The following is a 111,312-nucleotide window of genomic DNA, read 5'->3' as shown; positions in this document are numbered from 1 at the left end:
GATTTCGGCAAGGCCGAGCAGCCCTGGGTCGAGGATCTCTGCATCGCCTGCGCCGACAACGCGACCTTGCTCGCCGCCCATGACGATGCCGGCTTCCAGAACAAGGTGCATCTCTTCATGGATGCGCGCGGCCATGGCGCGGTGAAGCGGCTTGGCGAGAAGACCCCCGAATAGATCGAAGGATCGAGGCCTCGGCCCGTCACAGTGGCAATTGCGCGCCTGCCTTGGCGATCGTGATGCGGTTGGTGACGAGGCTCCCATCCGGCTGCCGGTTCGCCGTCAGCGCCACCTGAGCCCCCGCCGCCAGATCCGAGGCCTGCGCCGGCGCCGCCATGATGATGTTGGCGTCGGCGGTGATCGTCACCTTCTGCTCGCCGCCGGGATAGCTCAGCACGATATTGGCGCCGTCGACGCGGGTAACCGTCTCCGCCACCGTCGCATTGGTCATGGTCGATTCGGGCAGGACGCTCCAGGGCCTGTGGCCTTCACCGGTGCCGCGCATCGCCTCGGGAAAAATGAAGACCTGCACGGCCAGCAGCGACCCGTCCGCTTGCGGTCGCGCGCCGACGCCGATGAAGCCGCCTTTCTTGATGTCGGAGACGGAGGCCTTGACCACGCCGCCGACCGCATAGCCCGGCGCCAGGGCCACCGTGACGGCATCCCCCGCCGGGGTCTTGAGGCTCAAGGCAGAAGCCTCGACCCGTTCGACCGTGCCCCGGACGCGCGTGGTCGGCGCCTGGGCCTGCACCAAGCTTGAGGCAAGAATGAAGCCGGCGGCAAGCAGGCTGACGGGAACACGGCGCATGACAAAGGTCTCCGAATGCGGCCCGGCATGCCGCCGCGCCCTGCCCTATGTCGTGCATGCCCCCGCCATCGTCGCCATGCACGTTCGCGTGAGCCTATCCGCTGAGAGTCTTTTCGAGCGAAGTGGACACCGGTTCGCGTGAAGAAAACGCGTCAAAACAAAGAGCTAGAGCTGTTGAACGATCCAATTGGATCGGAAATTGCTCTAGCCTATCGCAGCGCGGCATCTTGTGTTTATCGCGCCTCCCCCGCAATAAGACGCGAACCATTCACGAGAACATCAGCGCGACCGCGATATTGCGCGGCGACGCAACGGACCAGCCATCATGGGTTTCAAATGCGGTATCGTCGGCCTGCCGAATGTCGGCAAGTCGACCCTGTTCAACGCGCTGACGCAGACCGCGGCGGCACAAGCCGCGAACTATCCCTTCTGCACGATCGAGCCCAATGTCGGCGACGTCGCCGTGCCCGACGATCGGCTTGAGCAGCTCGCCGCCATCGCGGGCTCGAAGGAGATCATCCCGACAAGGCTGACCTTCGTCGACATCGCCGGCCTCGTGCGCGGCGCCTCGAAGGGCGAAGGGCTCGGCAACCAGTTCCTCGCCAATATCCGGGAATGCGACGCCGTCGCCCATGTCGTGCGCTGCTTCGAGGATGGCGACATCACCCATGTCGAGGGCAAGGTCGCACCGATCAACGACATCGAGATCATCGAGACCGAATTGATGCTCGCCGATCTCGAAAGCCTCGAGAAGCGCGTGCTGCCGCTGGAAAAGAAGGCCAAGACCGGAGACAAGGAAGCCAAGGAACTGGCCGATCTGATGAATCGCTGCCTCGTGCTGCTGCGCGAGGGCAAGCCTGCGCGATTGGTGCAGGTCGCCGCGGACGAGCGCAAGACCTTCGAGACGCTCGGCCTGCTGTCGTCAAAGCCCGTGCTCTATGTCTGCAATGTCGAGGAAGCCAGCGCCGACAAGGGCAACGCCTTCTCGGAGCTGGTCAAGGCTCGTGCCGCCGAGGAAAACGCCGTTGCGGTGGTGGTCTCCGCCAAGATCGAGAGTGAGATCGCCGTCCTGCCGGCAGCCGACCAGAAGGACTATTTGGAGGCCGTGGGCCTGGAGGAACCTGGCCTCAACCGCGTCATCCGTGCCGGCTACACCCTGCTCGACCTCGTGACCTATTTCACCGTCGGTCCGAAGGAAGCCCGCGCCTGGACCATCGAAAAGGGCACCAAGGGGCCTGCCGCTGCCGGCGTGATCCATAGCGATTTCGAGAAGGGTTACATTCGCGCCGAGACCATCGCCTATCCCGACTACATCGCCAACAAGGGCGAAGCCGGAGCGCGCGAGGCCGGCAAGTTCCGGCTCGAAGGCAAGGAATATGTCGTCGCCGACGGCGACGTGCTGCATTTCCGCTTCGCCAACTGAGCCTGGCTTTCCAGACTGTCGGGCGGGGCAGCTATGCGCCCTGCTCATGAAAGATGACGAAACTGTAAGTTGAATCGCCTCTTCGTCAGGCAGATATGTAGTAGACGCAGCAAGGGAGGTTCCAATGGACACTCTCGAGACCGTGTTCGAAACCGCGAGCGGCTTTGCCGGTGTCCTGGCAATAGCCTCCAATGAGCTAGTCCTAGGCCTGGGCGTGGCATTCGGCCTGATCATCTGGCTGGTCACCGGGCGCCGGGACAACGAAACCGATACGAAGCATCAGCCGCGGCATCTGTGACCGGCGAGATCTGTGACGGGCAGGCGCCATCTGCACGTGGCTTTTGCACGGACAGGCCTTCCACCCCCGTTTCGGCGTGATACACCCTCGGCGCATTGTAAGCCCGGGGGTCGCGCTACATGATCTGCTTCGAGGATTTCATTGCCGGCGAGACGGCGCAGGCCGGCAGCGTCACCGTCTCGCAATCCGACATCATTGCCTATGCCTCGCGTTATGACGCGCAGGATTTCCACACCGACCCGGTCGCCGCCAGGCAGAGCTTCATCGGAACCCTGATCGCCTCGGGCTGGCACAGCTGCTCGCTCCTGATGCGGCTGATCGCGGAAAATTTCCTGCTCGACTCCGCCGCGATGGGCGCGCCTGGCATCGAGGACGTCAAATGGCTGCGGCCGGTCAAGCCAGGCGATGTATTGAGTGCGCGCCGCACCGTGCTTGAAAGCAAGGCTTCGCGCTCGCGGCCGGAGATGGGGCTGGTGCGCTTCCGCTTCGAGCTCCTGAACCAGCGCGACGAACCCGTGCTCGAACAGACCAACTGGATCATGTTCGGTCGTCGCAGCTCCTCCATCTCCTCATATCCCGGCGACTGGCTGGCGCATCCGCCGCATTATGTCCGCCCCGCCGTCGAGAGCCCGCTCGAAGAGCCTCACGGTGAGATCGAGCCGGCGCGTTTCTTCGAGGAGCTGGAGATCGGCAGCAGCCACGAACTCGGCAGCTTCCTGTTCACGGCCGAGGAGATCGTCGCCTTCGCCCGCTCCTTCGATCCACAGCCCTTCCACATGGACGCGGAGGCAGCCTCCAGGAGTTCCTTCGGGCGCCTCGCCGCATCAGGCTGGCATACGGGTTCGGTCTGGATGGCGGCGATGGTCGCCCATCGCAAGCGCCAGATTGCAGCCGGCGTCCCCGAGACAGCCCCGCGCCTGGGCCCCTCGCCCGGCTTCAACAATCTGCGCTGGTCGAAGCCGGTCTTCGTCGGCGACCGCATCACCTATCACTCGATGATCACCGACAAACGCGCCAGCGCTTCGCGCCCGCAATGGGGCCTGTTCTTCCACCACAACACCGGCGTGAACCAGCATGGCGAAGAGGTCTTCAGCTTCGATGGCTGCGCTTTCGTCGAGCGCAGGGCCTGATCAGCCCACGATGCGCAGCGGCGTCGCCAGCAGGGTCACGGTTTCAATGCGGTCGCGGCCGTTGCGCTTGGCGGCATAGAGCGCATCGTCGGCCTGGGCATGAAGGCTGGTGCCGTCCAGCGGTGCCTCGCCCGCGCAGAGCCCGATCGATACGGTTACATCAGCCAGATCGGCGTGGAGCGTGCGCCAGGGCACCCGCGCCAGCGAACGGCGGATGGCGCTCGCCATCTCGCGAGCGGGCTCGATCCGCATGCCAGCGAGCAGGACACCGAACTCCTCGCCCCCGATCCGCGCCACGAGCGCCGAGGCCGACGCGACCTGCCTGGCCACGGCATCGGCGATCGCCTTGAGGCAGGCATCGCCCACCAGATGGCCGAAGCGGTCGTTGATCGTCTTGAAATGATCGACATCGATCATCATCAGCGCAAGCGGCTGCGCCGCCGCAACGGCCTCTGCGAGGCCGGCCACGAAGCGGCGGCGGTTGGCAAGGCCGGTCAGCACATCCGTCTCGGCAAGCTCCGCCAGCGCCGCATTCGCCTGGCGCAGGGCCTCCTGCGCCTCCAGCAGCTCCATCTGCTGGCGCTTTGCAGAGGTGATGTCGGCATGGGTGAAGAAGCCGACGCCGTCGGCGCTGTGCCGTGCGATCACCCTGAGCCAGCGCTGCCCCGGCAATTCGATCTCGAAAGGCGCGCCATCGTAGCGCAGGCCGTTGCGGATGGCGGCGCGCCAGGCGCCGGCCGGCGAGGCATCGCGCCAGCACCAGGCGATGATCTCGTCCAGCGTACGGCCGACGACGACGTGGTCGCGCGGCAGATCGTAGAGCCGGGCGAAGGCATCGTTCGCCGCGATGATGCGATCCGACGCGTCCAGAATCGTGGCGCCGTCGGGAATGAAGGGCAGCGCGTCGATGATCGGCAGCGCGAATGCCGGCGAGCTGCCGGCAGCACGCTCACTGTCCAGCCACTGCCATAAGCGCACGCGGCCGCCATCGGGCGCGCGCAGCGAAGAGGCGCGCAGGCGACGGCCATGATGCTTGAACTCGAAGGGCTGCGTCTGGTTGTCGTGGCGAGCGACGCCCTCCGCGATGTAGCGCTCGATCTCCGGCATCTCTTCGGGCGACAGGCGGCTGCGATAGAACCGCCGGAGATTGTCGCGATAGGATTCCCCGATGAAGATCTCGCCATCATCCTCGGGGAAGAATTGCAGGAAGGTCTTGTTCCAACCCAAGGCCTTCATGCCCGCATCGTATTCGCAAGCACCGATGCCAAGCATGTCGAGCGAGTCGAGCAGGTAACGCGAGAGCTTCATGCCTCGACATTCGGCGAAAGGCCTTAACAACAGGTATGGGGCGACCCGAAGGCAGTTAAGGACTCTGGGTCAGCCCACCTTGCCGTAGCCCGCGAACTTCGCGCTCACTCGCGCCATCTCCGCCTCGTCGAGGATCACCGGCTCCAGCCCGGCCGCCAAAATGTCGAGATATTGCCCGGCGAGGTTCTCGACCTCCGCCACGATCTGATGCGCGCCCGCGAGCGACCCGCCCAGCGCGATGACGCCGTGATTGGCGAGCAGGACCGCCTTGCGACCCTCCAGGGCCCTGACCGCGTTCTGCGCCAGCTCCGGCGTACCGAAGGTGGCGTAAGGCGCGCAGCGAACATCGGCCCCGCCGCAGAGCGCGATCATGTAGTGAAAGGCCGGGATGCCGCGCCGCGTGCAGGAGAGCGCGGTGGCGCGCGGCGAATGCGTGTGCACGATCGCTTGCGCATCGGGCCGCGCCTTGTAGATCTCGACATGAAAGGGCCACTCCGAGGAGGGCTTGCGCGCACCGCCGAGCACCGCCCCCTCGAGCGAGAGATGGATCAAGTCCTCGGGCGTCGTCTGCGCATAGGGCAGGCCCGACGGCGTGATCAGCAGGCCATCCCCGAAGCGCGCCGAGACATTGCCGGATTTCGACGGGCAGAAGCCGGCCTTGTCGATCGCCTGGGCGACCGTGACGATCTGCGAGCGCAAGCCTGCCTCATTCATGCTGCGGCTCCGCGCGCGAGATCAGGAAAGAGAGCGGCCAGCCCTTCGGCTGTGGCCGGCGCGACGCCGCGCTCGGTGATCAGCGCGGTCACGAGCCGGGCCGGCGTGACGTCGAAGGCGGGGTTCACTGCCGGACTGCCAGGTGCAACGACGCGGAACGAAGCGACATCGCCATCCTCATTCAAGCCCGAAAGATGCGTGACCTCGCGCGCCGCGCGCTCCTCGATCGGAATGCTGAAGCCATCGCTCAGGCTCCAGTCGATCGTCGGCGAGGGCAGCGCCACATAGAACGGCACGCCATTGTCATGCGCGGCGAGCGCCTTGAGATAGGTGCCGATCTTGTTGGCGACATCGCCGGTCGCAGTGGTGCGGTCGGTGCCGACGATGACCATGTCGATCTGTCCGCGCTGCATCAGATGGCCGCCGGCATTGTCGACGATCACGCTATGGGGCACGCCATGGGCACCGAGTTCATAGGCCGTCAGCGCCGCGCCCTGATTGCGCGGACGCGTCTCGTCGACCCAGACATGGACGGGCAGGCCGGCATCATGAGCCCGGTAGATCGGCGCCAGCGCCGTGCCCCAATCGACAGTGGCGAGCCAGCCGGCGTTGCAATGGGTCAGGATGTTGATCGGCTCGCCCGGCTTGCGCGACGCGATCTCGCGGATCAGCGGCAGGCCATGGTCGCCGATCGCCCGGCAGAGCGCGACGTCCTCGTCGCAAAGCAGGGCAGCCTCGGTGTACGCTGCCTGCGCGCGCGCCCTGGGCTTCAGGCCGACGAGCCGGACGCGCATGCGGTTCAAGGCCCAGTGCAGGTTGACGGCGGTCGGCCGCGTCGCGCCCAGCAATGCCAGCGCAGCGTCCAATCCGGCATCGGAGGGATCGCTCCGCATCGCCAGCGCCACACCATAAGCTGCCGTCGCGCCGATCAGTGGCGCACCGCGCACGATCATCGTCGCGATCGCGTCGGCAGCCTGCTCGACGGAGCCCAGCGTCACGGTCTCGAAGCGGAAGGGCAGCCTGGTCTGGTCGATGACGCAGACGCGCCAGCCATCCTGTGCGAGCCAGATCGTGCGATAGGGCTGGCCGTGGATCTTCATGGGCTCAATGTCCGGAGAAGGAGACCAGCGTGCGCACCGGCACGCCGAGCCGCCTGACCTTGTCGGCGCCACCCAGATCGGGGAGATCGACGATGAAGCAGGCGGCCACAACCTCGGCGCCCAGGCTGGAGAGCAGGCTGACCGCCCCCTCCGCCGTGCCCCCGGTTGCGATCAGATCGTCGACCAGCAGCACGCGTTCGCCACGCCTGACCGCGTCCTTGTGCACCTCGATCTCGTCGGTGCCATATTCGAGCTGATAGGTCACGCTGACCGTCTCATGCGGCAGCTTGCCCTTCTTGCGCACGGGGATGAAGCCGGCCGAGAGCTGGTGCGCGACCGCGCCGCCGAGGATGAAGCCGCGCGCCTCGATGCCCGCAATCTTGGCGATCTTCAGCCCGGCGAAGGGCTGGACCAGCTCATCCACGGCGCGGCGAAAGGCGCGCGCATCGCCCAGGAGGGTGGTGATGTCGCGGAAGATGATGCCGGGCCTGGGATAGTCCGGAATCGCGCGGATCGTGTCGGCGAGGTTCATGAAAGACCGTCTCGAACGGAATGGCAGCGCCGTCTTGGTCGGGCCTTGGAGGCCCGACGTCAAGAGCGCGCCGCTCAGCCGAGCTTCAGCACCCGCCCGGCAACCGCGTCGAGCTTCGCCAGCAAGGCCGGGTCGCGATAGTCCGGCGCGGTGATGATGGCGTGTTCGAGCGCGTTGTGTGAACCGACCGGACAGGGCTCGCGCTCGGCCGGAAAGTCCTGCGCCAGCCGCGCCACCAGCCGGCGCGCCTTCTCGGCATTGCCGTGCAGCACTGCGACCACCGAGGCGACGTCGACGACGGAATGCTCAGGATGCCAGCAGTCGAAATCCGTGACCATCGCCACGGTCGCATAGGTAATCTCGGCCTCGCGGGCGAGCTTGGCCTCGGGCATCGCGGTCATGCCGATCAGATCATAGCCGAGGCCCTTATAGGTCAGGGATTCCGCATAGGTCGAGAATTGCGGGCCTTCCATCGTCACCAGCGTGCCGCCGCGCACGAAGGCGAGGTCCTCGGCTGTGGCGGCTTCGGCGATACGTGCCTGCAGCGCCGGGCCGACCGGATGCGCGAAGGAGACATGGGCGACGCAGCCCGTGCCGAAGAAGGAGCTCTCGCGCCGCGACGTGCGGTCGACGAACTGGTCGACCAGGACGAACAGGCCGGGATAGAGCTCCGACTTGTAGGAACCGCAGGCCGAGAGCGAGACGAGATCGGTGACACCGGCGCGCTTCAGCACGTCGATATTGGCACGGTAGTTTATCTCCGAGGGCGGGATCGCGTGGCCGCGGCCATGGCGCGGCAGGAAAACGATCTTGGTCTTGCCGATGCGGCCGATCCGCAAGGCGTCGGAAGGCTCGCCCCAGGGGCTTCCAATGCGCTCCTCACGCAGATCGGTCAGGCCCGGCAGATCGTAGATGCCCGATCCGCCGATGATTCCCAGAACGGCTTCGCTCATGCGTGATTCCTCGATGTCTGACGGGAGAGAGCAATGGGCAGGACAGATCAGCTTTGTATGACGGTTGTGACGACAACCGGGCAGCCAGAGCAGCGCGCAAAAAAGAGCCAATAGCGTGCCGTAACAAAAAAGGCCCCGTCACCGGGGCCTTTCCTGATTGTCACGACCGCTCAGTGAAGCGGCGAGCCGTCGGGCATGCGCGCCCAGACCTTCTTCTTGGTGTAGTAGAGCAGCCCCGCCAGGATCACCATGAGGCTGATCCAGAACAGGCCGATGCGCTTGCGTTCCTCGAGGTGAGGCTCGGCCATCCAGACCATGAAGGCCGAGATGTCCTTGGCGTATTGGTCGACCGTCTCAGGCACCGGCGACTTGCCGTCGGCCCCCTTGGGATACTCGACCTGCCCATCCGAGATCGGCTTGGGCATCGCGATCAGATGGCCCGGCATATACTCGTTGTAGTTCTGGCCAGGCAGGAGCGGCGGAAAGCCCTGCGGCGCATCCTTGTAGCCGGTCAGGAGCGCGTGGATGTAGTCCGGCCCCTGCTCCTGATACTGGGTGAAGATGTCGAAGATGAAGCGCGGGAAACCGCGCTCATAGGTGCGCGCCTTGGCGAGAACCGAGAAGTCCAGCGGATAGGCGCCGCCATTGGCTGCGCGAGCCGCCTGCTCATTGGGAAACGGCGACGGGAAGGCGTCCGCAGCCCGGCCTGGCCGGTCGAACATCTCGCCCTGATCATTGGGGCCGTCCTTGACCTGGAAGGTCGCAGCCAGCGCCGTGACCTGGCCCCGGGAGAACTCGGGGCCACCGGGCTGCGCCAGATTGCGGAAGCGGACCAGCGTTGCCGAGTGGCAGTTGGAGCAGACTTCCTTGTAGACCTTGTAGCCGCGCTGCAGCTGGGCGCGGTCGAACTTGCCGAAGGGTCCGGAGAAGGACCAGCTCTGAGCCGGCGGCTCGACGCGCCCTTCGGCGGCAAGCGCCGACGGGACCGTCAGGGAGAGCGAGAGGCCCGCAGCGAGGCCGGCGAGAGCCAGGCGAAACGAAGTGGTCGTCATGGTTTCGTCAGCCCTTGGCGTTCGGTTCTGAAGCGGTGGCGGTGGCCAGGCGCGCTCCCGAGCCACCCTTCAGCGTGTCCAGCACGGAGTCGGCGATCGAGTTCGGCAGCGCCTGGGGTCGCTCGAACAAACCGATGATGAACAGGGCGACGAAGAAGCCGAAATACAGCACCGTGAAGATCTGCGAGGCGGTGACGTAGCCACCCTCGGCCGGCATCGCGCCGAGATAGCCGAGACCGATGCAGACAGCCACGAAGGCCCAGAAGAGCTGTCGCGCGATCGGACGGTAGGACATCGAGCGAACCTTGGAGGTGTCGATCCAGGGCAGGAAGGCGAGCACCACGATGGCCGAGCCCATGGCGACCACGCCGCCGAGCTTGTCGGGGATGGCGCGCAGGATCGCGTAGAATGGCAGGAAGTACCATTCAGGCACGATATGCGACGGCGTCACCGCCGGGTTCGCCGGAATGTAGTTGTCGGCATGGCCCATGAAGTTCGGCTGGTAGAAGACGAACCATGAGAACACGATGGTGAAAACCACCATCGCGAACATGTCCTTGATCGTCGCATAGGGCGTGAACGGCACGGTGTCCTTGGCGACGTTCTTCACCTCGACGCCGGTCGGGTTGTTCTGCCCGACCACATGCAGCGCCCAGATGTGCAGGATCACTACGCCGAAGATCATGAACGGCAGCAGGTAGTGCAGCGAGAAGAAGCGGTTCAGCGTCGGATTGTCGACGGAATAGCCACCCCAGAGGAAGGTCACGATCGTCTCACCGATGACCGGCAGCGCCGAGAACAGGTTGGTGATGACGGTCGCCCCCCAGAACGACATCTGTCCCCAGGGCAGGACGTAGCCCATGAAGGCGGTCGCCATCATCAGCAGGAAGATGACCACGCCGAGGATCCAGAGCACCTCGCGGGGCGCCTTGTAGGAGCCGTAATAGAGACCGCGGAAGATGTGGACGTAGACCGCGACGAAGAACATCGAGGCGCCGTTGGCGTGCAGGTAGCGCAGCAGCCAGCCATAGTTCACGTCGCGCATGATGTGCTCGACGGAGTTGAAGGCCAGCGTCGATTGCGGCGTGTAGTGCATCGCCAGAATGATGCCGGTGACGATCTGCGCCACCAGCATGAAGGTCAGGATGCCGCCGAAGGTCCAGAAATAATTCAGGTTCCGCGGTGTCGGGTAGGACACCGCCGCGTCATGCGCCAGCCGCACGATCGGCAGGCGCACATCCAGCCAGCGTTCGATGCCCGACTTCGGAACGTAGGAGCTGTGACCACTCATGAGGAATGCCTCGGGGCTGTGTCGTCTTGGCGAAGGCGCGTCTCGTTGCGAAGGCGCGTCGGGCAGGGAAAACCCGCAAGGAAACCAGGGGAAACCGGCATGGTTCAGCCGATCCTGATCTTGGTGTCGGCGCTGAATGCGTAGGGCGGCACCGGCAGGTTGAGCGGCGCGGGGCCCTTGCGGATGCGGCCGGAGGAATCGTAGTGCGAGCCGTGGCAGGGGCAGAACCAGCCGTCGAAATCACCCTTCGGGTCGCCCGGCGAGTTGCCCAGCGGCACGCAGCCGAGATGGGTGCAGTTGCCGTAGACGATGAGGAAAGGCTCATGGCCCGGCTTGGTGCGCTGCTGGTCCGTCTGCGGGTCGCGCAAGGTCGAGACATCAACCGCCAGCGCCTCGTCGATTTCCTTCTTGGTGCGGTGCCGCACGAAGATCAGCTTGCCGCGCCAGAACAGCTTGATCGCCTGTCCTTCGGCGATCGGGGCGAGGTCGACATCCATCGGCGCGCCGGCAGCGATCGTCTGCGCGTCGGGAGCAAGCTGGCTCACCAGCGGCACGACGATGGCGCCCAGGCTGACGACGCCGGCCGCGCCGGTCGCTAGAATGAGGAAGTCGCGGCGAGTGGTTTCGGTCGATGTCGTATCGGTCGCGTGCGCCACGATCCAATCCTCTGCAAGTCGCTCTGGCCCGGCAATTCATCTGAGTCTGGAATGACTCGAAATTATCGCCTGAATTCGGTCTTACGGGCGTCCCGTTACCACCGCAATGCGACGGCACGTCACTGTCGCGCTCTTTGGCATGCAGTTTGGACGAAGTCTACTGTTGCAGTGCGCTCGCCCCACCCTCTTGCGAAGCGCAGCTGGAGGCGATGCCTCAGAGCCTCAGACCGAAACCATTTCGGGGTCGGCGGCGGCGAGGAATCCACCCGACTGCCGCGACCAGAGCCGGGCATAGAGCCCGCCTCGCGCCACCAGCTCGGCATGGCTGCCGGAATCGACGATCCGGCCCTGATCGAGCACGATCAGACGGTCGAGCGCGGCGATGGTGGAGAGCCGGTGCGCGATCGCGATCACCGTCTTGCCCTGCATCAGGCTGGTCAATTGTTCCTGGATCGTCGCCTCGACCTCCGAATCGAGCGCCGAGGTCGCCTCGTCCAGGATCAGGATCGGCGCATCCTTGAGCAGCACGCGGGCGATCGCGATGCGCTGACGCTGGCCGCCCGAAAGCTTGACGCCGCGCTCGCCGACGCGTGATTCGAAGCCCTGGCGGCCATCCTGATCGCTGAGGCCCTGCACGAAGTCATGGGCCGAGGCGCGCTCGGCCGCCGCGGCGATCTCGCCTTCCGTCGCTCCGATACGGCCATAGGCGATGTTGTCGCCGATCGAGCGATGCAGCAGCGAATTGTCCTGCGTCACCATGCCGATCTGCGCACGCAGACTATCCTGGGTCACCAGCGCGATATCCTGGCCGTCGATCAGGACGCGCCCGCCGGCGACCGGATAGAGCCTGAGCAGCAGGTTCACCAGCGTGGATTTCCCGGCGCCGGACGGCCCCACGAGACCGATGCGTTCGCCCGGCTTGATGTCGAGCGTCAGATCTTCGAAGAGCCCGGCCTGACGGCCATAATTGAAGCGCACATGATCGAAGCGGATACCGCCCTTGTCCACGACGAGCGGCACGGCGTCGGGCGCGTCGGTCAGATCATGGGGTTTGGCGATCGTTTCCATGCTTTCCTGCACGGAGCCGATATTCTCGAAGACGCCGCGCACCAGATGGATCAGCCAGCCCGACATCTGCACCAGCCGCAGCACGAGGCCGATCGCAGCGGCAACCGCGCCCGGCGTCATCTCGCCGTGGCTCCAGAGCCAGAGGCTCAGACCGGCCGTCACCACGACGAGCAGGCTGTTCATCGTCTGCAGGATGACGCTGACGCCGGTGATCAGGCGCGAGAGATGCAGGAAGGAGGCGTTCCAGCGCGTCAGCGAATCGCGCACCGACGAACGCTCGGCATCGGCACGCGCGAACAGCTTGACGGTGAGGATATTGGTGTAGGCGTCGACGATGCGTCCCGTCGTCGAGGAGCGGCCGAGCGAATTGGCCTCCGAACGCTTCTTCGCGCGCGGTACGAAATAAATCAGCAGCGCAACATAGGCCCCGAGCCAGGCGACCACAGGCAAGGCGAGCCAGAGGCTGGTCCTGCCGAAGAAGCCGAGCGCCACCGTGACGAAGATCAGCGCATACCAGAGGTCGTCGATGACCTCGATCGTCGCGCCGCGGATCGACTGCCCGGCCTGGATGACGCGCGCCGAGAGGCGCCCGGCGAAATCATTCTGGAAATAGGAGAGTGCGTGGCCAAGCGTATAGACATGGTTGCGCCAGCGGATCTGGTTGGTGATCTGCGGCACCACGACCTGATCGACGATGGCGTGGTTGGCGAAATAGACGATCGGCCGGACGACGACGAGCAGGAAGGCCGCGCCAGCCAGAAGCCAGCCATGGTCGCTCCAGATCGTCTGCGGCGACTGCGTCGCCAGGAGATCGACGAACCAGCCGACCATCAGATACATCAGCGCCTCGATGCCGCTGAAGGCGAGTCCCGTCAGCATGATCAGGGCCATCCAGCCCTTCACGCCCTTGATGTGGTGCCACATGAAGGGCCACACGCCGCGCGGCGGCGTCTCGCGCTCGTCGAACGGCGCGAACACGTCGATGCGGGTTTCGAGATAGCGGAACAGAGCAGCAAACATAATCGTCTGATTAATCCCGTATATCTTTGAAATTAAGGCATAAACTGTTCTTGCCTCAACCATCACGGGATGAGACGGTCGATTATGGGCTGAAGCGAATGGCCAATCACGTCAGGAGCCGTCACTCGACGCCCGCGCGCCGCGATTCGCAATGTGTGTTCGGCAAGAGCCGGATCAATGCCCGGCACAAGCAGCGCCAGCCCGCGATCTCCAGGAAACGTAATGTCTCGACATGCATAGCCACAGCCATGCCCGTCGCCAATGCACACCGGTTTAGGACGAAAACACGCAGTCACCCCGGGCGCCCGAAGCGAGGCGTGGGATGACGGCATGTTTTGGGCAGAAAGCTATAAAAGCCCCGCTCTATTGCGGCGCCTGCCCAGGCTCGGGCACGTCATACCCCTCGGATGCATAGGCGCTGAGCCTGTTGCGCAGGGTTCTGATCGATATGCAGAGCATGTTGGCCGCATGTGTGCGGTTGCCACCGGTTTCCCTCAGCGTGGCCAGAATCAGCTCACGTTCAACATCGGCAACCGGACGCCCGACGAGATGGTCCGTGGCGTGCGGATCGGGGTTGAAATCGTGCATCGCATTGTCCTTCGAGAGCCCCCAGCTCCAACTCGGGAAACCCGGATGAGGCGGAGAAAACGGTTAATGCTTGGTTAAAACAAGGGGTAAGCCGCCCACGACCGACGCTTTGCGCCAGGCGCCCGGACCGGGCGCCAAGCCTACTTCCGTGCGAATCGCCTTCGGCCTTCTTGACGCCCGTCGAGCCGCCGGCCCATGACGGCAGCCATGTTGCGCCTCGCCCTCTATCAGCCCGACATCCCGCAGAATGCCGGCACGATGATCCGGCTTTGCGCCTGTCTCGGCGTCACCGTCGACATCGTCGAGCCCGCAGCCTTCGACGTCTCCGATCGGCATTTCCGGCGCTCGGGCATGGATTATCTCGAACGAGCCGCAATCGCGCGCCATGATTCCTTCGCCGCCTTCGACGCCTGGCGGCGCGCGGACGGCCACCGCCTGATCCTGGCAGAGACCGACGGCGCGACCACGCACACTGCCTTCGCCTTCCAGCCGGGCGACATCGTCATGGTCGGGCGGGAATCCGCCGGTGTCCTGCCGGAGGTCTATGCGGCGGCCGAGGCGAGCGTGCATGTGCCGATGCGCTCCGGCTTGCGCTCGCTCAACGTCGCGGTTGCGGCCGCCATTGTTCTGGGCGAAGCCTTGCGCCAGGTCGGCGGGTATCCCGAGGTTTTACTTGAAGGGCATGGGGAACCCTCTCGCACCAATCTCGGACTTGCCCGAGATTGGCCGCTAAGGTGACCCAAGTCGAAAACAACAGACTTGGGGTGGACAGGGTTCCCCGCGCCTCTTTGATGAAATCCTGCGACGACGGTGACGAGCATGACCGAATACGAGGCTGAAACCCTGGCGGAATCGATCGCGCTGGCAGAGGCGATGAAGCCGCGCGCGGCCACTTGGTTCGCCAGCCTGCGCGACCGCATCTGCACCGCGTTCGAAGCCATCGAGGACGAGGCGACCGGCCCCTTCCCGGCCGAGGCCTCTGCCCCCGGGCGGTTCGTGCGCACGCCCTGGCAGCGCAAGAACCATGACGGCGCCGAAGGCGGCGGCGGCGTGATGTCGGTGATGCAGGGCCGCGTCTTCGAGAAGGTCGGCGTCCATGTCTCGACCGTCTATGGCACCTTCCAGCCTGAATTTGCCGGCCAGATCCCCGGCGCCTCCGAGGATCCGCGCTTCCATGCGACGGGCGTTTCGCTGATCGCCCACCCCTGGAATCCGCATGCGCCGACCGTGCACATGAACACGCGCTTCGTGGTGACGACGAAACCCTGGTTCGGCGGCGGCGCGGACCTCACCCCGGTCCTGGTCCGGCGGCGCTCGCAGGAGGACCCGGATGCGATCGCCTTCCATGCGGCGATGCGCGACCCTTGCGAGCGCTTCGCGCCCATCGCCGACTATCCTCGCTTCAGGCAATGGTGCGACGAGTATTTCTTCCTGAAGCATCGCAACGAGCCGCGCGGCATCGGCGGCATCTTCTACGACTATGTCTGGTCGGGCGAACCGGAGGGCGATTTCGCCTTCACGCAAGCGGTCGGCGAAGCCTTCCTCGGCGCCTATCCCGCCATCCTGCGTGCCAATATGACCACACCCTGGACGGAGGAGGACCGCCACGAGCAGCAGGTCCGGCGCGGCCGCTATGTCGAGTTCAACCTGCTCTACGATCGCGGCACGATCTTCGGGCTGAAGACCGGCGGCAATGTCGACTCGATCCTCTCATCGCTACCGCCGACCGTCCGCTGGCCGTGAGGTGAGCGGCGCCCACACGCCGCTGAGAGATCAGTTGGAATGGCCATCGACGATCCGCTATTGCGACCATGACTGCGATGCCCGACGCAACGAAAACAAGTTCGACAGCGATCGATGGAAGAGACTTTGCCCCGAAAAAATGATGGGCGGCGAAAAGCGCCTCATCCGCGGCAACCGAAACCACCGCGCCAAATGCAAAGATCGGCAGCGATCTACGCCCCAGCCGGCAGAGAATGCTCCGTGGATCGGCTTGATGCAGCAACCTTATCAAGGGCGCCCTCGGGCAGGAAATGAACAGATAGACCAGCGACAGAGCGTGCAGCAACCGCAACGGTGACTGGTAGGTCTTGCTTCCGCCCAACCAGAAATAATCGTTGCGCGTTGCGAACCAATCGCTTGCAGCAGGCCAACGAGGCATGATCAGCGCGACGAAAACCACATATCCGAACACATAGGCGAACGCCAAACCCGTGAGAAGGCGTGATTGCGGCACGCGGACTCCCTGCTTGATAGCCGCGCCGAGCGCAATTCCGCATGTAAAGATCAATGTCCAGGGTAGGATCGTCAGCGCAAACGGCTCCCCGGTCAGACTGTTGCGCGAGACCAGATCGAACTGCCCGGCCGCAGCCCAGATGAAGACCGCAGGAGGAAGCGCGTACCACCACATCCTGGAAGACAGCCATATCAAGGCCGGACACAACAACATAAAATACATATAGAGCTTCAATACAACAGAATAGCCGACACTCTGCTGAAAACTAAACATGAACCACAGAGAATTCTCTAAACCGCTCAATCGAATTGCATCAACAATATATTGATCTAATATATCAATGTCGCCCGTCAGATAATCTGTCGCAATTATTATAATCAACGTCAACGACACGATGGCAGCATTGACGACATATAGCTTTATTGCGCGACTCCAAAGACCACGAGTCATGACTTCGATCTGGAACGTTCCATAAAACAGATAAGTCGAGATCCCCGAAACCAGCACGAAAATTTCAGCAGCGTCCGACAGTCCAATTTTAGAAAACGATATTTCTTTACTGAATCCAAGAGTGATGTGGTTGATGAAAATATTGAGAAGGCACAGCCCTCGCACCGCATCGATGGAATGAATCCGACCCGTCATTAGCCTGCAGCCATCCTGGCAAAGCGATACCCTCATCACCTACCGGAGGTTGTAAAACAATCGATGAATCGCAGACCCGGGTCAGATAGAATCCGTCATTGCGGGCGCCTAGACTTGCCATTGCTTCAATTCATGATTTCGGATTGGTAAAATCCGACTCTGTCGCGGTACCATCGAGCATCTCGACTGCCGCTTCGACGAAGGCGGCCTGCTCCCTCTGTCCGGCCGGGCAGCCTGCATCGATCCAGGCGCACCGCGCCGCCTCCAGAACACGCCCGACCTTCGGCCCGGCAGCGACGCCGCACGCCAGCACATCGCGGCCGCTCGGCAGGAAGGGCGGTGTCCGGCAAAGATCGGCGATCAGCGCCCGCGCTTCGATCTGCCGCGGCTCGCCAGCACGAGCCGTGAGAAGAACGAGCCCAGCGGCCACCGCATCAACCCCGGTCCGTTGCGCCAAGTGACGCAAGATTGCGATCGTCGGCGAAACGCCACGCCCCGATAGAGCCTCGAGCGCAGCCGCGATGCGCTCGATCCTGTCGAACTCCTCATTCGAGAGACGCAGCCGCTCGCGCAGCCGCAGCGCATCCTCGCCGACACCGACCGCCAGGGCCGCCAGCCGGAAGGCAGGATAAAGCTGCGCCTCCCTTCCCGTCCCCGCATCCCCACCCGCAGTCGCCGCAAAACGCGACAGATAGGGCACGCCGCCGATGAGCGGCATCAGCAGGCCCGCTCCGGCCATCGCTGCAACGGCATCAGCCGCGCCGGGCGCGACCAGCAGCTTCAACAGCTCGGCCCGCACACGCTCCCGCGACAAGCCCTCCAGCCCGGCGCGCCCCGAGATGCAGGCCGCGAGCCCCAACGGATCGGGGCTGCCATGTCCATAGCGGGCATGAAACCGGAAGAAGCGCAGGATGCGCAGATAATCCTCGCGGATGCGCTCGGCCGGATCACCGATAAAACGGATGCGCCGCGCGGCGAGATCGGTCAGCCCTTCCCCGTAGTCGTGAAGGCCGCCATGCCGATCAAGGCCCAGCGCGTTGATGGTGAAATCACGCCGCAGCGCGTCCTCGGTGAAGTCGCGCCCGAAGGCGACCTTGGCGCGGCGTCCATCGGTCTCGACATCGCGCCTGAGCGTCGTCACCTCGAAGCTCTCCCCGTCGCGGACGAGCGTCACCGTGCCATGCTCGATGCCGGTCGGAACCGCCTTGTAGCCTGCCGCCTGCCCGAGCCGGATCGTCTCTTGCGGCAGGGCGGTCGTAGCGAGATCGACATCGCCGACAGGCTCATCGAGCAGAAGATTGCGGACGGCCCCGCCGATGATGCGGGTCTCCTCGCCCTCCGGGTTCAGTGCCGCGAGCACGGCGGCAACGGCGGGGCGCGCCAGGAAGGCCGCGATCCGCGTTGTCGCCGCATCGTTCATTTGAACCGTCCCGGCACGAGCTGGCCGTTTTCCATATGCGGCGGCTCATAGGCGCCCCGGTTGCGCGGTGCGATCCATCCAGCGACGAAGAAGAAGGCGATGCCCAAAGCAAGTCCCAGGACGGAGAGCCGGAACAGATGCGGGCTCCAATGCTCGACGTCGAGCGGGTTGCGCCGCCTGATCACGAGATAAGCCGCAAAGGCACAGAAAGGCAGGACGAAGAGCAGGAACTCCTCGATCAGCGAACGCAGCATCGGCGCTTCTTCCCAGTCAGGTCAGCCGGCGAGCCGTTCGTAGAGGTTGCGGATCATGCCAGCGGTTGCACCCCAGATATAGTGATCCCCGAACGGCATCGCATAGTAGGTGCGATAGCGACCTTCCCACAGGCGTCCCTCGCGATGGTGATTGGCGGGGTCGAGCAGAAAAGCGAGCGGCGTCTCGAAAGCTTCATCGACCTCATGCCGGTTGATCGTCAGTGAGAATGGCGGCTCGATCAGCGCGACCACCGGCACGATGCGATAGCCGGTGCCGGTCAGATAGGCGTCGAGAAAGCCGAGCATCCGCACCTGCTGGCGCGGCAGGCCGATCTCCTCTTCCGCCTCGCGTAGCGCCGTGACCACCGGCGAGCCATCGACGGCATCGACCCGCCCGCCTGGAAAGGCGATTTGCGCGGAATGGCTGCGCAATGCCGCCGCGCGCTGTGTCAGCAGCACCGTCGGCCCTTCCGGGCGAGCCACGATACCGATCAGCACCGCCGCCTGTATCGCGGTCGCCTCGTCAGGCATGGCAAACGGCTCGGACTGCAGGTCTTCAGGCTGCATCTCATGGTCGCCGCGCAGGCGGCTGATGAGGTCGCCCAGCGCAGGCGGCTCGTGGCGCAGCCGCTCGAGCGCCAGCGTCGCGAACGCATCCGCAGTCAGGTTCAACGCCGTCATTCCGCCTCGCCGTCCTCGATTTCACTGGCCGGCACAGCCGGGTAGAACGCACCGCCCGCAGCCACGCCGAACATCGGCATGCGGTCGACCTCGCGCACCTCGCCGAGCGCGAGCAGGTCATAAGTCACGGCCCGCGTCACCCGCGCCCAGAGATCGCGCCTGACGTGGATATAGGGTTTGAGCCCGCCCTTGGCCGCGCGCTCGAAACGAATCGCATGGCCGGGCCCCGCGCTCACGACATCGTCGACTTGCGTCCGGAACGCCAGCGAGCGCCCCTCTCCCTCGCCGTCCACCGCCATCTCGACTGCCTGGAAAGGCGCGTCCTCGACCGTGATCCCGACCTTCTCGACCGGGGTCACGAGAACGTAATCGCCATCATCCCGGCGCAGAACGGAGGAGAAAAGCTTGACCAGGGCCGGCCTTCCAATCGGCGTCCCCAGATAGAACCAGGTGCCGTCGGCAGCGATGCGCATGTCTATATTGCCGCAGAAAGGCGGATTCCAACGCTCGACCGGCGGCAGCCCCCGGCCCTTGCCATCGCGCAGCGAGGTCAGCAGCCGGTCCATCGCGGAAGCGGATTCTGTCATCGAAAACCCCGACTGCGCCGCATGCGGCATATTGGTTGCATCGCGTTCTTTGCCTTGAACTCCACATAATCGTGAAGCGGAGTTTATGTGCACCGCGCCATCGGGCCCCTTGAGCCGGCATGGCGACCCGTCCACACTCAACGGCTCAAGGCCTTGTGGGTTCGGGACGGGCCGGAAGCAAAGACGCCGGGACCAGAAGACGCAAGCTGCGACGACAAGGGTGAAGGAGATCGACATGGTGGCGCAAGTCCGTGCGGCGGAGAGCAACCCGCCGATCAATCTCGACACCGGCATCGTCGAGGCGGCCGAGGCCGCGCTCGGCGCGATCGGGGCGGCGCGCAAGGAAATCGGCCAGGTCATCTTCGGCCAGCAGAAGGTGGTCGATCTTTCACTCATCACCCTGCTCGCCGGCGGCCACGGCCTGCTCGTCGGCGTCCCGGGCCTCGCCAAGACCAAGCTGGTCGAGGCGATGGGCACGGTACTCGGCCTGAACGCCCGCCGCGTCCAGTTCACGCCGGACCTGATGCCGTCCGACATCCTCGGCTCCGAGGTGCTCGACGAGAGCCCGGAGGGCAAGCGTCATTTCCGCTTCATCAAGGGGCCGGTCTTCGCGCAATTGCTGATGGCCGACGAGATCAACCGCGCCAGCCCTCGGACACAGTCGGCGCTGCTGCAGGCGATGCAGGAGCACCATGTCACCATCGGCGGCGAGCGCTACGACCTGCCGGCCCCCTTCCATGTGCTGGCAACCCAGAACCCGATCGAGCAGGAGGGCACCTATCCGCTGCCCGAGGCCCAGCTCGACCGCTTCCTGCTTGAAATCGACGTCGCCTACCCCGACCGTGAGGCCGAGCGCCGCATCCTGCTCGAGACCACCGGCGCCACCGAGCACAAGCCGGTCCAGGCCATGACCGCGGAAACGCTGATGTCGACGCAGCGGCTGGTGCGCCGACTGCCGGTCGGCGAGACCGTGGTCGATGCGATCCTCGACCTCGTGCGCTCGGCCAGGCCCGAGGGCGGCGACGCCGCCATCACCGACAAGCTCGCCTGGGGGCCGGGTCCGCGCGCCAGCCAGTCGCTGACGCTGGCCTGCCGCGCCAGGGCTCTGGTCGAAGGCCGCCTCGCCCCCTCGGTCGACGATGTCGCGGCGCTGGCCATTCCCGTTCTGAAGCATCGCATCGCGCTCACTTTCGCTGCGCGCGCCGATGGCGAGACCGTCGAGGGCATCATCGCCAAGCTTGTGGAACGGTTGGGATAGGAGGCGACACGACAATGCTGCGCATGCGCGTTCTCGGGACCTCCGAACGCCAACCGGCCCGGCCGGTTCTCACCGCCTCGCTCGATCTCGCCGCGCGTCTGCCCCGGCTGATCCTGGAGGCGCGACGGGTCTCGGCCAGCGTGCACGGCATCCATGGGCGCAGGCGCGCCGGTCCCGGCGAGACTTTCTGGCAATATCGCCCGCTCGTCACCGGCGAAGCCGCCTCGCGCATCGACTGGCGCCGCTCGGCTCGTGACGGCCATCTCTTCGTGCGCGAACGCGAATGGGAAGCCTCGCATGCGATCTGGCTCTGGATCGACCGCTCGGCCTCGATGGGTTTTGCCTCCTCGCTTGCGCTCGCCTCGAAGGTCGACCGCGCGCTCATCGCCGGCTTCGCCCTGGCCGAAACGCTGGTCGAGGGCGGCGAGCGCGTGGGCCATATCGGCCTGACCCGCGCGCTTGCCTCACGCCGCATCGTCGAGACGCTGGCACAAGCGATCCTGGTCGACGCCAAGGGCACAGAGGCCGACCTGCCGCCGGACGCGCCGCTGCCGCGCCTGGCCGACGCGATCATCATCACCGACGGCCTTTCTCCGGCCGCCTCGCTGGCCAAGCGCATCGCCACGATGGCGTCATCAGGCGCGCGCGGCCATGTCCTGCTGATCGCCGACCCGATCGAGGAGACCTTCCCCTTCACCGGCCAGGCGGAACTCTTCGACCTCGAGGACGGTTTGTCGCTCAGGGTCGGCGATGCCGGCTCCTGGGGCGAGGAATACCGGCAGCGGCTGGAAGCGCATCGCGACGCGATCAAGGAAGCCTGCCGCAAGGTGGGCTGGACCTTGACGCTGCACCGTACCGACCGGCCGGCGAGCGAAGGCGTGCTGCGCATCGCCAGCCTGATCGCCGCCTCGCGCGGCCCCGGACGCTAGGGAGGAGAGACCCATGCTCGCTTCCCTGCCGATCGCCTTCTCCGCCCCGCTGGCGCTGGCCGCGCTGGCTTTGCTGCCGGCGCTGTGGCTGATCCTGCGCGTGACGCCGCCGCGTCCGAGGCGCATCGACTTTCCGCCGCTCAAAATCATGGCGGACCTCATCGCCAAGCGGGAAATGCCGGCCCATACGCCCTGGTGGCTGCTGGCCTTGCGCATGGCCGTCGCGGCGCTCGCCATCCTCGCCGTCGCCGGCCCGGTCTGGAACCCGCCGCGCGAGGCCGGCCCGATGCGCGGCCCGATGCTGCTGCTGATCGACAACGGTTTCGGCGCTGCGACCGACTGGCCCGAGCGGCAGGCCATCTCCGAATCCCGCCTCGCCGCCGCCGCCCGCGAAGGCCGCCCCGTCGCCATCGTCGGCCTTGCCGAGGCGCCCGGTGAAATCGCCTTGTCCGAGCCGCGCGCCGCCCTCGACCGGTTGCGCGCCTTGGCGCTGCAGCCGCACGCGCCCGACCGCTCCGCCCATCTCCAGCGTATCGAGGCCTTTCTGCGCAGCGCGCCCGAGGCCGAGACCGTCTGGGTCAGCGATGGCCTTTCGATCGCCGATGACGCCCCCTTCCTTGCTCGGCTGAAGCAGGAAGCCGATGCCCGCCGGCTCTCGATCCATGCCGGCTCCCCCGGCCAGCTCGCCCTGACATCGCCCGAGAACCTTGCTGGCGCGCTTGCCGTGAAGGTGCTGCGCCCCACCAGCGCCGCCATGGCCACGGGCCATGTCCGCGCGCTCGATCTCAAGGGGCTCCCGCTCGGCGACGCGCCCTTCATCTTCAACGGCTCGGAGCTGCAGACCTCAGCGCGCCTGACCTTGCCGATCGAGGTTCGCAACGCCGTGTCCCGGCTCGAGATCGTCGGCGAGCGCAGCGCGGCGGCCGTCGCGCTGCTCGACGACCGCGCCAAGCGCCGGCGCGTCGGCATCGTCTCCGGCACCACCACCGACACGGCCCAGCCGCTGCTTTCGCCGACCTATTACGTCTCGCGCGCGCTCTCGCCCTTCGCCGAGATCCGCGAGCCGCGCCCGGGCTCGACCGACCCGATCGGCGAATTATTGGCGCAAAACCTCTCCGTGCTGGTGCTCGCCGATATCGGCGCGCTGGACGGCGACACGGTCGGCAAGATCAACAGCTTCATCCAGCGCGGCGGCGTATTGCTGCGCTTCGCCGGCGCACGGCTGGCGGCAGCTGCCGATGATCTCACACCCGTGCGCCTGCGCCGCGGCGGCCGCACGCTCGGCGGCGGCCTCTCCTGGGAGACCCCGCGCAAGCTCGCCCCCTTCACCCGCGAGAGCCCCTTCTTCGGCATCGCCATCAACGACGATGTCCGCGTCTCCAGACAGATCCTGGCCGAGCCCGAGGCCGACCTCGCCAGGAAGACCTGGGCTGCGCTGGAGGACGGCACACCGGTCGTCACCGGCGAACGCCGCGGCGACGGCATGATCGCGATGATGCATGTCACCGCCGACACGACATGGTCGAACCTGCCGCTCTCGGGACTGTTCGTTGACATGCTGCGCAAGGTCGTCAGCCTTGCCGGAACCGGGCCGAGCGAGGCTCAAGGAGAGGATGCGCGCGTGGACACGCTGTCGCCGACCCGTGTGCTCGATGGCCATGGCGCCTTCCGCAGCCCGCCCGCGACCGCCCAGCCGGTGGCCCGGACCTTCGCCGGACGGGCGACCCTGGCGCATCCGCCAGGCATCTACGGCCCCGCCGACGGCTCGCTCGCAGTGAACGCTCTGAACCCGGCCGACAGCCTGAGGGCGATCGATCTGGCAGCGCTCGGCGCGCCGATCCTGCCGGTCGACAAGCCGGTCGCGTTCGACATCCGCCCGCAATTGCTGGTGCTGGCGCTGCTGTGCCTGATCGCCGACACGCTGGCGACGCTCTGGCTCGGCGGCCGGCTGAACATTGCTCGCCGCGCAGGGGGCGCCGCGCCAGCCGCGATCCTGCTGGCGCTCGTTCTCGTCGGCGCCGCAACACCCGAGATGGCGCGCGCTCAAGCCGTGCCGGCCACCCCGGCCGATGACCGCCCGCCGATTCCGCGCGAGCTTTTCGCAGCCGGCGCCGTGACGCGGCTGGCTTATGTCGTCACGGGCGACAAGGCCGTCGACGACATGTCCAAGGCCGGTCTTGCCGGGCTCAACATCGTGCTCGGCGCGCGCACCGCGCTCGAACCCGGCGAGGCTGTCGGCGTCAATGCCGACCGCGACGAGCTCGCCTTCTTCCCGGTGCTGTACTGGCCGATCGTGGCCGGCCGCCCAATCCCCGCGCCTGAGACCCTGCGCAAGCTCGAAGCCTATATGAAGGGCGGCGGGCTCGTGATCTTCGACACCCGCGACGCGATGAGCGCGCGCCCCGGCGGCGGCACCACGCCCGAGGGCGAACAATTGCGCCGCATGCTGCAGACGCTCGACATCCCCGAGCTCGAGCCGCTGCCGCGCGACCATGTCCTGACCAAGACCTTCTACATCCTCGACGGCTTCGTCGGCCGTTACGACACCGGCACGACCTGGGTCGAGATCCTGCCGCCCGCAGGCGAGGACGGCCGCCGCCCGGCGCGCGCCGGCGACAATGTCTCGCCGATCGTCATCACCTCGAACGACCTCGCCTCCGCCTGGGCCGTCGGCCGGCGCGGCGAGGCGTTGGTGCCGCTGTCGGGCTCCGATCCGCGCCAGCGCGAAATGGCGCTCAGGGCCGGCGTCAACCTCGTGATGTATGCGCTCACCGGCAACTACAAGGCCGACCAGGTCCATGTCCCGGCCCTGCTCGAGCGTCTGGGACAATAGGTCATGTGGAGCCTCTCCTTCGCCCCGCTGGTGCCGCTGCCGCTGCTGATAGGCCTGAGCCTGCTGGCTGCGCTCGCAGCCGGCGCGGCGATCGTGCTGGCGGGGCGCAGTGCCATCCTGCGCGCATTTGCGCTCGTCGTGCTGACGCTGACGCTGGCCGACCCCTCGCTCGTCTTCGAGGATCGCGAGCCAGTCAAGGACGTCGTCTCAGTGGTGGTCGACCGCTCCGGCTCGAACCGGCTGGCCGACCGCGCGGCGCAGACGCAAGCAGCCCAGGCCGAGGTCGAGCGCCAGCTGCGCGGCCTGAACAATGTCGAATCCCGCATCGTCGAGGTTCGCGATGCGCAAGGCTCGGGCGACGGCACCCGTCTGTTCGAGGCGCTGGCGGCCAGCCTCGCCGACGTTCCCTCCGAACGTGTCGCCGGCGCGATCATGATCACCGACGGCCTCGCCCATGACGCCCCGGCCAATGCCGAGGCGCTGGGCCTGCGCGCACCGCTGCATGTGCTGACCACGGGGCGCAACGCCGAGATCGACCGCCGCATCGTGCTGGTCGATTCGCCGCGCTTCGGCATCGTCGGCAAGGACCAGAACGTCCGCCTGCGCGTCGTTGAGAGAGGCGGGCCGGGACGGGCCGGGCTGACCATCCGCCGCGACGGCGAGATCATCGCGCGCCGCGAGGTCACCGCCGGCGAGATCGTGCAGGTGCCGATCCGGATCGATCGCGGCGGCCCCAATGTCGTCGAGATCGAAGCCGATCCGCTCGAAAACGAGCTCACCCTCGCCAATAACCGCGCCGTGATCACCATCGAAGGCGTGCGCGACAAGCTGCGTGTGCTCCTGGTCTCGGGCGAGCCGCATCCGGGCGAGCGCACCTGGCGCAACCTGCTGAAGGCCGACGCCAATATCGACCTCGTGCATTTCACCATCCTGCGCCCGCCGGAGAAGCAGGACGGCACGCCGATCAACGAGCTTTCGCTGATCGCCTTCCCGACGCGCGAGCTGTTCCAGGTCAAGATCAAGGAATTCGACCTGATCATCTTCGACCGCTACGCCAACCAGTCGATCCTGCCGCTGATCTATTTCGACAACATCGTCCGCTATGTCCGCGAGGGCGGCGCCTTGCTGATCGCGGCGGGGCCGGAATATGCCGGCTCGCAAAGCCTGTCGCGCACGCCCTTGGGCCAGATCCTGCCTGCCGTGCCGGATGGCTCCGTGATCGACGAGGCCTATCGCGCCCATGTCAGCGAACCCGGCAAGCGCCACCCCGTCACCCGCGACCTGCCGGGCTCCGAGGTCGAGCCGCCGCGCTGGGGCGAATGGCTGCGCATGGTCGGCGCCCGCGCCCGCACGGGTTCGGCCGTGATGACCGGCCCTGGCGAGCGGCCTTTGCTGATGCTGGCGCGCGAGCAGAAGGGCCGCGTCGCGCTCTTCCTCTCCGACCATGCCTGGCTCTGGGCGCGCGGCTTTCGCGATGGCGGCCCCTATCTCGATCTGCTGCGCCGGCTCAGCCACTGGCTGATGAAGGAGCCCGAGCTGGAAGAGGAAGCGCTGCGCGCCTCGGCCCGCGGCGGCGTCATCGAGGTCGAGCGCCAGACGTTGGGCGACGCGCCCTCCCCTGTGACCATCACCGGGCCGGACGGGCAATCGCGCTCCGTGCCGCTCGAGGCCGGTCGGCCCGGCCTCTTCACCGCACGCATCCCGACCAGCGAATTCGGCCTGCACCGCGTCGCGGCCGACAACCTCACCGCCTTCGCCAGCGTCGGCCCCGAGAATCCGCGCGAATTGATGGAGGTGGTCAGCAACCCCGCCCAGCTTCAGGCCCTGGCCGAGGCCAGCGGCGGCTCCTCACGGCGGATCGGCCAGGAGATCGGCTCGAACGTGACCATTCCGCGCATCGTGCCGGTGCGGTCCGGATCGCAATTCGCCGGCTCGGACTGGATCGGCCTGCGCATCAGCGATTCCGGCATCGTGCGCGGCGTCCAGATTTCGCCGCTCTTCATCGGCCTGATCGGTCTGGCGCTGCTGTTTGGCGCGCTCGTCGCCGGTTGGCTGGGCGAGAGCGGCCGACGGTTCAACCGGAAGCCCGACGCGGCTTAGCCCTGTCATGGTCGGGCTTGACCCGACCATCTCGGAAACCAGCCCCTTCGTCAGGAGATTCTCGGGTCCAAGCTGTGCTGGGCCCGAGAATGACGAGGGGCTCAAGTGCCCCTCAGCGATACGGCATGACAGCGCCCTTGCGCTGCGCCAGCACGCCCTCGACCAGTTCGAGCGCGAGGAAACGCGCCGGGTCCGCCGGCCCCGGCAGGACGAGTTGGCCTGGCGGGATCGGCCTGAAGCCGAAGCGGGCATAATAGGGCGCGTCCCCCACCAGCATGATCAAATCGTACCCTGCGGCCCGCGCCGCCTCGATCGAGCGGTTCATCAGGGCCGCCCCGATGCCGCGTCCCTCAAAAGCGGGATCGACCGTCAGTGGCCCCAGCATCAGCGCGGTGCTGCCGCCCGCAGAAACCGGCGTCACCCGGATCGAGCCGACCAGAAACGTGCCGACATGGGCGGCGAAAGTCAGGTTTGCATCGGGCGGAACGCCCTCGCGCAAACGAAAGGCCGTGCGCGCGAAACGCCCCGGCCCGAAGGCGCGCTCGTGCAAACGCTCGATCGCGGCGGCATCGGCGGGAAGCTCATGGCGAATGGTCAAAGGCAAGGACGTCATGACGGGCAAACCTGCGGGCGGGCAGAAACCTGCGGAGAGGATGGCGAGGGCATGGCCACGCATCGGCGGCATGCCTCAAGGGCGCGCTCAGCGCGCCGGTCGTCGCAAGGTGGAAAGGCGTTGCCCGTTCGTCATGGCGGCGGGCTGTAGCAGAGTGGCGCGCGGGCGTCCATCACGCTTCCCAAGATAAGCGCGGGCTCACCAGACGACCGGAGCTCTTTCGCCAGCCGCGATCTCGTCCAGCCGCCGCCGCGTCGCCGGCGTTGTCCCCTCCGGCAGCGTCTCGAGCGAAAAGAAGCCAGCTTCGGCAATCTCCCGGTCCGGCTGCTTGACGCTCTCGGCCACGAACTCCCGCACCACGAACACCGCGACATGGTCGCGCCGCGACATCGCCCGGTTGAAGAAGACCCCATGCAACAGCACCGGCCCCGTTAGCCGGATGCAACCCTCCTCGCGCAGCTCCTTGGCCAGTGCCTGCTCGAGCGTCTCGCCGACCTCGACGCCCCCGCCGGGCAGGTGCCAGCCGGGGGTGTAGGTATGGCGGACCAGGAAGACGCGTCCTTCGCCGTCCAGCACGGCCGCGCGCACGCCCAGCGTCATGCCACGCACGATGCGGAAATAGAGGTGCAGCAGCCGGCCAAGCATCTTTTGCGACAAGCTGCGACCGGTCTCCGATCCCGACAGCCGGTCAGCAGGAGGCTCAGATGCGCGATCCACGGTCATCGACTCGTCAAATCCAAACGAAATCCTAATTGTCTATGCAAATAACGCATGGCAGAGGCCCGTTTCCGGTTCCGTTACGTCACAAACGCGCCGCAAACGAGGCAGAGAAGACGGCCTCACAAACAGGAACTCCCGTCATGCTACTCTCTTTCATCATCTCTCGCCTGCGCGCCAAGCCGGCTTATGTCTGGAAGCCCGCCGTCACCCTGACCGATTCGTTCATCGTCTCCGAACTGACCGGCACCGCCAACTGAGCCGACCAGCGCGCGAGGCTTGCGTCGCTATCGACGCATCATTCGCGCTTGACGGCTGGCGGGCGGCAAGGGCAAGCGCTTAGGCTGTGTTCAAGCTCGCGCATCTGTCCGACCCCCATCTCGGCCCACTCGCCGGATTCTCGCTGCACCAGCTCCTGGGCAAGCGCGCGACGGGCTATGTCAATTGGCGGCGCAAGCGGCGCCACGCCCATGACATGAACGTCCTGGCGCTGATCGTCGCCGATATCCGCGCGCAGGCGCCCGATCATGTCGCCTGCACCGGCGATGTCGCCCATATCGGCCTGCCCAACGAATTCAAGACGGCCGTCACCTTCCTCGACACGCTTGGCCCGCGCGATGCGGTCAGCTTCGTGCCGGGCAATCACGACGCCTATGCCCCCTCATCGCTGAAGCCGCTTGCCAGCCATCTCGGCCCGTGGTGCGCCGATGACGAGGGCACGGCCGGCTATCCCTGGTATCGCCGTCGTGGCCCGGTCGCACTGATCGGCCTCAATAGCGGCATTCCGACCCTGCCGCTGATGGCAACAGGACGCCTCGGCCAGGCGCAGATCGCCAAGGCCGAGGTCCTGCTGAACCACGCCCGCAATGAGGGGCTGATCCGCGTCGTTCTGATCCACCATCCGCCCTATGTCGGCGGGGCGCGGCGCGCGCGCGAACTCGTCGATGCCGAGGCTTTCGAGGCGATGCTCGCGCGCAGTGGCGCCGATCTGATCCTGCACGGTCACAATCACACATTCTCACTGGCCTGGCGCCCGGGGCTGGGCCGCGACGTGCCGATCGTCGGCGTACCCTCGGCCTCGATCGGCCCACTTGGTCATGGCGAGAGAGCGACCTGGCATCTGTTCAAGATCGAGGGCGACGCGGCTGAGCCCCGGATCAGCGTCGAGCAGCGCGGCTTCGAGGCCGACGGCACCGTGATGCTGCGCCAGGACATCGCACTGCACGCCAAGCCGGTGTGAGCCATTCTCTCACGCCATGAGAGGGCCTGAGAATTCGTCAGCGTGAGTCGACTGGCGCGGCGTTCGAGAACCGGAGCGGAGCGGACATCGGTCCCCGTGAGCACCGGAAGCGCAGAACGCCGCGTCAGGCGGCCGCGCTGACGGATTGGCAGGCCCTCTCAGATGCAGCGCCCGCCATCCACGGCCAGCACCGTACCCGTCACCATCTCGGCATCGTCCGAGCAGAGATAGAGCGCTGCATTGGCCATGTCCTGCGGCGTCGAGAGCCGGCCCCAGGGAATGGTTGCCTTGAACTGTGTGCGCTTCTCCGGTGTGTCCTCGCCCATGAAAGTCGCCAGCAGCGGCGTCTCGCCGGCGACGGGCGCGATCGCGTTGACGCGGATGCGGTCGGGCGCGAGCTCCACCGCCATCGATTTCGAGAGCAGGTTCACCGCCCCCTTGGAGCCGTTATACCAGGTCAGGCCCGGACGCGGCCGAATGCCGGCGGTCGAGCCGATGTTCAGGATCACGCCGCCGCCATGCTCGCGGAAATGCGGTACGGTCGCGCGCGCCATGAGGTAAATCGACTTCACGTTCACCGCAAAGACGCGATCGAACTCCTCCTCGGAGACATCCAGCATCGGCTGGTTGCGATGGCTGATGCCGGCATTGTTGATGACGATGTCGAGCCGCCCGAACTTCGCCAGCACGCGCTCCACCGCCTTGTCGACGCTCTTGCCCTTGCCGACATCGCAGCCGACGGCAAAGGCCTTGCGGCCGATCGCCTTGGCCGCCTCCTTGGCCTTGTCGGCGTTGATGTCGAGCACAGCCACCCGCGCGCCCTCGCGCACGAAGGTCTCGGCGATGCCGAGCCCGAACCCCTGTGCCGCGCCGGTGATCAGCGCCGTCTTGCCCTTCAATCTCATCGTGCTTCCTCAGGTTTTGTTGGGGTCCGTTTTTCTCGGGGTCCGCGACATTGGTGAGATTTGCCGCCGGCAACAAATGCGTTTTCGCGATTGGGCGGAGACGGAAATTGTATGGCGGGCACTTTCTTTCCATCATGGTCGCCCTTGTTGTGGCGATCATCCAGCGGCCGGCGAGGCTTTCCCTTCTCCCCTGGCGGGAGAAGGGAAAGCCGGCGTTGCGGTGTGCGTGCTATCCGAGCCTGGAGAGGCTTCCCCGCGCCTTATCGGAAAACCTCACGCCCCCAACTCTTCCTGCAGCATCTCCAACGCCAGCCAGCGTTCTTCCGCCTGCCCGATCTCGCGTGTCACCTCTTCCAGCCGCGTCGTCGCCTTGGCGAACAGTTTGGGGTCGCGCGTATAGAGATCGCCCGAGAGCGCCTGGCTGAGCTTGGCGGCTTCCGCCTGCAGAACCTCGATGCGCTTGGGCAAGGTCTCCAGCGCATGCTTCTCGTTGAAGGAGAGCTTGCGCTTCGAGACCGGCGCAGGAGCGGCCGCCACCGTGGACTTGTCCTCGGCACGTGCCGATTTCCCGGGGGCCGCCCTCACCTTCGCGCCGACGCCACGCCCGCGCTGTGCCAGCATGTCGGAATAGCCGCCGGCGAATTCCGTCCAGACGCCATCGCCATCCGAGATCAGCGTCGCCGAGACGACGCGGTCGATAAAGTCGCGGTCATGGCTGACCAGCAGGACCGTGCCTTGATAGTCGGCCAGAAGCTCCTGCAACAGGTCGAGCGTCTCAAGGTCGAGATCGTTGGTCGGCTCGTCCAGCACCAGCAGGTTGGAAGGCTTTGCCAGTGCCCGCGCCAGCATCAATCGGCCGCGCTCGCCGCCCGACAGCGCTCCCACCGGCGTGCGCCGCTGCAGCGGCTGGAACAGGAAGTCCTTCATATACGCGATGACATGACGCGGCGTGTCGCCGACCATGACCTGGTCGGAGCCTCCGCCGGTCAGCGCATCGCCGAGCGGCGTTGCAGGGTCGAGGCTTTCGCGGCGCTGGTCGAGCGTGACCATGTTCAAGGAGACGCCGAGCTTGACCTTGCCGGAATCGGGCGCGAGCGCGCCGGTCAGCAGGTTGATCAGCGTGGTCTTGCCGGCTCCATTGGGGCCGACGATGCCGATCCGGTCGCCACGCGCCACGCGCAGCGACAGCGACTTCACCACCGCGTTGTCGCCGAAGGATTTCGCGACGTCGATCGCCTCGATCACGAGCTTGCCGGAGGTCTGCGCCTCGCTCGCCTCGAGCCGGACATTGCCGACGACATTGCGAGCCGTGCGGCGCTGCTCGCGCAGGCCATGCAGTTCGCCGAGGCGGCGCTGGTTGCGGGTGCGGCGCGCGCTGACGCCGTAACGCAGCCAGTCCTCCTCGCGGGCGATCTTGCGGTCGAGCTTGTGGCGATCGAGCTCTTCCTGGGCGAGGACCTCGTCGCGCCAAGCCTCGAACTCGCCAAAACCCTTGTCCATGCGCCGCGTCAGGCCGCGGTCGAGCCAGATCGTGGCGCGCGACAGCGAGGTCAGGAAGCGCCTGTCATGGCTGATCAGGACCATGGCCGAGCGCAAGGATTTCAGCTCCTGCTCGAGCCATTCGATCACGGGCAGGTCAAGATGGTTGGTCGGCTCGTCGAGCAGCAGGATGTCGGGCTCGGGCGCGAGCACGCGCGCCAGCGCCGCGCGGCGCGATTCGCCACCCGACATCGTGGCGGGATCCTCCTGCCCGGTCAGGCCGAGCTCATCGATCAGATATTGTGCGCGATAGGCGTCATCGCCCGGTCCCAGGCCCGCTTCGACATAAGCGAGCGAGGTCTTGTATCCGGTAAAATCCGGCTCCTGGGGCAGATAGCGCACCGTGCAACCCGGCTGCACGAAACGGTCCGCGCTGTCGGCCTCGACGAGCCCCGCCACGATCTTCAGCAAGGTCGACTTGCCCGAGCCGTTGCGGCCGACCAGGCAAACGCGCTCGCCGGCGGAAACGGCAATCTCCGCCGCCTCGAGAAGCGGCTGTCCGCCGAAGGTGAGCGCGACGTCGCGCAGATGGAGCAAGGGGGCCATGGGGTGTCCGTGAGGGGGAATGCAGGCGGGATAGACCGGCACGGCGGCTCTGTCACGCGCCGTGCTGCGATGAGTTCGATCTTGGTGCGGCGCACAACCGCTATTATCGTGAGCGCAGGAGCCCCTTTCGAACGAGCATCCACCCGGAGCGCCCCTTGGCCAGACCGAAGCGACTGCGAGATGAACGCCCAGTCCGCATGGGCGACAATGGCGGCCCACCGCTCGATGAGCCGCCGCCACATGAGCCGGAATGGGGCAAGGGCGAGATCAACCGCTATTTCGAATGGCGCACGGCCCATCGCCGGGCCTGGCGCAAGCCGCCGGCAATCGCGCTGCGCCGCGAGGAGCGCGCCGAGGCGCTCGGCCTGACCTATGAGGAATATACGCTCGAATTGCTGGAGCGCGGCCGCCACCCCCAGCCGGAGGACGTGGCCGGCATCAAGGCCAAGCGCGCCGAGAGACGCCGCTCCGGAGGCGTCGTCGGCCAGTCGCTGAAAGCGATGCGCCTGAAATAGAGCGTTGGCCCGAAAAGCGGGAGCCGGTTTTCGGGACAAGCCCGTGCTAGATCAAAACCCTACAGCATCAGACCGGCACGGGTTCTCAGGCTCCGAGCTTTCGCCGCATGAAGCGCGTCGCCGGCTTCTCGAAGGCGCGGTGGACCAGGAGCGCCGCGACGACGGCGCCCGCAAGAGCGAGGATGATGAAGAGCAGCGGCGATCCCATGCCCGCGCGCTGGAACAGCTCATGCAGACCCCGAATGACGAAGGGGTGAACGAGATAAAGCGCATAGGAAGCGTCGCCGACCAGCGCCAGCCCGCGAACTGGTGCCGAGGGCGCCTCCCGCCGCTTGCCGCATGCCGCCGCCAGCACGAGCAGGGCCGCAGCCGAGCCTCGCCATGCAAGCGCGGCCCAGGGCGCATCGCTGCCCGGCATCTGGGCCGCGACCAGGAGCAGCGCCACGCCAAGCGCCGCGACCGCGACGCGTGAGGCGAGCCTTAGGCGCAGCCCGCGTCGCCACAGCAGGGCGATTCCCATTCCGGCCACGAATTCGAGCACGATCGGCTGGCCCCAGAAGCGCAGCGGCAGGGCAAGCGGCCCGGCCAAGGTCTCGCCCGCGACCAAGCCCGCCAGGGCAAGGGTGATGGCCGGAAGCGCCCAGGTCCGCGGCAGCAGCAGCCCCAGGGCGAAGAGCGCGTAGAAGAGCATCTCGTAGTTCAGCGTCCAGCCCAGCGAATAGACCGGCTGGACGAGCCCCATCGTCGAGATCATGGGCCAGAACAGATAGGAGCCGGCGATCTGCGCCAGATCCGGCGCGCCCGAATTCAATGCGCCGGGCAGGACCAGTCCGACGAGCAGGAACAATGTCGTCGCGGCCCAATAGAGCGGCACGATGCGCGCGATCCTGCGCTGCAGGAAGAGCCTCGCACCGTCCGCCCGGCCGAAGAGATCGGCCGAGGCATGCACCATGATGAAGCCGGAAACGACGAAGAAGATGTCGACGCCCGCCATCCAGGGCAGCAGCAGCGAAGGTGAGAAGCTTGTCCCACTCCGGGCCGCCAGCGCAATCGCGTCATACTGGACATGATGCACGGCGACCATGAAGGCCGCAGCCGCGCGCAGGGCCTGGATGCCGTAAAGCTGGAACAAACCGGAAAGAGCCTCAGACGCGCGAAACCGACGCGCTCACGCAAACCACAGCCGCGCGGGGTCGTCCAGCCCGAACCGCGCCGGCGCAGCCGCAATGGCGGCTAGCCCCTGCTCGGCGGCATCATGTGTCGTGATCACATGCAAAGCGAAGTGCTTCGCCAGATCCTCCATCGGCGGCTTGCCATGGAACACGGCCTGGATCGTCGCCGGATCGGCCAGCGGCAGGAGCCGGGGCACGATGCCGCCCGCGATATAGACGCCCCCCGTCGCCTTGAAGGCGAGCGCGAGATCGCCTGCGACCCGCGCCAGCAATCGCCAGAAGCAGATCACCGCCATCAGCGCGGCGGGGTCGCCGTCGAGCGCCAGCGTCGTCACGTCGGCGGCGCTGACATCGGCCTCCAGCATGCCCGATTGCTTCGCCACCGCGCGGTGGAAACGCACCAGCCCGTCGCCGCTGAGCAGCCCTTCGACCGTGACGCGCGGCAGCTCGGCGGCAAGCGCCGGCCAGATCTTGTGCTCGGTCGGGTCTTCCGGGCCGATGCCGATATGACCGGCCTCGGTCGGCACCAGGACGCCATGCTTGCCTCGCATCAGGAGCGCGGCGGCGCCGAAGCCGGTCCCGGGCCCGAGCACGAGGCGAAGCCCATCAGGCTTCGGCTGACCCGCAACCAGCGTCGTCAGATCCGTGGCGCGCAGCATCGCGAGCGAAGCCGCCAGCGCCTCGAAATCATTGACCAGCAGGCCTTGTTCGAGCCCGAGCGTCTTGGCGAGCCGCGGTCCGTCGAAATGCCAATTGGCATTGGTGAGCTGCGCCTCGCGTCCGTCCAAAGGACCCGCGACCGCGAGGATGGCACTGCGCGGCCGCTGCGTGAGCGTCGACAGCACAGCCTCCAGCGCCGCTTCCGGCGTCGGGTGGCCGCCGGTGCTGATCCGCGCCAGCGGTTCATGCGGCGCCCCTGCCCGGGATACGAGCGAAAGCCGGCAATTCGTGCCGCCGATATCGGCAACCAGAATCGGATGAGCGAAAGGCGAGGTCACGCCGGCTTCCTGAAGTCGGAGAACCAGCCGAGCCCTTCGAGCGTGCCGGCCGCCGGCCGGTACTCGCAGCCGACGAAGCCCTCATAGCCGAGCCCGTCCAGCTCATCGAACAGGCGCGGATAGTCCGGCCCCGAAGCATCGGGCTCGTGGCGGCCATTGGCACGGGCGATCTGGACATGGCCTACGAGCGGGTAGAGTGCCTTCAGCTTGCCGGAGACGTCGCCATGGATCAGCTCGCAATGATACATGTCGAACTGCAGCCTGACATTCGCACGTTCCGACTCGCGGACATAAGCCGCCGCCTGGTCGAAATCATTGAGGAAATAGCCCGGCATATCCTTGCCGTTGATCGGCTCCAGCAGCAGGTCGATACCGTGCTCGGCCAGCTTCTCGGCGGCGTAGGCGAGCGCTGCGCGATAGGCCTTCTGCGCAGCGGGATCCTGCGGGTCGGCATGGCCCGCCATCATGTGCAGGCGCTTGACGCCGGTCTCATGGACATAAGGCAGCGCAGTTTCGATACCCGTCCGGAACTCCTCCTCGCGACCGGGGATCGCGGCCATGCCGCGTTCGCCCTTGGCCCAGTCGCCCGGCGGCAGGTTGAACAGTGCCTGCTCGACCCCGGCGCCGGCGAGCGCCAGGCCAATTTTTTCAGGCGCATGCTCATAGGGGAACAGGAACTCGACCGCCTCGAAACCGGCATCGGCCGCCGCCTTGAAGCGGTCAAGGAAGTCCCATTCGGTGAACATCATCGAGAGATTGGCGGCAAAACGCGGCATGTCGGTCTCTTCAGTCGGAACAGGTTGGTAGGCTAACCCGATCGGGCGACCTCGTCATCGGTAACGTTCGCAGGCGCAGGACGTTCCGGTTGCGATGTTGTCAGCTGCCCAACAATCGCGGCAACGACGCAGCGAGCAGCGCAACCCCCGACAATGTCAGCAAAGCGAGCACGATCTGGCGAAAGGCGACCTCGCTGATGCCGATATAGAGACGGCCACCGATCAGCGAGGGGATCAGCATGGCCGGCGCAACGATGGCGAAGGAAGGCAGCATCTCGCGCGTGACGTTCCCGGCCACGACATAGCTCAGCATGGTGACGGCGAGCGTCGCCAGGTTGAAGTTCTGGATGATCGAGCGCTGCGCGTCCTTGTCCATGCGGCGCAAGGTGCACCACAGCGTCGGGATCACACCTGTAAAGCCGCCGAACCCACCCATGATGCCGCCGGTGAGGCCGACAACGCCATCGGCCAGGCGCCCGCCGACGCGGATCGCCGGGAGACGCGGCGCGAACAGCATGACCGGGCACCAGATCGCCAGCAGGCAGCCGAGCGCGGCCTTGAACAGCGTCGCATCGAGGAGCGGCAGCAACGCGACGCCGAGCGGAATACCGGCGAACCCGCCGAGCAGGAAAGGCCAGAGCCGCGCCAGATCAAAGCCGCGTCGCAGCGAGAAAGCGGAGATGATCTGCCCCGTCAGCGCGCCGAACACCGCCATCACAGCCGCCAGCCTCGGCTCGAGCGTCCAGGCCCAGAAGGACATGGCGACGAGCCCGAAGGCGAAGCCCGAGAGCCCCTGCACGAAGCCGGCAACCGCCGCGCCGAGCGCGAGGCTCAGGATGGTCGTGTCCATGGATGAGCCCTAGAGCCGGATGATTTCAAATCGGGTCACAGAGTGACCTGATTTGAAATCTGAATCCGTCTCTCATCAAAGAGTTAGAGCAGGATCGATTGCGAAAAACCGGTTCCCACTTTTTCGCATCCTGCTCTAGCCCGCCACCCGATGCCTTGTACGCTGCGGGATGGCCTACTTCTTCTCCGGCTTTGCCGGCGGGTTCGGGTCCTTCGAGAAATTGCGGAAGACCATGTCGGGCGAGGAGGTGTTGTGCCGCGAATGGGTGGTGCGGCCCATCCAGATATCGGTCGCCTTGCCGCCCGTGAACGGCATCAACGGCTCCTCGCGCCAGCCCTTGGCACCGGGCTCGCGCACCGCGATGCGGGCGACATCGTTGTTGAACTCGGTGACATACATCGAGCGCAGCGCCACGAAACCCTTGCCGCCGGTCACCGGCTTGTCGAGCACCGCATCCAGCACCATGCGGTTCTCATCGACGCTGTCGAGCTTCAAGCTGCCCGACGAGCCGTCCTTGAAACTCAGCTTGAAGGTGGTCGTCTTGGGATCGAACTCGATCTCCTTGATGTTCACGACCGGGCGCCCGTCGGTCTCGATCGGCCCGAACAAGAAGGACGAGCCATAGGCCGAAGATGCGAGCTGCTGCGGCGGCATCGGCCTGGCACGCCAATAGCCATCCTGCGGATAGACCACGAGCAATTCATGCGAGCGATCCTTGCCGAGTTTCCAGAGCTGAACGAGGTGCAGGCCTTTTTCGACCCTGTCGCCGACCCGGAAGGTGGTGTCGGCCGGCCGCCAGAAGGTCGGGAAGGTGTAGCCGACGAGCCAGTACTCGGTGCTCTCGTAGAAGGTGACGCGCCGGGGTGGCACCGGGGCTGCGAAGGAGGGATCGCCCTTCATCTCGCAATCGGTCCAGTCCGCATCCCAGTTATCCCGCAAGAGACCGGCGTTGTAGGCGGGATGCGCCGCCTCAATCTGGAAGCGCCGCACCTCGGGCGAGATCGCCTTGATGGTGACATTGTCCTTCTCGGCGCAGAGCACCGGCTCGGACTCGTTCTTGACCTCGACGGCGACATCGCTGGCGGCAAGAGCCGGACAAGCGGCGCAGGCCAGGGCGAGCGGCAGGATCACGAAGCGCAGGCGGGAGAGAAGGGTCATCATCGATATCAACTCGTCAGCATGGCGTAGACATCGCCGGAATTGGCGGAGTGAGGCAGATCGCGCAGGAAGCCGCCGATCGCCTCCGCGCTCGCTGGCTCGGCGAGTTCGAGGCTCTGGCTTTCGCCGAGCGCGACATTGAAGCGATAAGGTCCAAGCGTATCCAGCAGCGCGAGGCAAGCCTCCGCGACGTCGCGCTGGATCGTCGTGAACTCGAAGGAGATCACCGGCACGGCCTTGGTCAGACCCGCCAGCACATGCGCCTCGAAGCCCTCGACATCGATCTTGATCAGCGCCGGCAGGCCATGACGCCAGATCAGCTTGTCCAGCGTCGTGCAGGGAACCACGATCTCATGGTCCCAGACCTGCCCCTCCCAGCCGCCAGCCCCTTGCGCCGCGCCGACGAAAGCCGGCGAGGCTGTCGAGACCGTTGGGTTGGCGCTGTTGATCTGCAGCGTCACCGCCCCTTCATTGTCGCCGCAGGCGGCCTCGATCAGCGTCACCAGCGGGTCGCGGCCATGGATCAGGCGGATCGCGCGCGCCGGCCCCGGCTGCGGCTCCAGCGCCACGACGCGCGCGCCCAGCCGGCGAAACGAGGAGACCCGGTCCCCGACATGCGCGCCGATATCGAAGGCGAGATCGTCCGGTTTGAGGAAGCGCGCATAAAGCGCGTCCATCGCGGCATTGCGCACAGGGTCACCGTGATAGACCCGCAAGGAGCGCGAAACCGCCTTGGCCATGCCCTTGGGGTAGGCAGCTGCACTCATCACGACGCCTCATCCGCGATCGCCGGGAGTTTCGCGATCGCTAAGAGTTCAACCGGCGGGTCAAAATCCTCGGGGATCCCGCAAAGCCCGCTTTGCGCGATCCGCCTTCCAAGTGCGGGCAAGGCCGTCAGCATGGCGAAGGGGATCGCCAGCACATAGCCCGCGGTCAGCGGCAGCGACCAGAGCAGCACGGTCGGCGAGAGCAGCATCAGCGCACCGAAAATGTACAGGCCAAACAGCAGATGCGGCCACAAGCCGGCGAAGGCCGTGGCGACGGACAAGGCATGCGCATCGCGCGACTGGCCGTTCCAGCCGATCCTGGCGCGCCCGAAGGCAAGGCCGACCATGAACAGCGTCGTCCGGAAGGTCGAGACCGCGCCTTGCAGGAAGGCGAAGACGATCTCGATCAGCGCCGAGGCGATGAAGCGCCCCGTGCCGCCATAGCGCCGGGTGCCGCCTTTGGTCAGCAGGATGTCGATGAAGCCTGCAAGCTTCGGCGACAGATACATCGCCAGGAACAGCGCATAGAGGGCGGTGGCCAGGCCCGAGGGATAATTCGCGATGCCGGCATCCTCGACGACCTTCACCGGCAGGAGCGCGATCATCAGCGTCCAGGCCGGTAGCCCCAGGAACATCAGGATCGCCCAGACCAGCTGGAAGCGGCTCATCGGCTTCAAGCCGGGCAGGTCGAGCAATTTGAGATATTGCAGATTGCCGAGGCACCAGCGCAGGTCGCGCTTGGCGAATTCGAGCATGGTCGGCGGGTTTTCCTCCCAGCTCCCCATCTCCTGCGGCAAGACGCGGACCTCGTAGCCGGCGCGGCGCATCAGCGTCGCCTCGACCTGGTCATGGCTCATCACCGCCCCGCTGAGCGGCCCTTCGCCGGGCAGGACCGGCAGATGGCATTCATCGCGGAAAGGAGCGATCCGCACCATGGCGTTATGGCCCCAGAACGGACCGCAATCGCCGATCCACCAGGCCGAGCCCATGGTGTAGGGCCGCATGCCCTGGCGCATGCCGAACTGGAAGATGCGGGCAAAGGCCGACCGGCTGGGCATGCCCACGACCAGGCTTTGCAGGATGCCGAGCCTGGGATGCGCCTGCATCATCCTCGCCAGCCTCACGATCGCATCGCCCGACATGACGCTGTCGGCGTCGAGCGGCAGCATGACCTCGTAGCGATCGCCCCAGCGCTCGCAGAAATCCCTGACATTGCCGGCCTTGAAGCCGGCATTGTCGGTACGGCGACGATAGGTGAGGCGCGAGGTGGCGCCGATCTCGCTCGCCCATTGCGCCGCGAGCCGGTCTTCCACGGCCGCGACAGCGGCATCGCTCGTATCCGACAGCACGAAATAGTCGAACCAGGCGCCTTCGCCCGTCGCCTCGACGCTGTCCTTGACCACGCGCAGCCGGCGGAAGGCGCGTTCGGGATCCTCGTTGCGCAAGGTCATCAGGATGGCGGTGCGGATCGCGATTGGCGTCGCGACCTCCCCATCGGCTGCGAAGGGCGCGACCTGGTCGAGCCCGTCATCGGCGCCATGCAGCAGCCACAGGCCGATCAGCGCGTTCCAGAAACCGAGCACCGTCCAGGGCGCACCGAACAGGAAAGCGACGAAGATGACCACATCTGTCACTGTCCAGCCCCCAGTCCCGAGCACGCGCCCGAGTCCGAGCAGCAGCGCACCGAGCGTGACGAGGTTCAGCGCCAGCACGAGCCAGCGTCGGGCGCTTAGCGTCGCCGTCGCCTGCACGCCCGCCGGCGTCAGGCCCGGCAGGCTCTCGGCCTCTTGCGCCGCCGACTGGAACGTGGTCGGAGCGGGGCGCTGGTTCATGGCGGTCTCTGTCATGATATCAGTCGAAAGGCCTGCGGTCGGTAAAGGCTTGCGGTAAAGGCTTGGTCGGGAACAGGGATCGGCTCGAAATGGCGAAGGAGCTAAAGCCGGCAACCGTAGCGAGCGCAAGCGCGAAGGCGACCGCTCTCTGGTATATCTCCCCGCGTGAATGCGCCCTGAACGCCGACGCTTTTCCCGAGGCCGGCCCGCAGGATTGTCTCATCCGCACGCTCTGGAGCGGCATCAGTCGCGGCACGGAGCGTCTTGTCCTCGAGGGCCGCGTGCCGGCCTGCGAATATGAGCGCATGCGTGCCCCCTTTCAGGATGGGGAATTCCCCTTTCCGGTGAAGTACGGCTACTGCGCGGTGGGCCAGGTGGATGCAGGCCCTCCCGAAATGCTCGGCGAGACGGTCTTCTGCCTGCACCCGCATCAGGACCATTTCACCGCGCCCAGCGACCGATTGACGATCGTGCCCGAGACTGTGCCGGCGCGCCGGGCCGTGCTGACGGCCAATATGGAAACCGCGCTCAACGCGCATTGGGATGCCGGCTCCGGCCCCGGTGACAGGATCGTCGTGGTCGGCGGCGGTGTGCTCGGACTGCTGGTCGCGTGGCTCGCGGCCCGGCTGCCGGGCGCGCAGGTGACGCTGGTCGATACCGATGCCGGCCGTGCCGCGCTTGCCGCCACGCTCGGCTTCGGCTTTGCGCTGCCAGCGGATGCGCCTGTCGACGCCGATCTCGTCTTTCATGCCAGCGGCTCGGGCGCAGGGCTGGCGACGGCGATCAATGCCGCCGGCTTCGAGGCCCGTATCGTCGAATTGAGCTGGTATGGCGAGGGCGCCGTCCCGGTTTCGCTGGGCGGCGCATTTCATTCCAAACGCCTGCAATTGATCTCGTCGCAGGTCGGACAGGTCGCGCCTTCGCGCCGTCCCCGCTGGAGTTATGCGCGCCGCAGCAAGGCGGCGATGGCGCTTCTCGCTGACGATCGCTTGGATGCGCTGATCACCCAGGAGATCGCTTTCGCGGACGCCCCAGTGCTGCTTCCAGGCGTCCTTGCCTCCGATTGGCCGGGGCTGACCGCCGTGCTGCGCTATTGACCTGACGCAGCGGCTTTGGCCAAGACAGGCCTATCAACCGGCTAGCCGCCGGCCTGCAGGAGCCGCATCCATGTTTTCCGTCGAAGTTCGCGACCGCATCATGATCGGCCATTCGCTGCCCGATCCGTTCTTCGGCCCGGCCCGGAACATGCACGGCGCGACCTTCGTCGTGGATGTCGCCTTCTTCCGCGAGAGGCTGACGCGGCACAATGTCGTCGTCGACATCGGAGCCGCGCTCGAAGTGCTGAACCGGACGCTGAAGCCGCTGAACTACCAGAACCTCGACGCGCTGCCGCAATTCGCAGGCGTGCTGACCACGACCGAATTCCTCTGCAAGCACATCTTCGACGCGATGGCGCAGGCAGCGGCATCCGGCGCGCTCGGCGAGGACGGAGCCGGCCTTTCCCGCATCAAGGTGACGCTGCACGAGACCGATCTGGCGCGAGCGAGCTATGAGGGCGTGCTCGCGTGAACGGCATCGTCCTCGCCGTCCCCGGCGATATCGACCTGCCGACCGGCGGCTATGGCTATGACCGCCGGCTGCTGCGGGAATGGCGCGAGATGGGCATCGCGGCGCGCCACCTCGCTCTCCCCTCCTCCTTCCCGAACCCGACGCCTGGCGACCTCGCCGAGACCGGGCGGTTGATCCTGTCGCAGCCCTTCGATGCCGCCCTGCTGATCGACGGCCTGGCCTATGGCGCCTTCCCCGAAAGCATCGCGGCGGGCCTCGCCGGCCGCGTCGTGGCACTCGTCCATCACCCGCTCGGGCTGGAGACCGGGCTCAGTCCAGAGCGGGCGCGTGCGCTGCTGGCGCGCGAAGCGGCTGCCTTGCGTCACGCCAGCGCCGTCATAGCAACCAGCCCGACAACGAAACGCATCCTGGTCGCGGATTTCGGCCTCGCCGAGGACAGGATCACTGTCGCGCTGCCAGGCGTCGATCCTGCGTCCCGTGCGAGCGGCAGCGCCAATGGCAGCCCGCTCGCCCTGCTCGCTGTCGGCTCGCTCGTTCCGCGCAAGGGTTATGACGTGCTCGTCTCCGCCCTCGCCAACCTCAAGGATAAGAACTGGCAACTGACGATCATTGGCGCGCAAGATCGAGCGCCCGATACGAGCCGCGCGCTTCAGGCTCAGATCAAGGCGGCAGGACTTGAGGACCGCATCTTGCTGGCCGGAGCCGTGAGCGAGAATATCCTGGCCGAGGCCTATGATAAGGCTGATCTTTTCGTCATGCCGTCCCTGTTCGAGGGCTACGGCATGGTGCTGACCGAGGCGCTGGCGCGCGCTCTGCCGATCCTGTGCACGACAGGCGGGGCAGCCGCCGAGACCGCGCCGGATGCAGCCGCGCTCAAGGTTCCGCCCGGCGATATCGCTGCCTTCGCTGAGATGCTAGGCAAGCTCATCGATGATCGCGCGCTTCGGGACGGCATGGCGAATGCGGCCTGGGCCGCGGCCGATGATTTGCCGCGCTGGCGCGACACCGCGACGATCGTCGCGCAAACCTGCCGGAAGGTGATGTGATGGGTGGTTTCTCCCCCGAATGGCTGGCGCTGCGCGAGCCCGCCGACCATGCGGCGCGCAATCCGGAGTTGCTCGCGGCCGTCGGCGCGCATTTTGCTCCCAAGACGTCGATTTCGATCGTCGATCTCGGCTGCGGCGCCGGTTCCAATCTGCGCGGCGCCTTCTCCGCCTTGCCCGGGCGTCAACACTGGACGCTGGTCGATTTCGACCAGCGCCTGCTCGACGCCGCGCGTGAAACGCTCCGCCTCTGGGCCGATGAGGCGCGCGAACAAGGCGAGGAACTCGTCCTCGCCAAGGACGGCAAGTCGATCACGGTCGATTTCCGCCAGGCCGACCTGATGAAGGACCTGGAATGGGTTCTCGGCTGGCAGCCCGATCTCGTCACCGCCGCCGCCCTGTTCGACCTGACCTCGAAGCGCTGGATCGAGCGCTTCGTCGCGGCGCTCGCGAGCCAGCGCCTGCCGCTGTACACCGTGTTGACCTATGATGGGCGCGAGAAATGGCAGCCGCCCCATGAGGCCGACGCCAGGATGCTCGCGGCCTTCGCGCATCACCAGCACTCCGACAAGGGTTTTGGCCCGGCGGCCGGCCCCGACGCCACGGAGATCATGGCGGAGGCTTTCCGCAAATCGGGCTTCGCGGTCTCCACCGCCGACAGTGCCTGGACCATCGACGCGGGGCAGCGCGACCTTGCCAAGGCCCTGACGCAAGGCATTGCCGACGCCGTTCTGGAGACCGGCCATGTCGATGCCGGCACCGTCGCGGACTGGCTCGGCGCTCGCACGGCGGAGGCAGCCTCCGGCCTGGTCGGCCACAACGATCTCTGGGCGCGGCCGGTCTGAAATCCGCTAGATCACGTCGCATTCGGACGGCATCGTCCGAATGCGACGTGATCGATTCTCAAAGCTTAGAGCATTGCTCCATCGAGAAATCGGTACCCACTTTTTCGCGCAATGCACTACCGCAGCCCAGGCAGCATCCGGCGCAGGACCCCGTCCTTGCGGATCAGATGGTGGTAGAGTGCGGCCGCGATATGCGCGCCGACGAGCAACGCCGTCAGGATGGCGAGCTTGCCGTGGACGCGCAGCACGTTCTCCGCCAGCGGCTGGTTGGGCGCCGCCAGTCGCGGCAGGTCGAACAGACCGAAGAGCGTCAGCGACGGATAGAGCGAAACGCCGATCCAGCCGAGCAGCGGTACGATCAACAGCAGCCCATAGAGCAGCCAGTGCACCAGATGCGAAGCTGCCTTCTGCCACCAGAGCAGACCGGGTTCGTCAGGCGGAGCACCATGCAGCAGCCGGTAGGCAAGCCGCCCGGCAACGAGCCAGATCAGCAGGAAGCCGATCAGCTTATGCGCGCTGAACAGGGTGTCCGTCAGCCCGTCCCAGATATCCAGCGTATTGCCGCGATAGGTCATCGCGAAACCGAGCGGCAGCATGACGAGCACGGCCGCCGCCGTGACCCAATGGAAATGGCGCGCCGCTGCACTATATGTGGACGGTGGCGCAGCCATGGTCGCGAACGGGTCGTGGTCTTGCGTCATGCAACTCTCCGGGCCGGGTCGATGCCTTCGCATTCATCTCATGTTCAATGTCGCAACCCTATACGCAACGTCATTGGCGACGTCATGGGCAACGTCATGAGATTGAATGGCTGCGGGGTCGGGCCAAGAGACAATTCCGGCAGCGGGAACTCCATCGCGACCGGCACGTTTGGCGATACAGCTATGCGGTCGCATCCATATCGACCTTTCGACCGTAGAAGCTACACTTCACTGCCGACCACCGGCGCAATCTGACGGATACAATCCCGATGCCCAAGTCGCGTACGCTCTTCGGACGCCCGCATGAGACGAGCCTGGTGGCCGTCGATCGCGCGATCTCGGAATTCCGCGCCGGCCGCCCCGTGCTTCTGCGCGCCGGCGAGCGTCTGGCCTTGGCCCTCTCCGCCGAACTTGCCGACGCCGTGCTGGTCCAGCGCCTCGACGAGCTTGCGAAGGGCCATGCCCATCTCGTCCTGAGCGCCGCGCGGCTACGCCGCCTGGGCGCGAAGGGCCGCAATGAAACCGGCGTGCTCGCGATGCCCCGGATCGATCTGAGCCGCATCGAGACGCTCGCCCTCAAGACCGATGGCAAGGTCGATGCGCCCGTCGCTCCCGCCTCCGAGGTCGATAATGCCGCGCTCGAGCTCGCCCGCCTGGCGCTTGTGCTGCCGGCCATCATCCTCGTGCCGGTCAGCCCGGAGGCCGTCTCCGGCGAGCCGTTGATCGAGGTTTCGATCGAGGCCGTGAACGCTTATCGCACGGCGCAGGCCGCCTCGCTGACCATCGTCGGCCGCGCGCCTGTGCCGCTGGAAGGGGCACCCGAAACCGAATTCGTCGTGTTCCGCGGTGGCGAAGGCTTGCGCGATCAGGTCGCAATCATCGTCGGCAAGCCCGACCTCGCCGAGGCGGTCCCGGTGCGGCTGCATTCGGCCTGCCTGACCGGCGACTTGTTCGGCTCGCTGAAATGCGATTGCGGCGACCAGCTCCGCGAAACCGTCCAGTGGATGGCGCAGAACGATGGCGGCATCCTGCTCTATCTCGACCAGGAGGGCCGTGGAAACGGCATCTCCAACAAGATGCGCGCCTACAAGCTGCAGAGCCAGGGCTGGGACACCTATGACGCCGACGAGGTGCTCGGCTTCGACCTCGACCAGCGCCATTACGATTTCGCGGCGACGATGCTGAAGCAGCTCGGCGTGACCCGGGTCACCGCCTTGACCAACAATCCGCTCAAGGTCGGCGCCATCAAGGCGGCGGGGCTCGAGGTCGCAGCGACCCAGCGCGTGCTCGGCCGCCCCAATGTCCACAATGTCCGCTATCTCGCCTCCAAGCGCGATCGTGCCGGCCACATCATCGACATGGACGCGCTGATGGCGCGGGCCGCGCCGAAGGATTGATCGCGGCCGCAACTCCGGGCAGAGTCGACCGATGTCGGAGCCCGCGCTCGGCCACGCCTTGCCTCCCCGCGCACGCTGGCCGCTCGCCAGCGTGTTTTGCATCGTGGCGCTGGCCTGGTTCGCCTTGTCCTGGCCCTGGCTCTCGGGCGCTGTCACGATTCCCTGGGACGCCAAGGCGCATTTCCATCCCCAGCTCCAGTTCCTGGCGAGCGCCTGGCACAAAGGGCTCTCGCCGTTCTGGACGCCTTATGTCTTTTCCGGTTCGCCGCAGGTCGCCGACCCGCAATCGCTGATCTTCTCGCCCTCCTTCGCCCTGATCGCGGCGCTGAACCCGACGCCTGATTTCCGCTGGAGCGACGGCGCCGTGCTCGGCACGCTGCTGGCCGGCGCATTCGCCATCACCCTGCTGTTCCGGGACCGCGACTGGCACCCGGCGGGCGCCGTCGTCGCCGCGCTCGCCTTCGCCTTCGGCGCCTCGGCAGCCTGGCGCATCCAGCATGTCGGGCAGGTGCTGAGCCTCGGCTATTTCGCGATCACGCTGCTGCTGGTCGCGCGCGCACTGGAACGCGGCTCGGCGCTTTACGGTTTCGCGGCGGGCGTCATGGCCGGCTTCATGGTGCTTGGGCGCGATCAGGTCGCGCTGATCGGCGTCTATGTGCTGGTCGGGCTCGTCGTCGCGGCGATCGCCATGGCCCGCCATCCCTGGCGGGCGCTGCGCGCGAGCCTGTGGCCGCTCATGGCCGGCGTCCTCGGCGCAGCCCTGGTCGCGACCGTGCCGATCCTGCTCACCGCCTTCTTCGCCCAGGAATCCAACCGGCCCGAGATCGATCTGGTCGGGGCGGGCAAGGGCTCGCTGCATCCAGCCGCGCTGCTCACCGCCCTTTTCGCCAATCTCTACGGCGCGGCGGGCCCGCTGGAAAACTTCTGGGGCGCGCCGAGCCCAGCCTTCGAGGCGCGTTTCGGGCCGCTCGATCTCTATCTCGCGCGCAATATGAGCCAGCTCTATCTCGGCCTCCTGCCGATGCTGCTGATCCTCACTGTAGGAATCGTGCGCGGGGCGCTGCTGCGGCGCGAGATCATCGCGCTGAGCGCAGCCGCCGCGATCGTGCTGATCTATGCGCTCGGCCGCTACACACCGGGCTTCCGCCTGCTGTTCGAATTGCCGGGCGTCGATTTTTACCGGCGTCCGGCCGATGCTCTGTTCATTCTCGGCGCGCTTCTCGCGCTGCTCGGCGGCTACCTCACCCATCTCATCATGACCGACACTGCGCCACGCGCCCGGCCCTGGCACTATGCCATTGAGGCCGTGATCTTCCTTGGCGCGCTTGGCCTGGCGTTCTGGTTGGCCTGGACGGTCGGCCGGCTGCCCGTTGCTGCCATGCCGCTGCTGGTCGCGCTGCTTTGCGCCGTGCTCAGCCTGGGCGCGCTGGTTGCGGCGCGCGGCTTGAGCCTGCGCGGCTCGGGGCTGGCGGCGACGATCGTGCTGGCCGCGACGCTGACCGTCGATCTCTCCGTCAATAACGGCCCCAGCGAATCGACCGCCCTGCCCGCGCAGGACTATGAGGTGCTGCGCGCCGACAGCAAGAACGAGACGATCGCCCTGCTCAAGCGCGAGACCGCCCGCACCGCCGCGCCTGACCGGCGCGACCGCATCGAACTCGCCGGCATCGGCTTCCACTGGCCCAATGCCAGCCTCGTGCACGAGCTCGACAACACGCTGGGCTACAACCCGCTCAGGCTTGGCATCTACAGCAAGGCGACCGGGGCCGAGGACCACGTCGCCCTGCCCGAGCAGCGCCAATTTTCCCCGCTGATGCCGGGCTATCGCTCGCTGCTCGCCGACATGCTGGGCCTACGCTTCATCGCGACCGGCGTGCCTGCCGAGCAGATCGACAAGAGCCTGAAGCCCGGCGACCTCACCCAGATCGCCCGCACCAAGGACGCCTATGTCTATGAGAACCCACGCGCGCTGCCGCGTGTGCTGCTCGTCACCCAGGCGCAGAAGGTCGATTTCGATGCGATCCTGACAAGCGGGCAATGGCCGCAGGGCTTCGACCCGAAGACGACCGTGCTGCTCGACCGCGCCCCGCCACCGATCCCGACCGGCCCGGCCCAACCCGGCTCGGTCGTCATCTCCGATTACGGCACGACCGAGGTGTCGCTGAGGGTCGATGCGCCGCGCGGCGGCTTCGTCGTGCTCAACGATGTCTGGCACCATTGGTGGCAGGTCGAGATCGACGGCAAGCCGGCCGAGCTGTTGCGCGCCAATGTCCTGTTCCGCGCTGTCGCCGTGCCACCCGGCCGTTCGACGGTGCGCTTCATGTTCAGGCCGTTCGAAGGCCTGTTCGAGGATATCGGAAAGCGGCTGCGCGCGGAGCGGACAAAGCTACAGGGGTGAAGCGAGGCTTCGTGCCCTTGCCCCAAGCACCCTCTTTCTGGAACTGCTGCACCGGGCCTATCGGGCGCAACCGCTCGCCTCACTATGAAGATTGCACTTCGCGTTCAGCCCTTCTCGAAGACGCGCTGGCAGTTTCGGCACAGGAACGAGCTGATACACCGTCTCCTGCCAGCTTCGGCCGCACTCTTGTGGCAAGAGGCCAGCCCCGGAAAGAACGGCTGCGAGAGAATGATGAGTTCGGCTCCCGTCCCGTCGCAAGGCGGCAGAAAAGCGACGCGCCGCGAATGGCTTGGCCTGATCGCGATCGCCCTGCCCTGCATGATCTACTCGATGGATCTGACGGTGCTGAACCTCGCAGTGCCGACGCTGACACGCGAGCTGAAGCCGAGCGCGAGCCAGCTCCTCTGGATCATCGACATTTACGGCTTCATGGTCGCGGGCTTCCTGATGACCATGGGCACACTCGGAGACCGAATCGGTCGGCGCCGACTGCTGATGCTCGGCGCGGCGTTCTTCGGCGTGGCATCGACCGTCGCCGCCTTCTCGAACAGCGTCGAGATGCTGATCACGATGCGCGCCGTGCTCGGCATCGCCGGCGCGACGCTCGCTCCCTCCACGCTCTCGCTCATCGCCGTGATGTTCACCGACGAGAAGGAGCGGACCTTCGCCATATCGATGTGGATCGCGAGCTTTTCCGCCGGAGCCATCATCGGCCCGGTCGTCGGCGGTTTGCTGATCGAGTACCTCTGGTGGGGCTCGGTGTTCCTCATCGCCGTGCCGCCGATGCTCCTGCTGCTGGTCATCGGCCCCATCCTGCTGCCGGAATACCGGGCACCGGATGCCGGACGCATCGATCTCCTCAGCGCGCTGCTCTCGCTGGCCGCAGTGCTCGGGCTGATCTACGGCATCAAGCACTGGGCTGAGGCCGGCTTCGGGCCTCTAGCCGCGGTGGCGATCCTGGCGGGGCTCAGCCTCGCCTTGGTCTTCCTGCGGCGGCAGGCTGGGCTGGCCGACCCGATGATCGACCTCGCCATGTTCCGCATCCCCGCCTTCAGGGCTGCGCTGGCGATCAACCTCGCCAGCATCCTGTTCATGTTCGGCAGCTTCATCTTCCTGGCGCAGTATTTCCAGCTCGTCGCCGGCCTGACACCGCTGCAGGCCGGCCTCTGGTCACTGCCCTCGGCCATCGCCTTCACGCTCGCCTCCTTCGTGACGCCCTCGCTCGCCGCCCGCTGTAAGCCCGCGACGTTGATGGCGAGCGGCCTGGCGGTCTCCGCGCTTGGCTTCATCTGGCTCGTCTTCGCTCCGGAACTCGTCCAGATCGTCGCGGCATCGGTGGTTTTCTCTGTCGGCTTCACGCCGGTGATCACCCTGACGACCGGAATCGTCGTCGGATCCGCGCCCCCGGAACGGACGGGCGCGGCCTCCGCCATGTCGGAGACCAGCGCGGAGCTCGGCGGCGCGCTCGGCATCGCTGTGCTCGGCAGCCTTGGCGCCGCGCTCTATCGCAGCCGCATGACGGATATCGTGGTGCCCGGCTTCAGCGCAGACGCACTCGCTCCGGCGCGGGCGACGCTGGGCGGGGCGCTCGCGCTCGCGGCCAAACTCACCCCCGACCAAGCGGGGCCGATTCTGGCGCAGGCGAGCGCGGCCTTCATGGCAGGCTTCCACGCATCGGCCATCCTGTCGGTCGCTGGCATGCTGTTCTGCATCGCCGTCACGCTGACGGTTCTGCGCGACGCCCGCCCGGGAGAGCCGCACTAAAACGCACCAGGCTCAACCCAGCGCGCCCATCGCCGCCTTTGGCTGGACAGGCAGTCCGGCGAGCACCTTGGCAAGCCCGGCCGGGTCCACTTCGCCACCACGCATCGTCTCGTCGCGATGGATTCCTCCGGCGATGAACAAGCTGTCGAAGCCCATCATTCGCGCGCCGGCGAGGTCGGTGCGAACCGCATCGCCGATGACGAGCACCTTGGCAGGGTCGACCGCACGACCGCCGCGCGCTGTGCGGGCTGCCTCCAATGCGAGGTCATAGGCCGGCCGATGCGGCTTGCCGGCCCAGGCGACCTGGCCGCCGAGTTCCTCATAGATCGTCGCCAGCGCGCCGGCGCAGGGTAGGAGATCCTCGCCGACATGGACGACGAGATCGGGATTGCCGCAGATGAAGGGCACGCCGCGCGCGGCAAAGCGCGCGAGCTGCGGGCGGTACTGCTCCGGGGTTTCGGTACGGTAGTCATTGAGCTCGGTGGCGACGACGAGATCGGCCTCGTCCTCCCCGACCAGGACGATGTCGGCGCCTTCGAAAATCGAACGGTCGTCATGCCAGCCGATATGGAAGACCTTATGGTGATGGCTCCCAGCGATCAGCGCCTTCGTCACGTCGCCGGAGGTGACCAGCCGGTCCCAGGCCTGGCGCGGCACGCGTTTCTTGTCGAGCACGCCGGCGACCTGTTGCGAGGGGCCCGGCGCGTTCGAGAGCAGCACCACCGCCCCGCCCGCCTCGCGGAAGCGGATCAGGGCGTCGCAGGCCGGCTCCAGCGCCCAGACGCCGTCATGAACCACACCCCAGACATCGCTGATCAGCACATCGTAGCGGGCGAGCAGCGCGCCCGCCTCGGTCAGGACCGGAACGCTCATCACCGCGCAGCCTTTGCCTCGAGCGCCATCCTTGCCTCGACATCGGCGCGGCGCGGCAGCGGCGCGACCGCACCATAGCCCTGCGTCGAGAGCGCCGCGGCGACATTGGCGTAAGCCCCGGCCGCGAAGGCGTCGCCGGTGCGGATATACTCCGACAGGAACGCGCCGTCATAGCAGTCGCCGGCTCCGGTCGCGTCGATGGCCTCGACCTTGATCGGCACCAGACGCTCGCGCCGGACAGGCGTCGCCACCAGCGAGCCTTCATGGCCGAGCGTCAGCGCCACGACCCTTGCGCCGAGACCGAGATAGAAATCGACGATGGCGTCGGGAGAATTCAGGCCGGTGAGCTGGGTCGCATCGTCCAGCCCCGGCAGCACGATGTCGGACATCGCACAGGCGGCATGGATGATCGCGCGCGCCCGCGTCAGCGGCCAGAGCTTGAGGCGCAGATTGGTGTCGTAGGCAGTCAGCACGCCGGCCTCGCGCGCGGTCGCGAAGGCCTCGAACACCGCATCGCAGGCGCTCGCCGAAATCGCCTGGCTGATGCCCGAGGCCTGGACGATGCGCGCGGAGCGGATCAGGTCGCGCGGCAGGTCGCGCGGCCCGTAGAGGCTCGCGGCCGAGCCCGCCCGCAGATAGGAGAAGACATGGCCGCTCGGCCCATGATCGACAAAATAAAGTCCGGTCGGCGCGCTTGGATGCGTCGAAACATGGCGATCATCGACGCTCTCGCGCTGCCACAGTCCACGCAGGGAGCGGCCGGCGCTGTCATCACCCAACGCACCCGCATAGGCGACCGAGGCGCCCTGGCGAGCCGCGGCGACGGCGCAGTTGGAGGTGTCACCGCCATGGCCAAACTGGAAGGAGCCGGCGTCGCCACGCGTCGCGTTGAACTCGCCCAGCGGTTCGCCGATGCAAAGCAGATCGATCTTGGGTTCGGTCACGGCAGAAACCATCTCGGACAGGATCTCGCAGGGATGCGCGGGCGCGCTTTCCTAGAGCATCGGGCGGAAAAGTGGAAACCGGTTTTCGAAGCCGGACCTTACCAAGCCGGACCTAAGCAAGCCGTGCCGAGGCCGTCGCCGGATCTATTCGGCAGCTTCCTGCTTCGGCCGCCCGGTCTTCAAGCGCCCCGTGACCTTCATCATGTCGCGCCGGAGCGCGGTCTTGCCGCTGGCGGGCACAGCGGCGGATGAGACCGGCACGGCCAGTTTCGCGTCCTCGCGCTGCGGGACGCCGCGTTCGGCCCGCGCCTGCATCAACGCGCCCTGCAAGGTCTGGATCTCGGCATGCAGCGTCTCCAGGCGCTGCTCACGCTCGCGCAAATGCTCGCGCATGGCCTCGTTTTCCTGCCTGAGCTTATGGTCGGCTCCGAGCTTCGTGGCTTTCATCTCCTCGGCGGCCTGCTCGGCCGCCTCGCGCGCCTGCATCTGCGAAGCGAGCGCCTCGGCCTCCTGCTTCAGCAAACCCTGGATGCGGCGGGTCTCGACTGTGGCCGCAGCGCTCGCAGCATCCGCCGCCGCCAGCCCGGCTTCAGCCTGAGCCGCGCGCGCAGACAGAGCATCGGCGCGCAGCCTTTCGCTGTCGCGATCAACCGTCATCGCCGAGAGCGCGATCCTGGCCACAGCGAGCCCCTGCTCGGCAGCCGCAAGACGGCTCGACAGGTCGACGGACTGGCCTTCCAGCACCAGAATCTGCGTCCGATGCTTGAGCTGCGAGGCTTGCAGCACGTCGCTCTGCGCCCGCAGCGCGGCGAGTTCCGCATCGCGCTCGCTCAGCAGCGCCTGAACCCGGCCCAAGGTCGCGCGCTCCTGCTCGAGCTCCGCGGCGCGCGCAGATAGATCGGCGCTGGTGCCGGTCAGCGCCATGCGCGCCTCGGCGAGGCTGCGCTCGAGGACGGCAAGGTCCTCAACGCGCTTGTCCAGCAGTTTGCCCGTCTCCGCATGGCTCGCGGTCTCGGCGGCGAGCCCGCCTTGCGTCTCCGCAAGCTTGCCGCGCGTCGCGGTCAGGTCCGCCTCGAGATCGGCGATCCGCGCCTGACCGGCGCGCAGATCGCGTTCGAGCTGGCCGATCGTCATGTCGCGCCGGCCGATATCCTGCATTGCAGCCGCCTTGGCGGCAAAGCCACGCTCGGCCTGCTGCTCCAGCCCCCGAGCGCGCAAGGCGAGCTCCGCCCGCAAATGGTCGCGGTCGGCAGCAATCTCGGCAAGCGACAGGGGGAACGCCGCCTCGGCCCGCTTGCGCGCCAGCCTGTCGGCACGGCGCGCCAAGGCCGGGACCGCCGCCAACGCCAGGAGCGTCGCCGACAGAAAGCCGAGCATCACGAGCATGACGGCTTCGATCAAGACTTGCCGCTCCGCATCCGGACATGATCAGACACGTGAAACTGCCACGCCGGCCGCATCATGACCAGCGCTTCGGCAGAACCTTCTTAGAAGGGGTTCCAGGTCGCCTGAGGCGTGAACTTCAGGTAGCCGAGATTGACGCCCAGGCGCCAACCGATGCCCGTACGGATCGGCACCAGCGTCACGTTCTCGGCCGCCATGGCGGTAAAGCCGAAGCCGCCGATGAAATAGGCCGAGCCGTCGACGCCGACGAAACGCTGGTAGAGCGCCTCGACCGCCGGCAGGTTATAGACCAGCATCATCGTGCGGGCGCCCTCACCGCCAAAATCGAAGCCGACGGACGGCCCTTGCCAGAACACCTTGCGGTCGCCGGCATTGCGGGTGAACAACGTACCCTCGCCATAGCGCAACCCGCCGACGAAGGCGCCGGAGGCCTCCTGGCCCAGCACATAGCCATTGGGCTCACCCCAGCGCCGCACAGCCTCTTCGATCGTCAAGGCAAGGCCGCGCGAGACGTTTCCGAAGAATTGATGACCGGAGCCGACGAGCTCGTTTTGCGAGAACGACCGGCTCTGGCTGTAGTTCTGCTGAGCGAGGGCGGGGGCGGACTGCATCGCCAAGCCGGCGCTCGCAAGCGCGAGCCCTCCGGCGACGAAGCTGCGGCGTGTCTTTATCATCGAGATCATCTCCGGGCTGGGCGCCAGTTCGTGAATTCAAGCCGACCGGAAGACCGTGGAGCCCGCAGTGCAGTCGACTGCAGATCCGTGCCGATCCCCCTGTCGGAGGGTCGCTCTGGACCGCGCGGAAACGCACGGTTTTCGAACGCGAAGCATGACACCGCGCAAATACGCACCATTTCGGTAACGGGTTTGATACCTCGCAAGTGTATCCAACCCGTGAAGATTCCGGCGCGCTACGGCCCACCGAAGAACTGACATCCAAAGGATTTGACGCGATGAAGGCCGCAACATGGCAGCGCTGGATCTCGATTGCGGTCGGCGTGCTTGCGCTCGCCATCGCGATCCAGCCGGTCATGGCCACGCAGCCGCTCGCCTCCGCGCAAAACCTCTCCGCCGCGGATTCGGTCATGCCCGGCCTGCCCTCGGGCCTGCCGCAGCTGCCACGCCTGGGCGAAACAATGCAGCGTGACACGCCCTCGGGCTTTGCGCTCCACGGCTATGATCCCGTCGCCTATCAACTTCTGGGACGCGCGACGCCGGGTCGCCCGGACTACGAACTCGTCCATGGCGGCGCGGTCTGGCGCTTCGCCTCCGCCGCCAACCGTGAGGCGTTCCGCGACGCACCTGACGTCTATGAGCCGGCCTTCGCCGGCTTTGACGCCACCGGCGTCGCCGATGGCCGGGCTGTCGAGAGCGATCCGCACCTGTTCGCCGTGATCGATTCGCGGCTCTACCTGTTCCGTACGGCTGAGAATCGCCGCCGCTTCATCAACAACGCCACACTGTTCCAGCTCGCCGAAGCGCAGTGGAAGGATGTCTACGGGACGATCGCGCGCTGAGCATCACCCGCCGCCGCGGCCGCGCGGCGTGCAAGCCCTTCGCTGCTGGCCGCCACGAAGGGCGGATTGCGGAACTCGCGCTCGCTCGCGCCATAACGCGGCAAGTCCCCGTCCAGCATCAGCACGCTGCCGCCCGCGGCCTTCAGGATCGCGTCTCCGGCTGCAATGTCCCATTCCATCGTCTGGCCGGCACGCACATGCAGATCGGCCTCGCCCGAGGCGATAAGCCCGAACTTGACCGCCGACGACATCGGCATCGTGGCGCGCGATCCCATGGCCACCGCGACCTTGTCGCTGAGCTCGTCGCCATGGAAGCGGCTGACCAGGGTGACCGGCCCATCGGGCGGAAGCGACCGGACATGGATGCGCTCGGGCTCGCCCAGCGCCGCCCCATCCGATGCCAGACGCTGCGCGAAAGCGCCCTCGCCGGCGAACCAGAGCCGCCCGAGTTGCGGGGCCGCGATCGCGCCAGCGATCGGCCGGCCGTCGCGGATGATGGCGATCGCCACGCAATAGCTGTCGCCATTGGCCAGGAACTCGCGCGTGCCGTCCAGCGGATCGAGCAGGATGAAGATCGGAGCGGGTGCGACGGCGTCGGCGCTTTCCTCGCTGATCACCGGGAAGCCGGGCAGCAGGCGCGCAAGCGCGCCCTTTGCGGTATGATCGGCCGCGAGATCGGCCGAACAGACCGGCGACCCGTCGGCTTTGACCTTGACGTCGCGCGCCATGCGCATCGTCAGCAGCACCGCAGCGCTCAGGCGCGCGGCTTCCGCGAGCCGGCGCGCCAGATCGTTGCAGTCGCAAAGACGGGGGTCGTCCTGGCCGATCATCGTCTCGAAGGCCCCTTCGACAAGAAAATCAGGGTTAACCACATGCAAACCAAGATGGCACCATACCTATGTATTGAGGGCGCCGCTTTACACCGCGCTCCGCACCGTCGATCGCAGGACACCAAGCCATGACCGCCATCTCGCTCGAGCCGCTAGACTTGGCCGCGCTCCTTTGCAGCCGCGTCTGCCATGACGTGATCAGCCCGGTCGGCGCCATTGTCAACGCGCTGGAGGTTCTGGAGGAAGATGATCCCTCCATGCGTGATTTCGCGCTGGACCTGATCAAGAAGAGTGCCCGCAGCGCCTCGGCGCGCTTGCAATTCGCCCGCCTCGCCTTCGGAGCGGCCGGTTCCGCCGGCGCGATGATCGACCTCGGCGACGCCGGCAATGTCGCCAACGGCTTCCTCAACGATGACAAGCTCTCGCTCGACTGGGAGGCGCCACGCGCCTTGCTGCCGAAGAACCAGGTCAAGCTGCTCCTCAACCTGCTTATTCTGGCGACCCATGCGGTGCCGCGCGGCGGCAAACTGGTCTCCCGCGCCACGATCGACGGCGAGCAGGGCCACTTCATCATCACCGCTACGGGCTCGCATGCGCGCATCCCCAACCATGTCGAAGACCTGATCGCGGGCCAATCCGAGACCGGCACGATCGACGCCCATGCCGTCCAGCCGCTCTACACCGGCATGGTCGCCCGCGCCGCCGGCATGACGATCAGCTTCGCCATCGAGGGCGACACGGTCAGCATCACCGCGCAAAAGACCGATTGAGCGCCGAAACATCGCGCTGCGGGTTCGATCGAAACCGATCATAAACCCTTCTCCTGCTTAGATCGCCCGGTATTGTTGCGTGGGTGATGGTCTTCGGCATGGATGATCTGCTGCAAGAGTTCCTGAGCGAGACCGGCGAGAACATCGACACGGTCGATCGGGAACTCGTACGCTTCGAGCAGGAGCCGAACAACCGCGAGATCCTGCGCAACATCTTCCGCCTGGTGCATACGGTGAAAGGCACTTGCGGCTTCATCGGCCTGCCCCGGCTGGAAGCGCTGACTCATGCGGCCGAGTCGGTGATCGGCCAGTTCCGGGATGGGGCCACGGTCAGCGCGATCGCCGTCACGGCCATTCTCGAAACCATCGACTGCATCAAGGAGATTCTCGCCGAACTCGCCGAGAAGGGCCAGGAACCCGTCGGCAATGACGAGGTCCTGATCATGGAACTCTTGGCCTTGGCCGACCAGGCGAAAGCCGAATTGTCGCATCGGCCACCGGAGAACGACGAGCCAAGTGACCCCGTCGCCGCCTATCTCACCCGCCATGGCTCGCATCTGAGCGAGGACGAGCTCGATCTCGTCTTCCGCAGCGCACCGGGGCCGGAGCGTGGCCCGAACGGGCGTATCGAAGTGCCGGCCGCGGCGAAGGCGGCGGACGAGGCCGCGCCGCGCGAGAGCCGCCCCGGCGGTTCCGCGACGCTGCGCGTCAATGTCGACACCATCGAGCATCTGATGACGATGGTGTCGGAGCTCGTTTTGACCCGCAACCAGCTTCTGGAGATATCCCGCAAGCAGGAGGATGTCGGCCTCAAGGCGCCGCTGCAGCGGCTCTCACTGATCACGGCGGAGCTGCAGGACGGCGTCATGAAGACGCGCATGCAGCCGATCGGCAACGCTTGGTCGAAGTTGCCGCGCATCGTGCGCGATCTCGGCGCTGAACTTGGCAAGCGCATCGAACTGGTGATGGAGGGCACCGATACCGAGCTCGACCGCCAGATCCTCGACCTGATCAAGGATCCGCTCACTCATATGGTCCGCAACTGCGCCGACCATGCCATCGAATCGCGGGAAGAACGGCTCACGGCGGGCAAGCCCGAACACGGCACCATCCGTCTCGCCGCCTATCACGAGGGCGGCTCGGTGACGATCGCGATCTCCGATGACGGGCGCGGCCTCGACATCGCGCGCATCAGGCGCAAGGCCCTGCAGCAGGGCCTCGCCCAGAAGGCCGAGCTCGAGCGCATGAGCGACGCGCAGATCAGCCGCTTCATCTTCCACCCCGGTTTCTCGACGGCGGAAAGCATAACCGCGGTCTCCGGTCGCGGCGTCGGCATGGATGTCGTCAAGGTCAATGTCGACGCCATCGGCGGCATCATCGACGTCGCCAGCACGCCGGGCGTCGGCACCACCATCACCATCAAGATCCCACTGACGCTGGCGATCGTCTCCGCCCTCATCGTCGTGGCCGGCAAGCAGCGCTTCGCCATTCCGCAGATCGTGGTGCGCGAGCTCGTCCGGGTGAAGGTGGGCGCGGACCATCGCGTCGAGCAGATCAACGGCGCGCCGGTGCTGCGCCTGCGCGAGCGCCTGCTGCCGATCATCGCCCTGTCCGCCCTAATGGGAGCAGCCGGCGCGCCGACCGATGACGGCTTCATCGTGGTGACGCAGATCGGCGAGCGCCAGTTCGGGATCCTGGTCGACGGTGTCTTCCATACCGAGGAGATCGTCGTCAAACCGATGTCGACGAAACTGCGGCATATCCCGCTGTTCTCCGGGAATACGATCCTCGGCGATGGCGCCGTGGTGCTGATCGTCGATCCCAACGGCATTGCCCGGCTCGTCGGCGCAGCCGCGACCGTCGATGCGCTGCGTGTCGAGGCGCCGGCGCAAGCCCAGTCGCCCACCGCCGAGAAGACGACAATGCTGGTGTTCCGCGCCGGGCTCGAAGGCGTCAAGGCGGTGCCGCTCTCGCTGGTAACCCGGCTCGAAGAGGTCGACGCCAGCGAATTCCAGCATAGCAGCGGCCGCGTCCTCCTGCATTACCGCAACCGGCTGATGCCGATCATTCCCGTCGGCGAGGCCGCGATCCGCGCGGAGGGACTGCAACCGCTCGTCATCATCTCCGACGGAGACCTGATCCTGGGGCTGGCGGTCGATGCAATCGTCGACATCGTCGATGAGGTGCTCGATGTCGAGATCGCCTCGATGATCGACCGCGGCGTGATCGGCTCGGCCATCATTCGCGGCCGCGCCACCGACATCCTCGACCTCGCCCACTACCTACCGAAGGACGGCCCGGGCTGGCTGAGCGGCCGACGCTCCGATGCGCAGCCGATCGATGCCGCGCAGATCCTGCTGGTCGAACCCTCCGACTTCCTGCGCGAGATGCTGAGCCCCGTGTTGAAGGCCTCGGGGCGGCAGATCGCCTTCGCCTCCGATTTCGAGACCGCGACACGGCTGGCCGCGCACGAGGCGATGACCTGCGTGCTGATCGACCTCGACCGCACCCCGGACGCCGCCTACGCCTTCGCCGCGGCGCTGCGCGCCTCCGAAAGCGGCGACCGCCTCCGGATCTTCGGCCTGACCTCGCTCGTCACCCCGGACCTGCATATGCGCGCAGCACAGGTGCGGCTCGACGAGGTCATCGCCAAATTCGATCGTCGCGCCTTGCTGAGCGAGCTGGCGGAACACAAAACCGGCATGAGGCAGGCCGCATGAGCAAGCACGAAGCCAATGCGCCCGCGCCCGGCACCACCTCGGCGGCTGCGGCTTTCGGCGAATCGCTCGACTATGTCACCGTCACCGTCGGGGAACAGCTGCTTGGGCTGCCGATCGGACGCGTCCACGACGTCTTCATCGCCAATCACATCACGACCGTCCCGCGCGCGCCGTCCGAGATCGTCGGCCTGCTGAATCTGCGCGGGCGTGTCGTCACCGCCATTTGCCTGCGCCGGCGTCTCGGCCACCCGGTCGCAGCCACCACGCGTTATGACGAGGTCTGCGAACTCGTCGCGGTCGGCATCGACCTTGGCGGCGAGGCCTATGCGCTCATCGTCGATGCGGTCGGAGAGGTGATGCGCCTCGACCAGTCGACCTTCGAACCCGTTCCCGTGCATCTCGATGCCAGCTGGGCCGCGCTTGCGGCCGGCGTGCATCGTCTCGACGAGCGTCTTCTCGTCGTCCTCGATGTCGATGCCGTCCTGAAGCTTGATTTGCCGGTGGCCGCCTGAGGCGTCGCCCTATGATTTTTGGAGAAAGACCATGAAGTATTGTCTTGTCGTCGATGACTCCGCCGTGATCCGCAAAGTCGCCCGCCGCATTCTGGAAGGCCTGCAGTTCCGCATCGCCGAGGCCGAGGATGGCGCGCGCGCCATCGACGCCTGCAAGGGCGAGATGCCGGACGCCGTCCTGCTCGACTGGAACATGCCGATCATGGACGGCTACGATTTTCTGCGCACATTGCGGCAAATGCCGGGAGGCAAGCGGCCCAAGGTCGTGTTCTGCACCACCGAGAACGACATCGCCCATATCGCACGGGCCATGCATGCCGGCGCCGACGAATACATCATGAAGCCCTTCGACAAGGAAATCGTCGCTTCGAAGTTCCATCAAGTAGGCCTTCTGTGAGTCATAGCGCGGCGAGTTCCCTCGCCGCTGCCTGGTGCCTCTACGACCTGTGACAAGTCCGCCGGAGGCGCGACACATGACGAGCCTCTCACCAGCGAGCGCAGCGACGCAGCGACCCAAGACGGTCGTGATCGCCGATGATTCCGTCGTCGTGCGCGGTCTCTTCGCGCGCTGGCTCGGCGAGAGCGGGCAGTTCCATGTCGTCGCTGTCGCGGGCGACGGCGAAACGGCGGTGGCCCATGCCGGGCGCTTCCACCCGGACGTGATGGTGCTCGACCTCAACATGCCCGGCCTTGGCGGAGCCGAAGCCCTGCCCCAGATCCTCAGGGAAAGCCCCCATACCGGCGTATTGCTCGCCACCACGCTGACCGAGCGCAACGCGCGCATCGCGCTGGAATGCATGACCAAAGGCGCGATGGATGTGCTCTCCAAGCCGGACAGCCGAGGCGGCATGACGCTGTCGCTCGATTTCCGCAGCGAATTCCTGCTCAAGCTCAGCAACATCGCGCAGTCCTCGGTCCGCGCGGGAGCGCTGCCGCCGGAGATCGACCTCGATTTCGCCCCAGTCGGGCCGGTGAACCTGCGCAATCTCGTCTCGGTGATGCCGCGCTATCTGATGATCGGCGCCTCGACCGGAGGCCCCCGCGCTGTCGCCAAGGTGCTCGCCGATATCGGCGATGCGCTGAATGACCTGACGACCCTGGTCGTCCAGCACATGCCGCCGCTCTTCACCGCCTCCTTCGCCGAGCAAGTCAGCGCACAGATCGGCATACCGGCGCGCGAACCCTATGACGGCGAGCGCCTTTCGCGCGGCACGATCTATGTCGCCCCCGGTGGCCGGCATCTCGGCATCGACCGCAAGCTCGGCCATCTCGTCGCCAGTATCAGCGACGCACCGCCGGTGCGCTTCTGCCGGCCCGCCGTGGACGTTCTCTTCACCGAGGGCGCGCGCCATCTCGGTTCCGCGGCGCTCGGCCTCGTACTTACCGGCATGGGCAGCGACGGAACGGAGGGCGCCGGCGCATTGCGACGGGCCGGCGCCGCGGTCATCGCCCAGGACGAATTGTCGAGCACGATCTGGGGCATGCCGGGCTCCGTGGTGCGGGCGCGGCATGCCAGCGCCGTGATCCCGCTCGACGGTATCGGCGGCGCGATCCGCGACCTGCTGCGTGGGGGCAAACCCTCATGACCGAGGCGGATTTCGACTTCCTGCGCGCCCTGCTGCATCTGCGCTCCGGCCTCTCATTGAGTCAGGACAAGCGCTATCTCGCCGAAAGCCGCCTCGGCATGCTCTGCCGCCGCCGCGGCATCGACGGTTTGAGCACGCTCGTGCAGGCACTGCGCCCGGGCACCGATCTCTTGCTCGAGAACGCCGTCATCGAGGCGATGACGACCAACGAGACGCTGTTCTTCCGGGACCGGACGCCGTTCGACCTGTTCCGCGACGTGATCCTGCCGGAAAAGCTCACCGCCAACGCGGCCAGCCGGACGCTGCGCATCTGGTGCGCGGCGGTCTCGACAGGCCAGGAGGCCTATTCCCTCGCCATGATCCTCGACGAGATGGCCACCCGGCTCGTTGGCTGGAAGATCGAGATTCTCGGCACCGACATCTCCTCGGAGGTGCTGGAGAAGGCGCGGGCCGGCATCTATAGCCAGTTCGAAGTGCAACGCGGCCTGCCGATCCAGATGCTGCTGCGGCATTTCCGGCAGGATGGCGACAAATGGCAGGTGTCCGAGCGCATCCGCGCCATGGTCGAGTTGAAGCCCCATAACCTGCTGCTGCCGAACAGCCATTTCGGGCAGTTCGACATCATCTTCTGCCGCAACGTGCTGATCTATTTCGACGTACCGACCAAGGCCAAGGTGATGGCAGCGCTTGCCCAGCGCCTGACGGCGGATGGCGTCTTCGTGCTCGGCGCCGCCGAAACCGTCATCGGCATCACCACGACCATCGTGCCCGACAAGAGCCACCGCGGTCTTTATCGCGAAAGCCGCTCGAGCAACGCGCAAAGCGCCGGCCTCGGCCTGCCCTTCGACCGGACGAGGACGCCAACGCTGAGCAGCGTCCGCGGTTGAGGTTTCTCCCATCGGTCCGACGGGCAGCGCAGTCTCCGACTAGAACTGCGGATTAGCCCAAACAAAAACCCCGCCTCTCGGCGGGGTCCCCGTCGACCTGTCGTGTACATCCGACGATCAGGCCAAGGGCGTTTTGGCATCCGTTCATGACCGCCCTATGACGAGCGGAACGGGCCACCACATCTCAGGCCGGGATGCGTTCCTCGACGTCCATCGGCTCGCGCAGCACATAGCCGCGGCCCCAGACGGTCTCGATGTAGTTCTTGCCGTCCGACGCATTGGCGAGCTTCTTGCGCAGCTTGCAGATAAACACGTCGATGATCTTGAGTTCGGGCTCGTCCATGCCGCCATAGAGATGGTTGAGGAACATCTCCTTGGTCAGCGTCGTGCCCTTGCGGAGCGAGAGCAGCTCCAGCATCTGGTATTCCTTGCCGGTGAGGTGGACGCGCGCGGCGTCGACTTCCACGGTCTTGGTGTCGAGATTGACCACGAGGTCGCCCGTCGTGATGACCGACTGGGCATGGCCCTTCGAGCGGCGCACGATGGCATGGATCCGGGCGACGAGCTCGTCCTTGTGGAAGGGCTTGGTCAGATAGTCGTCGGCGCCGAAGCCGAGACCCTTCACCTTGTCCTCGATGCCGGCGAGGCCGGACAGAATCAGGATCGGCGTCTTCACCTTGGCGACACGCAGCGAGCGCAGAACCTCGTATCCCGACATGTCGGGCAGGTTCAGGTCGAGCAGGATGATGTCGTAGTCGTAGAGTTTGCCGAGATCGACGCCTTCCTCACCGAGATCGGTGGTGTAGACGTTGAAGCTCTCCGATTTGAGCATCAGCTCGATGCTTTGAGCGGTTGCGCTATCGTCCTCGATCAGCAGAACCCGCATGTCACGTCCCCAATTCCGCCCGCAGGCAAGCTGATCGTTCTTCTCATCCGGGCCCCCGCGGCTCAGGACGATGACGTGCTTGCCTGATGAAACGCCACGCGACACGCTACGGAGAAATGGTTAACAAACCGTGATTCCCGAGCGCAAGCGCTTCTTGGGAGAAAGTGAACGATCCTTGTCGAGGTGAGTCGAATTTGACACGGATCGTGGAGCCTTCACCCGCGAAATCGCCTTTCGCGGAGACCAGCGTCGTGGAACAGGGCTGAAAGGCCCTGCGAAACGCCGCAGCCTCGAAACACAGTGTTAATCACACAGGTAAATGAAAGGTTGACGGAAGCAGTTATGAACAGCGCTTCGCGCGGCCCCGACCGACTTTCCAACCTCGCTGCCGCCATTGGCGGCCTCGACAGCATCACGGTCTACGGCCGTGTCACCGCGGTCCGGGGGCTGCTCGTCGAAATTTCGGGGCCGATCGGCGCGATGAGCCTGGGCGGCCGCGTCCAGATCGAGATCGCGCCGGGCGTCCGCGTACCCTGCGAGGTCATCGGCTTCTCCGGGGAGAAGGCGCTCGTGATGCCTTATGGCGGGCTTGACGGCGTGCGACGCGGCTGCCCCGCCTATGTCGACAAGGCCCAGCCCGGCATCAAACCAACCTCCGCCTGGCTCGGTCGCGTCGTCGATGCGCTCGGCCGCCCCGTCGATGGCGGCCCGCCCTTGCCCGAAGGCGAAACGCTCTGCACCTTCCGCAACGATCCGCCGCCCGCTCATTCCAGGCGCCGCGTCGGCAAGCCGCTCGATCTCGGCGTGCGCGCGCTCAACGCCTTCCTGACCTGCTGCCTCGGCCAACGCATGGGCATCTTCGCCGGCTCGGGCGTCGGCAAGTCGGTGCTGCTCTCGATGCTGGCGCGCTACGCCCGGGCCGACGTCAACATCATCGGCCTCGTCGGCGAGCGCGGCCGCGAAGTGCAGGAGTTCCTGCAGGACGATCTCGGCCCCTCCGGTCTCGCGCGCTCGGTCGTGGTCGTCGCGACCTCGGACGAGCCCGCCCTGATGCGCAAGCAGGCGGCCATGACCACGCTGACGCTCGCCGAATATTTCCGCGATCAGGGCAAGCAGGTGATGTGCCTGATGGATTCGGTCACGCGCTTCGCCATGGCGATGCGCGAGATCGGCCTCGCTGCGGGGGAACCGCCCACGACCAAGGGCTATACGCCGACCGTCTTCGCCGAACTGCCGCGCCTGCTTGAGCGCGCCGGGCCGGGCATCGGGGACGGCGCCATCACCGGCCTGTTCACCGTCCTCGTCGATGGCGGCGACCATGACGAGCCGGTGGCTGACGCGGTGCGCGGCATCCTCGACGGTCATATCGTAATGGAGCGCTCGATCGCCGAGCGCGGGCGCTATCCGGCGATCAACATCCTGAAATCGGTCTCGCGCACCATGCCACGCTCCTGCGACCCGGCTTTCTATCCGGTGGTGCAGAAAGCGCGCGCGACGCTCGCGACCTATGCCGACATGGAGGAGCTGATTCGGCTCGGCGCCTATCGCCAGGGCGCATCAGCCGAAGTCGACGAGGCGATCCGCCTCAACCCGGCGCTGGAGGGCTTCCTCAAGCAGGCCAAGGACGAAGCGACCTCCCTGCCCGAATGCTACGCCATGCTGTCGGCGATCATGAACGGTTGAGGCACGGGCGACGGCCGAGCTTGCGACGCGCGGGCAGTCTGGGGAGGGGATCGGCCCTCCGCTTGCTGAATCCACGCGAATGGAAGTTCACTGCTACCTATCCGCCATGACTGGAGCCAGCCGATGATAGCGACCATCCTGATCTGCCTCGTCGCGCTGATCCATGCCTATATCGTCTTGCTCGAAATGGTGTGGTGGGACACCCCGCGCGGCCGCAAGGCGTTCGGCACCACGGCGGAGTTCTCGGCCCAGAGCAAGACGCTCGCCGCCAATCAGGGTCTCTACAACGGTTTCCTGGTCGCTGGACTGGTCTGGGGCCTGTGGCTCGGCGAGGCTGGTTTCGCGATCAAGACCTTCTTTCTCGCCTGCGTGATCGTCGCGGGCCTCTATGGCGCGGCGACAGCGAGCCGCAAGATCCTCTACATCCAGGCCGCCCCCGCCGCCCTGGCCCTGCTGGCGCTGCTGATCAGGATCTGAAGCCGCCTCCAGAGTGTTTTCGAGCGAGGTGGACACCGGTTCGCGTGAAGAAAACGCGTTAAAACAAAGAGCAGGAGTTGTTGAACGATCCAATTGGATCGGAAACGGCTCTAGGCACCTCTCAGCAGGCGCACCAGCCGCAGCATCGCCAGGAAGCCGACGAGCTGGATCGCCGCCGAGGCGACCAGCGTGGCGCGGTTACCCATGCTCTCGATCATCACCGCAAACAGCAGGGGCGCCACGGCGAAGGCGATGTTCTGCGGCACCGCGAGCTTGCCCAGCATCGCACCGAAACCCTGGCGGCCGAAGAGCGCCAGCGGCAGCGTGGCGCGTGCGACGGAGATCACCCCCATCGCCGCGCTGAAGCAGACCACGAAGGTAACGGCGGTCATCGCTGAGCCCGGCGCGAACACCATGATCAGGCAGGCGAGCGGCCCCAGCGCAAGCCCACCCAACGCCACGCGCTCGACCGGAAAACGCTCGCCCGCGACCGCATCGACCAGACGCGCCAAAAGCGTCGCCGGGCCGCCCAGAGAGGCGATGCCGACCGCGCTCGCCTGGCTCAGGCCCGAGCTTTGCAGCAAAGCTATGAGGTTCAGGGGCAAGCCCCAGGAGACGAGCCCGCTTGCGGAAAAGATCAAGGCGAGCAGCCAGAAGGTCGCCCGGCGCTGCGCCGGAGGGGCGCTGCCCACATCATCGGCCTTTGCCGGCCCGGCCACCGCCTCCGCGGCCGGCGAGCGATGATAGGCCGGGATGGCGAAATGGATCGGCAGCACGATGACGATCTGCATCGCCGCGAAGATCAGCCAGGCGACGCGCCAGCCATAAGCCTGCGACAGGAAGGCGGCGAGCGGCCAGAACACGCTCGAGGAGAACCCGGTCACCAGCATCATCAGGCCGAGCGCCCGGCGCGTGCGCTCGCCCATGATCTGGGCCACCGTGACGTTGCCGGTATTGGCCAGCGTCATCGCATGGCCGATGCCGATGACGAACCAGCTCGCGAGATAGCTGACCGGCCCCTGCGCCAGGGCGAGCGCCGCCAGGCCGAGCCCGCAGATCACCGCGCCGACGCACATCGAGCGGCGCGTGCCATGCATATCGAGATGCTTGCCCAGGGCCGGCGCCGCGAATGCCCCGGTGAGCAACAGGATGGTGATGCCGCTGAAGACGAGCTCGGGCCCGAGCCCCATTTCACGATCGAGATAGCCCGCCAGCACGGACGGCGCGTAATAGGTCGAGCCCCAGCCGATGATGCGGGTCAGCGCCAGGCCGCAGAGCAGCGGTGTATGCCCGGACAGGCGCGAAGGGGCAGACGGGAAAGGGGCGGGCAAGAAGGCGTTTCCGTCGACGGCGGGAGCAGCGCCCCACTCTGTTGCGGAAGCCTTAGCTGAAGCATGTCAGGAGCGGCAGGGGCCGCAACGCGATCTCAACATGCACGCAAAGCAACCGATTTCGGTAAGGAACGGTCAACCTCCTTGCCCCATTGTGCTTTTTGTCTCGCGGATAGAGTTCCGGTTGCGTGTCGAGGGGTCGGCGCGCGACCAAGTGTAATCAGGAGTTGGACACGACATGAAGTCGCGAGAGACCCTTTTGCGTCTCAAACGCTTCCAGGTGGACGAAAAGCGCCGCCGGGTTAGCCAGATTGAGATGATGATCGCCGAGTTTCATCGGATGGCGACCGATCTGGATCGCGAGATCCAGAGCGAGGAAACCCGGGCCGGAATTTCCGATCCGGCGCATTTCGCCTACCCGACCTATGCCAAAGCGGCTCTCGGCCGTCGCGACAACCTGCGTCAGTCGGCCGACAACCTGAAGGGTCAGCTCGACGAGGCCAAGGCCGAATTGCAGGAAGCCTTCGAGGACATGAAGAAGGTCGAGATTCTCGACGATCGCGAACGTGCCACCGAGCGCGCCGCCGAGGCCGCCCGCGATCAGGCGATGATGGACTCGATCGGACTGCGCGCCCGCGCCGGCGCCTAGAGCAATTTCCGATCGGGTTGGATCGTTCAATTGATCTAGGACTTTATTTCAACGCGTTTTCTTCACGCGAACCGGTAGCCACTTCGCTCGAAAACACTCTCGGCGAAGCCCGCAACGATCAGCCCTCATTCCGGCGAGAGGTGAGCATGGCTCGCTCTCGCCGGAATGAGGGCTTCATTCGTTTCAGGCGATGACCGGATGATGCGGCACGCTATCGCGCCGCATATGGCCGTGCAGCCGCGGATCGTCATCGACCTCGACGCTGCGCTTGAACACGGTGAAGCCGGAGCGCTGATAGAACTCCGGCGCACCCTGGTGGTCCAGCGTGCAGGTGTGCACCCAGAAGCGGCCGATCGGCTTTGCCCAGGCCTTGGCGAGGGCGCGGTTCATCAACCAGCGCCCCGCGCCGCGCCCGATCACGCTCTCATCGAGGCCAAAAAAGGCGAGTTCGCCTTCGCCCGGCACGCGGAAATCCAGTTCGAGCAAGCCGACATCGCGGCCTTCATACCGGACGGCGAAAAACTCCACTGCTGGATCGGCCAGGATCGCCTGGAGCTCCGCCACCGGCTTGACCAGCCGGCTGAACCACATCCAGCGCTCGCCCAGGACGCGGTAGATCGCGAGATAGCGGGCGACATCCTCGCGCCCGATCGAATCAAGCGCGAACCCCGCCATGCCGGGCGGGTCGGAGCGTGGCGGCGGGGCCTCGAACATTTCGAGCGAGGTGACGATGGCGGCGATCTTGCCCGGCGGCAGGTCGGTGATGCCGGTCAGGCTGATGGAGAGGCTTTCGGACATGCTGGCTTCTTGATGCGACGAGGCGGGATGGGCAATGCCGCGATCATGACATGATCGCGGCGGCAGGGTCGGAGGATTTCGCCCACGACACAAGCGCCATCCCCATGATCGGCACATGAGGCGGCCGCAAGAGCAGGATGCGAAAAAGCGGGAAACGGTTTTCGCGATTGATCCTGCTCTAACTCCTTGATGAGAGACGGATTCAGATTTCAGATGGGATCACTTCGTGATTCCATCTGAAATCATCCGGCTCTAGCGCCCAGCCCGCTCCCAAAGAGCCATCCAGCCATGCGCCGCTTGCCCTCGCGCGCGACCGCTGGCAGAGAAGATGCAAGCCTCCGGCTCGCGTGTTTCCCGCATGTGCGAGCAATGGCGTATCTATGGCTTTTCGTCTCCTCGCAGCTGCGGGTCCCATGAAAAAGTATCTCGACTATCTCTGGCCGATCATCGGGCTTGTCGCGGTCGTCTGGTCGGTCGACCTGCTCTGGGAGAAGCTCAAGACCGAGGCTGGCACCGACGCCGCGATCCAGGCCCTGCTGGAGCAAGGCAACCTCTGGGACAACATCAAGATCGTCGCGATCCGCATCGGCCAGAAGATCGGGCTGATCTCGCCCGACGCCTTCCTGCATGCCGCGCTCGCCACCCTTGTCGCCTATGCCGCGCTTGCCTGGTACGACCGCATCGCGCTCATCCATATCGGCAAGGAGAAAGGCATCTCCTGGCCCTATATCTCGCTGTGTTCCTTCGTCACCTACGCGCTGTCCCACAATATCGGCGCGTCGGTCTTCTCCGGCGGCATGGTGCGGTTCCGGGCCTATACGGCCAAGGGGCTGACGGCCGCCGACGTCGCGGTGCTGGTGGCGTTGTGCTCCTTCACCTTCGCGTTCGGCACGATCCTGCTGCTCGGGCTCGTCCTGGTGGTCGAGCCGGAGATCCTGCGCCCCCTGACGCGGCTCTCGACGCGCTTCGCGATCGGCGATCAGACGGCACGATTGATCGGCTTCGGCATGCTCGGCTTCGTCGTGCTCTACACGATCGGCTCCTGGCTGAAGTTCAAGCCGTTCAAGATCGGCAAGTTCGAATTGATCTATCCGCGCCTGCCGATCGTCGCGCGCCAATATCTGGCGGCGCCGCTGGAGCTCGCAGGTGCCGCCGGCATCATCTATTTCGCCCTGCCCGACCAGGGCAATCCGGGCTTCATGATCGTGCTGGGCGCCTTCCTGCTGTCCTTCTCCGCCGGGCTGCTGAGCCAGGTGCCGGGCGGCGTCGGCGTGATGGAGGCGGTCTTCCTTGCCGTGATGCCTGGCGTGCCGGCGCCGGCCGTCTTCGCCGCGCTTTTGATCTGGCGGCTGTTCTACCTCATTCTGCCGCTGGTCGTGTCGCTGCCTGTGGTGCTCGCCTTCGAGCGCTCCCAGCTCAAGAAACACAAGCTGGCGGTCGCGGTCGCGCAGGCCGACGCCAAGGCCAGGAGCGCCGACCCGCCGATCGTTTGAAGACCGGCTCGGGCTATTTCCTGAGCGCGATCGCCGCCGCGCCGAACATCACGAGCGCGCCGACCGCCTCAGGCCATCCGAAGGGCTCGCCCAGCGCGGCCACGCCGGCGCCGACCGCGATGACCGGGCTGACGAAGGCGAAGAGCCCGGCGTAAAATGCGCCCCAATCGCGCAGCAGCCTCAGAAAGATGGTGAAGCCGATCAGCGAGCCGACGATGACGACGAAGGCGAGCGCCGGCGCCGTCGGCCATTCCACGAGCGCGCGCAGATGCACGCCGCCGACAGGCTCGAGCGCGAGCGAGAGCAAAATCAACCCGAGCGCGCCAATCGCGGTCTGCCAGCCCGCCAGCGTCAGGGTCGGCATCGTGCCCGCGATCTTGCGGCTCAGCACCGCCCCGACGCAGTGGCAGAACGTGCCCAGCGCAATCGCCGCCAGGCCCCAGAATTCCAGCCCATCGCCCTTCGCCGCCCTCAAGCCTCCCAATACCCGCGTCGCGAACAGGAAGCCGAGCCCGATCGCCCCGAGCGCGACCGCCGCGATGCGACGCCCGCTGATGGGCTGCCCCTCGATCACGCGGCTCGCCAGCACCGTATAGATCGGGATCGTCGCCATATTGATGATCGCCGCGAGCCCCGAGGGCGCATGCCCCATGCCCCAGAACAGCAAGGCGTAATTGCAGCTATTGACCAGCAGCGCCGTGCCGATGAGCCGCAGCCATGCCTGCACCGGCACCTTGAACGCGTCACGCCCGGCCCAGGCGAGCAGCAGAAGCCCGGCAAGACTGAAGCGTGCCGCCGCCAGGAAGATCGGCGGCACATGCGCCACGGCGACCTTGACCGGCAGGAAGGTCAGCCCCCAGGCGAGGCACATCGCGACGAAGAGAAGAACGTTGAGGGATAGGTATGGATGCCTGGCCACGCGGCTCCGCGCCTCGGCCGAGGCCGGCGCGACGAGGGCCTCGGCACCGCTGCGCAGATCTGTCATAGGAAACGCTGCAGGAAGACGAGATCGAGCCAGCGCTCGAACTTGCGCCCAACCTCGTTGAAGCGCCCCGCCTGGGTGAAGCCGAGGCGCTCATGCATCCGCAGCGACGCTTCGTTCGCCGCATCGATGCCCGCGATCATCACATGCTTGTCGAGCCCGGCGGCATAGGGGAACAGCGCCGAGACCAGCTCCTTGCCAAGCCCCCTGCCCTGCCTGTCGGCGCGGATATGGACACTGTGCTCGACGGTGTGGCGATAGCCCGGCCAGGCCCGGAAATCGCCGAAGGTCGCGTAGCCGACCGCTTCGCCACCTTCATCGGCGACCAGCACCGGATAGCCCTGCTCCGTCCGCGCCGCGAACCAAGCCTGCCGATCCGCCAGGGTCGCCGGCGTCTCCGTGTAGACGGCGGCCGAGGTCGCGATCACGGCGTTGTAGATCGCCAGGATCGCCGGCAGGTCGGCCGCAAGAGCCGGTCGGATGTTCATGCTCGGGCTCTCGATTGTCCACTATAGAGTACGATATACTATTATAGTGAACGATCAGGCGTCAAGCTGGCGAGGCGCGTGCGGCCGGGATGTGAGTTGCAGGAAGGACCCCGAGTGGCGTCAGGCGACAGAGCCGTGTCGCCGACAGCCGTCTCAGACGCTGCCGACCGTCTTCAGCCTGACCCGAGGATGGATCTCGGCCTGCGAGAGTACCGGCGTCTCCCTGCGGAAGCGCTCGATGATCTGGCGCGCGAAGGGCCGCGCCAGTCCGGAGGTGACGAGTGCCGGCATCTCGCCGATGCGCGCCGCCTCCTCGAACTTGTCGCGGACATGGCGCACGAATTCCTGCAGCCGCGAGGGCTGCATGGCGAGATGGCGCTCCTCGCCCTGGCCGATGATCGATTCGGCGAAGATGCTCTCCCAGGCCGAGGAGAGCGTGATGATCGGCAGATTGCCCTGGCCGTTGGAGAACTGCGCGCAGATCTGACGGGCAAGGCGCGTGCGGACATGCTCGGCGATGTCGCGCGGATTCTTGATGCTGCCGGCGACCTCCGCGATGCCCTCGATGATGGTGGCGAGATCGCGGATCGAGACGCGTTCCGCCAGGAGCAATTGCAGCACGCGCTGGATGCCCGTGGTCGAGATCTGGCTCGGCACGATCTCCTTGAGCAGGTCGGCATGGTCTTTCTGCAGCTCGCGCAGCAGCTTCTGCACCTCGCCATGCGAAAGCAGCTCGGGCATGTTCGATTTCAGCACCTCGGTGAGATGCGTCGAGATCACGGTCGCGGCGTCCACCACGGTGAAGCCGCGCAATTGCGCCTCATCCTGCAAGGCGGCGTCGATCCAGGTCGCGGGCAGGCCGAAGGTCGGCTCCAGGACATTATGGCCGGGCAGGTTCACCGCGCCACCCATCGGGTCCATGGCCATGTACTGGCCGGCATAGACGATACCGTGCCCGGCATCGATCTCCTTGATCTTGATGTAGTAGTAGTTGGCCTCGAGCTGGACGTTGTCGACGATGCGCACCGCCGGCATGACGAAGCCGAGCTCGGCCGCGAGCTGGCGCCGCAGCGCGCGCACCTGGTCCGTCAGCCTGTCCTGCCCACCCGCCGCATTGACCAGCGGCAGCAGGCCGTAGCCGATCTCGATCTTGAGCTCATCGAGCTTGAGCAGGTCGTTGAGCGTCTCCTCCTTCGGCGTGCCGTCGGCGGAGAGCGGCGAGGCGGCAGCAGCCACGACAGCCTCCTCAGTCTCCTTGGCCTTGGCGATTTTGCCAAAATGCCGGGCGAGCCACGCAGAGCCGCCCGCCAGCACAAGAAAAGGCAGCATCGGAATGCCGGGCAGGATGGCGATCAGCAGCATCACCGCCGCCGACATGCCGAGCGCCTTGGGGTAGCCCGAGAGCTGCTTGCCGAGCGCCTTGTCGGCCGCGCCGCGCACGCCCGATTTGGAGACCAGAAGGCCCGCCGCAGTCGAGACGATCAATGCCGGGATCTGGCTGACCAGCCCGTCGCCGACCGTCAGCATCGTGTAGTTGTGCGCCGCAGCGCCAAAACTCATACCCTGCTGCGCCACGCCGATGATGATGCCGCCGAGCACGTTGATGAAGGTGATCAGCAGCGCCGCGATGGCGTCACCGCGCACGAATTTGGAGGCACCGTCCATCGAGCCGAAGAAGTTTGCCTCGTCCTCCAGCGCCTTGCGCCGGACTTTCGCGACCTCCTGATCGATCAGTCCGGCCGAGAGATCGGCATCGATCGCCATCTGCTTGCCCGGCATGGCGTCGAGCGCGAAGCGCGCCGCGACCTCGGCGATACGCCCAGAACCCTTGGTGATGACGACGAAGTTGACGATGATCAGGATGGTGAAGACGATCACCCCGATCACGAAATTGCCGCTCATCACGAAATTGGCGAAAGCCTCGATGACATGGCCCGCCGCCGAGCCGCCCTCATGCCCATGCGCCAGGATCAGGCGCGTCGAGGCGAGGTTGAGCGCCAATCGGAACATGGTGACGATCAGCAGAACTGTCGGGAAGGCCGAGAATTCCAGCGGCTCCTCGATGAAGAGCGCCGTCATCAAGACCAGCACCGACAGGATGATCGAGAGCGCCAGCAAAAGGTCGAGCAGGAGCGCCGGCAGCGGGAAGATGAGCACCACCAGGATGCCCATGACGCCGATCGCCAGGAACAGGTCTGGCCGGTTGAGGAGCTTCCCCATCGCGCCGCGGCTCGGCATGTTGAAGCCGCCGCCCTGGCCTGCCGTCACATCGGTCATCGACCAACCCACTCCCGTCGCCACGGCGAACCCGTCCGCATGCGGACATACGCCCCGACAGAGGCATAACCCGGCAATTCTTGCCGGGTACATGGTGAACGAGTGGTTAAGACGGCTGGAAAAACTGCCCCGGGAACCTTTCCCTGAACAGGTCGTTATCAAACTGCCGCGTTATCGCCGCATTGCGCCGCGTAACTTGCCGCGGGTCGACAAAACTGGTTTTGCAAGACCGCACATATTGGAGGAAGACTTGGATAGACGTTCCTTTGTGATGAGCATTTTCGGCGGCCTGGCTGCCGCGAGCCTGGGCGGCACCGTGATTGCGCAGGCCGCTTCGCGCAAGCCGGAGATTGTCCCGGCCGTGCCGGCGACCGATGAGATCGACGTCGCAAGCAAGACTGCGCTCGACAGCACCGAGGCTGAATTCACCCAGTATGTCCGGCGTCCTCGTCCGCACCGGCCCTTCGTCCCGCGTCATCGTCGCCCGGTCATCGTGCGCCGGCCCGTCATCGTCCGGCGCCCGCATCGCGTCATCCGCCGGCGCCCGATCTACGTGCGCTGACGTCAGCGCCCGAACCAACGAGGCGGCGCCCGCAAGGCGCCGCCTTTTTCATACGCAGGCCGTTCGACCGATAGCGGCCTCGCGACAATCGGGAGGACGCCGGCATGGCAGCGCCGGACACGGCTTTGGGGCCGACGATCTCGACCGATATCCCGGCCCGGCTCGACCGCCTGCCCTGGTCGCGGTTCCATACGCTGGTGGTGGTGGCGCTTGGCGTCACCTGGATCCTTGACGGGCTCGAGGTCACGCTCGCCGGTTCGGTCTCCGGCGCGCTGAAGCAAAGCCCGACGCTGCGCTTCAGCAACACCGAGATCGGCATCGCCGGGGCGGCCTATCTTGCAGGCGCAGTCCTCGGCGCGCTCCTCTTCGGCTGGCTGACCGACCGGCTCGGTCGCAAACGGCTCTTCACGATCACGCTCCTGGTCTATCTCGTCGCCACGGCCGCGACCGCCTTCTCCTGGAACTTTGCCAGCTTCATCATCTTCCGCTTCTTCACGGGCATGGGCATCGGCGGCGAATATACAGCCATCAATTCGACCATCCAGGAACTCGTTCCCGCGCGGATGCGCGGCTGGGTCGATCTCGTGATCAACGGTTCGTTCTGGATCGGCGCGGCGCTCGGCGCGGTCGGCGCGATTGTCCTGCTCGATCCTGCGATCATCGATCCCGAACTGGGCTGGCGGCTCGCCTTCTTCATCGGCGCGGCTCTCGGCCTCGTCATCCTCGTCCTCAGGCAATGGATACCGGAGAGCCCACGTTGGCTGATCAGCCATGGCCGCCCGAATGAGGCCGCCACGATCGTCACCGGGATCGAACGCCGCGCCGGGGTTTCCTACAGTGCCGACGAGGCCCTGCCGAAGATCCACCTGCGTCCGCGCGCTGCGACCCCGCTTCGGGAGGTCTTCCACGCGCTGTTCGTCATGCACCGGCAGCGGGCGCTGGTGGGGCTGGCGCTGATGGCCGCACAGGCATTCTTCTACAATGCGATCTTCTTCACCTATGCGCTGATCCTGACGGATTTCTACGCGGTGCCCTCGCAGGCGATCGGCTGGTTCATCCTGCCCTTCGCGGCGGGCAACGTGCTCGGGCCGATCATCCTGGGCCGCCTCTTCGACACCCTCGGGCGGCGGCGGATGATCGCCTTCACCTATGCGATGTCGGGCCTGCTGCTGGCTGCGACGGGTTATCTGTTCTGGCGCGACCTCGTCAGCGCAGCGCAATTGACGGTTTGCTGGAGCATCGTCTTCTTCTTCGCCTCCACCGCCGCGAGCTCTGCCTATCTCACCGTCAGCGAGACCTTCCCGGTCGAGATGCGCGCCTTGGCGATCGCCGCCTTCTATGCCGTGGGCACCGGTATCGGCGGCGTCGCTGGCCCCTGGCTGTTCGGCGCGCTGATCGACACCGGCTCGCGCCTGAGCGTCTTCGGCGGCTACCTGTTCGGCGCCGCCCTGATGCTGACCGCGGCCCTGATCGCTGCGCTCTTCGCCGTCCGCGCCGAGCGCCGATCGCTCGAGGACATCACCCGGCCGCTCAATGCCGTCGATCAGCCCGCTTCCGAGCGGCTTTAGGCATGATCAGAGAAATTTGAGGAATAGGAACACAGACCACGAAAATGCGTTATCTTTCAGTCCCGATTGCGCGCTGTGATGCGGGCACGAATAGGGAATGGAAAACCAGTCTTCGGAGGATGTCGTGGATAGACGCTCATTCATCATGACGCTGATCGGCGGGATGGCCGCGGCCAGTCTCGGCGGTATGGCTGTCGCGGAAGCCGCTCAGCCCAAGCCCGCACCAATGCCGGAACCACAGCCGGCCAAGGCCGACGACCAGATCGCCGCTGAGGTCAAGGACGGCCTGGACAAGACCGACGTCGAGTTCAGCCAGTATTATTACTACCGCCGACCGCGCTATTATGCCCGTCCGCGGTACTATTATCGCCCGCGCTATTACCGTAGGCCGCGCTATTATCGCCGCTATCGCCGCTGGTGACCTGACGGGAGCGGGTCAGGCTGCGCTGATGCGCGCCTGACCCGGCTCCGCGACAGCGATGCCGGCCGCCCCGTATTCGCTCAGCTTGTTGCGCAGCGTCCGGATCGAGATCCCCAAAATCTTGGCTGCATGCGTGCGGTTGCCGAGGCAATGATCCAGCGTGTCGAGAATGAGTTCGCGCTCGACATCGGCGACCGTGTGACCGACGAGCGAGCGCGTCACCGCCTCCGCCGTCTGCGCCGCGCGCGCCGCCGGATCCCTGCCGCTGGCAGGGCCTAGCGTCTCGCCTTCCGGCGTCATCACGGCTTCGGTGCCGATTTCGGGTCCCTGCGCCAGCAGCACGGCGCGATGGATCGTATTCTCCAGTTCGCGCACATTGCCCCGCCATGAATTGGTCAGCAGGAGCTTGCGCGCATCGCTCGCCAGCGGCCGTAGCGGCAGACCGTTGATCTCGGCATATTTCTTGGTGAAATGGTCGGCGAGCGCGAGGATATCGGCCGGCCGCTCGCGTAGTGCCGGAAGGCGTAGATGCACCACGTTCAGCCGGTAGAACAGGTCCTCGCGGAACGAACCTTCGCGGACAGCATCGCCCAGATTGCGGTTCGAGGTCGCGATGATGCGGAGATCGACCCTGACCGGCTGCGTGCCGCCGACACGGTCGATCATGCGCTCCTGCAAGGCGCGCAGCAGCTTGGCCTGCAGCCGCACGTCCATCTCGGAAATTTCATCGAGCAGCAGCGTGCCGCCACTCGCTTCCTCGAACTTGCCGATGCGTCGCGCCACCGCGCCGGTGAAGGCGCCCTTCTCATGCCCGAACAGCTCCGATTCGAGCAGGTTGTCGGGAATGGCAGCGCAGTTCACGGCCACGAAGGGCTTGTCCTTGCGCAGCGACTTCTGGTGCAGATGGCGCGCGATCACCTCCTTGCCGGTGCCGCTTTCGCCGGTGACCAGCACAGGGGCATCCGAGCGGGCGATCTGGGCCGCAAGCTGGACGACGCGCTCCATCGCCGGATCGCGCCAGATCAGGCTCGACTGATCGGCCGCAACAGCCTCCAGCACGGCAGCGATCAGTTCGGGATCGGGCGGCAGCGGCACATATTCGCGTGCCCCGGCCTGGATCGCGGCGACGGCGGCGCGCGCATCAGTCGAGGTACCGCAGGCGACGATCGGCGTGCGGATGCGCTCGGCCTCGAGCGCCGCGACATATTTCGCGATCGGCTGAGCGACGTCGATCATCAGCAGATCCGCGCCCTTGGCGCGCAGCACGGCGAGCGTCTGGTCGAGGCTCTCCGTATGCGTGACGCTCGCGCCATGCGCGATCGCGATCCGGGCGGCCGCGATGATCTGCCCCTTGAGACCGCCGACGATGATGAGGCGCATGGCTCAGGCCTTTCCGTATGAGAGCGTGATGGGGCGGCCGGTCTTCACCGGTCGGCCTTGATGATTTCGGTCATGGTGACGCCGAGCCGGTCCTCGACCACGACGACCTCCCCGCGCGCGACCAGCCGCTCGTTGACGAAGATGTCGATGGCCTCGCCGACGCGCCGGTCGAGTTCGAGCACAGCGCCGGGCACGATCTGCAGCAGGTCGCCGACCGCGATCCGCGACGAGCCGAGCACCGCCGAGACCGTGACCGGCACGTCGAAGACCTGCTCCAGATCCTCGGCGGTCTTGACCGGTACCGGCCCCGAGCGCGCCACCGAGGGCGCGTCGTGATCGAAGGAGAGATCGGCCGGGTTCAGTGGTGGCAGGTTCAAGTCGTTGCCTTGGCTCATCTTGGTGTCCTCACTCGGCAAGGCTGCGCGGACCGGCATGGCCGAAAACGCCCGTCACAGCCTGCTCGACCAGTTGCGACAGACGCTGCGCGTCAATCACGAAGCCGCCATCGGCCCATTCGATGCGCCCGTCGCCGGGAGCGATCTCCGGCTCGCCGAGCACGACGAGACGCCCGGCAAAGCCGCTCTCCCGCGCCAGACGAGCGATCAATGCTTCCACGGCCTCCGCCGCGCCCTCGTTCACCCGCAAGACGAGGTGCGGCGCCAGCCGCGCATGCGAAAGGCATTCGCGTACGGCGTGCTCGATCTCGGCCAACGGCTTCTCGGCAAGCGCCGCGCCCGCCAGCGCCTTGGCCGTGGCGATGGCGATATGGGCGGCCTGCGCCTCGATCGCGGCGGTCCGGGCGTCCTCCTGGGCGAGCAGGCGCTCGGCCGTGCGGGCGAGCTGGGCGACCATGCCGTTGAGCTGTCCCTCGGCGTCGCGTCGCGCCTGGGCCTCGCCCGCGCGAAACGCCTCGGATTTCGCCGCGGCGAGATCGGCCTCGCCGGCGGCACGCCGGCCGCCCTCGCGGAAATCGGTGCCGAATGTGAATTTCGTGGCGGTGCGCATCGTCAATAGACCAGTTCGTCTTCGGAATTGCCCTTGGACAGGACGATCTCGCCCTTGTCGGCGAGCTCCTTGGTCAAGGCCACCATCTTGGCCTGCGCCTCGTCGACCTCCTTGAGGCGCAAGGGGCCAAGGCCCTGCATGTCGTCCTGCATGTTCTTGGTGGCGCGCTGCGACATCGCGCTGAAGAAGAAGTTGCGCATGTCTTCGCTCGCGCCCTTGAGCGCCCGCGCAAGCGTGTCCTTGTCGACCTGCCGCATCAGCGTCTGCAGCCCGGCAGGGTCGAGCTTGCCGAGATCCTCGAAGGTGAACATCAGCGCCCGGATGCGGGCGGCCGATTCCTGGTTGGAATCGTCGAGCGCCGCGAGGAAGCGAATCTCGGTCTGGCGGTCGAAGCCGTTGAAGATCTCCGCCATCATCTCATGCGGGTCGCGCCGACGGGTTTGCGTCAAGGTCGAGACGAATTCGGTGCGCAGCGTATTCTCGATATGGTCGAGCGCCTCCTTCTGCACCGATTCCATGCGCAGCATGCGGCTGACGACGTCGATCGAGAGCTCGTTGGGCAGGTTGCGCAAAACATTGGCGGCGTGGTCCGCCCTGATCTTCGAAAGTATGACCGCGATCGTCTGCGGATATTCGTTCTTGAGGAAGTTCGCCAGCACGACCGCATCGATATTGCCGAGCTTCTGCCACATGTTGCGGCCGGCCGGCCCGCGGATCTCCTCCATGATCAGGGCGACCTGATCGCTCGGCAGGATCTTCTCCAAGAGCGAGATCGTCCGGTCGAACGAGCCAGTGACCGCGCCCGCACTCGACAGCCGGCCGACGAAGTCCAGCATCAGCCGTTCGACCTCGTCGGCGTCGACCGTCCCGAGCTCGGCCATGGCGCGGGTGATGATGCGGATCTCCTCATCATCGAACTCCTGCCAGATCGTGCGGCCATGATCCTCCCCGAGCACGAGCAGGATCACCGCGGCGCGCTGCGGTCCGTTCATCTCCGCGATCGTGGTCACGCCGCCGCTATAGCTACCGGCTTCGCTATCCCGGCTGCTGGAGTTGCGCGTGGCGATGGAACGTTCAGCGGCCATGGCTCAAAGTCCCGTCATGCCGCGGACTTTTCGTGAATCCAGCCGCGTAGCACCGCGACCGAATCGGCGGGGTTCTGCGCCACCAGCGCGCCGATCTTCTCGACGGACTGGGCCTTGAGCTGCCCCTTGATCTGCGCGACCGCGAGCATGCGCTCGGACGGCGCCTCGACATCCATCTCGCGCGAGCCGTCCGGTCCCGTCACGGAGCGCGGGCTCGCAGGGTCGCCGGTGCCGTCGGATTGGACCAGGGCGAAGCCCTCGCGCATGAAACTCGGGATCGGCCGCATGCCCGGCTCGGGCGCAAGGGCCTGCTTCAGCAGCGGCCGCACCACCACCATCAGCACGATCAGCGTCAGCAGCGAGATGACGCCGAGTTCGGCAAAGCGGATCAGGTCCTCCTTGGTGAAGGAGAGCAGCTGCTGCATCAGGGATTGTTCGGGCAGCTCGACGATCGCCTGCGGCGCTTCGGCGAAGCGCAGATTGACGACCTCGACCTTGTCGCCGCGCGCCTCGTCATAGCCCATCGCCATGCGCACCAGCTGGCCGATCCGGTCCAGCTCCTCGCTGCTGCGCGGCTGGTAGGCGACTTCGGTGCCGTTGCGGGTGTAGTTTCCATCGACCAGCACCGCGACCGAGAGCCGCTTGACGCGCCCGCCCTCCAGCACCTCGGTGCGAGTCGTGCGCGAGATTTCGTAATTGACCACTTCCTCGTTCTTCGAGGAGGCGTCCTTCTGATTCTGCGGGGTGCCCTGCCCCGCCTGCGCTCCGGGCAGTTCGTTGCCGACCGTGACCGCCCCGTTCGCGCCATCGGTCGTCGTCGCATTCTCCGTGCGGTTCTGGCTGGAGCGGATGACCTTGCTTTCCGGGTCATAGGTCTCCGAGCGGCTCTCGATGCGGTTGGCGTCGAGGGTCGCCGAGACCTGGACCCGCGCCCGCCCCTGCCCGACGACGCTGGCGACGATATCCTCCACCTGCGTCTTGACCCGCTTCTCGATCCCCATCTGCCGCTCGTCGATGCCGAGCCCGACAAGCCCTTGCTCGCCCTGGGCGCCGTCGGCCAGAAGCCTGCCGCGCTCATCGACGATCGAGACGCGCTCGGGCTTGAGCCCGTCAACGGCCGAGGAGACGAGATGGCGCACGGCGCGCACCTGCGCCGCGTCGAGTTCGCCGGCAAGCTTGAGCACGATCGAGGCACGCGGCGGTTCGCGATCGCGCTCGAACAGGCGCTTCTCCGGGATGACGAGATGCACGCGCGCCGCCTGGACGCGGCTGATCGAGCGGATGGTGCGCGAGAGTTCCCCCTCCAGCGCGCGCAGATGGTTGATGTTCTGGACGAAGCTGGTCGAGGAGAAGGCGTCGCCCTTGTCGAAGATCTCGTAGCCGACGCCGCCGCCGGACGGGATGCCCTTGCTGGCGAGGTCGAGCCGCAGCCGCGGCACATCGGCCTTGGCGACGAGTACGGTCTGCCCGTCGCCGCGCAGCTCGTATTTGATGCCGCGCGTATCGAGATCCTTCAGGATCGCACTGACATCCTGGTTCGAAAGGTCGGAAAACAGCACGCTCATCGCCGGCTGCGACATCCTCAGCATGACGAAGCCGAAGAAGCCCACAAGGCCAAGCGTCACCGCTAGCATCGCCGCCAGGCGCGCCGCTCCGAATTTCGTAAACTGACCGACGATGCCGTTCACGCAGCCATCCGTTCCACAAAACCGACATCGCCGCACACGAGGCACGACGCACTAGGCAAGTTTTTCCCAGTGCATGGTTAGCGCCGGGTTAACGAATGGTGGATTGATGGCGATAGCCACCGAAAATGCGAAAGGCGCCGGTCCGATCGAACCGACGCCTTGGTAATGGACCGGGCAATGGACCGGAAAAAGCGATCCTATTGGCGGTAGTGCTGGATGCGGGTCGTCCGCAGGCCGGCGAGGCCGTGCTGATCGATCGACATCTGCCAGCTCAGGAATTCATCGACGGTCAGCGTATAGCGCTGACAGGCTTCCTCAAGGCTGAGAAGGCCGCCGCGGACGGCGGCAACCACCTCGGCCTTACGCCGGATCACCCAGCGGCGCGTATTCATGGGCGGCAGATCGGCGATCGTCAGCGGACTTCCGTCCGGTCCGATCACGTACTTCACCCGCGGTCGCAAAGGCTCGGTCATGGTACACTCACACAACTCAACAGACCTACTTCTGCTGAGCATAGGCGTCCGGCTTTAAGATTTACCTAAAGCGAATCGGACGGCTTTCCCTATCTGCGCGCCGGACGCCATCAGCCCTTGATCACTTTCTTGACCTTGTCGATCGGGACGCTGATCGTGCCGATCTTGAGCATCGGCGCATCGCCGCTCAGATCGATGCTGTCGACGACGCCGATGATTTCGGTCTTGGCGACCACCGCCTGACCGGACACATCGGTGGCGTCGACGGTGATGGTGTAGTCGCCAGCGGGCGCTGTCCCACCGGTCGAGGTGCTGCCGTCCCATTGGACGGTCTGCTCGCCGGCGGCGAGGCTCGTCGTCAGGGTCCGGACCACCGAGCCGCTGGAATCCTTCACGGTGATGTTGGCGGTGCCGGCGCTCGCCATGTTCACCGACCAGTAGGCGGATCCATTCTTGAGCGGCGCCGTCGCGCCGTCGGCGGTAATCGTCGCGCCGATGAAGCCGACCGCATCCGTCGTCGTCGTCGCCTTGTTGAGCGTGAGCAGCGCGCTCAGCGTGTCGTTCATCTTGAGCTGCTGCTCGACGCCGGCGAACTGCACGAGCTGGGCGGTGAACTGGTTGGTGTCGAGCGGGTCGAGCGGGCTCTGGTTCTTGAGCTGCGTCGTCAGCAGCGACAGGAACTGGTCGAAATTCCCGGCGATCGCCGTCTGCGAACCGGACACTGTGCTGCTGCTCGTCGTCGTCGAGGAGGTGTTCTGGAACCCCGCGCCCGTCGTCGAGGAGGTGTTGGAAACGGCCATGGTGCTTCTCCTTGCCGTCAGATGCTGAGATCGACGCCGCCGAGCCTGACGAGGCGGCGGGTCTGGATTGGCTGGGCGGGCACGACGATGTCTTCGCCGGTCTCCATGGCGGTCGGCGTGCGGCGCGGCGCGTCGTCCTGCTGCCGGTTCTGCCGGAAGCCGGACTGGTCGGCGGGATCGCGCAAGCTGATCTCGACGCCCGCATCGGATGGCTTGAGACCGGCCTGCTCGAAGGCCCGTTCCAGCGTGCGCGAGTCGCGCTGGAGCATGTGCAGCGTCTCGACCCGGTCGACGACCAGCCTGGCGCTGACCTCGCCCTTGTCGGAGACCTCGAGCTTGACGTCGACGCGGCCGAGCTCCGCCGGATCAAGCCTGATGTCGAATGACCGCGAACCCGCCAGCGCCTTCATCCCGATCTCGATCGGAACCATGTGGAGCGGCGTCGTTTGCGTGGCCGCGGCAGGCTGGCCATGGGCCGTCGTGGCCTGCCCGGCGGCAGCCTGTTCCGGGGCGGTCAAGTCAGCGGCAGCGCCCGCCTTGCCGGCGCGCGGCTGCGCCAACGCGGAAAGATCGACCAGGTTCTGCGGCGTCTGCAGCAATTCGAGCGGCTTGAATTCAGCCTGCGGCGCGGTCGAAGACGCGGCTGGCTCCTCCTTGGCAGTCTTGGCCGCATGCGCGCTCTGCTGCCCGCCGACCGTTAGCTGCGCCTTGCCACCCGCGCCATCCGCGGGCCCCCCGGCATCAGCCCCCACACCGCCGATGGCGGCATCGCCTTGCAAGGAGGCGGCGACAGCGGGTTTCGGCGAGGCGAGCCCAGCCTTGGCGATCCCGGCAGCCAGGACGGCGCCCGCAGCGGGCGCAGCCGCTTCGGTTGCAGCAGCGGGCACGGCGCCTGGAACGATCGCGGCGGACAGATCGATGGTCGGCAGTGCCGGGACAATGATGCCTTCGACTGGCGTGGTGGGAAGCGCGGAGGGGTCCGCCGCCGGCGTCTCGGTCGCCTTGTCCTTGACGCCCTTGGCGTCCTTCTCCTTTACGGCTTCGCCACTCGCCGGCGCTTCGGCCTGCGTGGCGACGGCGATGCTGACGAGCGCGCCGATATCCTGCTGCACCGGGGGCGAGGCCGTGGCGGCCTGAGCGCCAGGCGTGGTCTCGCCCGGCTTGACGGCGATCAGCGTCTGCGTGACGCCATTCGTCTTTGCAGCGTCTGTCTTGGCAGCGTCTGGCTTTATAGCGTCCGTCTTGGCAGCATCCGTCTTGTCCACGCTCGCCTTGTCGTCAATCGCCTTGTCTTCGTTCGTCTTGGCAGCGTTCGTCTTGGCATCACTCGTCTTGGTATCGGGCCTTTGCGGCGACGATTGATCCTCGGCCTGCCCCCGCTCGGGTTTCGGGCGCGGCGCGGAAGCGTCCTGCGCGCGGGAGGCCGTCTCGCGAGGCGTATCGTCTGGCAGCGTGAACGCCTCAGCCGCGCGACCGGAATCCGGCTCTGCCGCGCGACGACGCACGGGAGCGGACTCGGTCAAGGCAGACGAAAGCGTGAGCGACTGAACAGACATCGGCGTTTCCGGACGCGGGCAACACAACACCCGCCCCTCCGGGGAGCAAGTCCCACGCCACGCAATGAACAATTTATATCAATGACTTAGCTGCATCGCACGATCAGCATGACGGCAAGAAGCGCCGGTCTTGCACCCCAGCCCGGCAGGATTTGCCGATCGCGTGCTGGCAGGCGCGCGTCAAAGCCGGTATAGAACCGCCGATCGCATCCGCCGCCGTCCCGGACCGGACCATCGCATGACCACGCCCCTCAACTCCCTTGACATCGCCAAGCCGCCTGCGGCCACGCGCGTCGTCGCGGCGATGTCCGGCGGCGTCGACTCCTCCGTCGTCGCCGCGCTGCTGAAGCGCGAGGGCTATGACGTCATCGGCGTGACGCTGCAGCTTTACGATCATGGCGCGGCCGTGCACCGCGCTGGCGCCTGCTGCGCCGGCCAGGACATCCACGACGCCCGCCGCGTCGCGGAGGCCATCGGCATCCCCCACTACGTGCTCGATTATGAGAGCCGTTTCCGTGACGCCGTGATCGAGCGCTTCGCCGAGAGCTATCTCGCCGGCGAGACCCCGATCCCTTGTGTCGAATGCAATCGCACGGTGAAGTTCCGCGACCTCCTGGGCCTGGCCCAGGAGCTGGGCGCCGATGCGCTGGCGACCGGCCATTATGTCGTCAGCCGCGACCTCGGCACCGGCCACCGTGGCCTGTTCCGCGCTGCCGACGCCGCGCGCGACCAGAGCTATTTCCTCTATGCGACGACGCAGGAGCAGCTCGATCTGCTGCGCTTCCCGCTCGGCAGCATCGACAAGGCGCAGACCCGCGCACTCGCCGCCGAACTCGGGCTCGGCATTGCCGACAAGCCCGACAGCCAGGACATCTGCTTCGTTCCCAATGGCCGCTATGCCGATGTGATCGAGAAGCTGAAGCCCGGCGCCTCGCGCCCCGGTGAGATCGTCCATCTCGACGGGCGCGTGCTCGGGCGCCATGACGGGGTGCTGCGCTACACCGTTGGACAGCGCAAGGGGCTCGGCCTCAGCGCGGCCGAGCCGCTCTATGTGCTGCGGCTCGATGCCGATCTCGCCCGTGTCATCGTCGGCCCGCGCGAGGCGCTTGGCGTGCGCGAGATCAGGCTGCGCGACGTCAACTGGCTCGGCGACCTCTCCCTGGATGCGCTCCCGGCCGAGGGGCTCGATGTCGCCGTGCGGGTGCGCTCGACCCGGGCACCGCGCGAAGCCCGCCTGATGCGCGATGAGGACGGCCTCAAGATCGAACTCGCCAGCGATGAAGAGGGCGTTTCGCCCGGCCAGGCTTGCGTCATCTACACCGATGCGTGCCCCGATGCGCGTGTGCTCGGCGGCGGCACGATCCTGCGGCCGCCGCTCGCTATGCTGGCGCCCGAGCCTGCGTTCGCCCTCGCGCAGCCCTGAGCCCGACGCCGCTCACCCCGGCTTTCCCTGCAACCTCAATCGCTGCGAGCCGCTCCATGTCGGTGACTCACCTCGAAGCCCAGAAGCGCGCCTACGCGGCCTGGGCCAGGTTCTACGACAAGATCTATCTGCGCATGCTGGCCCGCCCACAGCGCGAGGCCGTCGCGGCGGCCTGCGCCTGCGGCCCCGACATCCTGGAGATCGGCGTCGGCACCGGGCTGACCCTGCCCTATTTCACGCAAGGCACGCGCGTGCTCGGGGCCGATCTCTCGCTCGACATGCTCAAGGTCGCCAACCGCAAGGTCGCGAGCCAGAGGCTCGCCCATGTCCGCGGGCTGATGGTGATGGATGCCTGCCGCCTGGGTTTCGAGGCCGAGCGCTTCGACGCCGTGACCGCGCAATTCGTGATCACGCTGGTGCCCGACCCCGAGCAGGCCCTGGCCGAGATGGACCGCGTATTGAAGCCCGGCGGCGAGATCGTGATCTCAAGCCGCCTCGTCGACGATGGCGGCCTGCTCGCGCCATTCTGGGCTGCACTCGCTCCCCTCGCCAAGGCAATCGGCTGGAGCACGGATTTCAAGGTCAGCCGCCTGACCGACTGGGCGGAGCGCACTGGACGCTACGAGACCGTCCATGTCGGCCGGGGTTATTTCAAGGTCGTCCGCCTGCGCAAGACTGCGTCGAATCCACCCGCCACGACCTGATCTGATTCCGGCCCGGCAGGCGCCAAGCTTGCCGGGCCGGAAGACCTGCCGGGCCGAAGCCTGTTTCAGGAACGCCGGCCAGCCGGGCGCGGCGCCGGCTCGAAGTCGAAGCACCCCGCCTGCGCGAGGTCGCCACCCCGATCCGAGATGGCCTGGCAGGAGCGCAGGCGCGCGCACATGTCGGCCACCACCGTATAGCCGTTGCCGAACATGCCCGAGGGCTGCTTGTAGGCGCAGGCGGTCTCCCAGGCAGGTCGCTCGGCGGCAACGGCCGGAGCGCTCGCCATGGCGCCGAACGCCGCGACGCCGAGAGCGATGGCAGCCACGGTCTGGGCGATGCGCGGCCTGGCAATACGCAACCTGGCATGCGTCAAAAGGGACTGCGCAAACGAAACTGTGAAGGATGAAATCAGCGTTGCCATCAAAAGCGGCCTCCGAAATGACCGACTGCGCAGCGGTGCGATGGCGGCGATCATCGTCGGCCATTCCCGCAGCGGCCCCTGACGCCGGTCTGACTATCAGCTAAGCCGTCGCATCCGGGCTTCAAGGCTGCGCCAATGCAATGAGCGCATGGCAAACCTACAATACCCGCCGCAAAGAGCGTAACGCGCATGTCATATGATTGCATCCCACGCCGTCCGGAGGCTTGACGGCATCACCCTTCGCCCCCTATACGCGCCCTCACCAAGGCACGCCGTCAGCGGCGAGCCTTCGTCTCGGGGCGGGGTAGCTCAGCTGGTTAGAGCAGCGGAATCATAATCCGCGTGTCGGGGGTTCGAGTCCCTCTCCCGCTACCAACACATGCCGACATTGGCTGTGGACGTACGAATTGCCCATTTTCAAGGGGCTTTCGCTAACCGCGCAAGACCCTGAGTGTGCGCTCAGAGCGCTGGCATGCTTCGGGACGGCTGGTGTTCCTGTTGGCGTCGCAGCAACCAACGCAACAGCTGACTGACCCAGGTTGTGCGGCCGCAAAGACGGCGGCGATCGCTGCTTAAGCCGTCGGCGCGCGTTCGCTTGCCAAATCAAGGCGCCTAGCATCGAGACGGCACATCTCCTCGCCGGAGAAGGCGCGCGAGCGTGTCAGAAAGCGCTGCTCTGTGCCGTTCTCAAGCGAGAACATGCCACCCCGCCCCTTCACCACATCGATGATCAGCTGGGTATGCCGCCAGGCTGCGAATTGCGATCCGCTGATATAGACCGGGGCGCCGCCCACTTCTCCGAGCTTCACGTCATGATCGCAGACGATGAAGTCGTCCTGCGGGTAGCACATCGGCGAGGAGCCATCGCAGCAGCCGCCCGATTGGTGGAACAGCACAGGGCCGTGTTCCGCCTGCAGCCTGGAAATCAGGTCGAGCGCAGCGGGCGTAGCCAAGACTTGTTGGATGGCTTGCTCGCTCATGTCGAAGCGTCCTGCACCTGGAACCGCCGGCGGTATGCCCTTGCCGCCGACCTATCGCGATAGCCCGGCACGATGCGCGGCGACAAGCGCCTCGGATCGTGCCGGGAAGTGGCCCTGCTTCAGGCCTCGGGGAGGCCTCTCAGAAGAAGCCGAGCTTCTTGGGGGAATAGCTGACCAGCATGTTCTTGGTCTGCTGGTAGTGGTCGAGCATCATCTTGTGGTTCTCGCGGCCGATGCCGGACTGCTTGTAGCCGCCGAAGGCTGCATGGGCCGGATAGGCATGGTAACAATTGGTCCAGACCCGGCCAGCCTGAATGGCGCGACCGAAGCGATAGGCGCGACTGCCATCGCGCGTCCAGATGCCGGCGCCGAGCCCATAAAGCGTGTCGTTGGCGATCGCGAGCGCCTCCTCGTCATCCTTGAAGGTCGTCACCGAAACCACCGGCCCGAAGATCTCCTCCTGGAAGACCCGCATCTTGTTGTGGCCCTTCAGAACCGTCGGCTTGACGTAGAAGCCGCCAGCCAGATCGCCCGGCAGCGCGTTGCGTTCTCCACCCGTGAGCACCTGTGCGCCCTCCTGACGGCCGATGTCGAAGTAGCTCAGGATCTTCTCGAGCTGTTCCGACGAGGCCTGCGCGCCGATCATGGTGGAGGGATCCAGCGGGTCGCCCTGCTTGATCGCCTCGACGCGCTTCAACGCCTTTTCCATGAATCGGTCGTAGATGCTCTGATGGATCAGCGCGCGGCTGGGACAGGTGCAGACCTCGCCCTGGTTCAGCGCGAACATGACGAAGCCCTCGATCGCCTTGTCGAGGAAGTCGTCGTCCTCGACCGCGACGTCCTTGAAGAAGATGTTCGGAGACTTGCCGCCCAGCTCCAGCGTTACCGGGATCAGGTTCTGGCTGGCATACTGCATGATCAGCCGTCCGGTCGTGGTCTCGCCGGTGAAGGCGATCTTGGCGATGCGGTTTGACGAGGCCAGCGGCTTGCCTGCCTCCAGGCCGAAGCCGTTGACGATGTTGAGCACGCCCGGCGGCAGGATGTCGGCGATCAGCTCGGCGAAGATCAAGATCGAGGCAGGGGTCTGCTCGGCGGGCTTGAGCACGACGCAGTTACCGGCGGCAAGCGCGGGCGCCAGCTTCCACACCGCCATCAGGATCGGGAAGTTCCAGGGAATGATCTGGCCGACGACGCCTAGCGGCTCGTGGAAGTGATAGGCAACGGTGTCGTGGTCGATCTCGGAGAGGCTGCCTTCCTGCGCGCGGATTGCGCCGGCGAAGTAGCGGAAATGGTCGATCGCCAGCGGCATATCGGCAGCGGTCGTCTCACGGATCGGCTTGCCGTTGTCCCAGGTCTCGGCCTGCGCCAGGAGATCGAGGTTGTCCTCCATCACCTGCGCGATCTTGTTGAGGAGGAGAGCCCGTTCGGCGGCGCTGGTGCGGCCCCAGGCGTCCTTGGCGGCGTGCGCAGCATCCAGCGCCGCCTCGATGTCCTTGGCGTCAGAGCGTGCGATCTCGCAGAGTAGCCGGCCGTTCACCGGCGAGCTGTTCTCGAAATAGCGCCCCGAGATCGGCTCGACCCATTTGCCGTTGATGAAATTGCCGTAGCGTGCCTTGAACGGCGTCGCGGACGAGCGGATGAATTCTGGCTTGTTCATGGTGTCCTCCTTGGCGGCGCCTTGAGGCCGCGCCCTGAGCAGGAGGATCGGCCCTATCCAGCGCCGTTGTCAGGATCAGAACCGAATTTTCGGCAGCAAAACTGTCTCAGCTTTGCGACAGATCGCTGAAGAAATCGCTGAATTGGCCTTATCGGGCGCGTCCAAGCCCCAGCCGCGCAAGCTTGCGGTGCATGGTTGCGCGGCTGACCCCGAGCGCGCGGGCGGCGGCGGAGACATTGCCATTGGCCCGGGCCAGCGCTCTCTGCACGACGCCGCGCTCGGCGACGCTCAGTTCCTCGCCTGGCCTGGCTTCATGGCCCATCAACAGGTCTTCCGCGGGAAAGGGCTGCGCGAGCCGTTCATCGGTCAGACCATAGGCCAATCGCGCGGCGCGGCTCGCGCCGATGACGAGATCTCCTTTGTCGACAGCTAGAAGCCCGGCGCCTCCGCCGGCGCCGTCCTGTGCAACCACGATCCGCGCTTTCGGAAAGGCCATCCGGAAATGATGAGCCTCGATCCGGTGCGCCGCCTCGACGGTCGCACTGGCGACGAGCTTCAGCATGGCCGGCGTCAGATCGGCGCGGCAAGTCGAAACGTCCAGCGTCGCGATCAACCGTCCCTGCGCATCCCAGATCGGGGCGACGGTGCAGCTCAGGCCGATATTGCGGGTGAGGAAATGCTGGTCGCGATGGATCGTCAGCGGGCGACCTTCGGCGACGCAGGTGCCGACGCCGTTCGTGCCCTCGCAGGCCTCGCTCCAGACCATACCGGTCCAGAGGCCCATGTTGCGGAAGTCGAGATCATCTCCGGCAGCGCCCCGTCGGTCGAGCGGAATGCCCTCGCGATCCGTCAGCAGCACACAGCAGCCGGCATCGTCGACAGACTGGAAGAGGCGATCCAGAGAGGTCTGCGCCAGCCTGATCAACGGACCCAGGCGTTCGAAGGCAGCATCGAATTCAGCCTGACCGAGGCGCCAGGGCGGACGAGTGTGATCAGGGTCGAGGCCGTACTTCACGACCGAGCGCGACCAGGACGCCGCCACCGCAGACTGCCCGACGGCAGCCGCGTTGCTCAGGGTCGAATATATCCGATTGGCGTGATGGGCTCGCCCCGTCTCAGCCATGCCTGACACCCGTTTCCACCCGCCTCGCATGTCTTTTGAGGCCGAGGGCAGCGACGCCATCGCTTGCATGCGATTTCAGACATGTTCCGGCCGTTCCGGTCTGGTTGTCAACCAAGTCGGCTTCCCAAACAGCTCGTTCTGGGTAAGGCGGACTTCAGCTTGGCCCAACATGCAATGATTACGTCGTCCAAGCCGGAATCGCTTCCTCATCGCCAAGAGGTTGGCGCGCGAAGGTCGGGGCTTGTTTTTAGCTCGGCTCGGTCGCTAAACCGAAATTGCCCGGGCGCTTGGGTGTGTGGGGCAGCGATAAGATGCCCTCTCCCGCTACCAGCACTGTCCCCAAACGGGGTGCGGTTCTCCGACGAGATTGACGAGGACCAGGCCGACATGCGTCGGCCCGTCCCGTTTTCATCCCAGCCATTCCATTGACCGCCGCGCTGTCAGGCGGTGGTGTCGACGAGGCCCAGGCTTGAGCTGGGGGTCTTGGTCGCGCTCGCGCCGGCCGCGTTGTAGGATGAGCTGGACAAGGTCTGCTGGGCGCTCTGCAGGACCTTGAGGAATTCCGCGAGCGGATCGGCAGCGGAGCTTGAATCCGTCGAGCTGGAGGAAGCTGCGTTCAGCACCCCGGCGAGCCCCGTCTGGGTATCGTTGCTATCCTGATCGCTGCTGTCGCTCTTGGCAGCGTGGGGTTTGTGGCCATGGTGACCGCCGCCGACGCGGTGCCCGCCCCCGAGCAGACTCTTGAGTTCGTCGGCCTGGGCGCTGGTCAGCTTTCCCGACGACACCTCGCCATCGATGAGCGAGCCGACCGTCGTGCCCAGCTTCCCGCTCGTGGAAGACGAGGTGCTTTGGGTCGAGCTGGCGGTGAGCTGCTGCTGAATGTCGCCAAGTGCGCTGCCGAGCGCAGTCCCGTCCGCTGCGGAAATCTTGCCCGAGGCGATGTCGGCGTTCAGCCGGCTTTGGACGCGCGTCTCGAACCGGGAATAGTTCTGTGCGCTGGACGATACGCTACTCATGGAACGCTCTCCTGACTGGCCCCTTTTGGGTCATCGATGCCGATGGCGGAGGCCGCATCGGTACCGGCCCTCTGGGCAAGCGGCACGCAATTGTCGAGCCGGAGAAAAACGCAATCGAATCAATTGATTAAATAGTTATTCATCATAATGGACCGGCAGTTTTTGCCATGTTGCGAGGTCCGGGAGGCAGAAATTGCCCGCTCTTCCCGGCTCGTCGCCGGCATGCCACATGCCGTCAGGGCCGGGAACGCTGCGAAACCGGCGCAACGCGGCAGCTTCGGGCTCTTGCCTCACGCCGCAAATCATCCGAAGAGGACGAGGCTGCAATCAAATCCGGTCGCGGCCCGCAGGCCGCCATTCGCTGCCGGCGCTATGTGGGGGCGGGCGGCGAAACACTCGCTCGCTGCCAACCATCTCCGCGGCAAGGGACGGCGCGTCGCCAGATGACCAACACTCGCCAGCAACGCATCCTGCTGACCGGGGCCGCCGGCTTCATCGGCTACCATGTTGCCGAGGCGCTGCTCGCCCAAGGTATCGAGGTTCTGGGCGTCGACAACCTCACGCCTTATTACGACCCGGCCCTGAAGCAGGCCCGGCTCGACCGGCTCACACCGCGCAATGGCTTTGCCTTCGAGGCGCTGGATATCGCCGATTACGACCGGCTGCTGTCGACTTTCGCGGCTTACCGGCCCGACGCCGTCATTCACCTCGCTGCCCAGGCCGGCGTGCGCTATTCGCTCGACAATCCGCGCGCCTATGCCAGCGCCAATCTCGACGGGTTCCTGTCGGTGCTGGAGGCCTGCCGGCACAATCCCGTCGACCATCTGATCTATGCCTCGTCGAGCTCGGTCTACGGCGCCAACGCCAAGACGCCGTTCAGCGAGCATGACGGCGCCGACCATCCGGTCTCGCTCTATGCCGCAACCAAGCGCGCCAATGAATTGATGGCGCATTCCTACGCCCATCTCTACGGCATCCCGGCGACGGGCCTGCGCTTCTTCACCGTCTACGGCCCCTGGGGTCGGCCGGACATGGCTTATTTCAAGTTCACCAAGGCGATCCTCGAAGGCCAGCCGATCGACGTTTACGCCGAAAGCGAGATGAGCCGCGACTTCACCTATGTCGACGATGTCAGCGAGGCGATCGTCCGGCTCGTGACCGCACCGCCTCAGGCCGATCCCGCTTTCGATCAGGCCCGCCCTGACCCCGCGACAGCCGCCGCGCCGTACCGCATCTACAATATCGGCAACCACACGCCGGTGCGGCTCGACCGTTTCATTGCGGCGATCGAGCAGGCCTGCGGCAAGCCCGCGATCAAGCGCCACCTGCCGATGCAGCCCGGCGACGTGCCCGCGACCTTCGCCGATGTCTCCGCCCTGATGGCAAAGGTCGATTTCAGGCCTGACACGCCAATCGAGACCGGCATCGCCCGTTTCGTTGCCTGGTACCGCGAATTCTACCGCATCGGGACACCCGGTTGATCAGCCCCTGACGACGTCGCGGGAGAATCGGGCGACGGATTCGCCAAGACGGGTCGCCGAGACATCGACACCCGCAGCCGCCGCGGAAACCTGTTGGCCGTGGTCCATCGTGCGCGCGGCGTCGGCAACGACGAGATCGATCGCGCCGGCTGCCTGCTCGGCTTCGCGCACGGCGCGCGTCAGCAGTTCGACCATGGTGCGGATTGCGTCCGACTGCTGGTCCACTGCGACAACGATGCCGCCGGTCGCACCGACAATCGCATCAGTGGAGACGCTGATGTTCATCGCGGCGGCGATCGAGCGTTCGGTGGCGGCTCGAACCTCCTCGATGCGCTTTGAAATCTCCTGCGTCGCCGCCTCGGTGCGGGCAGCCAGCCCCTTCACCTCGATCGCGACCACGGCGAAGCCGCGCCCCGCCAAGCCGGCGCGGGCCGCTTCGATCGTGGCGTTGAGAGCGAGCATATTGGTCTGCGACGCGATCGCGCGGATCAGGTCAGAAACCTGACCGATGTCGTGAACCGCCTGCTTCAGCTGGGTCTTGATACAGATCGAGGCCGCGACGTCCGAGGCCGCCGTCCGCACCAGCTGCGTGGTTCGGTCGGCCTCGTGGCGGATCAGGGAGATCGTCTCGGTCAGGCGGTGAGAGCAGGACTCGACCGAGACGATATCCGTCTTGGCATCGCCGACCTTGGTCAGCACGTCCGCGAGTTTATCCTGCGACCTGTGGGAGATCGCGACGAGTTGCTCGGCCGCGCCGTTCATGTGGACGACCGATTGGGCAACCGACTGCAGGATGGCGCCGATCTCGCGCCGGAACGCCTCAGCCTGTCCCTCCACGCGCTCGCGCTGCTTCTCCTCGAGCCGCGCCTGGGCCTGCGCTTCCAGCCCGAGCTCCTGCGCACTGCTGACGGCGCGGACGCGATCGATGAAGAGTTGCGCCATGCTGCGCAGCGAGACCAGCATGACCGACCCGCAGATCGCCTGAAAAACGAGGTTCTCCAGCATATGATCGACCGGGGACAGCGCGATGTGGAGAATGCGGGCTGTCATGATCAGGCCGACGAAGAGCAGCGCAGCCGAGGGCATGCTGGCCATGGTGAACGTGCCGGCGCAGATCAGCCCTGCCAGTAGGGTCGCCGTCAGCACCTCCATCTGGGGCACCGCAGTCGGATTGATCACCACGGCCATCACCAGCCAGGGCACCGCCATCATCGCTGAATCGATCAGGATCCTGTCATTGAATTTCACGGATGGCGCGTCGTCGCGCTTGCGTGCGTTGATCCTGGAAATCCGCAGGATGCCGAATAGCCCGGTGGATACGACCCACCCACTCCACAACAGCGGAAACCACAGCCAGCCATGAAACATGGCGGTGCTCGCCACGAGGACCGCCGAGAGCGCATTGGAGATCAGGATGGGTGGGATAATGCGCGCGAATATGTCCGCCTGCGCCGCGCGAAGCGCCGACGCCTCGGACTCGCCGAGCCTGGTTATGCCGAGTTTGCGATTGACCCAAGCGTTGTAGCGCGCAGGCAAGGTCGCAACTTCTGTCATGGCCGAACGGCCTTGCGCATCGTCATGGCCCGTACCTCCCCCGCGCGCATCGATGGGGATTCGACCCTCGCAGAGAGGCATCAAGCGGCGGTTAACGATACCGGGCGACGTTCAGGTCAAGGGCAAGCCCGGTGTCGCACCTTCACGCCGCATGCCAGGCCGGTGCGGCGGCGAGCAGCAACCGCATCGGTCCCGGGGGGTGCTCAGACCGCGCCGTGAGCCTCGACGTAAAGCGCATAGAGCGAGTGGCTGCTCGCCATGTAGAGACGATTGCCCTTGGGGCCGCCGAAGCACAGATTGGCGCAGCGCTCCGGCAGGCGGATGAAGGCGAGCGGCTTTCCGGCCGGACTGAACACCATGACGCCGTCGAGATCCTCCGACTTACCTCTCAACGAGAAGACCTTGCGCCCACCGGTCTCGGACGCGTCCGCATTGAGCGCGCCATTGCTGCCATAGCCGCACCAGAGATTGCCGTCGCGGTCGACCCTGAAGCCATCGAGCGCGCCGAAATCAGCGGCATCGACCACCTTGGTCTTGTTCGAGGCCTTGCCCTGCGCGTCGATATCGTAGCTCCAGATGCTGCGGTTGGGCGTGCCACGCCATTCCACGACATAGAGCTTCTTCTCGTCGGGTGAGAAGGCGAGGCCATTCGGGTTCACCAGATCGGTGATCACCGCCATGAGCTTGCCGTCGGTGCCGATGCGATAGACGTTGGTCGTCGCCTGCTCCGGCTTGGCGCGGAAGCCTTCCCATTCGCCGCTGATGCCGAAGAGCGGGTCGGTGAACCAGATCGTATCGTCGGATTTGACGACGATGTCGTTGGGCGCGTTGAGGCGCTTACCCTCATAGCTGTCGGCCAGCACGGTGATCTTGCCGCTCTTCTCTGTGCGGGTGATCCGGCGCGTCACCGAATGCTCGCAGGTGACGAGACGACCCTGGCGATCGCGGGCATTGCCGTTGGCGTAGTTGGCATTCTCGCGGAAGACGGTGAAGCTGTTCTTCACCTCGTCATATTTCATGATCCGGTTGTTCGGAATGTCGCTCACCAGCAGGTAGCGCCCCTGCGGGAAATAGACCGGCCCCTCGGCCCAGCGCATGCCGGTCCCCAGTTGCTCCACGGTGCTCGAATAGATCCGGTATTTCGCGAAGCTGGGATCGAGGATCTCGACCGCCGGATCAGGGTAGCGCTGGTTCGGCTTGAACGGGAAGCCTTGCGCGAGTGCAGGCCGGGCCAGAACTGAGCCGGCGATGACGGCAGCGCCGCCCGCGAGCAGATGACGACGAGATGTTTCAACCATTGTTTCCCCCAGATTTTTTGTCGTTGATGGTCTTGGACGGTAATCAGTCCTGGACGGCAGCCGGTCGTCGCCGGCTTCTCCGCGGAATAGGGCCCCGAAGCTTGCGCGCCGCCGCGTCAGCAGCGGGCGACGCGAGTGTTCAGGACCAGCTCGGCCGCCATTTGGCGAACTCTGCCTTGGTCTCGGCATTGGCGGGATAAAGCCCGAAGATGCCCTGCCCGGCGCGCACGCGCTCGGCGACGAAATCCTCATAGGCCGTCTGCTCATACACCTCAGGCGCGATCTCGTTGGCGAGATGGGCGGGGATGACGCAGACGCCCTCGCCGTCTCCGACGATGATGTCGCCTGGATAGACCGCGACATCGCCGCAGGCGATCGGCGCGTTGATGTCGAGCGCATGGTGACGGATCAGGTTGGTCGGCGAGCTCGGGCGGTTGTGATAGGCGGGGATCGCCATGGCGGCGATCTCCGGTGTATCGCGAAAGCCGCCATCGGTGACGACGCCGGCGACGCCGCGCTGCATCAGGCGCGAGACCAGGATGCCACCGGCGGAAGCCGCGCGCGGGTCCTTGCGGCTGTCGATCACCATGACATGGCCGGGGGGGCAATCCTCGACCGCCCGGCGCTGCGGGTGCTGTGTACCCTCGAATGTGCCGAGATGATCGAGGTCTTCCCGCGCCGGGATATAGCGCAGCGTGAAGGCCTCGCCGACCATCGAGCCGGACTTCTGGCCGAGCGGGCGCACATCCTGGATGAAGACGTTGCGGAAGCCGCGCTTGAACAGCGCGGTGGTGAGCGTTGCGGTCGAGACGCGCTTCAGCTTCTCGCGGTTTTCGGGAGTGAGGGTCGTCATGATCTTGAGCGGGGCTCCAGCGAAGGGTCGAGCATTTCGTCAGCGTGAGACGGATGGCGTGGCCGTCGAGAACCGGAGCGGAGCGTACTCAAGTACGTGAGCACCGGAAGCGCAGACCGCCACGTCAGGCGGCCGCGCTGGCGGAATGATCGGCCCTTCGATCATTCGATCTTCACATTCGCCTTCTGCGCCACCTCGCCCCAGCGCTTGGTCTCGGCGGCGATATGGGCGGCGAACTGTTCTTGCGTCGAGCCGACGGGATCGACGCCGAGCTTCTTCAGCTGTTCGATCGTGCCGGGCTCGCGCATGATCGCCTGCACCTCGGTGGAAAGCCTGGCGACGATCTCCTTGGGCACGCCTGACGGCGCAAAGAAGCCGTGCCAGGAGGTCGCGGCATAGCCTGGGATGAACTCGGCCAGCGCCGGCAAATCCGGGGCCACAGCCAGCCGCTCCGGCGTCGCGGTGGCGAGCGCGCGGATCTTGCCGGCCTCGACATGCGGCCAGGCGATGGTGATGTTGTCGAACGAGACCTGGATCTGGCCCGAGAGCAGATCCTGCGTCACTTGCCCGCTGGAACGATAAGGCACATGGGCCATGTCGGTTCCGGTGGCGACCTTGAACAATTCAGCCGCCATATGCGTCGAGGTGCCGGCGCCCGACGAGCCGAACGAGTATTTGCCGGGATTGGCCTTCAACAGCGCGATCAGCTCCGGCACAGTCTTGGCCGGCAAGTCGATATTGACCATCAGGATGTTCGGTACGCTCGCCACCTGCGAGATCGGCGCAAAATCCTTGATGTGGTCATAGGGCATCTTAGCGTAGACGCCGGGATTGATCGCATGGGTCGAGACCGTGCCCATGGTCAGCGTGTAGCCGTCGGGCGCCGAGCGTGCGACGGCGGCGACGCCGGTATTGCCGCCGGCTCCGGCCCGGTTCTCGACGATGAAGCGACCGTTCATCCGCGCGCCCAGCCTTTCGGCCAGCAGACGTCCGAGGATGTCGGTGGTGCCGCCCGCGGCGAAAGGCACGACGATCGTCACGACCCTGGAGGGATAATCTCCCTGAGCCATCGCGGCTGGCGCCGCAGCCAGGCAAGCGGCGGCGATCATGGCCCTGCGTGTCAGTCTCATTGTCGGCGATCCTCCCATTGCGTTTTCCAATCCCGGCTCGTTGCGCCGGTGCGGCCCTTGGCTCGGCCTTGAGGGTGACATAGCACGGCATTCGGGATTTGAAATCTGAAATTTCAGACTTGCCGGCACTTGCGGTTTGTGATGTTTGGTGCCGCCATGGACTCTTGGCCGGCCTCACTCCCCGTCGGGGAATCGCCGGCCGCGAACCATGATCTCGGAACCGCCATGTCCTGGAACGGTATGTCGCAATTGATCGCCATCGAGCCCGTCGCTCCGCATCTGCTGCGCTCGCTGCGCGAGCATGTGCATGAGCGCTTGCGCCGCGCGATCGTCGCCGGGCGCTTCCGCAATGGCGAGCGCCTGAACGAGCGCCAGCTCGCCGAGATGCTCGGCGTCAGCACCACCCCGGTGAAGGACGCGATCCGCAAGCTGGAAAGCGAGGGCCTGGTCCGGACGGAAGCCCGGCGCGGCGTCTTCGTCGAGTTCTCGGCCCGGCAGGCGCTGGAAATGGCGCTTGGCCGCGCCGCGCTCGAAAGTGTCATGGCCCATATCGCAGCCAACCGGCTGAGCGACACCGACATCGCCGAGATGGCCCGCCTGATCGACGACATGGAGCATGCGACGGCGCATAGCGCGCTTGAAGACCTCGTCACCCTGAACGAGGCCTATCACGGCACGATCCACCGGATTTCGGGCTGCACCTATCTTGAGCGCCGGCTCGACGGCCAGCGCATGTACGATCACGCCCAGCGCATCGCGCTGCTCTCCGAGTCCGCAGAGCGCGCCCAGGGCTTTGAGGAACATAAATCGATTTTCGAGGCGCTGGCGGGACGCGATCCGGCGCTCGCCGAGACGAGGATGAGACGCCACATCGTGCGCTCGGCGAAAGCCCATGTGCGCCAGGTGTTCGGCGCAGATGCGGAGGGACTGGCCTATGACGAATAATACAGTGCGCAAGGCTTTGCGCGGTATCTCCGGCGTGCATGTCACCGCCTGGGGAGCCGATGGTGAGGCCGATTGGGTGGTGACGGGCAAGATCGTCGCGCGCATCGCGGCAGCCGGCATCCACAACATCGTCTCGGCCGGCAACACCGGCGAGTTCTACCCGATGACGACCGACGAGGTCGTGAGGAGCCATGCCGTCGCAGCACAGGCCGCCAACGGCAAGGCGCTGGTCACCGCCGGCATCGGCCGCTCGCTGCGCGAAGCCGTCTCGACCGGCAAGCTCGCTGCGACTGCGGGCTGCGATGCCGTGATGGTGCATCACCCGCTCGACCCCTTCGCCGCGCCGCAATCGCAGGCCGACTACATCATCGCCATCGCCGAGGCGCTGACGTTGCCCGTCGTCGCCTATATCCGCTCGGACGCGATCGGCGTGAAGGACCTCGTCCGCGTCGCGACCCATGCCAATGTCGCCGGCGTGAAGTTCGCTTCCAACAACATGATGCTGCTCTCCGAATGCGTGCGCGCGACGCAGGGGACCAGCGCCAACTGGATCTGCGGTCTCGCCGAAGGTTGGGCTGCGCCCTTCTATGCGTTGGGCGCCCGCGGTTTCACCTCCGGCCTGATCAATGTCGCGCCGGAGCGCTCGCTTGCCGTCTGGCACGCGCTGGAGAAGGGCGACTATGCTGCCGCTCGCGTCGAGGTCGACGCCATCGCCGGCTTCGAGACTCTGCGCACGAAATACGGCAACGGCGCCAACGTCACTGTGGTCAAGGAAGCGCTCGGCCTGCTCGGCACGAATGTCGGCCCCGTCCGCCTGCCTGGCCTGCCGGAGCTGAACGCCGCGGAGAAGGCCGAACTGCGCGCCATCGTCTCCGGCTGGAGCGCAGCGAAGGCCGCCGCAGAGTAGCGCCACCCCGTCATGGTCGCCCTTGTGGCAACCATCCACGTCTTCGCTGGTCGAGACCTGTGTTCAAGACGTGAATGCCCGGGACAAGCCCGAGCATGACGGTAAATACCTGCGACAAACAAAAAGATCGCTCGAAGGAAACGCCGATGTCGTCCCATCCCCGCAAGACGCCCGACACCCTGCGCAGCAAGCGCTGGTTCGGCGCGAGCGACCTGCGCTCCTTCGGCCATCGCTCGCGGGCGCTGCAGATGGGCTTCGGCCATGACGAGTTCATGGGCAAGCCGGTCATCGGCATCCTCAACACCTGGTCCGAGATCAATCCCTGCCACACCCATCTGCGCGACCGCGCCGAAGCGGTGAAGCGCGCCGTCTGGGCCGCGGGCGGCTTTCCCGTCGAGATCCCGGTGATGTCGGTCTCGGAGCAGTACCAGAAGCCGACGACGATGCTCTACCGCAACTTCCTGGCGATGGAGACGGAGGAATCGATCCGCTCCCATCCGCTCGACGGCGCGGTGCTGCTGGGTGGCTGCGACAAATCCACCCCGGCCCTGATCATGGGAGCCTGCAGCGCCGGCCTGCCCTTCATCTTCGTCCCGGCCGGCCCGATGCTGCGCGGCAACTGGGCCGGCAAGGTGCTGGGTTCGGGTGCCGATGTCTGGAAATACTGGGCCGAGAAGGAAGCCGGCAACATCACCGACGATCAATGGCGCGACATGGAGAGCGGCATCGCCCGCTCCTATGGCACCTGCATGGTGATGGGTACGGCCGCGACGATGATGAGCCATGCCGAGGTGCTGGGCCTGACGCTGCCCGGCGCCTCAGCCATCCCCGCCGCCGATGCAGCCCATCCGCGCATGGCCGCCGCCAGCGGCAAGCGCATCGTCGAGATGGTCTGGGAGGATTTGACGCCCGACCGGATTCTGACGCGGAAAAGCTTCGAGAACGCATTGACCGTGCATATGGCGGTGGCGGGCTCGACCAACGCCATCATCCACCTCATCGCCATGGCGGGCCGTGCCGGCGTACCGCTGACGCCCGACGATTTCGATGCCTTCTCCCGGACAGTGCCGGTGATCGCCAATCTGCGACCCTCGGGCGAATTCCTGATGGAGGATTTCTTCTATGCCGGTGGGCTGCCGGCCCTGCTCAAGCAACTTGAGAGCAAGCTACACACCGACGCCATGACGGTGACCGGCAAGCCGATCTCGGAGACGATCGCGCTGGCCCAGATCTATGACGACAACGTCATCCGCCCGCTCGACCGCGCCGTCTCGACCGCCAATGGCCTCGCCGTGCTCAAGGGCAACCTCGCCCCGGATGGCTGCGTCATCAAGCCTTCCGCCGCCGAACCGCGCCTGCTCAAGCATTCAGGCCCGGCGCTGGTCTTCGAGGACTACGATGCGATGATGAAGGCGGTGAACGACGAGAGCCTCGACGTCACGGCCGACCACGTCATGGTGCTGAAGAATTGCGGCCCCGTCGGCGGTCCCGGCATGCCGGAATGGGGCATGATGCCGATCCCGCGCAAGCTCCTGAAGCAGGGCGTGCGCGACATGCTGCGCATTTCGGATGCCCGCATGTCCGGCACGAGCTATGGCGCCTGCGTGCTCCATGTCGCGCCCGAAGCCTATATCAAGGGACCGCTCGCGGCGGTCAGGACGGGCGACACCATCAGCGTCGATGTCGAGGCGCGCAGCATCAACGTCAATCTGAGCGACACCGAGATCGCGGCCCGCCTCGCGAACTGGTCGCCGCCGAACCGCGACTATCCGCGCGGCTACGGCAAGATGTCGGCGGCCCATATCCGCCAGGCCGACAAGGGCTGCGATTTCGACTATCTCGAAGGCACGGCGAAGATTCCCGAGCCGGAGATTCACTGAGGCGGGCTGCGCGCCGCGTCAGCCCCGCCCGAACAGCCCGTGAAAGCGGCCAAGGAAGCTCTTGAGCCGGTCGTTCCCAGGATTGCCGAAGATCTCGCCTGGCGGCCCGGCCTGGGCGACCTTGCCCTGGTCGAGGAAGACGACATGGTGCGAGACATCGCGGACGAACATCATCTCATGGCTGACCAGCAGCATCGTCATCCCTGACTCGGCCAGGCCCTGCATCACGCTCAAGACCTCCGCGACGAGCTCGGGATCGAGCGCCGAGGTCACCTCATCGAACAGCAGCAGCCGCGGCTGCATGGCGACCGCCCGCGCGATCGCGACGCGCTGCTGCTGGCCGCCGGACAATTGATAGGGATAATGCCCGCTGCGATCAGCCAGCCCGACGCGGCCGAGCCAATGCTGGGCAATCTCGCGCGCCTCGGCATCGCTCTTGCCCTGCACCTTGGTCAGTCCGAGCATGACGTTGGCGGCGGCCGTCAAATGCGGAAACAGATTGAACTGCTGGAAGACCATGCCGAGCCGGGCGCGCTGCGCCGAGATCCGGGTTTCGCTCAGGCGCTTCCGGCGCTCACCGGCCATGATGTAGCCGACCGGGTCGCCATCGAGCAGGATCTCGCCGCCATCATGCTCCTCCAGCAGATTGATGCAGCGCAGGAAGGTCGTCTTGCCCGATCCCGAGGCCCCGATCAGCGAGACCACCTGCCCCTGGCTGACGGTGAGATCGATGCCCTTCAGCACCTCGACCTGGCCGAAGCTCTTGCGCACGTCGCGGGCTTGCAGAAGCGCCGGCTCGGTCATCGTTGGCCGTTCCTTCAGTAACGCAGATAGGAGAACCGCCGCTCCAGCGATGCGCCGAGCTGGGCGAGCGTGAAATTGATCGCGACATAGAGCGCCGTGGTCAGCAGGTAGAAATCGATGATCATGTAATTGCGCGCCATCGCCTGCTGGGCCGACAGCAGCAGCTCGACCACGCCGATGATCGAGAGCAGCGTCGTACCCTTGACGATCTCCAGCGCAGTGTTGACCCAGGGCGGCAGCATGCGGCGCACGGCCTGGGGCAGGATGACATAGGAGAGGCGCTTGCCGAAGGTCAGCCCGATCGCCTTGGCCGCCTCCATCTGCCCCGCGGGCACGGACTGGACCGCACCGCGGAAATTCTCGGCGACATGGGCGGTGGCGAAGGCGCCGAGCGCGATGACGCCGGCCCAGAAGGCCGGCACGTTGATGCCGAACAGCGCCAGCCCGTAATAGGTGAAGAGGATCAGCACCAGCAGCGGGATACCGCGCATCAGGTCGACATAGAGCCGCGCGACCAGCCGCAACCACCACCAGCCATAAGCCAGCGCCACGCCCATCGCGAGCCCGCAGACCGTCGCGATGACGATGCTCAGGGCCGAACTCAGCATCGTCACGCCGAGCCCCTGGAGCAGCGAGGCCCGCGCCTGCCAGGCCTCGAACAGGAAGGTGCCGGGCGCCATCGAAAAATCCATGGCGCCCTCAGCGGATCGATGCGTAGCGGCGCTCAAGCAGCCGCAGCATCATGGCGATCAGATAGGCGCTGGCGAGATAGAGCGCGCTCGCGGTCAGCCAGACCTCCATGACCCGGAAGGTGTTGGCGTTGATCTGCCGCGCCGTGAAGGTCAGCTCCGGCACCGCGATCGCGGCCGCCAGCGAGGTGTCCTTGAACAGCGAGATCAGGTTGTTGCCGATCGACGGCAGGGTGATGCGGAACATCACGGGCAGGATGACATAGGCCTGGCGCTGCCAGGGACGCAGGCCGATCGCCTTGGCCGCCTCGACATATTGCTTGGGTATCGAGGCCAGGCCAGCGCGGAAGACCTCGCACATATAGGCGCCGGCATAGAGCGAGAGCGAGAGCACGAAGCTCTGCGTCTTGTCGAGAAAGGTGACGTCGAACTCCGGCAGGCCGAAATAGAGGAAGAAGATCAACAGCAGCAGCGGCGTGCAGCGGATGAACTCGACATAGGCCCAGACCGGGGCCGAGAGCCAAGCCTTGCCCGAAACGCGCGCATAGGCGGCCAAGAGCCCAATCACGCTGCCGATCAGCAGCGACACGACCGCAAGACCGAGCCCGAGCAGCAGGGCGTCGGTCAGCTTGTCGGCGTTGCGCGCGATGACGGACCAGTCGAAATGATAGTCGATCATAAGGGCAGTGCTTGTCCGAGCCGCAGCGCGAAGCCGTGCCGGCCGGCGCGCATGCCGACCGGCCCCGGCAGGGGCCATGCCATCAGGCGAACTCTTGCGGGAAACCGACCTTTGGGATCGGCAGTTCGATGCCGAACCACTTCTTGTAGGAGGCGGCGAAATAGTCGAAATCGACGCCCATCATCGCCTCCTTATAGGCCGTGTTGACCCAGTTCAGCCAAGTCGGATCACCGGGCTTGACCGCCGAGGCATATGAATTCGGCATCCAGCCGAAGCCGGAATCGACGAAGCGGCCGGGCGCTTGCTGCATCAGCCAGCGGATGGCCGACTGGTCCTGCAGGGCCGCGTCGATGCGCCGGGCGTTCAGCGCCTGCATCGTCGAATCCGGGCTGTCGAAAGCGTCGACCTTGGCCTGCGGCACGGCCTTGTGGATCCACTCCTCCAAGAAGACGTTCTGCATGCCGCCGACCGTGACGGCACTGCCCGCAGCCTTCAGCTCGTCATAATTCTTGTACTTGCCGCCGCGCGCCAGCAGCAGCAGACCGACGCCTTCGCGATAATAGGGAATGGTGAAATCGACCTGCTGGGCCCGCCCGGCCGTCACGGTCATCCATTGCACCACGATATCGACCTTGTCTGTGACGAGGCTCGGGATGCGCGCATCCGAGCCCTGGAGCACGAACTCGACCTTCTCGTAATCGTCGAACAGGCCCTTCGCCAGGAGCTTGGCCAGGTCGATGTCCATGCCGACGAGCTTGCCGCTGGCATCCTGGAAGTGCCAGGGCGGGTTGGTGCTGCCCGTGCCGACGATGAGCTTGCCGCGCTCCTTGATCGTGTAGAGCTTGCTCTTGGCGACGGTCTGGGCTTGCGCGACCGAGGGCGCGATCAGGCTGGCGGCTGCGGCGGTGCCGATCGCGGCGCCGGCGAGGCCGAGCCCGAACAGGCTGCGGCGTTCGACCAGCAAAGCCGGATCCTGCGGGGAAGCCGGATCTTGTGGGGAAGCAATGTCGTCCTGAACGCCCATCTCGCTCTCCATTTCGCTCTGCACGCGCCGCCGATTTCGACGGGCCGGCGTCATCGGCTTTCGCAAGAAGCGGGCCATCCCCTGGGTTTTCGCAAGGTCAGCCCTCCGCTCCGCCAGGCCTCGACCCGGCAACATCGGCAGGGCATGCTGGGGCCAGATTCAGGCGGCTCGGCTCCGGGCCGCCTTGCGCTCGCAGGCGAGACGTCACCTTTGCCCGAAACGCCACTCTCCTCCTCGCCTCTCCTGAACTGCTGCGAAGCTTTCGCGGCCCCGACCAAATCCCGGATCGAACAGGAGAGCTGGGTGCCGGCGATCTGCCGAAGTCGTCGCGGCGAACGCTTCGCCGACATCGCCGCCATCAAGACCGATGTGAAGGATCTCTGCCGCCACTGAACCATCCCGAACCGGACGAGGCCGGATCAACCGGCCCGCTTCACCACAGGAGGAGAACGCTCGATGTTGAAACGCAGCTTCCTGGGCGGCACGCTCGCCGCCCTCGCTTTGGCTGGCATGACGCCCGCCCTGTCCCAAGCCTATCCGACGCGGCCGATCACCTTGATCGTGCCCTATGCGCCCGGCGGCGCCACCGACATCATCGGCCGCGTCATCGCCGAGGAGGTTTCGCACACGATCGGCCAGCGCGTCGTGGTCGAGAACCGCGCCGGCGCGGCAGGCAGCGTCGGTGCGGCGGCCGTGGCCCGGGCCCAGCCCGATGGCTACACTCTGCTGATGGGCGCGCTCACCAGCCACTCCATCAATATGGGCCTGCAGGCCAAGCCTGGATTCGACCTGAAGAAGGATTTCGCGCCGGTCACGCTCGCCGGCACGGTTGGGCTGGCGCTCGTCGTTCACCCCTCGGTGCAGGCCAAGACCATCCCCGAGCTGGTCGCACTGGCCAAGGAGAAGCCCGATGACTTCAACTACGCCTCCTCCGGCAACGGCTCGCCGCAGCATCTGGCGGGCGAGATGTTCAATGCGCGGGCCGGCACCAAGCTCGGCCATGTCGCCTATCGCGGCTCCGGCCCGGCGATGACCGACATGATCGGCGGTCAGGTCAAGGTGATGTTCGACACGATCCCCTCCGTGCTCCAGCATGTGAATGCCGGCTCATTGAAGGCGATCGCGACGACCGGCCGCGAGCCCTCACCCTTCATGCCGGATTATCCGACCGCGATCTCGCAGGGCCTGGCCGATTTCGAGATCGGCTCCTGGTTCGGCGTGCTGGCGCCGGCCGGCACGCCGCAGCCCGTCATCGACAGGCTCAACACTGAGATCGGCAAGGCGCTGAGGAGCCCGCGGGCGCTGGAGGCGATGAAGCTCCAGGGCGTCACGCCCAAGCCGGGCACGCCGGCCGAGGCGGCTGCGCTGATCGACAGCGAGATGACGAAATGGAACGCAGTGATCAAGGCGACCGGGCTCAAGCCGGAATGAGGGCGCGATGACAGCAACCATCCAGCGTATCGCCATCGTCGGCGCCGGCATGATCGGCGCGAGCTGGGCGGCGCTTGCCACCGCCCACGGCTTCGACGTCTGCGCCTATGATCCGGCGCCGGAAGCCGAGGCGAAGTTTCGCGCCTATGTCGAACGCGCTCGCGCTCAGCTCGCCGAGCTCGGCCTGATCGGCACCGGCAACATCGCCTTTTTCGCCGATCTCGCAGCGACCTTGCCCGGTGCCCAATTCGTGCAGGAGAACGGTCCCGAGAACGAGGCCGTGAAGCGCGAGCTGCTCGCCCGCATCGATGCCGGCAGCCCGCCGGATGCGATCATTGCCAGCAGCACTTCGGCGCTGGTCCGCAGCGCCATCGTCACCGATTGCGCAAACCCTGCCCGTATCATCGTCGCCCACCCGTTCAACCCGCCGCATCTCGTGCCGCTGGTCGAAATCGTCGGCGAAGACGAGGCCGTGGTTGCGCGCGCCGCTGCCTTCTACCGCGAGCTCGGCCGCCGGCCGGTGATCCTGAACCGCGAAATGCCCGGCCATATCGCCAACCGGCTGGCCTCGGCGCTCTACCGCGAGGCGGTGCATCTGGTCGAGCAGGGCGTCGCCAGCGTCTCCGAGATCGATGCGGCTTTGTGTAACGGCCCCGGTCTGCGCTGGGCTCTGATGGGGCCGCATATGACCTATCATCTCGGCGGCGGCGAAGGCGGCATCGCTGGCTATCTCGCCCATCTCGGCCCAAGCCAGGTCCGGCGCTGGCAGGCACTGGGCAATCCGGGCCTGGGCGAGGAGGTCCAGCGCGCGATCATCGCCGGCGTCGCGGAAGAAGCCGCCGGCCGTTCGATCGCTGAACTGGAGATTCGCCGCGACGAGGGCCTGCTTGCCTTGTTGAAATCGCGCAAACTCGTCAGCGAATAGCCCGCCTCGTCCCGGTGTGGAGTGAACTGCAACGTGTCGTTGCGACCGGCCTGCCGCTAGGCGAAGACGCGCGGCCGCAATCCTGCGTGGAACCAGGTGATCATCGAGTAGATGTCGTAGACCGGTAGTCCGGTCGCCGCCTGCACCGCCGCGGCATAGGGCGGCATATTGGTGCATTCCAGCACGATGGCGCCGACATCCGGGTTCTTCGCGATGAGGGCGAGTGCGGCTTCGACCACATCCCGCTCGGCGAGGTCGATATCCATGTCGTCCTTTTCGGCCTTAATCAGGACGCGGAAGAACTCCCGGCCGTTCTCGGTGCCCGTAACCGGCACGTCGAGCGGCACGCCAGCCCCTTCGAGATGGGCCGGGCTCAGCGTTCCCGCCGAAACCGTGACCAGCCCGACGCGCTTGCCCGGCGGCAACGTCGCCTGCACCCAAGGCACCTGCATCAGCGACGAGGTCGCGACGGGAACGCCGACAGCAGCCGCGATCTCACGCTGGAACAGCGAGAGAAAGCCGCAATTGGTCGTGATCGCCTCCGCGCCGACGCGGACGAGATCCCGGGCGGCGTCGATGAAATCCGGTAGCAGGCCGGCAGCTCCCTGCATCACCACCTTGTCGGGGCTAGCACCGGACACCACGCGATACAGCACCGGGAACGGCCAGGTCGCGCCATTGCCCATATCGCCGAGAATGCGGGGGAAGCGCGCCTCCAGCATCAGGATGCCAAGCGGCGCGCCATAGATCGCCTTGCCGCCGCGCGCGATGCGGCCGGTTGCCGGCGAAAAGGCTCGTGACGTCATCAGGACATTCCACAAAGGCTGGATAGTGGAGGCTCCGGGCGGCGACAAAGGCGCTGCCCGCCCCTGGCGTCAGGTTCTCGCGTAGACATCCTCGATGCGGACGATGTCGTCCTCGCCGGTATAGGAACCGACCTGGACCTCGATGAGCTCGAGCGGGATCTTGCCGGGGTTGGCGAGACGGTGGGTGCAGCCGATCGGCAGGTAGATCGACTCGTTTTCATGGATATAGGAGACCGCGCCGTCGAGGGTGACCTCGGCGGTGCCCGAGACCACGACCCAATGCTCGGCGCGGTGGAAATGCTTCTGCAGGCTGAGCAACCCGCCGGGCTTGACGTTGATGCGCTTGACCTGGAACCGCGCCCCGAGATCGATACGCTGATACCAGCCCCAGGGCCGGTAGATGCGCAGATGCTCGCTCGCCTCGCGCCGGCCTTCGCTCTTCATCTGCTCGACCAGCGCCTTGACGTTGGCGGCCTGCGCCTTGGTCGTGACCAGGACCGCATCGCGCGTCGTCACGACGACGGCGTCGTCGAGCCCGATCACCGTCGTCAGGATGTCCTCGCTGCGCACCAGCGTGCCGCGTGTGTCGAGCGCGACCACCGGTCCTTCGAGGACATTGCCGTCCCCGTCCTTCGGCTTGACCTCGTAGATCGAGTCCCAGGCACCGACATCCGACCAGTCGAAGCTCGCCGCAAGCACGCCGGCATGCTTGGTCTTCTCCATCACGGCGTAATCGATCGAGACCTTCATCGCCCGCGCGAAGCCGGCTGCATCGAGCCGCAGGAAGTCGAGGTCGCGTTTGGCCTCGGCAAGCGCGGCGCGCGCGCCCGCGATCACCTCCGGTGCATAGAGATCGAGCTCCTCGATCATCCCGGCGGCTGCGAAAACGAAATTGCCGCTGTTCCAGAGGAAGCCTTGGTCGACATAAAGCTGCGCCGTCTTCGCATCCGGTTTCTCGACGAAGCGAGTCAGGCGGCTTGCACCAGGCACGTCGAGCGCGTCGCCGGGCTCGAGATAGCCGTAACCGGTCGCGGGCTTCGTCGGCACGATGCCGAAGGTCATGATCAGGCCCGAGGCCGCAAGCGTTGCAGCCTTGGCGCAATCGGCGCGGAAGCCGTCGACATCGGCGACGATATGGTCGGCCGCCAGCGCGACGCAGATCGCATCCCCCGCCCGGCTGCTCGCCAGGAGCGCGCCGACGGCGATGGCGGCAGCGGAATCGCGCCGCTCCGGCTCCAGGACGATGTCGCCTTCGACGCCGACCGCCTGCATCTGTTCGGCAACGACGAAGCGGAACTCATGATTGGTGACGACGATGGGCTTGTCGAAGGAAGCGCCCTTCACCCGCAGCAGCGTCGTCTGGAAGGTCGACAACCCCTCATCCAGCAGGCCGATGAACTGTTTGGGCATCGTATCGCGTGACAAAGGCCACAGCCGCGTCCCGGAACCACCAGCCATGATCAAGGGTATGATGTTCGCTGAAGCCATGATGCTGATGTCGACCTGAATGAGGATAATCGGCAAGATTTCACTACGGGAGACGGCAGTCATAGCCAAGCCTAGCCGCAGCGGAAAGGGCCGGCAGACAGCAACAGGTGGTCGCGCGACGGTGTGACGCTCAAGCGGAGCGAGGCCCGCCGAAATCGACCGTTCAGGAAGTCCCATCCCCTGAACGGCGGTTCCCGCCGAATTTCGTCTCATTTCGATGCAGTCCGCAGCGGTACACCGCTTGCGATTTCACCACCGAAAGCGTTCCCGACCGGACAAGTGTTCCGATCCGGGTCGCCGATTGCAGCACGGACCCTCGGGCTCCCGCGCAATGGTGGAGTCGGGTAGGATGGCAAGCGTCGACGATCTGAACTACGCCGCCGGTCGAACCGGAGAGGCGCGCGTCAAGCGAGAGCGCAGCTCCCCTTTGCGACACTGGATCGGCCTGATCACCGCGTTGACCGACGCCGTCGTGATCATGGCCATCGTCGCCCTCACCTCGGTCACCTACCATGTGCTGGCTTTCGATGAGTTCGGAAGCCCCCGGATCACGCTGGAGCTGGCGATGATGCTGGCCGCCATATTCGTCTTCAGCAATCTGCTGCGCGGCCGCTACCAGATCGCCAATTATCTCTCGACCAAGGGCCAGGTGTCAGCGGCCTTCGCGGTCTGGAACATCACCATGATCGCCTTCATCGCGATCACCTTCATGGCCAAGACCGTCGATCACTATTCGCGCGGCGTGATCATCGCGACCTATTTCACCGCCCCTCTCCTGATCGCACTGGCGCGCTCATCCATCACCCGCAGCATCGCGATGGCGAGCAAGACCGGGCGCATCACCTCCGAGCGGATTTTCCTGATCGGGCGAGAGCGGGACGTCATGTCCTTCGTCTCGCGGCACCAGCCCTGGAACATCGGCTTCGCCATCGTCGACGTCGCCTTCCTGGGCGACACCGACGATCCCGATGCGCTCGCAGCCGATCTCGGCGCCGCCGTCGCGCGATGCAGGGCGATGCAGCCGGACGCGATCTACATCGCCATGCCCTGGTCGAAGCAGGAGGCGATCGACGCCTGCATCGACGCCTTCATGAACCTGCCGGCCGCGATTCACCTCGCCCCGGAACGGATCATGGACCGTTTCGACAACCCCCATATCGTTCGCACCGGAACCTTCGCCAGCTTGCGCCTGACGCGGCCGGCGTTGTCCGCCCTCGAGAATGCCGCCAAGCGCATTTTCGATATGGTCGGCGCGCTGACGATCCTGCTCCTGAGCCTGCCGCTGCTGCTGCTGATCGCCGTCGTGATCCGGCTCGACTCGGCTGGTCCCGTCTTGTTCCTGCAGCGCCGTTACGGCTTCAACCAGCGGACCTTCCGCATCTTGAAGTTCCGCACCATGACCACGACCGATGACGGCGACATCATTCGCCAGGCGCGGCGCAACGATCCGCGCATCACCCGCGTCGGCCGCGTGCTGCGGCGCTACAATCTCGACGAGTTGCCGCAATTGCTGAACGTCCTCGCCGGCCAGATGTCACTGGTCGGCCCGCGTCCGCATGCCCTGGCGCATGACCATGAATTCCAGCGCAAAATCGCGCTCTATGCGCGCCGCCATAACGTCAAGCCCGGCATCACCGGCTGGGCGCAGGTCAATGGCCTGCGCGGCGAGACCGATACCGATGAGAAGATGGCCAAGCGCATCGCCCACGACCACTGGTACATCGACAACTGGTCGTTCTGGCTCGATCTCGGCATCCTGCTGCGGACGGTCTTCAGCAAGAAGGCCTTCTCCAATGCCGGCTGATCACGGCGCCTCGCCGGCTCGCAGAGCGAGAGGCTGCTAGGGACTCTGGGCCGGATCAGGAGGGCTCCTGCACGGGCGCGCGCTTACGCGCCACCGCGAGACAGCCCAGGGTCAATACGACCGCGACCGCCGCGCCCGCGACCTTGACCACGGCGTCGTGAATCCGGCCATGGCGCGTGACCTCCAGATATTGGACAGCTTCGAGCATGACGATCGCGACCGACATCGCGAGCAGGACCCGGCCGAGACTGCGCGGATAGGCGATCGCGAAGGCCAATGTGATGGCGAACCAGCCGAGGAGGCGGCTGATGTCCGGAACCTCGTCGAAGAGATGCGGCCTGGATCCGATCGGCATGATCGAAACCCAGACGAGATAGGCAAGCCCGATCCAGCCGCAAACCAGGGCCGCCGATTTGAAG

105 protein-coding genes, 1 tRNA gene and 1 pseudogene (2 of these 107 running past the window's edge) are annotated in these 111,312 nt (G+C 66.0%); 44 read left to right on the top strand and 63 right to left on the bottom strand.

The features are described 5' to 3' along the window. A protein-coding gene (gene pth, locus J2Y55_RS04475; RefSeq protein ID WP_310148110.1) for an aminoacyl-tRNA hydrolase crosses the window boundary here: on the top strand, window positions 1-174 show its 3' portion. It extends 441 nt beyond the left edge of the window; 174 of the gene's 615 nt are visible here — the last part of the coding sequence; the start codon falls outside the window, past its left edge; its stop codon occupies window positions 172-174. Between the two features lie 25 nt (window positions 175-199). On the opposite strand, the gene J2Y55_RS04470 is transcribed toward pth, so the two are convergent. Then, window positions 200-805, bottom strand: coding sequence for a DUF5666 domain-containing protein (locus tag J2Y55_RS04470; RefSeq protein ID WP_310148106.1), 606 nt, complete (start codon window positions 803-805; stop codon window positions 200-202). 325 nt (window positions 806-1,130) lie between these two features. Between J2Y55_RS04470 and ychF the strand changes: the two genes are divergently transcribed. The 3 genes from ychF to J2Y55_RS04455 all read left to right on the top strand — a co-directional run bounded on the left by ychF (window position 1,131) and on the right by J2Y55_RS04455 (window position 3,656). Beyond that, entirely contained in the window at window positions 1,131-2,228 is a 1,098-nt protein-coding gene (ychF, locus tag J2Y55_RS04465) for a redox-regulated ATPase YchF (RefSeq protein WP_310148103.1), read from the top strand. Window positions 2,229-2,352: 124 nt separating this feature from the next. After that, window positions 2,353-2,526, top strand: coding sequence for a hypothetical protein (locus J2Y55_RS04460; RefSeq protein WP_310148098.1), 174 nt, complete (start codon window positions 2,353-2,355; stop codon window positions 2,524-2,526). Between the two features lie 119 nt (window positions 2,527-2,645). Beyond that, window positions 2,646-3,656, top strand: coding sequence for a MaoC family dehydratase (locus J2Y55_RS04455; protein ID WP_310148095.1), 1,011 nt, complete (start codon window positions 2,646-2,648; stop codon window positions 3,654-3,656). On the opposite strand, the gene J2Y55_RS04450 is transcribed toward J2Y55_RS04455, so the two are convergent. From J2Y55_RS04450 to J2Y55_RS04405, 10 genes and pseudogenes are all read right to left on the bottom strand, one after another. Further along, the gene (locus J2Y55_RS04450) at window positions 3,657-4,964 is read right to left on the bottom strand and encodes a GGDEF domain-containing protein (protein WP_310148092.1); all 1,308 of its coding nucleotides are present in this window, start codon (window positions 4,962-4,964) and stop codon (window positions 3,657-3,659) included. 69 nt (window positions 4,965-5,033) lie between these two features. Next, a complete protein-coding gene (locus J2Y55_RS04445) occupies window positions 5,034-5,678 on the bottom strand; it encodes a class II aldolase/adducin family protein (protein WP_310148089.1) in 645 nt (214 codons plus the stop codon). Next, on the bottom strand, window positions 5,675-6,778 hold the full coding sequence (mtnA, locus tag J2Y55_RS04440) for an S-methyl-5-thioribose-1-phosphate isomerase (protein ID WP_310148088.1): 1,104 nt from the start codon (window positions 6,776-6,778) through the stop codon (window positions 5,675-5,677). Before mtnA ends, J2Y55_RS04445 begins: the two co-directional genes overlap by 4 nt. Window positions 6,779-6,782: 4 nt before the next feature. Next, on the bottom strand, window positions 6,783-7,310 hold the full coding sequence (locus J2Y55_RS04435; protein WP_310148085.1) for an adenine phosphoribosyltransferase: 528 nt from the start codon (window positions 7,308-7,310) through the stop codon (window positions 6,783-6,785). A gap of 74 nt (window positions 7,311-7,384) precedes the next feature. Then, window positions 7,385-8,263: an S-methyl-5'-thioadenosine phosphorylase gene (locus J2Y55_RS04430; RefSeq protein ID WP_310148081.1), complete on the bottom strand. Its 879-nt coding sequence runs from the start codon at window positions 8,261-8,263 to the stop codon at window positions 7,385-7,387. A gap of 170 nt (window positions 8,264-8,433) precedes the next feature. Further along, a complete protein-coding gene (locus J2Y55_RS04425; protein ID WP_310148078.1) occupies window positions 8,434-9,315 on the bottom strand; it encodes a cytochrome c1 in 882 nt (293 codons plus the stop codon). Window positions 9,316-9,322: 7 nt separating this feature from the next. Beyond that, window positions 9,323-10,606: a cytochrome b gene (locus J2Y55_RS04420; RefSeq protein ID WP_310148073.1), complete on the bottom strand. Its 1,284-nt coding sequence runs from the start codon at window positions 10,604-10,606 to the stop codon at window positions 9,323-9,325. Window positions 10,607-10,710: 104 nt separating this feature from the next. Beyond that, complete coding sequence (petA, locus tag J2Y55_RS04415; RefSeq protein ID WP_310148070.1) at window positions 10,711-11,262, bottom strand: ubiquinol-cytochrome c reductase iron-sulfur subunit; 552 nt, start codon at window positions 11,260-11,262, stop codon at window positions 10,711-10,713. A 222-nt stretch (window positions 11,263-11,484) separates the two neighbouring features. Beyond that, window positions 11,485-13,350 (bottom strand): ABC transporter ATP-binding protein, encoded by a 1,866-nt coding sequence (locus J2Y55_RS04410; protein ID WP_310148067.1) that lies wholly within the window; start codon window positions 13,348-13,350, stop codon window positions 11,485-11,487. 363 nt (window positions 13,351-13,713) lie between these two features. Next, window positions 13,714-13,908: pseudogene (locus J2Y55_RS04405) on the bottom strand (helix-turn-helix domain-containing protein); the annotation flags it as partial. Between the two features lie 237 nt (window positions 13,909-14,145). On the opposite strand from J2Y55_RS04405, the gene J2Y55_RS04400 reads away from it, so the two are divergent. After that, complete coding sequence (locus J2Y55_RS04400; RefSeq protein ID WP_310148063.1) at window positions 14,146-14,676, top strand: tRNA (cytidine(34)-2'-O)-methyltransferase; 531 nt, start codon at window positions 14,146-14,148, stop codon at window positions 14,674-14,676. A gap of 135 nt (window positions 14,677-14,811) precedes the next feature. Further along, window positions 14,812-15,681 (top strand): oxygen-dependent coproporphyrinogen oxidase, encoded by an 870-nt coding sequence (hemF, locus tag J2Y55_RS04395; RefSeq protein ID WP_404978821.1) that lies wholly within the window; start codon window positions 14,812-14,814, stop codon window positions 15,679-15,681. Here hemF and opgC read toward each other — a convergent pair. The 5 genes from opgC to J2Y55_RS04370 form a co-directional block, all read right to left on the bottom strand. Further along, the gene (gene opgC, locus J2Y55_RS04390; RefSeq protein ID WP_310148058.1) at window positions 15,581-16,819 is read right to left on the bottom strand and encodes an OpgC domain-containing protein; all 1,239 of its coding nucleotides are present in this window, start codon (window positions 16,817-16,819) and stop codon (window positions 15,581-15,583) included. The genes hemF and opgC overlap by 101 nt on opposite strands. A gap of 130 nt (window positions 16,820-16,949) precedes the next feature. Further along, a complete protein-coding gene (locus tag J2Y55_RS04385; protein ID WP_310148055.1) occupies window positions 16,950-18,239 on the bottom strand; it encodes a CCA tRNA nucleotidyltransferase in 1,290 nt (429 codons plus the stop codon). Beyond that, window positions 18,236-18,493, bottom strand: a complete 258-nt coding sequence (locus J2Y55_RS04380) for a DUF6111 family protein (RefSeq protein WP_069692804.1) — start codon at window positions 18,491-18,493, stop codon at window positions 18,236-18,238. The genes J2Y55_RS04385 and J2Y55_RS04380 overlap by 4 nt, the downstream gene beginning before the upstream one ends. Window positions 18,494-18,514: 21 nt before the next feature. Next, a complete protein-coding gene (locus J2Y55_RS04375; protein ID WP_310148050.1) occupies window positions 18,515-19,174 on the bottom strand; it encodes a CoA pyrophosphatase in 660 nt (219 codons plus the stop codon). Continuing rightward, on the bottom strand, window positions 19,171-19,791 hold the full coding sequence (locus tag J2Y55_RS04370; RefSeq protein WP_465247468.1) for a DUF1285 domain-containing protein: 621 nt from the start codon (window positions 19,789-19,791) through the stop codon (window positions 19,171-19,173). Before J2Y55_RS04370 ends, J2Y55_RS04375 begins: the two co-directional genes overlap by 4 nt. A 205-nt stretch (window positions 19,792-19,996) precedes the next feature. On the opposite strand from J2Y55_RS04370, the gene J2Y55_RS04365 reads away from it, so the two are divergent. Genes J2Y55_RS04365 through J2Y55_RS04350 form a run of 4 tightly spaced genes read left to right on the top strand, consistent with a single transcriptional unit; the run spans window position 19,997 to window position 26,881 of the window. Continuing rightward, window positions 19,997-21,019 (top strand): AAA family ATPase, encoded by a 1,023-nt coding sequence (locus J2Y55_RS04365; RefSeq protein WP_103716637.1) that lies wholly within the window; start codon window positions 19,997-19,999, stop codon window positions 21,017-21,019. A 14-nt stretch (window positions 21,020-21,033) separates the two neighbouring features. Then, window positions 21,034-21,948 carry a DUF58 domain-containing protein gene (locus J2Y55_RS04360; RefSeq protein ID WP_404978808.1) on the top strand — a complete coding sequence of 305 codons (915 nt, stop codon included), beginning with the start codon at window positions 21,034-21,036 and terminating at the stop codon, window positions 21,946-21,948. Window positions 21,949-21,961: 13 nt separating this feature from the next. Beyond that, window positions 21,962-24,781, top strand: coding sequence for a DUF4159 domain-containing protein (locus J2Y55_RS04355; RefSeq protein ID WP_310148041.1), 2,820 nt, complete (start codon window positions 21,962-21,964; stop codon window positions 24,779-24,781). Between the two features lie 3 nt (window positions 24,782-24,784). Beyond that, complete coding sequence (locus J2Y55_RS04350) at window positions 24,785-26,881, top strand: hypothetical protein (RefSeq protein ID WP_310148037.1); 2,097 nt, start codon at window positions 24,785-24,787, stop codon at window positions 26,879-26,881. A 112-nt stretch (window positions 26,882-26,993) separates the two neighbouring features. On the opposite strand, the gene J2Y55_RS04345 is transcribed toward J2Y55_RS04350, so the two are convergent. Next, window positions 26,994-27,494 carry a GNAT family N-acetyltransferase gene (locus J2Y55_RS04345; protein WP_092167334.1) on the bottom strand — a complete coding sequence of 167 codons (501 nt, stop codon included), beginning with the start codon at window positions 27,492-27,494 and terminating at the stop codon, window positions 26,994-26,996. Window positions 27,495-27,692: 198 nt separating this feature from the next. After that, window positions 27,693-28,139, bottom strand: coding sequence for an NUDIX domain-containing protein (locus tag J2Y55_RS04340; protein WP_310148711.1), 447 nt, complete (start codon window positions 28,137-28,139; stop codon window positions 27,693-27,695). A 418-nt stretch (window positions 28,140-28,557) separates the two neighbouring features. On the opposite strand from J2Y55_RS04340, the gene J2Y55_RS04335 reads away from it, so the two are divergent. Then, window positions 28,558-29,451: a metallophosphoesterase family protein gene (locus J2Y55_RS04335; RefSeq protein WP_310148031.1), complete on the top strand. Its 894-nt coding sequence runs from the start codon at window positions 28,558-28,560 to the stop codon at window positions 29,449-29,451. 158 nt (window positions 29,452-29,609) lie between these two features. Here the strand turns inward: J2Y55_RS04335 and J2Y55_RS04330 are convergent, their stop codons facing one another. Further along, window positions 29,610-30,356: an SDR family oxidoreductase gene (locus J2Y55_RS04330; protein ID WP_310148028.1), complete on the bottom strand. Its 747-nt coding sequence runs from the start codon at window positions 30,354-30,356 to the stop codon at window positions 29,610-29,612. 273 nt (window positions 30,357-30,629) lie between these two features. After that, window positions 30,630-32,441 (bottom strand): ABC-F family ATP-binding cassette domain-containing protein, encoded by a 1,812-nt coding sequence (locus tag J2Y55_RS04325; protein ID WP_310148024.1) that lies wholly within the window; start codon window positions 32,439-32,441, stop codon window positions 30,630-30,632. Window positions 32,442-32,596: 155 nt separating this feature from the next. Between J2Y55_RS04325 and J2Y55_RS04320 the strand changes: the two genes are divergently transcribed. Continuing rightward, entirely contained in the window at window positions 32,597-32,956 is a 360-nt protein-coding gene (locus tag J2Y55_RS04320) for a hypothetical protein (protein ID WP_310148022.1), read from the top strand. A gap of 85 nt (window positions 32,957-33,041) precedes the next feature. On the opposite strand, the gene J2Y55_RS04315 is transcribed toward J2Y55_RS04320, so the two are convergent. From J2Y55_RS04315 to mdoH, 7 genes are all read right to left on the bottom strand, one after another. After that, window positions 33,042-34,088: an acyltransferase family protein gene (locus J2Y55_RS04315; protein WP_310148019.1), complete on the bottom strand. Its 1,047-nt coding sequence runs from the start codon at window positions 34,086-34,088 to the stop codon at window positions 33,042-33,044. A gap of 36 nt (window positions 34,089-34,124) precedes the next feature. After that, window positions 34,125-35,126 (bottom strand): glucokinase, encoded by a 1,002-nt coding sequence (locus J2Y55_RS04310; RefSeq protein WP_310148015.1) that lies wholly within the window; start codon window positions 35,124-35,126, stop codon window positions 34,125-34,127. Beyond that, a complete protein-coding gene (otnI, locus tag J2Y55_RS04305; RefSeq protein ID WP_310148012.1) occupies window positions 35,123-35,902 on the bottom strand; it encodes a 2-oxo-tetronate isomerase in 780 nt (259 codons plus the stop codon). Before otnI ends, J2Y55_RS04310 begins: the two co-directional genes overlap by 4 nt. A 100-nt stretch (window positions 35,903-36,002) precedes the next feature. Further along, window positions 36,003-36,752: a sulfite exporter TauE/SafE family protein gene (locus J2Y55_RS04300; protein ID WP_310148010.1), complete on the bottom strand. Its 750-nt coding sequence runs from the start codon at window positions 36,750-36,752 to the stop codon at window positions 36,003-36,005. A 174-nt stretch (window positions 36,753-36,926) separates the two neighbouring features. Next, window positions 36,927-37,910 carry a hypothetical protein gene (locus J2Y55_RS04295; RefSeq protein ID WP_310148007.1) on the bottom strand — a complete coding sequence of 328 codons (984 nt, stop codon included), beginning with the start codon at window positions 37,908-37,910 and terminating at the stop codon, window positions 36,927-36,929. 8 nt (window positions 37,911-37,918) lie between these two features. Further along, complete coding sequence (locus tag J2Y55_RS04290) at window positions 37,919-38,677, bottom strand: FkbM family methyltransferase (protein WP_310148004.1); 759 nt, start codon at window positions 38,675-38,677, stop codon at window positions 37,919-37,921. Further along, window positions 38,677-40,524: a glucans biosynthesis glucosyltransferase MdoH gene (gene mdoH, locus J2Y55_RS04285; RefSeq protein WP_310148001.1), complete on the bottom strand. Its 1,848-nt coding sequence runs from the start codon at window positions 40,522-40,524 to the stop codon at window positions 38,677-38,679. The genes J2Y55_RS04290 and mdoH overlap by 1 nt, the downstream gene beginning before the upstream one ends. Window positions 40,525-40,598: 74 nt before the next feature. On the opposite strand from mdoH, the gene J2Y55_RS04280 reads away from it, so the two are divergent. From J2Y55_RS04280 to J2Y55_RS04265, 4 genes are all read left to right on the top strand, one after another. Next, window positions 40,599-41,606 carry a zinc-dependent alcohol dehydrogenase gene (locus tag J2Y55_RS04280; protein ID WP_310147998.1) on the top strand — a complete coding sequence of 336 codons (1,008 nt, stop codon included), beginning with the start codon at window positions 40,599-40,601 and terminating at the stop codon, window positions 41,604-41,606. Window positions 41,607-41,676: 70 nt separating this feature from the next. Next, window positions 41,677-42,078 (top strand): 6-pyruvoyl trahydropterin synthase family protein, encoded by a 402-nt coding sequence (locus J2Y55_RS04275; RefSeq protein ID WP_310147995.1) that lies wholly within the window; start codon window positions 41,677-41,679, stop codon window positions 42,076-42,078. After that, on the top strand, window positions 42,075-43,124 hold the full coding sequence (locus J2Y55_RS04270; protein WP_310147992.1) for a glycosyltransferase family 4 protein: 1,050 nt from the start codon (window positions 42,075-42,077) through the stop codon (window positions 43,122-43,124). Before J2Y55_RS04275 ends, J2Y55_RS04270 begins: the two co-directional genes overlap by 4 nt. Continuing rightward, on the top strand, window positions 43,124-43,966 hold the full coding sequence (locus J2Y55_RS04265) for a class I SAM-dependent methyltransferase (protein WP_310147989.1): 843 nt from the start codon (window positions 43,124-43,126) through the stop codon (window positions 43,964-43,966). The genes J2Y55_RS04270 and J2Y55_RS04265 overlap by 1 nt, the downstream gene beginning before the upstream one ends. A gap of 116 nt (window positions 43,967-44,082) precedes the next feature. Here J2Y55_RS04265 and J2Y55_RS04260 read toward each other — a convergent pair whose 3' ends face one another. After that, a complete protein-coding gene (locus J2Y55_RS04260; RefSeq protein WP_310147987.1) occupies window positions 44,083-44,667 on the bottom strand; it encodes a cytochrome b in 585 nt (194 codons plus the stop codon). A 269-nt stretch (window positions 44,668-44,936) separates the two neighbouring features. Here J2Y55_RS04260 and ribA point away from each other — a divergent pair, with 269 nt between their 5' ends. The 3 genes from ribA (at window position 44,937) to J2Y55_RS04245 (ending at window position 50,226) form a co-directional block, all read left to right on the top strand. After that, window positions 44,937-46,064, top strand: a complete 1,128-nt coding sequence (gene ribA / locus J2Y55_RS04255; RefSeq protein ID WP_310147984.1) for a GTP cyclohydrolase II RibA — start codon at window positions 44,937-44,939, stop codon at window positions 46,062-46,064. A gap of 31 nt (window positions 46,065-46,095) precedes the next feature. After that, window positions 46,096-48,462, top strand: a complete 2,367-nt coding sequence (locus tag J2Y55_RS04250; protein WP_310147980.1) for a glycosyltransferase family protein — start codon at window positions 46,096-46,098, stop codon at window positions 48,460-48,462. 228 nt (window positions 48,463-48,690) lie between these two features. Further along, window positions 48,691-50,226: an MFS transporter gene (locus J2Y55_RS04245; RefSeq protein ID WP_404978807.1), complete on the top strand. Its 1,536-nt coding sequence runs from the start codon at window positions 48,691-48,693 to the stop codon at window positions 50,224-50,226. A gap of 12 nt (window positions 50,227-50,238) precedes the next feature. On the opposite strand, the gene J2Y55_RS04240 is transcribed toward J2Y55_RS04245, so the two are convergent. The 4 genes from J2Y55_RS04240 to J2Y55_RS04225 all read right to left on the bottom strand — a co-directional run bounded on the left by J2Y55_RS04240 (window position 50,239) and on the right by J2Y55_RS04225 (window position 54,121). After that, window positions 50,239-51,099, bottom strand: a complete 861-nt coding sequence (locus J2Y55_RS04240; protein ID WP_310147974.1) for a TIGR01459 family HAD-type hydrolase — start codon at window positions 51,097-51,099, stop codon at window positions 50,239-50,241. Beyond that, window positions 51,099-52,043, bottom strand: a complete 945-nt coding sequence (locus J2Y55_RS04235; protein ID WP_310147971.1) for a sugar kinase — start codon at window positions 52,041-52,043, stop codon at window positions 51,099-51,101. Before J2Y55_RS04235 ends, J2Y55_RS04240 begins: the two co-directional genes overlap by 1 nt. Window positions 52,044-52,187: 144 nt before the next feature. Further along, entirely contained in the window at window positions 52,188-53,444 is a 1,257-nt protein-coding gene (locus J2Y55_RS04230; RefSeq protein WP_310147968.1) for a coiled-coil domain-containing protein, read from the bottom strand. Between the two features lie 86 nt (window positions 53,445-53,530). Next, complete coding sequence (locus J2Y55_RS04225; RefSeq protein ID WP_199578991.1) at window positions 53,531-54,121, bottom strand: DUF1134 domain-containing protein; 591 nt, start codon at window positions 54,119-54,121, stop codon at window positions 53,531-53,533. A 278-nt stretch (window positions 54,122-54,399) separates the two neighbouring features. Here J2Y55_RS04225 and J2Y55_RS04220 point away from each other — a divergent pair, with 278 nt between their 5' ends. Further along, window positions 54,400-54,963, top strand: a complete 564-nt coding sequence (locus J2Y55_RS04220) for a YHS domain-containing (seleno)protein (RefSeq protein WP_310147963.1) — start codon at window positions 54,400-54,402, stop codon at window positions 54,961-54,963. Here the strand turns inward: J2Y55_RS04220 and J2Y55_RS04215 are convergent. Next, complete coding sequence (locus tag J2Y55_RS04215; protein ID WP_310147960.1) at window positions 54,942-55,793, bottom strand: 3'(2'),5'-bisphosphate nucleotidase CysQ family protein; 852 nt, start codon at window positions 55,791-55,793, stop codon at window positions 54,942-54,944. The two genes, J2Y55_RS04220 and J2Y55_RS04215, sit on opposite strands and share 22 nt — an antisense overlap. A 128-nt stretch (window positions 55,794-55,921) precedes the next feature. On the opposite strand from J2Y55_RS04215, the gene chpT reads away from it, so the two are divergent. The 6 genes from chpT to J2Y55_RS04185 all read left to right on the top strand — a co-directional run bounded on the left by chpT (window position 55,922) and on the right by J2Y55_RS04185 (window position 62,268). Continuing rightward, window positions 55,922-56,563 (top strand): histidine phosphotransferase ChpT, encoded by a 642-nt coding sequence (gene chpT, locus J2Y55_RS04210; RefSeq protein WP_310147956.1) that lies wholly within the window; start codon window positions 55,922-55,924, stop codon window positions 56,561-56,563. 98 nt (window positions 56,564-56,661) lie between these two features. Then, window positions 56,662-59,283, top strand: coding sequence for a hybrid sensor histidine kinase/response regulator (locus J2Y55_RS04205; protein ID WP_310147950.1), 2,622 nt, complete (start codon window positions 56,662-56,664; stop codon window positions 59,281-59,283). Beyond that, window positions 59,280-59,795, top strand: a complete 516-nt coding sequence (locus tag J2Y55_RS04200) for a chemotaxis protein CheW (RefSeq protein WP_310147946.1) — start codon at window positions 59,280-59,282, stop codon at window positions 59,793-59,795. The genes J2Y55_RS04205 and J2Y55_RS04200 overlap by 4 nt, the downstream gene beginning before the upstream one ends. A gap of 31 nt (window positions 59,796-59,826) precedes the next feature. Beyond that, on the top strand, window positions 59,827-60,192 hold the full coding sequence (locus J2Y55_RS04195) for a response regulator (protein ID WP_043237911.1): 366 nt from the start codon (window positions 59,827-59,829) through the stop codon (window positions 60,190-60,192). A 76-nt stretch (window positions 60,193-60,268) separates the two neighbouring features. Beyond that, on the top strand, window positions 60,269-61,381 hold the full coding sequence (cheB, locus tag J2Y55_RS04190; RefSeq protein ID WP_310147935.1) for a chemotaxis-specific protein-glutamate methyltransferase CheB: 1,113 nt from the start codon (window positions 60,269-60,271) through the stop codon (window positions 61,379-61,381). After that, window positions 61,378-62,268, top strand: a complete 891-nt coding sequence (locus tag J2Y55_RS04185; RefSeq protein WP_310147931.1) for a CheR family methyltransferase — start codon at window positions 61,378-61,380, stop codon at window positions 62,266-62,268. Before cheB ends, J2Y55_RS04185 begins: the two co-directional genes overlap by 4 nt. A 184-nt stretch (window positions 62,269-62,452) precedes the next feature. Here J2Y55_RS04185 and ctrA read toward each other — a convergent pair whose 3' ends face one another. Further along, window positions 62,453-63,154: a response regulator transcription factor CtrA gene (gene ctrA, locus J2Y55_RS04180; protein WP_069692841.1), complete on the bottom strand. Its 702-nt coding sequence runs from the start codon at window positions 63,152-63,154 to the stop codon at window positions 62,453-62,455. 342 nt (window positions 63,155-63,496) lie between these two features. Here ctrA and fliI point away from each other — a divergent pair, with 342 nt between their 5' ends. Further along, on the top strand, window positions 63,497-64,837 hold the full coding sequence (fliI, locus tag J2Y55_RS04175) for a flagellar protein export ATPase FliI (protein ID WP_310147925.1): 1,341 nt from the start codon (window positions 63,497-63,499) through the stop codon (window positions 64,835-64,837). Window positions 64,838-64,960: 123 nt separating this feature from the next. Next, window positions 64,961-65,314, top strand: coding sequence for a DUF1304 domain-containing protein (locus J2Y55_RS04170; protein ID WP_310147922.1), 354 nt, complete (start codon window positions 64,961-64,963; stop codon window positions 65,312-65,314). 110 nt (window positions 65,315-65,424) lie between these two features. On the opposite strand, the gene J2Y55_RS04165 is transcribed toward J2Y55_RS04170, so the two are convergent. Then, on the bottom strand, window positions 65,425-66,645 hold the full coding sequence (locus J2Y55_RS04165; RefSeq protein ID WP_310147919.1) for an MFS transporter: 1,221 nt from the start codon (window positions 66,643-66,645) through the stop codon (window positions 65,425-65,427). 238 nt (window positions 66,646-66,883) lie between these two features. Between J2Y55_RS04165 and fliJ the strand changes: the two genes are divergently transcribed. After that, window positions 66,884-67,294 carry a flagellar export protein FliJ gene (gene fliJ / locus J2Y55_RS04160; protein ID WP_092167381.1) on the top strand — a complete coding sequence of 137 codons (411 nt, stop codon included), beginning with the start codon at window positions 66,884-66,886 and terminating at the stop codon, window positions 67,292-67,294. A gap of 183 nt (window positions 67,295-67,477) precedes the next feature. Here fliJ and J2Y55_RS04155 read toward each other — a convergent pair whose 3' ends face one another. Beyond that, window positions 67,478-68,092, bottom strand: a complete 615-nt coding sequence (locus J2Y55_RS04155) for a GNAT family N-acetyltransferase (protein WP_310147915.1) — start codon at window positions 68,090-68,092, stop codon at window positions 67,478-67,480. Window positions 68,093-68,505: 413 nt separating this feature from the next. Here J2Y55_RS04155 and J2Y55_RS04150 point away from each other — a divergent pair, with 413 nt between their 5' ends. Continuing rightward, window positions 68,506-69,585, top strand: coding sequence for a lysylphosphatidylglycerol synthase transmembrane domain-containing protein (locus J2Y55_RS04150; protein WP_310147912.1), 1,080 nt, complete (start codon window positions 68,506-68,508; stop codon window positions 69,583-69,585). Window positions 69,586-69,598: 13 nt separating this feature from the next. Here the strand turns inward: J2Y55_RS04150 and J2Y55_RS04145 are convergent, their stop codons facing one another. The 3 genes from J2Y55_RS04145 to flhA form a co-directional block, all read right to left on the bottom strand. After that, a complete protein-coding gene (locus tag J2Y55_RS04145) occupies window positions 69,599-70,570 on the bottom strand; it encodes a DMT family transporter (protein WP_310147909.1) in 972 nt (323 codons plus the stop codon). Then, entirely contained in the window at window positions 70,567-71,055 is a 489-nt protein-coding gene (locus J2Y55_RS04140; protein ID WP_310147906.1) for a GNAT family N-acetyltransferase, read from the bottom strand. The genes J2Y55_RS04145 and J2Y55_RS04140 overlap by 4 nt, the downstream gene beginning before the upstream one ends. Before the next feature lie 153 nt (window positions 71,056-71,208). Then, window positions 71,209-73,293, bottom strand: coding sequence for a flagellar biosynthesis protein FlhA (flhA, locus tag J2Y55_RS04135; RefSeq protein WP_310148707.1), 2,085 nt, complete (start codon window positions 73,291-73,293; stop codon window positions 71,209-71,211). A 133-nt stretch (window positions 73,294-73,426) separates the two neighbouring features. Here flhA and J2Y55_RS04130 point away from each other — a divergent pair, with 133 nt between their 5' ends. The 3 genes from J2Y55_RS04130 (at window position 73,427) to J2Y55_RS04120 (ending at window position 75,883) form a co-directional block, all read left to right on the top strand. Then, window positions 73,427-73,894 carry a hypothetical protein gene (locus J2Y55_RS04130; RefSeq protein ID WP_310147904.1) on the top strand — a complete coding sequence of 156 codons (468 nt, stop codon included), beginning with the start codon at window positions 73,427-73,429 and terminating at the stop codon, window positions 73,892-73,894. 104 nt (window positions 73,895-73,998) lie between these two features. Next, window positions 73,999-75,462 carry an MFS transporter gene (locus tag J2Y55_RS04125; protein WP_310147900.1) on the top strand — a complete coding sequence of 488 codons (1,464 nt, stop codon included), beginning with the start codon at window positions 73,999-74,001 and terminating at the stop codon, window positions 75,460-75,462. 124 nt (window positions 75,463-75,586) lie between these two features. Continuing rightward, window positions 75,587-75,883 (top strand): hypothetical protein, encoded by a 297-nt coding sequence (locus J2Y55_RS04120; protein ID WP_310147897.1) that lies wholly within the window; start codon window positions 75,587-75,589, stop codon window positions 75,881-75,883. 15 nt (window positions 75,884-75,898) lie between these two features. On the opposite strand, the gene flbD is transcribed toward J2Y55_RS04120, so the two are convergent. The 8 genes from flbD to J2Y55_RS04080 form a co-directional block, all read right to left on the bottom strand. Beyond that, complete coding sequence (gene flbD, locus J2Y55_RS04115; protein WP_310147894.1) at window positions 75,899-77,263, bottom strand: sigma-54-dependent transcriptional regulator FlbD; 1,365 nt, start codon at window positions 77,261-77,263, stop codon at window positions 75,899-75,901. A gap of 44 nt (window positions 77,264-77,307) precedes the next feature. After that, on the bottom strand, window positions 77,308-77,658 hold the full coding sequence (gene fliN / locus J2Y55_RS04110) for a flagellar motor switch protein FliN (protein ID WP_310147891.1): 351 nt from the start codon (window positions 77,656-77,658) through the stop codon (window positions 77,308-77,310). A 10-nt stretch (window positions 77,659-77,668) separates the two neighbouring features. After that, window positions 77,669-78,268 (bottom strand): FliH/SctL family protein, encoded by a 600-nt coding sequence (locus J2Y55_RS04105; protein WP_310147888.1) that lies wholly within the window; start codon window positions 78,266-78,268, stop codon window positions 77,669-77,671. 2 nt (window positions 78,269-78,270) lie between these two features. After that, a complete protein-coding gene (gene fliG / locus J2Y55_RS04100; protein WP_404978806.1) occupies window positions 78,271-79,353 on the bottom strand; it encodes a flagellar motor switch protein FliG in 1,083 nt (360 codons plus the stop codon). A gap of 14 nt (window positions 79,354-79,367) precedes the next feature. Next, complete coding sequence (gene fliF, locus J2Y55_RS04095) at window positions 79,368-81,041, bottom strand: flagellar basal-body MS-ring/collar protein FliF (RefSeq protein ID WP_404978805.1); 1,674 nt, start codon at window positions 81,039-81,041, stop codon at window positions 79,368-79,370. A gap of 197 nt (window positions 81,042-81,238) precedes the next feature. After that, on the bottom strand, window positions 81,239-81,514 hold the full coding sequence (gene sciP / locus J2Y55_RS04090) for a CtrA inhibitor SciP (protein WP_038359348.1): 276 nt from the start codon (window positions 81,512-81,514) through the stop codon (window positions 81,239-81,241). Between the two features lie 110 nt (window positions 81,515-81,624). Further along, window positions 81,625-82,314 (bottom strand): flagellar hook assembly protein FlgD, encoded by a 690-nt coding sequence (locus tag J2Y55_RS04085; RefSeq protein WP_310147885.1) that lies wholly within the window; start codon window positions 82,312-82,314, stop codon window positions 81,625-81,627. A 17-nt stretch (window positions 82,315-82,331) separates the two neighbouring features. Next, on the bottom strand, window positions 82,332-83,870 hold the full coding sequence (locus J2Y55_RS04080; RefSeq protein WP_310147882.1) for a flagellar hook-length control protein FliK: 1,539 nt from the start codon (window positions 83,868-83,870) through the stop codon (window positions 82,332-82,334). Window positions 83,871-84,108: 238 nt separating this feature from the next. Between J2Y55_RS04080 and mnmA the strand changes: the two genes are divergently transcribed. Both mnmA and J2Y55_RS04070 read left to right on the top strand, forming a co-directional pair. Next, a complete protein-coding gene (gene mnmA, locus J2Y55_RS04075; RefSeq protein ID WP_310147880.1) occupies window positions 84,109-85,293 on the top strand; it encodes a tRNA 2-thiouridine(34) synthase MnmA in 1,185 nt (394 codons plus the stop codon). Between the two features lie 56 nt (window positions 85,294-85,349). Then, complete coding sequence (locus tag J2Y55_RS04070; RefSeq protein WP_310147878.1) at window positions 85,350-85,997, top strand: class I SAM-dependent methyltransferase; 648 nt, start codon at window positions 85,350-85,352, stop codon at window positions 85,995-85,997. Between the two features lie 65 nt (window positions 85,998-86,062). On the opposite strand, the gene J2Y55_RS04065 is transcribed toward J2Y55_RS04070, so the two are convergent. After that, window positions 86,063-86,473: a hypothetical protein gene (locus J2Y55_RS04065; protein WP_310147874.1), complete on the bottom strand. Its 411-nt coding sequence runs from the start codon at window positions 86,471-86,473 to the stop codon at window positions 86,063-86,065. A 244-nt stretch (window positions 86,474-86,717) separates the two neighbouring features. On the opposite strand from J2Y55_RS04065, the gene J2Y55_RS04060 reads away from it, so the two are divergent. After that, window positions 86,718-86,794: transfer RNA gene (locus tag J2Y55_RS04060), tRNA-Met, on the top strand. A gap of 197 nt (window positions 86,795-86,991) precedes the next feature. On the opposite strand, the gene J2Y55_RS04055 is transcribed toward J2Y55_RS04060, so the two are convergent. The 4 genes from J2Y55_RS04055 to J2Y55_RS04040 all read right to left on the bottom strand — a co-directional run bounded on the left by J2Y55_RS04055 (window position 86,992) and on the right by J2Y55_RS04040 (window position 91,195). Continuing rightward, entirely contained in the window at window positions 86,992-87,399 is a 408-nt protein-coding gene (locus tag J2Y55_RS04055) for a DUF779 domain-containing protein (protein ID WP_310147869.1), read from the bottom strand. A gap of 139 nt (window positions 87,400-87,538) precedes the next feature. Then, complete coding sequence (adh, locus tag J2Y55_RS04050) at window positions 87,539-89,056, bottom strand: aldehyde dehydrogenase (RefSeq protein ID WP_310147866.1); 1,518 nt, start codon at window positions 89,054-89,056, stop codon at window positions 87,539-87,541. Window positions 89,057-89,204: 148 nt separating this feature from the next. After that, window positions 89,205-90,179: a GAF domain-containing protein gene (locus tag J2Y55_RS04045; protein ID WP_310147861.1), complete on the bottom strand. Its 975-nt coding sequence runs from the start codon at window positions 90,177-90,179 to the stop codon at window positions 89,205-89,207. 440 nt (window positions 90,180-90,619) lie between these two features. Then, window positions 90,620-91,195 carry a hypothetical protein gene (locus tag J2Y55_RS04040; RefSeq protein WP_310147858.1) on the bottom strand — a complete coding sequence of 192 codons (576 nt, stop codon included), beginning with the start codon at window positions 91,193-91,195 and terminating at the stop codon, window positions 90,620-90,622. A 443-nt stretch (window positions 91,196-91,638) separates the two neighbouring features. Between J2Y55_RS04040 and J2Y55_RS04035 the strand changes: the two genes are divergently transcribed. After that, on the top strand, window positions 91,639-92,676 hold the full coding sequence (locus J2Y55_RS04035) for an NAD-dependent epimerase (protein ID WP_310147855.1): 1,038 nt from the start codon (window positions 91,639-91,641) through the stop codon (window positions 92,674-92,676). Here the strand turns inward: J2Y55_RS04035 and J2Y55_RS04030 are convergent, their stop codons facing one another. The 4 genes from J2Y55_RS04030 to J2Y55_RS04015 all read right to left on the bottom strand — a co-directional run bounded on the left by J2Y55_RS04030 (window position 92,677) and on the right by J2Y55_RS04015 (window position 97,511). Beyond that, on the bottom strand, window positions 92,677-94,230 hold the full coding sequence (locus tag J2Y55_RS04030) for a methyl-accepting chemotaxis protein (RefSeq protein WP_310147852.1): 1,554 nt from the start codon (window positions 94,228-94,230) through the stop codon (window positions 92,677-92,679). 203 nt (window positions 94,231-94,433) lie between these two features. Continuing rightward, complete coding sequence (locus tag J2Y55_RS04025) at window positions 94,434-95,528, bottom strand: SMP-30/gluconolactonase/LRE family protein (RefSeq protein WP_310147847.1); 1,095 nt, start codon at window positions 95,526-95,528, stop codon at window positions 94,434-94,436. A gap of 139 nt (window positions 95,529-95,667) precedes the next feature. Then, on the bottom strand, window positions 95,668-96,381 hold the full coding sequence (locus J2Y55_RS04020) for a ribonuclease activity regulator RraA (protein WP_310147844.1): 714 nt from the start codon (window positions 96,379-96,381) through the stop codon (window positions 95,668-95,670). Window positions 96,382-96,542: 161 nt separating this feature from the next. Next, entirely contained in the window at window positions 96,543-97,511 is a 969-nt protein-coding gene (locus J2Y55_RS04015; protein WP_310147841.1) for a Bug family tripartite tricarboxylate transporter substrate binding protein, read from the bottom strand. 225 nt (window positions 97,512-97,736) lie between these two features. Here J2Y55_RS04015 and J2Y55_RS04010 point away from each other — a divergent pair, with 225 nt between their 5' ends. The 3 genes from J2Y55_RS04010 to araD all read left to right on the top strand — a co-directional run bounded on the left by J2Y55_RS04010 (window position 97,737) and on the right by araD (window position 101,243). After that, window positions 97,737-98,456, top strand: a complete 720-nt coding sequence (locus J2Y55_RS04010) for a GntR family transcriptional regulator (RefSeq protein WP_310147838.1) — start codon at window positions 97,737-97,739, stop codon at window positions 98,454-98,456. Beyond that, entirely contained in the window at window positions 98,446-99,363 is a 918-nt protein-coding gene (locus tag J2Y55_RS04005) for a dihydrodipicolinate synthase family protein (RefSeq protein WP_310147833.1), read from the top strand. The genes J2Y55_RS04010 and J2Y55_RS04005 overlap by 11 nt, the downstream gene beginning before the upstream one ends. A gap of 146 nt (window positions 99,364-99,509) precedes the next feature. Continuing rightward, window positions 99,510-101,243, top strand: coding sequence for an L-arabinonate dehydratase (gene araD / locus J2Y55_RS04000; RefSeq protein ID WP_310147829.1), 1,734 nt, complete (start codon window positions 99,510-99,512; stop codon window positions 101,241-101,243). A gap of 18 nt (window positions 101,244-101,261) precedes the next feature. Here the strand turns inward: araD and J2Y55_RS03995 are convergent, their stop codons facing one another. From J2Y55_RS03995 to J2Y55_RS03980, 4 genes are all read right to left on the bottom strand, one after another. Then, window positions 101,262-102,047 (bottom strand): amino acid ABC transporter ATP-binding protein, encoded by a 786-nt coding sequence (locus J2Y55_RS03995; RefSeq protein ID WP_310147825.1) that lies wholly within the window; start codon window positions 102,045-102,047, stop codon window positions 101,262-101,264. A gap of 14 nt (window positions 102,048-102,061) precedes the next feature. Continuing rightward, window positions 102,062-102,739: an amino acid ABC transporter permease gene (locus J2Y55_RS03990; protein WP_310147821.1), complete on the bottom strand. Its 678-nt coding sequence runs from the start codon at window positions 102,737-102,739 to the stop codon at window positions 102,062-102,064. Window positions 102,740-102,746: 7 nt separating this feature from the next. After that, the gene (locus J2Y55_RS03985) at window positions 102,747-103,412 is read right to left on the bottom strand and encodes an amino acid ABC transporter permease (protein WP_310148697.1); all 666 of its coding nucleotides are present in this window, start codon (window positions 103,410-103,412) and stop codon (window positions 102,747-102,749) included. 85 nt (window positions 103,413-103,497) lie between these two features. Next, entirely contained in the window at window positions 103,498-104,439 is a 942-nt protein-coding gene (locus tag J2Y55_RS03980) for a transporter substrate-binding domain-containing protein (protein WP_310147819.1), read from the bottom strand. A gap of 144 nt (window positions 104,440-104,583) precedes the next feature. Between J2Y55_RS03980 and J2Y55_RS03975 the strand changes: the two genes are divergently transcribed. The 3 genes from J2Y55_RS03975 to J2Y55_RS03965 all read left to right on the top strand — a co-directional run bounded on the left by J2Y55_RS03975 (window position 104,584) and on the right by J2Y55_RS03965 (window position 106,795). Continuing rightward, a complete protein-coding gene (locus tag J2Y55_RS03975) occupies window positions 104,584-104,832 on the top strand; it encodes a hypothetical protein (protein WP_310147817.1) in 249 nt (82 codons plus the stop codon). A 63-nt stretch (window positions 104,833-104,895) separates the two neighbouring features. Next, on the top strand, window positions 104,896-105,870 hold the full coding sequence (locus J2Y55_RS03970; protein ID WP_310147814.1) for a Bug family tripartite tricarboxylate transporter substrate binding protein: 975 nt from the start codon (window positions 104,896-104,898) through the stop codon (window positions 105,868-105,870). A 7-nt stretch (window positions 105,871-105,877) separates the two neighbouring features. Next, a complete protein-coding gene (locus J2Y55_RS03965) occupies window positions 105,878-106,795 on the top strand; it encodes a 3-hydroxyacyl-CoA dehydrogenase NAD-binding domain-containing protein (protein WP_310147812.1) in 918 nt (305 codons plus the stop codon). A gap of 56 nt (window positions 106,796-106,851) precedes the next feature. Here the strand turns inward: J2Y55_RS03965 and J2Y55_RS03960 are convergent, their stop codons facing one another. Beyond that, complete coding sequence (locus J2Y55_RS03960; RefSeq protein WP_310147809.1) at window positions 106,852-107,601, bottom strand: aspartate/glutamate racemase family protein; 750 nt, start codon at window positions 107,599-107,601, stop codon at window positions 106,852-106,854. A gap of 69 nt (window positions 107,602-107,670) precedes the next feature. Next, window positions 107,671-109,089, bottom strand: a complete 1,419-nt coding sequence (locus J2Y55_RS03955; protein ID WP_310147806.1) for a mannose-1-phosphate guanylyltransferase/mannose-6-phosphate isomerase — start codon at window positions 109,087-109,089, stop codon at window positions 107,671-107,673. A gap of 349 nt (window positions 109,090-109,438) precedes the next feature. Between J2Y55_RS03955 and J2Y55_RS03950 the strand changes: the two genes are divergently transcribed. Continuing rightward, complete coding sequence (locus tag J2Y55_RS03950; protein WP_310147803.1) at window positions 109,439-110,893, top strand: undecaprenyl-phosphate glucose phosphotransferase; 1,455 nt, start codon at window positions 109,439-109,441, stop codon at window positions 110,891-110,893. 55 nt (window positions 110,894-110,948) lie between these two features. Here J2Y55_RS03950 and J2Y55_RS03945 read toward each other — a convergent pair whose 3' ends face one another. After that, window positions 110,949-111,312 carry the 3' portion of a VanZ family protein gene (locus J2Y55_RS03945; protein ID WP_310147800.1) on the bottom strand. The gene runs 8 nt beyond the window's last position, so only the last 364 of its 372 coding nucleotides appear in the window; its start codon lies beyond the right edge, outside the window; it ends in the stop codon at window positions 110,949-110,951.

The organism is Allobosea sp. BE125, assembly GCF_031456075.1.
In the GTDB taxonomy this organism is placed as follows: domain Bacteria; phylum Pseudomonadota; class Alphaproteobacteria; order Rhizobiales; family Beijerinckiaceae; genus Allobosea.
This window is presented reverse-complemented; position numbering and strand designations above follow the sequence as displayed.

What these genes read in the sequence shown, in the direction of transcription:
- J2Y55_RS04455 (WP_310148095.1), top strand. Translation starts at nt 2,646, where the DNA reads ATGATCTGCTTCGAGGATTTCATTGCCGGCGAGACGGCGCAGGCCGGC.
- J2Y55_RS04040 (WP_310147858.1), bottom strand. Translation starts at nt 91,195, where the DNA reads ATGAGTAGCGTATCGTCCAGCGCACAGAACTATTCCCGGTTCGAGACG.
- J2Y55_RS04245 (WP_404978807.1), top strand. Translation starts at nt 48,691, where the DNA reads ATGATGAGTTCGGCTCCCGTCCCGTCGCAAGGCGGCAGAAAAGCGACG.
- J2Y55_RS04360 (WP_404978808.1), top strand. Translation starts at nt 21,034, where the DNA reads ATGCTGCGCATGCGCGTTCTCGGGACCTCCGAACGCCAACCGGCCCGG.
- J2Y55_RS04435 (WP_310148085.1), bottom strand. Translation starts at nt 7,310, where the DNA reads ATGAACCTCGCCGACACGATCCGCGCGATTCCGGACTATCCCAGGCCC.
- J2Y55_RS04250 (WP_310147980.1), top strand. Translation starts at nt 46,096, where the DNA reads ATGTCGGAGCCCGCGCTCGGCCACGCCTTGCCTCCCCGCGCACGCTGG.
- J2Y55_RS04380 (WP_069692804.1), bottom strand. Translation starts at nt 18,493, where the DNA reads ATGCTGCGTTCGCTGATCGAGGAGTTCCTGCTCTTCGTCCTGCCTTTC.
- J2Y55_RS04260 (WP_310147987.1), bottom strand. Translation starts at nt 44,667, where the DNA reads ATGACGCAAGACCACGACCCGTTCGCGACCATGGCTGCGCCACCGTCC.
- J2Y55_RS03965 (WP_310147812.1), top strand. Translation starts at nt 105,878, where the DNA reads ATGACAGCAACCATCCAGCGTATCGCCATCGTCGGCGCCGGCATGATC.
- fliN (WP_310147891.1), bottom strand. Translation starts at nt 77,658, where the DNA reads ATGAGCCAAGGCAACGACTTGAACCTGCCACCACTGAACCCGGCCGAT.
- mnmA (WP_310147880.1), top strand. Translation starts at nt 84,109, where the DNA reads ATGACCACGCCCCTCAACTCCCTTGACATCGCCAAGCCGCCTGCGGCC.
- fliJ (WP_092167381.1), top strand. Translation starts at nt 66,884, where the DNA reads ATGAAGTCGCGAGAGACCCTTTTGCGTCTCAAACGCTTCCAGGTGGAC.
- J2Y55_RS04355 (WP_310148041.1), top strand. Translation starts at nt 21,962, where the DNA reads ATGCTCGCTTCCCTGCCGATCGCCTTCTCCGCCCCGCTGGCGCTGGCC.
- J2Y55_RS04400 (WP_310148063.1), top strand. Translation starts at nt 14,146, where the DNA reads ATGTTGCGCCTCGCCCTCTATCAGCCCGACATCCCGCAGAATGCCGGC.
- J2Y55_RS04125 (WP_310147900.1), top strand. Translation starts at nt 73,999, where the DNA reads ATGGCAGCGCCGGACACGGCTTTGGGGCCGACGATCTCGACCGATATC.
- opgC (WP_310148058.1), bottom strand. Translation starts at nt 16,819, where the DNA reads ATGACGGGTCGGATTCATTCCATCGATGCGGTGCGAGGGCTGTGCCTT.
- J2Y55_RS03975 (WP_310147817.1), top strand. Translation starts at nt 104,584, where the DNA reads ATGCTGGGGCCAGATTCAGGCGGCTCGGCTCCGGGCCGCCTTGCGCTC.
- J2Y55_RS04330 (WP_310148028.1), bottom strand. Translation starts at nt 30,356, where the DNA reads ATGAGATTGAAGGGCAAGACGGCGCTGATCACCGGCGCGGCACAGGGG.
- J2Y55_RS04140 (WP_310147906.1), bottom strand. Translation starts at nt 71,055, where the DNA reads ATGAACATCCGACCGGCTCTTGCGGCCGACCTGCCGGCGATCCTGGCG.
- J2Y55_RS04420 (WP_310148073.1), bottom strand. Translation starts at nt 10,606, where the DNA reads ATGAGTGGTCACAGCTCCTACGTTCCGAAGTCGGGCATCGAACGCTGG.
- J2Y55_RS04015 (WP_310147841.1), bottom strand. Translation starts at nt 97,511, where the DNA reads ATGAGACTGACACGCAGGGCCATGATCGCCGCCGCTTGCCTGGCTGCG.
- chpT (WP_310147956.1), top strand. Translation starts at nt 55,922, where the DNA reads ATGACCGCCATCTCGCTCGAGCCGCTAGACTTGGCCGCGCTCCTTTGC.
- ychF (WP_310148103.1), top strand. Translation starts at nt 1,131, where the DNA reads ATGGGTTTCAAATGCGGTATCGTCGGCCTGCCGAATGTCGGCAAGTCG.
- J2Y55_RS04300 (WP_310148010.1), bottom strand. Translation starts at nt 36,752, where the DNA reads ATGGACACGACCATCCTGAGCCTCGCGCTCGGCGCGGCGGTTGCCGGC.
- J2Y55_RS04345 (WP_092167334.1), bottom strand. Translation starts at nt 27,494, where the DNA reads ATGACGTCCTTGCCTTTGACCATTCGCCATGAGCTTCCCGCCGATGCC.
- J2Y55_RS04295 (WP_310148007.1), bottom strand. Translation starts at nt 37,910, where the DNA reads ATGACCCTTCTCTCCCGCCTGCGCTTCGTGATCCTGCCGCTCGCCCTG.
- adh (WP_310147866.1), bottom strand. Translation starts at nt 89,056, where the DNA reads ATGAACAAGCCAGAATTCATCCGCTCGTCCGCGACGCCGTTCAAGGCA.
- araD (WP_310147829.1), top strand. Translation starts at nt 99,510, where the DNA reads ATGTCGTCCCATCCCCGCAAGACGCCCGACACCCTGCGCAGCAAGCGC.
- J2Y55_RS04070 (WP_310147878.1), top strand. Translation starts at nt 85,350, where the DNA reads ATGTCGGTGACTCACCTCGAAGCCCAGAAGCGCGCCTACGCGGCCTGG.
- ctrA (WP_069692841.1), bottom strand. Translation starts at nt 63,154, where the DNA reads ATGCGGGTTCTGCTGATCGAGGACGATAGCGCAACCGCTCAAAGCATC.
- flhA (WP_310148707.1), bottom strand. Translation starts at nt 73,293, where the DNA reads ATGCCGAGCCGCGGCGCGATGGGGAAGCTCCTCAACCGGCCAGACCTG.
- J2Y55_RS04065 (WP_310147874.1), bottom strand. Translation starts at nt 86,473, where the DNA reads ATGATCGCCGCCATCGCACCGCTGCGCAGTCGGTCATTTCGGAGGCCG.
- J2Y55_RS03980 (WP_310147819.1), bottom strand. Translation starts at nt 104,439, where the DNA reads ATGGGCGTTCAGGACGACATTGCTTCCCCACAAGATCCGGCTTCCCCG.
- J2Y55_RS04430 (WP_310148081.1), bottom strand. Translation starts at nt 8,263, where the DNA reads ATGAGCGAAGCCGTTCTGGGAATCATCGGCGGATCGGGCATCTACGAT.
- J2Y55_RS04425 (WP_310148078.1), bottom strand. Translation starts at nt 9,315, where the DNA reads ATGACGACCACTTCGTTTCGCCTGGCTCTCGCCGGCCTCGCTGCGGGC.
- J2Y55_RS04220 (WP_310147963.1), top strand. Translation starts at nt 54,400, where the DNA reads ATGAAGGCCGCAACATGGCAGCGCTGGATCTCGATTGCGGTCGGCGTG.
- J2Y55_RS04365 (WP_103716637.1), top strand. Translation starts at nt 19,997, where the DNA reads ATGGTGGCGCAAGTCCGTGCGGCGGAGAGCAACCCGCCGATCAATCTC.
- J2Y55_RS04025 (WP_310147847.1), bottom strand. Translation starts at nt 95,528, where the DNA reads ATGGTTGAAACATCTCGTCGTCATCTGCTCGCGGGCGGCGCTGCCGTC.
- J2Y55_RS04010 (WP_310147838.1), top strand. Translation starts at nt 97,737, where the DNA reads ATGTCCTGGAACGGTATGTCGCAATTGATCGCCATCGAGCCCGTCGCT.
- J2Y55_RS03950 (WP_310147803.1), top strand. Translation starts at nt 109,439, where the DNA reads ATGGCAAGCGTCGACGATCTGAACTACGCCGCCGGTCGAACCGGAGAG.
- cheB (WP_310147935.1), top strand. Translation starts at nt 60,269, where the DNA reads ATGACGAGCCTCTCACCAGCGAGCGCAGCGACGCAGCGACCCAAGACG.
- J2Y55_RS04265 (WP_310147989.1), top strand. Translation starts at nt 43,124, where the DNA reads ATGGGTGGTTTCTCCCCCGAATGGCTGGCGCTGCGCGAGCCCGCCGAC.
- J2Y55_RS04290 (WP_310148004.1), bottom strand. Translation starts at nt 38,677, where the DNA reads ATGAGTGCAGCTGCCTACCCCAAGGGCATGGCCAAGGCGGTTTCGCGC.
- J2Y55_RS04215 (WP_310147960.1), bottom strand. Translation starts at nt 55,793, where the DNA reads ATGATCGGCCAGGACGACCCCCGTCTTTGCGACTGCAACGATCTGGCG.
- sciP (WP_038359348.1), bottom strand. Translation starts at nt 81,514, where the DNA reads ATGACCGAGCCTTTGCGACCGCGGGTGAAGTACGTGATCGGACCGGAC.
- J2Y55_RS04280 (WP_310147998.1), top strand. Translation starts at nt 40,599, where the DNA reads ATGGCGAAGGAGCTAAAGCCGGCAACCGTAGCGAGCGCAAGCGCGAAG.
- mtnA (WP_310148088.1), bottom strand. Translation starts at nt 6,778, where the DNA reads ATGAAGATCCACGGCCAGCCCTATCGCACGATCTGGCTCGCACAGGAT.
- J2Y55_RS04185 (WP_310147931.1), top strand. Translation starts at nt 61,378, where the DNA reads ATGACCGAGGCGGATTTCGACTTCCTGCGCGCCCTGCTGCATCTGCGC.
- J2Y55_RS04470 (WP_310148106.1), bottom strand. Translation starts at nt 805, where the DNA reads ATGCGCCGTGTTCCCGTCAGCCTGCTTGCCGCCGGCTTCATTCTTGCC.
- J2Y55_RS04145 (WP_310147909.1), bottom strand. Translation starts at nt 70,570, where the DNA reads ATGACAGATCTGCGCAGCGGTGCCGAGGCCCTCGTCGCGCCGGCCTCG.
- J2Y55_RS04350 (WP_310148037.1), top strand. Translation starts at nt 24,785, where the DNA reads ATGTGGAGCCTCTCCTTCGCCCCGCTGGTGCCGCTGCCGCTGCTGATA.
- J2Y55_RS04240 (WP_310147974.1), bottom strand. Translation starts at nt 51,099, where the DNA reads ATGAGCGTTCCGGTCCTGACCGAGGCGGGCGCGCTGCTCGCCCGCTAC.
- J2Y55_RS04385 (WP_310148055.1), bottom strand. Translation starts at nt 18,239, where the DNA reads ATGAACGATGCGGCGACAACGCGGATCGCGGCCTTCCTGGCGCGCCCC.
- J2Y55_RS04020 (WP_310147844.1), bottom strand. Translation starts at nt 96,381, where the DNA reads ATGACGACCCTCACTCCCGAAAACCGCGAGAAGCTGAAGCGCGTCTCG.
- J2Y55_RS04085 (WP_310147885.1), bottom strand. Translation starts at nt 82,314, where the DNA reads ATGGCCGTTTCCAACACCTCCTCGACGACGGGCGCGGGGTTCCAGAAC.
- J2Y55_RS04275 (WP_310147995.1), top strand. Translation starts at nt 41,677, where the DNA reads ATGTTTTCCGTCGAAGTTCGCGACCGCATCATGATCGGCCATTCGCTG.
- J2Y55_RS04200 (WP_310147946.1), top strand. Translation starts at nt 59,280, where the DNA reads ATGAGCAAGCACGAAGCCAATGCGCCCGCGCCCGGCACCACCTCGGCG.
- J2Y55_RS03960 (WP_310147809.1), bottom strand. Translation starts at nt 107,601, where the DNA reads ATGACGTCACGAGCCTTTTCGCCGGCAACCGGCCGCATCGCGCGCGGC.
- mdoH (WP_310148001.1), bottom strand. Translation starts at nt 40,524, where the DNA reads ATGACAGAGACCGCCATGAACCAGCGCCCCGCTCCGACCACGTTCCAG.
- J2Y55_RS04170 (WP_310147922.1), top strand. Translation starts at nt 64,961, where the DNA reads ATGATAGCGACCATCCTGATCTGCCTCGTCGCGCTGATCCATGCCTAT.
- J2Y55_RS04105 (WP_310147888.1), bottom strand. Translation starts at nt 78,268, where the DNA reads ATGCGCACCGCCACGAAATTCACATTCGGCACCGATTTCCGCGAGGGC.
- J2Y55_RS04325 (WP_310148024.1), bottom strand. Translation starts at nt 32,441, where the DNA reads ATGGCCCCCTTGCTCCATCTGCGCGACGTCGCGCTCACCTTCGGCGGA.
- J2Y55_RS03990 (WP_310147821.1), bottom strand. Translation starts at nt 102,739, where the DNA reads ATGGATTTTTCGATGGCGCCCGGCACCTTCCTGTTCGAGGCCTGGCAG.
- fliG (WP_404978806.1), bottom strand. Translation starts at nt 79,353, where the DNA reads ATGGCCGCTGAACGTTCCATCGCCACGCGCAACTCCAGCAGCCGGGAT.
- J2Y55_RS04450 (WP_310148092.1), bottom strand. Translation starts at nt 4,964, where the DNA reads ATGAAGCTCTCGCGTTACCTGCTCGACTCGCTCGACATGCTTGGCATC.
- ribA (WP_310147984.1), top strand. Translation starts at nt 44,937, where the DNA reads ATGCCCAAGTCGCGTACGCTCTTCGGACGCCCGCATGAGACGAGCCTG.
- J2Y55_RS03995 (WP_310147825.1), bottom strand. Translation starts at nt 102,047, where the DNA reads ATGACCGAGCCGGCGCTTCTGCAAGCCCGCGACGTGCGCAAGAGCTTC.
- J2Y55_RS04080 (WP_310147882.1), bottom strand. Translation starts at nt 83,870, where the DNA reads ATGTCTGTTCAGTCGCTCACGCTTTCGTCTGCCTTGACCGAGTCCGCT.
- J2Y55_RS04460 (WP_310148098.1), top strand. Translation starts at nt 2,353, where the DNA reads ATGGACACTCTCGAGACCGTGTTCGAAACCGCGAGCGGCTTTGCCGGT.
- J2Y55_RS04150 (WP_310147912.1), top strand. Translation starts at nt 68,506, where the DNA reads ATGAAAAAGTATCTCGACTATCTCTGGCCGATCATCGGGCTTGTCGCG.
- hemF (WP_404978821.1), top strand. Translation starts at nt 14,812, where the DNA reads ATGAAGCCGCGCGCGGCCACTTGGTTCGCCAGCCTGCGCGACCGCATC.
- J2Y55_RS04370 (WP_465247468.1), bottom strand. Translation starts at nt 19,791, where the DNA reads ATGCCGCATGCGGCGCAGTCGGGGTTTTCGATGACAGAATCCGCTTCC.
- otnI (WP_310148012.1), bottom strand. Translation starts at nt 35,902, where the DNA reads ATGCCGCGTTTTGCCGCCAATCTCTCGATGATGTTCACCGAATGGGAC.
- fliI (WP_310147925.1), top strand. Translation starts at nt 63,497, where the DNA reads ATGAACAGCGCTTCGCGCGGCCCCGACCGACTTTCCAACCTCGCTGCC.
- J2Y55_RS04410 (WP_310148067.1), bottom strand. Translation starts at nt 13,350, where the DNA reads ATGTTTGCTGCTCTGTTCCGCTATCTCGAAACCCGCATCGACGTGTTC.
- J2Y55_RS04035 (WP_310147855.1), top strand. Translation starts at nt 91,639, where the DNA reads ATGACCAACACTCGCCAGCAACGCATCCTGCTGACCGGGGCCGCCGGC.
- J2Y55_RS04225 (WP_199578991.1), bottom strand. Translation starts at nt 54,121, where the DNA reads ATGATAAAGACACGCCGCAGCTTCGTCGCCGGAGGGCTCGCGCTTGCG.
- J2Y55_RS04195 (WP_043237911.1), top strand. Translation starts at nt 59,827, where the DNA reads ATGAAGTATTGTCTTGTCGTCGATGACTCCGCCGTGATCCGCAAAGTC.
- J2Y55_RS04375 (WP_310148050.1), bottom strand. Translation starts at nt 19,174, where the DNA reads ATGACGGCGTTGAACCTGACTGCGGATGCGTTCGCGACGCTGGCGCTC.
- J2Y55_RS03970 (WP_310147814.1), top strand. Translation starts at nt 104,896, where the DNA reads ATGTTGAAACGCAGCTTCCTGGGCGGCACGCTCGCCGCCCTCGCTTTG.
- J2Y55_RS04155 (WP_310147915.1), bottom strand. Translation starts at nt 68,092, where the DNA reads ATGTCCGAAAGCCTCTCCATCAGCCTGACCGGCATCACCGACCTGCCG.
- flbD (WP_310147894.1), bottom strand. Translation starts at nt 77,263, where the DNA reads ATGCGCCTCATCATCGTCGGCGGTCTCAAGGGGCAGATCATCGCGGCC.
- J2Y55_RS04205 (WP_310147950.1), top strand. Translation starts at nt 56,662, where the DNA reads ATGGATGATCTGCTGCAAGAGTTCCTGAGCGAGACCGGCGAGAACATC.
- J2Y55_RS04045 (WP_310147861.1), bottom strand. Translation starts at nt 90,179, where the DNA reads ATGGCTGAGACGGGGCGAGCCCATCACGCCAATCGGATATATTCGACC.
- J2Y55_RS04055 (WP_310147869.1), bottom strand. Translation starts at nt 87,399, where the DNA reads ATGAGCGAGCAAGCCATCCAACAAGTCTTGGCTACGCCCGCTGCGCTC.
- J2Y55_RS04005 (WP_310147833.1), top strand. Translation starts at nt 98,446, where the DNA reads ATGACGAATAATACAGTGCGCAAGGCTTTGCGCGGTATCTCCGGCGTG.
- J2Y55_RS04340 (WP_310148711.1), bottom strand. Translation starts at nt 28,139, where the DNA reads ATGCTTGGCCGGCTGCTGCACCTCTATTTCCGCATCGTGCGTGGCATG.
- J2Y55_RS03955 (WP_310147806.1), bottom strand. Translation starts at nt 109,089, where the DNA reads ATGGCTTCAGCGAACATCATACCCTTGATCATGGCTGGTGGTTCCGGG.
- J2Y55_RS04030 (WP_310147852.1), bottom strand. Translation starts at nt 94,230, where the DNA reads ATGACAGAAGTTGCGACCTTGCCTGCGCGCTACAACGCTTGGGTCAAT.
- J2Y55_RS04445 (WP_310148089.1), bottom strand. Translation starts at nt 5,678, where the DNA reads ATGAATGAGGCAGGCTTGCGCTCGCAGATCGTCACGGTCGCCCAGGCG.